The sequence below is a fragment of the Pseudomonas sp. TE3644 genome, assembly GCF_056278815.1.
Genome location: NZ_JBWBQF010000001.1, coordinates 5911763 through 6025330, shown reverse-complemented (window position 1 = coordinate 6025330; position 113568 = coordinate 5911763). Strand labels below are relative to the sequence as shown.

Below are 113568 nucleotides of genomic sequence, written 5' to 3'. Positions count from 1 at the left end.
GGGCCGCACCATGTTGGTGGTTACCCACGAAATGGGCTTCGCCCGCCATGTGTCCAACCGCGTGGTGTTCATGCAGGGCGGCCAGATCGACTGCCAGGGCACCCCCGCCGAGTTGTTTGAAGGCTTGCCGACCGAGCGTTTCCGCCAGTTCGTGTCCAGCCATCAGCAGCGTAACGCCGAGTAATCGCCACCATTTTTTGAGGGTCGTTGTATGGCTGGTTCAGTTGACCGTGCTGCGAGCACGCCATTGATCGAAAAACGCTCAATCGATTACATCCCTGAATCCGAGCGTCATGGTCGGCTATTCAGTCAGTTCACCCTTTGGCTGGGGGCCAACCTGCAGATCACCGCCATCGTCACCGGTGCCCTAGCCGTGGTGCTGGGCGGCGATGTGTTCTGGTCGCTGGTGGGCCTGCTGGTCGGCCAACTGCTGGGCGGCGGGGTGATGGCCCTGCATGCCGCCCAGGGCCCGCGCCTGGGCCTGCCGCAGATGATTTCCAGCCGCGTGCAGTTCGGCGTGTACGGCGCGGTGATCCCGCTGGTGCTGGTGTGCCTGATGTACATCGGCTTCTCGGCCAGTGGCTCGCTGCTGGCGGGGCAGGCCATCGCCCAGTTGCTGCAGGTGGATGACTGGAAGGGCATCGTCATCTTTGCCGCGCTGATCGTGGTGCTGACCATCTTTGGCTACCGCGTTATCCACATGATCGGCCGCGTTGCCAGCCTGTTGGGCGTGATTGCCTTCATTTACCTGTTCTACAAGTTGCTGGCGGGTAACGATATCGGCGCGCTGCTGGGCAACAAGCATTTCTCCCTGAGCAGCTTTTTGCTGGCGATTTCGCTGTCGGCCTCGTGGCAGATCGCGTTTGGGCCCTACGTGGCGGACTATTCGCGCTACCTGCCCAGCAAAACCTCGGTGTCGGGCACCTTCTGGGCCGTGGGCCTGGGCGCGGTGATCGGCGCGCAGGCGTCCATGGTGTTTGGCGTGTTCGCCGCGGCCCTGGCCGGCTCGCAGTTCGCCCACCACGAAGTGTCCTTCATCGTTGGCCTGGGCGGCACCGGCGCGGTGGCGGCAGCGCTGTATTTCAGCGTGGCCTTCGGCAAGGTCACCGTCACCACGCTCAATGCCTACGGCAGCTTCATGTCGATCGCCACCATCATCAGCGGCTTCCGCGGCAACCGGCATATCTCCAGCGCCCTGCGCCTGACCTACATCTTCCTGATGGTGGGCATGGCCACGCTGCTGGCGGTGCTGGGCAAGGACTCGTTCCTCAAGGACTTCTCGGCGTTCATCCTGTTCCTGCTGGCGTTCTTCACGCCCTGGAGCGCCATCAACCTGGTGGACTTCTACTGCATCACCAAAGAGCGCTACGACATCCCCGCGCTGTCCAACCCCGACGGCCGCTACGGGCGCTGGAACCTGCCGGGCATCAGCATCTACGTGATCGGCGTGCTGATCCAGATGCCGTTCATCTCCACCCACTTCTACACCGGCCCGTTGGTGGCCAGGCTGGGTGACACCGATATTTCCTGGATCATCGGCCTGGTGGTGCCGGCGGTGCTGTATTACCTGGTGGCCACGCGCTGCAAGCGGTCGATCCCCGAGCGCCTGATCCTGCCAGGCGAGGCCCCGGTTGCTCATGACGAACTCGGGAAGGCTATACCTCAGGGGACCTTCTGACGTGTGAGAGCCGCCCATGTTCCCCGATAACCTGACCTTCTCCATCGCCGACTGGGTCAACCGTGGCGTCGACGCCCTGGTGACCCGTTACGGCGACTTCTTCCGGCACGTGTCCGAGTCGCTGCTGTGGCTGATCGTGCGCCTGGAAAACGGCCTGCGGGCGCTGCCCTGGTGGCTGGTGCTGCTGATCGTCGGCGCCGTTGCCCTGCACGCCACGCGGCGGCTGGTCAGCGCGGTGGTGATCATGGGCCTGCTGTTTCTGGTGGGGGCCGTGGGGCTGTGGGACAAGTTGCTGCTGACCCTGGCGCTGATGCTGGTGGCCACGGTGATTTCGGTGCTGATCGGCATCCCCCTGGGCATCCTGGCCGCGCGCAGCAACCGCTTGCGCGCGGTGCTGATGCCGCTGCTGGACATCATGCAGACGCTGCCCAGCTTCGTGTACCTGATCCCGGTGCTGATGCTGTTCGGCCTGGGCAAGGTGCCGGCCATCTTCGCCACGGTGATTTACGCCGCGCCGCCGCTGATCCGCCTCACCGACCTGGGCATCCGCCAGGTCGACCGCGAGGTGATGGAGGCGGTCAACGCCTTCGGGGCCAGCCGCTGGCAGCAGTTGTTCGGCGTGCAGTTGCCGCTGGCGCTGCCCAGCATCATGGCCGGGGTCAACCAGACCACCATGATGGCGCTGTCGATGGTGGTCATCGCTTCCATGATCGGTGCGCGGGGCCTGGGCGAGGACGTGCTGGTGGGCATCCAGACGCTGAATATCGGCCTTGGCCTGGAGGCAGGCCTGGCCATCGTCATCCTGGCCGTGGTCATCGACCGCATCACCCAAGCGTACGGGCGTTCGCGCCACGAGGTGCGCCCATGATCGAGGTGCGCAACGTGTCCAAGGTGTTCGGCGCCAAACCGGAGCGGGCGTTGGCCATGCGCCGCGAGGGGGCCAGCAAGGACCAGGTGTTGGCCGCCACCGGCTGCGTGATCGGCGTCGATGACCTGTCGCTGACGGTGGAGCAGGGCGAGATCTTCGTGATCATGGGCCTGTCCGGCTCGGGCAAGTCGACGCTGGTGCGGCATTTGAATCGGCTGATCGACCCCACCAGCGGGCAGATTCTGGTCGATGGCCAGGACATCCTGGGCTACGACCGCCACGCCCTGCGCGAATTTCGTCGGCACAACGTCAGCATGGTGTTCCAGAGCTTCGGCCTGCTGCCCCATCGCACCGTGCTGGAAAACGTCGCCTACGGTTTGAAAGTGCGGGCCGAAAGCCGCCAGCAGTGCGCCGAGCGCGCCGCCCACTGGATTGCCGCCGTGGGCCTGCAAGGTTATGAAAAAGCCTGGCCGGCGCAGCTTTCCGGCGGCATGCGCCAGCGCGTGGGCCTGGCGCGGGCGCTGGCGACCGATACGCCGATCATCCTGATGGACGAGGCTTTCAGCGCCCTCGACCCGCTGATCCGCGCCGAAATGCAGGACCAACTGCTGGCGCTGCAGCAAAGCCTGCACAAGACCATCGTGTTCATCACCCACGACCTGGACGAAGCCGTCCGGCTGGGCAACCGCATTGCCATCCTGCGCGACGGCCGCCTGATTCAGGTGGGCGCTGCGCAGGACATTCTTCATCACCCGGCCGACGACTACGTGGATCGTTTTGTGCGGCGCCGGGTGGCCACTTTTTAAGGAGCGTTGTAGATGTTGTTGGCCGAAAACGTCGTAATCGCCGATGCACGCTTGCGTTGGCAGGATGTGGTCGCCGTGGCGCGCTTTGGCGCGCGCCTGGAACTGTCGGCCCAGGCCTGGGCGCGTATCGATAACGCCCAGGCGATTGTGCAGCGCATCGTCGAGAGCGGTGAGCGCGCCTATGGCGTCAATACCGGCCTGGGCGCGCTGTGCAACGTGTCGCTGCAGGACGAGCAACTCAGCCAGCTGTCGCGCAACACCTTGCTCAGCCATGCCTGCGGGGTGGGCAAGCCGCTGACCGACGAGCAGACCCGGGCGATCATCTGCGCGGCCATCATCAACTTCTGCCAGGGCAAATCCGGCCTGCACCGCCAGGTGGTCGAGGCCCTGCTGGCGCTGCTCAATCGCGGTATCACCCCGCAGGTGCCGTCCCAGGGCTCGGTGGGCTACCTGACGCACATGGCGCATATCGGCGTGGGCCTGCTGGGCATCGGTCCGGTCAGCTATCGCGGGCGGATCGTCGACGCTGCCCAGGCCTTCGCTGCCGAGGGCCTGCAACCGGTGATTCTCGGTGCCAAGGACGGGCTGTGCCTGGTCAACGGCACGCCATGCATGACCGGCCTCAGCTGCCTGGCCCTGGACGACGCCTGGCGCCTGACCGGCTGGGCTGACGTGATCGGCGCCATGAGCTTCGAGGCCCTGCGCGGGCAGATCGATGCCTTCGATCCGGCCATTATCAGCCTCAAGCCGCACCCCGGCATGCAGGTGGTGGCGAAAAACCTGCGCTGGCTGCTGGCCGACAGTGAAGTGATCGCCAGCAGCCGTGGCATTCGTACCCAAGACGCCTTGAGCATCCGCTCGATTCCGCAGGTGCACGGCGCCTCGCGGGACCAGTTGGAGCATGCGGCGCGGCAGATCGAGATCGAACTCAACTCGGCCACCGACAACCCGCTGCTGCTGGGCACCCCCGAGGATTATCGGGTGATGTCCCAGGCCAACCCCCACGGCCAGTCCGTGGCCATGGCCGCCGATGTGCTGGCGATCACCGTGGCCGAAATCGGCGCCATCGCCGAGCGCCGCCTGGACCGCATGATCAACCCGCTGGTCAGCGGCCTGCCGGCGTTTTTGGTCAGTCAGCCGGGCGTCAACTCGGGGATGATGATCGTCCAATACGTCGCCGCCTCGTTGTGCGCCGAAAATCGCCAGCTAGCGCAGCCGGCGGTTGTGGATAACTACGTGACCTCCGGCCTGCAGGAAGACCACCTGAGCATGGGCACCAACGCCTCGCTCAAGCTGCACCGGGCGCTGGAGAACTGCACGCAGATCCTCGCCATCGAATACCTGCTGGCCGCCCAGGCCTTCGAATTTCTCAAGGAGCAGCGCTTCGGCGCCGGCACCGACACCGCCTGGCGCCTGCTGCGCGAGCGCATCCCGCCTTATGACCAGGACCGCTGGCTGGCGCCGGACATCGCCGCCAGCGCCGCCATCCTCAAGGATCCGGCCCTGCTGGGCCGCACCTTCCCTGAATTGTTCCAGGAGACCCTGTGATGAAAACCCTGTGGCAGCACTGCCATGTGGCCACCATGGCCCATGGCAAGTACTCGATCATCGAAGACGCGGCGATCCTCACCGCCGACGGCCTGATCGAATGGGTCGGCCCGCGCAGCGAAGCACCGGCAGGGCAGGGCGTTGACCTGGGCGGCGCCTGGGTGACACCGGGCCTGATTGACTGCCACACCCACACGGTGTTCGGCGGCAACCGCAGCGGCGAGTTCGAGCAGCGTTTGCAGGGCGTCAGCTACGCGGAGATCGCCGCGGCAGGTGGCGGCATCGTCAGCACCGTGCGCGCCACCCGCGCGGCCAGCGAGGACGAACTGTTCGCCAGCGCGCGCAAGCGCCTGGTCAGCCTGCTGCGTGACGGCGTCACCACCGTGGAAATCAAGAGCGGTTACGGCCTGGACCTGGCTAGCGAGCGCAAGATGCTGCGCGTCATTCGCCGCCTGGGCGAAGCGCTGCCGGTCAGCGTGCGCGCCACCTGCCTGGCCGCCCACGCGCTGCCGCCGGAGTACAAGGACCGCGCCGACGACTACATCGCGCATATCTGCGACGAGATGCTGCCGGCGCTGGTCGCTGAAGGGCTGGTCGACGCCGTGGATGCCTTTTGTGAATACCTGGCGTTTTCCCCGGCGCAGGTCGAGAAGGTGTTCCTCAAGGCCCGCGAGTTGGGCATCCCGGTGAAGCTGCACGCCGAGCAGTTGTCGTCGCTGCATGGCTCAAGCTTGGCCGCGCGCTACCAGGCGCTGTCGGCCGACCACCTGGAATTCATGACCGAAGACGACTGCATGGCCATGGCCGCCGCCGGCACCGTGGCGGTGCTGCTGCCGGGCGCCTTCTACTTCCTGCGCGAAACCCAGCTGCCGCCCATGGACGCCCTGCGCAAGCACGGCGTGGCCATTGCCATCGCCAGCGACCTCAACCCCGGCACCTCGCCGGCGCTGTCGGTGCGGTTGATGCTGAACATGGCCTGCACCCTGTTCCGCATGACCCCCGAGGAGGCGTTGGCCGGTGCCACCGTGCACGCCGCCAAGGCCCTGGGCCTGGGCGCCAGCCATGGTTCGCTGGAAGTGGGCAAGGTCGCCGACTTCGTCGCCTGGGACATCGAGCGCCCGGCGGACCTGGCGTACTGGCTGGGCGGTGAATTGAACAAGCGCGTCGTGCGTCACGGCGCGGAAGTCATTGTGGGAGACATCACCTGTGGATAACGTCCTGACCTTCAAGCGCGGCCGCGTGCCGCTGCTGATCAGCATGCCCCATGCCGGCCTGCGCCTGACCCCGGCGGTGGAGAGCGGCTTGATCGACGAGGCGAAAAGCCTGCCTGACACCGATTGGCATATCCCGCGCCTGTACGACTTCGCTGATGAACTGGGCGCCAGTGTCGTCGCGGCCGAGTATTCGCGCTTCGTCATCGACCTGAACCGGCCATCGGACAACAAGCCGCTGTATGCGGGGGCTACCACCGGCTTGTACCCGGAGACGCTGTTCGATGGCGTGCCGTTGTTCCATCAACAGCCCTCTGATGCCGAGCGTGCTCGCTACCTGGAAGAAATCTGGGTGCCGTACCACCGCACCATCGAGCAGGAGCTGGCGCGTTTGCGTGAAGAATTCGGCTATGCCCTGCTGTGGGACGCGCATTCCATCCGCTCCCACGTGCCGCATCTGTTCGAGGGGCGGCTGCCGGACTTCAACCTGGGCACTTTCAACGGTGCCAGCTGCGATCCCGAGCTGGCGCGGCGCCTGGAAAGCGTGTGTGCAGGCTTTGGCGACTACAGCCATGTGCTCAACGGGCGTTTCAAGGGCGGGCACATTACCCGTCATTTTGGCGACCCGGCGAAGCATATCCACGCCGTTCAGCTGGAATTGGCGCAGAGCGCGTACATGGAAGAATTCGAGCCGTTCAATTACCGGGAAGATTTGGCCCGGCCGACGCAGGTGGTGCTCAAGGCGTTGCTCAGCGAACTGCTGGCCTGGGCCCAGCAACACTACCCCCGCTGACCTCAAGACAACCTGAATACTGTGAGGGGCTTTGGTCTTTGGCTGTCTGTACCGGCCTCTCGCGAGCAAGCTTTGCTCCCACAGTGTCAAGGCCCGCATCGGTGCTTGCCTAAAGCCTTGGGGGCACATTCGCTCCCACAGAACCAATGCAACTACCGATATGAGCCTTGACACTGTGGGAGCAAAGCTTGCTCGCGAGAGGCCGGTACAGGTTGTACAGCCCCTTGGAATTTCCCACAGTGTCCATGTCACAGGCGGTTGAGGGTAATGACCAGTGGCGTTTCGGCCATGGCTGCAATACCCCCTGACATCAAGGGGGCATGATCTGTAAGCGATTCGGGTTTATGATGCCTGACGGCACTTATGACAGAAGTCCCAGCAGGGATGACCCAACACCCTTACGGAGCGTGCAATGCAGACTTTGTACCCGCAGATCAAACCCTACGCCCGGCACGATCTGGCCGTGCAAGCGCCGCATGTGCTGTATGTCGATGAAAGCGGCTCGCCCGAGGGCTTGCCGGTACTGTTCATCCACGGTGGCCCCGGCGCAGGCTGCGATGCCCAGAGCCGATGCTATTTCGACCCGAACTTGTATCGAATTGTCACCTTCGACCAGCGCGGCTGCGGCCGTTCCACGCCCCACGCCAGCCTGGAAAACAACACCACCTGGGACCTGGTGGCCGACATGGAGCGCATCCGCGAGCACCTGGGCATCGAAAAATGGGTGCTGTTCGGCGGTTCCTGGGGTTCCACCCTGGCCCTGGCCTACGCGCAAACCCACCCCGAGCGTGTGCATGGCCTGATCCTGCGCGGCATCTTCCTGTGCCGCCCGCAGGAAATTCAGTGGTTCTACCAGGAAGGCGCCAGCCGCATGTTCCCTGACTACTGGCAGGACTACGTGGCACCGATCCCGGCGGATGAGCGTCACGACTTGCTCAAGGCCTTCCACAAGCGCCTCACCGGCAGCGACCAGATCGCCCAGATGCACGCCGCCAAGGCCTGGTCCACTTGGGAAGGCCGCACCGCCACGCTGCGCCCCAACCCGCTGGTGGTCGATCGCTTCTCCGAGCCCCAGCGCGCGTTGTCCATCGCCCGAATCGAATGCCACTACTTCATGAACAATGCCTTCATGGAGCCCGACCAGCTGATCCGCGACGTACCGAAGATCGCCCACCTGCCAGCCGTCATCGTGCATGGCCGCTATGACGTGATCTGCCCGCTGGACAACGCCTGGGCGCTGCACCAGGCCTGGCCCAACAGCGAGCTGCAGGTGATCCGCGACGCTGGCCACGCTGCGTCCGAGCCGGGCATCACCGATGCGCTGGTGCGTGCCTGTGACCAGATGGCCCGGCGTTTGCTGGACCTGCCCCTGGAGGAAGCGTGAAGGGGCTGCTGCAGCGGGTCCGTTCAGCGCGGGTGGAGGTCGACGGTGAAATCGTCGGCGCCATTGACCAGGGTCTGATGGTGCTGGTGGCGGTGGAACCAGAGGATACCCGCGCCAGCGCCGACAAACTTCTGCACAAGCTGCTTAACTATCGGGTGTTTTCCGATACACAGGGCAAGATGAACCTGTCGCTCAAGGACGTGGGGGGTGGCCTGCTGCTGGTTTCGCAGTTCACCCTGGCCGCCGACACCCGCAGTGGCATGCGCCCAAGCTTCTCGACGGCGGCACCGCCGGCGCTGGGTATCGAGCTTTACGACTACCTGCTGGCGCAGGCGCGGCAGCAGCATGAAGGGGTGGCGTGCGGGCGATTCGGGGCCGATATGCAGGTGCATTTGGTCAACGATGGCCCGGTGACCTTCCTGTTACAGTCATAAGTGTCCGTAAATCGTTCATTTGCACGATTTTCGGTGAGTTTGTAGCATAAAAAGTTTACATACCCTGATGCGTTGTAACGCAGGCTGCTGGATAATCTCGCGTTACGACGATCAGCGTTCGTTGATCCATTTTGTTCCAACATGAGCCTTGGCCGTCACCGTTTGGGGAATCATTGCGCCCTTTCGGAGTCGGAACAATGCTCGCCAACCCGGCACATCACAGCTGGCCGTTGGTTCTTTGATTTGTTTTTCGGCGAGGGTTGCTCGTGATTGTTAGTCCCAGTAATGCACCAAGAACCCCAGGCAAGCGCCTCCGCACCGCGCTGTTGACGGGGTCTGCACTCCTCTGCCTGCTGAGCGCGGGCCAGATCTGGGCCTTTGGCCTGGATGACGTGGCAGCCAAGGCAAAGGATCTTGCCGGGCAGAAATTCGAGGCACCCAAAAGCAATCTGCCTGCCGAATTTCGGGACATGAAGTTCGCTGACTACCAGAAAATTCGCTTTCTGAACGAAAAAGCCGAATGGGCCGGTGACAAGACCCCCTTCAAGCTGTCGTTCTACCATCAGGGCATGCACTTCGACACGCCGGTGCAAATCAACGAGATCGCCAACGACAAGGTCACGGAGATCAAGTACGACCCGGCTCGTTTCGATTTCGGCGACCTGAAATTCGATCCAAAATCCACCGAGAAACTGGGCTACGCCGGTTTCCGCGTGATGTACCCGCTCAACAAGGCTGACAAGCAGGACGAAGTCATGACCCTGCTGGGCGCCAGCTACTTCCGCGTCGTCGGCAAGGGCCACACCTACGGTCTGTCGGCTCGCGGCCTGGCCATCGACACCGCGCTGCCGTCGGGCGAAGAGTTCCCGCGCTTCACCCAGTTCTGGATCGAGAAGCCGAACCCTACCGACAAGTTCCTGGTGATCTACGCCCTGCTGGACTCGCCACGTTCCACCGGTGCTTACAAGCTGACCCTGCGTCCCGGCGAAGACACTGTGGTGGACGTCAAGTCCAAGGTGTTCCTGCGTGACCACGTCAGCCGCCTGGGCATCGCCCCGCTGACCAGCATGTTCCTGTTCGGCTCCAACCAGCCGTCGCGCGTGCTCAACTACCGCCACGAACTGCACGACTCCACCGGCCTGTCGATCCACGCCGGCAACGATGAGTGGATCTGGCGCCCGCTGAACAACCCTAAACACCTGGCCGTCAGCAGCTTCACCGTCGAGAACCCGAAAGGTTTCGGCCTGCTGCAGCGTGGCCGCGAGTTCAGCCGCTACGAAGACCTGGATGACCGCTACGACAAACGTCCAAGCGCCTGGGTAGAGCCGAAGGGCGATTGGGGCAAAGGCACCGTCGACCTGGTCGAGATCCCGACTGCCGACGAAACCAACGACAACATCGTTGCGTTCTGGAACCCGGAAAAGCTGCCTGAGCCTGGCCAGGCCCTGGACCACGACTACCGTCTGGTGTGGACCTCCAACGAAGACCAGCTGCACTCGCCTGAAACCGCCTGGGTCAAGCAGACCCTGCGCTCCACTGGCGACGTCAAGCAGTCCAACCTGATCCGTCAGCCTGACGGCAGCGTGGCCTTCCTGATCGATTTTACCGGTCCGGTGCTCGCCGCCCTGCCGGAAGACGCCCAGGTACGCAGCCAGGTCAGCGTTGGCAACAATGCCGACCTGGTCGAGAACAACCTGCGCTACAACCCGGAAACCAAAGGCTGGCGTCTGACGCTGCGCCTGAAGGTCAAAGACCCTAAACAGTCGGTGGAAATGCGCGCCGCACTGGTCAAGGACGCTCCACTGCCGCCAGCCAAACCGGCTGAGCCTGTGAAGGAAGAGAAGCCTGTCGCCAAGCACGCCAAGGCCAACGCCAAGCATGCCAAGGCTGACAAGGCCGCCGAGCAGCCTGCCGCAGCGGCTGCGCCCACCCCTCAGGAACCGGTCAAACCCGAACAGGTACTGACTGAGACCTGGAGCTACCAGTTGCCTTCCGATGAGTAATTCACAGACCCGGCCGGAATCGCTCAGCGAATACCTGGCCCACCTGCCCCTGAGCGAGCAGCAGCGCGCAGAACTTGCCCGCTGCAACTCGTTCAGCGAGCTGCATGAATACCTCTCCGCACAGCCGACGGATGAGTCGGCCGAGGCCGCCCAGGCCTCGGTCGGCCGTCGCCTGACCCTTAACAGCGCTGCCGAAATGGAAGAGGCCGAGATGCTGTCGGTCGATTCCGACGGCCACGTGCGCCTCAAGGCCACCCCGCCGATCAACCGTACGCGGGTGGTCCCGGAGCCTTGGCGCACCAACATCCTGGTGCGTGGCTGGCGTCGTCTTACCGGCCAGAAAAGTGCGCCGGAGCCGGTCAGCGACAAGCGTGAACTGCCCAAGGCGCGCTGGCGCTGGGTGGGTTCCATGCGTCGCTACATCCTGCTGGCGTTGATGCTGGGCCAGACCGTGGTCGCCGGCTACTACATGAAAGGCATCCTGCCCTATCAGGGCTGGTCGTTCGTTGACCTGGACGAAGTGCTGCATCAGTCGATCGCACAGACCGCGCAGCAAGTGCTGCCGTATGTGCTGCAGACCAGCATCCTGATCCTGTTCGGTATCCTGTTCTGCTGGGTGTCGGCGGGCTTCTGGACCGCCCTGATGGGCTTCCTGGAACTGCTGACCGGGCGCGACAAGTACCGTATTTCCGGCGCCAGCGCCGGTACCGAACCGATCGAAGCCGGTGCCCGCACCGCGCTGGTGATGCCCATCTGCAACGAAGACGTGCCCCGGGTATTCGCCGGTCTGCGCGCCACTTTCGAATCGGTGGCCGCCACGGGCGACCTGGACCGTTTCGACTTCTTCGTGCTGTCGGACACCAACGACACCGACATCGCCGTTGCCGAGCAACAGGCGTGGCTGGAGGTGTGCCGCGAGGCCAAGGGCTTCGGCAAGATCTTCTACCGCCGTCGCCGTCGCCGCGTAAAACGCAAAAGCGGCAACCTCGACGACTTCTGCCGTCGCTGGGGCAGCGACTACCGCTACATGGTGGTGCTGGACGCCGACAGCGTGATGAGCGGCGAATGCCTGACCAGCCTGGTGCGCCTGATGGAGGCCACCCCGGACGCCGGTATCATCCAGACCGCGCCGAAGGCGTCGGGCATGGACACCCTGTATGCGCGTCTGCAGCAGTTTGCCACCCGCGTGTACGGCCCGCTGTTCACCGCCGGCCTGCACTTCTGGCAGCTGGGCGAGTCGCACTACTGGGGCCACAACGCGATCATTCGCATGAAGCCGTTCATCGAGCACTGCGCCTTGGCGCCGTTGCCGGGCAAAGGGGCATTCGCGGGCGCCATCCTGTCCCACGACTTCGTCGAAGCGGCGCTGATGCGCCGTGCCGGCTGGGGCGTGTGGATTGCCTACGACCTGCCGGGCAGCTACGAAGAGCTGCCGCCCAACCTGCTCGACGAGCTCAAGCGTGACCGTCGCTGGTGCCACGGCAACCTGATGAACTTCCGCCTGTTCCTGGTAAAGGGCATGCACCCGGTGCACCGTGCGGTGTTCCTGACGGGCGTGATGTCGTACCTGTCGGCGCCGCTGTGGTTCTTCTTCCTGGTGCTGTCCACCGCGCTGCTGGCGGTGAACACGCTGATGGAGCCGGCGTACTTCTTGGAACCACGGCAGCTGTACCCGCTGTGGCCACAATGGCACCCGGAAAAAGCCGTTGCGCTGTTCTCCACCACCATCGTGCTGTTGTTCCTGCCCAAGCTGCTGAGCATCATCCTGATCTGGGCCAAGGGCGCCAAGGAATACGGCGGCCGCTTCAAGGTCACCATTTCCATGCTGATGGAGATGCTGTTCTCCATGCTGCTGGCGCCGGTGCGCATGCTGTTCCACACCCGTTTCGTGCTGGCCGCGTTCCTGGGTTGGGCTGCCACCTGGAACTCGCCACAGCGTGACGACGACTCCACCCCGTGGAGCGAAGCGGTACGCCGTCACGGTCCGCAGACCTTGCTGGGCTTCTTGTGGGCGCTGCTGGTGTGCTGGCTGAACCCAAGCTTCCTGTGGTGGCTGACGCCTATTGTCGGTTCGTTGATGCTGTCGATCCCGGTATCGGTGATTTCCAGCCGCACCAATCTGGGCCTCAGCGCTCGCGACGAGAAGCTGTTCCTGATCCCTGAGGAATACAACACGCCGCAGGAACTGATCTCCACCGATCAGTACACCCATGAGAACCGCTGGCACGCACTGAAGGACGGTTTCGTCCGCGCCGTGGTCGACCCGCAGCAGAACGCTCTGGCTTGCGCCTTGGCTACCGCCCGTCACCACTCGGTGGCGCCGGTGGAAGCCATGCGTGAAGAGCGTATCCGCAAGGCGCTGACCGTCGGCCCGCACAAGCTGGACGGCAACACGCGTCTGCACCTGCTCAGTGACCCGGTGGCCCTGGGTCGCCTGCATGCACTGGTATGGGGCGAAGGCAACGATGCCTGGCTCGAAGCCTGGCGTCAGTCGCTGGCAGCGGACCCGCATTCGCCGTTGCTGCCGCTGCAACCGCACTCGGCGACCCCGCCAGCCCTGGCGAACGCCTGATTCCGGGCCCCCGGGCACACCGCCCGGGGGCTTTGGAAACTCCCTGTAACACTGCCAACGGTCACTTTATGTCGATCATTGCGCATTAAATCCCTCATCAGCACTTGTATCACCGGACGAGTACGTTAGGATCGCACCCCGAAATGGTGCGCCCACGTATGCGGCGCCCTGAATTGCCTCACACCGCACGTTGTGAGCGTTAGTTAGGGGACTTGGTGATGAAGAAGTATCTGTCGATGCTGCTGCTGGGCGTCATGGCGCTGGGCGCAGTCGATTCCGCCCAGGCGGGAGCCATCGATGACGCTGTCAAGCGCGGCACGCTGCGGGTGGGCATGGACCCTACCTACATGCCTTTCGAAATGACCGACAAGCGCGGCGAGATCATCGGCTTTGAAGTGGACCTGCTCAAGGCCATGGCCAAGTCGATGGGCGTCAAGCTTGAGCTGGTGTCCACCAGCCTGGACGGCATCATCCCGGCGCTGATGACCGACAAGTTCGACCTGATCGGCAGCGGCCTGACCCTGACCCAGGAACGCAACCTGCGCATCAACTTCAGCGACCCCTTCATCGTGGTCGGCCAGACCCTGCTGATCCGCAAGGAGCTGCAAGGCACCATCAAGTCCTACAAGGACCTGAACGATCCCAAGTACCGCCTGACCTCCAAGGTGGGTACCACCGGCGAGATGGTCTCGCGCAAGCTGATCGCCAAGGCCCAGTACCACGGCTACGACAACGAGCAGGAAGCGGTGATGGACGTGGTCAACGGCAAGGCCGACGCCTTCGTCTATGACTCGCCGTACAACGTGGTGGCCGTGGACAAGGCCGGCAACGGCAAGCTGGTGTACCTGGACAAGCCGTTCACCTACGAACCGCTGGCCTTCGGCCTGAAGAAGGGCGACTTCGACAGCCTGAACTTCATCAACAACTTCCTGCGTCAGGCCCACGAAGACGGGTCGTACGATCGCATTCACGACAAGTGGTTCAAGAGCACCACTTGGCTCAAGGACATGGAATAAGCCCCAGTCGTCCTTGTCTGACACCAGCGCGCGGGCTTGCCCGCGCGTTCGCATTTACGGAACGCAGTAGTGATCAAACACAAAAAAGCCCAGTGGCCCTGGCACGGGCTGACGGCGCTGGTCCTGGTGGGCCTGGCCGTCGCCCTGTTTTACGCGACTTCGCTGATTTCCTATGAATGGCGCTGGAGCCGCGTGCCGCAGTACTTCGCCTACCAGGCCGAAGACGTGCAGCGCGCAAGCGGCAACGGCACCGTGGAGGCCATCGACGCCCAGGGCAAGATGACCCGGGTGACGCTCAAGGACGAAGACGGCGACCAACAGGTGTTGGACGTGGCCCAGGACAGCGTGCGCGTGTCCCAGGGCGACGACGTCAGCGAAGGCGACCCGGTAGGCGTCACCCGTCACTGGGCCGCAGGGCCGCTGGCGTGGGGCCTGTGGGCCACGGTGTGGATCTCGGTGGTGTCGGGCGTGATCGGCCTGTTCATCGGCCTGGTGGCGGGCCTGTGCCGGCTGTCCGGCAACCCGACCCTGCGTGACCTGTCCACGGTCTACGTTGAACTGGTGCGTGGCACGCCGCTGCTGGTGCAGTTGTTCATCTTCTACTTCTTCATCGGCACCGTGCTCAACCTGTCCCGCGAGTTTGCCGGCGTGGCGGCGCTGTCGCTGTTCACTGGCGCTTACGTGGCCGAGATCGTGCGTGCCGGGGTGCAGTCCATCGCCCGTGGTCAGGGCGAGGCCGCCCGTTCCCTGGGCCTCAGCGCTGGCCAGTCGATGCGCCACGTGATCTTGCCGCAGGCGTTCAAACGCGTGCTGCCACCGCTGGCCGGGCAGTTCATCAGCCTGGTCAAGGACACCTCGCTGGTGTCGGTGATTTCCATCACCGAGCTGACCAAGGCCGGCCGTGAGGCCATCACCACCTCGTTCTCCACCTTCGAGATCTGGTTCTGCGTGGCCGCCCTGTATTTGCTGATCAACCTGCCGCTGTCGCACATCGCCAGCCGGCTTGAGCGGAGGCTTGCGCAAAGTGATTGAAGTTCGTGACCTGGTAAAAGTCTTCGACACCCGTGGCCAGGTAGTGCGCGCGGTGGACCATGTGACCACGCAAGTGGCCAAGGGCGAAGTGCTGGTGGTGGTCGGGCCTTCGGGCTCGGGCAAGTCGACCTTCCTGCGCTGCCTCAATGGCCTTGAGCAGTTCGACGAAGGCACCGTGAGCATCGACGGTCTGTCCCTGGCCGATCCGAAAACCGACATCAACGCCTACCGGCGTGAAGTGGGCATGGTGTTCCAGCACTTCAACCTGTTCCCGCACATGACCGTGCTTGAGAACCTGTGCCTGGCGCAGAAGATCGTGCGCAAGCGTAGCAAGAAAGAGCGCGAAGAAAAGGCGCGCATGCTGCTGGACAAGGTAGGCATTGGCCAGAAGGCCAATGAATTCCCGTCGCGCCTGTCGGGCGGCCAGCAACAGCGCGTGGCGATTGCCCGTGCGCTGGCCATGGACCCCAAGGTCATGCTGTTCGACGAACCTACCTCGGCGCTCGACCCGGAAATGGTCGGCGAAGTACTGGACGTCATGAAGACCCTGGCGCTGGAAGGCATGACCATGATCTGCGTCACCCACGAAATGGGCTTCGCCCGCGAAGTGGCGCACCGGGTACTGTTCTTCGACCATGGCAAACTGCTGGAAGACTCCCCGCCCGAGCAGTTCTTCGCCAACCCCCGCGACCCCCGCGCCCAGGCGTTTCTGCGCCAGGTGCTGTAAGCGGCGTAACCCGCTCCCCGTCCTGGCACAGTGTACGCCTCGCCTCTGTAGCAGCTGCCGAAGGCTGCGTCACAGGCGGCGCTGTGGATCAGCCAGTGCGCGGCGCCTGTGACGCGACCTGACGGCCGCTGCTGTGTAGCGGCTATAGCTTTCAGTGCGCCGGGCAGGCGTCCACCAGCGCTTTGGCAGCATCTATCAGCGGGATGATCGCGCGCGCCAGGCGCTGGTCCACCAGCGTGTCGCTGTCAGCGATTTCGTAAGCCACGGCGCCGGCATAGCCGAGCAGCAGGGAGGCATGGGTGAGGGCATCGGCGGGGTGCAGGCCTTCGCGCACGGTGAACAGCGGTTCGTTGTTGCGGTCGAGCGGGCCAAAAGGCTGAGCCAAGGTTAGGGCCGTTGGTTCGATATGCATCTCAAAAACTCCGGAGGGTATTGGAGCCGCTCCAATGCTTGCACGCATTGGGTGGCGGCCGGGCGCAAGTGTGCAAGACCGGGTACCCTTCGAACCCAGCAGGACCGAGGTCCTCCTGCGCCGGCCACCATAGCTTTTCGCGGGCGTACGAGTACGCCGACGGCATTCTACAGCAGTCGCGAAGGGTAACTCAGGCTTGCACACCTGATCGCTGTACTCAGCGACCCGGGGAGCCTATCCCCGTCACCCAGCGACCTCAAGTCAGACGTTTCCGAAAATGACGTAACCTTGTAGGACGTAACATCTGTAGCCGCTGCCGAAGGCTGCGCTGGCCCTGAGCCCCGCTGAAGATCTACAGCGAGGCATATGGCCAGCGCAGCCTGGCGGCAGCGGCTACAGGTCACACGCGGAAACGGCCTACCAACCCTTGCAGATGATTCCCCAACCGCGCCAGCTCCACGCTGGACGCCGCCGTCTCTTCACTGGCCGCCGAGGTCTGGTCCGATACATCGCGCACGGTCATCACGCTGCGGTTGATCTCTTCCGCCACCGCGCTCTGCTGCTCAGCCGCTGCAGCAATCTGCTGGTTCATGTTCTGGATGGTCGACACCGTCCGAGTGATGCTTTCCAGCGATGTACCCGCCCGACGGGTCAGTTCGACGCTGCTGTCCGTCAGCGTGCGGCTGTTGTCCATGACTGCGGCGACCTGCTGGGTACCGCTTTGCAGGCCGGCGATCAGTTGTTCGATCTCTTCGGTGGACTGCTGGGTGCGTTGCGCCAGGCTGCGCACCTCGTCGGCCACCACGGCGAAGCCACGGCCGGCTTCACCGGCACGCGCCGCCTCGATGGCGGCGTTGAGGGCCAGCAGGTTGGTTTGCTGGGCCACGGATTTGATTACGTCCAGCACGCCACCAATCTTGTCGCTCTCGCGCTTGAGCTGGCCCATGGCTTCGGTGGAATGGCCCACCTCGGCCGCCAGGCGCTCGATCTGGTCGATGGCCTCGCTGACCACTCGATCGCCCTCGCGGGCCTGCTGATCGGCGGCCACGGCGGCTTCGCTGGCCTGTTCGGCGTTGCGCGCCACTTCCTGCACGGTGGCGGCCATCTGGTTCATGGCGGTGGCCACCTGGTCGGTTTCCACTTTCTGGCTGGTGACGCCAACGCTGGTCTGTTCGGTGACGGCCGACAGCTGTTCGGCGGCGCTGGCGATTTGCGTGACGCCGTCGCTGATGCCTCTGATCAAGGTGCGCAACCCTACGGTCATGCGCTGCAGGCTGTTCTGCAGTTGGCCCAGTTCGTCGCGGCGGTCCACGGTGTGGTCGTGGGTGAGGTCGCCGGCGGCCACCTCATCCATGATTTTCAGGGTGGTTTGCAGGGGGCGAACCACCTGGCGGGTGATGGCGAAGCCGGCCAGCATGCTGAATACCAGTGCCAGCGTCGCCGCCACGCTTAGCCAGAGCTTGGCGTTGGCGGCATCGGCGTCGCGCTTGGCGGTCTGCGATTGTGCCAGCTCTTCGCTCATGTCCAGCAGCACGGTGCCTGCATCCGCCATGCGCTTGAGCAGGGGCTGCTGGACGGCTTGGGCGGCCTGGGCGCGTTGTGCCTGATCCAGGTCGTTGAGCGCCTGGCGGTAATCGCGGGTAGCGGTGATCTGCCGATCAATCCGGCTGACGTCGTCGGGCGAGCTGAGATGGCTGCGGGCCAATGCCAGTTGCTGATCCAGTTTGCCCAGCACACTGATGACGCCGTCGATGCTGCCGTTCTGGTTGGCCACGCTGAGGCGGGCAATGCGCAGGTCACGGGACAGGTCATTGACGGTGGCGATGGTGTTGAGCTTGTCGCCCCGGTCGATCAGGCTGCTCAGCCCGGTCCAGCCCATGGTGGTGGTCAGCAGGGTCATGACCAGCACCAGGCCGAATCCCAGCATCAATTTGCGGCGCACACCAATGTGCCCGAGGTGGTATTGCATCCAACGATACATGCGCTTGCACTCCTAGCGAGCAGACTGGGCTAATAGCCATTAGCGTGCCTATGTATCGGCTTGGTGCAAAGGTTCTGTAATACCGTGGATCGGACTTTTACGGGAGTGGCCTGTAGCCGCGGCCGCAGGCTGCGCTGGACCTATGCCTCGCTGGAGATTTTCAGTGGGGCATAGGGCCAGCGCAGCCTGGCGGCAGCGGCTACAGAGCTTAAAACAGGCGGGCCAGCAGGGCGGTGACGGCAGTTTCGACGCGCAGGATGCGATCGCCAAGCTGCACCGGATTCAGGCCCGCCTTGCCCAGCAGTTCGACCTCGTAGGGAATCCAGCCGCCCTCCGGGCCAATCGCCAGCGTCACCGGCTCGCTCAGGCCGCGGGGGCAGGGCGGATGCTCGCCAGGGTGGCCCACCAAACCCAAGGTGCCCTCGGCAATGGCGGGCAGGCGATCTTCGACAAACGGCTTGAAGCGCTTCTCGATGATGATCTCGGGCAACACGGTGTCACGCGCCTGCTCAAGCCCCAGTACCAGGTTCTCGCGAATGGCCTCGGGCTGCAAAAACGGCGTCTGCCAGAAGCTTTTCTCGACCCGGTAGCTGTTGACCAGGATCACCTTGGGCACGCCCATGGTGGCGACGGTCTGGAACACCCGGCGCAGCATTTTCGGGCGTGGCAGGGCCAGCACCAGGGTGAGCGGCAGCTTGGCAGGCGGTGGTTGATCCAGCACCACTTGCAGCTCGGCTTCACGCGGCTCCAGGCGTAGCACTTCGGCGCGGCCCATCAGGCCATTGATGCGGCCTACACGCAGGCTGTCGCCCACGGCCACGCCATGGACTTCCTGCATGTGCTTCAAGCGGCGATCACGCAGGATCACCCGGTCGGCCGCGATGAAATCGGCCTCCTCGAGCAGCAGCAGGTTCACGCCTGGGTCGCTGGCGGCTGGTCGTTGTGGTCGTTGTCGCTGGCTTGTTCATGGTCGCCGCGTTTGCTGACCAGGCCGCCGAACAGCACGCCGACTTCGAACAGCATCCACATGGGCACGGCCAGCAGGGTCTGCGAGAAGATGTCCGGCGGGGTCAGCAGCATGCCGACCACGAAGCAGCCGATGATCACGTACGGGCGCATCTTCTTCAGCTGCGCGACGTCGACCACGCCGATCCACACCAGCAGCACCACGGCCACCGGGATTTCGAACGCCACACCAAAGGCGAAGAACAGGGTCATGACGAAATCGAGGTAGCTGGTGATGTCGGTCATCATCTGCACGCCGGCCGGGGTGGCGGCGGCGAAGAATTTGAAGATCAGCGGGAACACCAGGAAGTAGGCGAAGGCCATGCCACAGTAGAACAGCAGAATGCTGGAAATCAGCAGCGGCACCGCCACGCGCTTCTCATGCTTATACAGGCCCGGCGCGATGAAGCCCCAGATCTGATGCAGGATGACGGGGATGGCCAAAAACAGCGAGACCATCATGGTCAGCTTGAGCGGCGTCAGGAAAGGCGACGACACGTCGGTGGCGATCATGGTCGCGCCCGCCGGCAGGTACTCGCGCAGCGGCACCGAGACGAAGGTGTAGATCTGCTGGGTAAACGCGAACAGGCCGGCGAAGATGATGAAAATCGCCGCTACGCAGCGCAGCAGTCGGGTACGCAGCTCGGTGAGGTGCGAGACCAGCGGCATGGGCTGGTCGTTTTCGGGAATTTCGCTCATGGGACTCGCGGCGGCTGTGTCGGATCGTGAGGCGGGGTGTGCGCGCCGGGGATTTGTTCGGGGGAGGGCTGCACGGCATGCGCTTGATCTGGGTGCGCGGTGCTGCCATCGCGACCAAGGTCGGCTCCTACGGGGGCGGGCGGTGTGGCATCGATCGGGGCCGCCGCCGGCTGTGGCTGGGCAGGCGTGGGGTTGATCGCCTGCTGCAGCGGGTTCAGGATCTTCTTGGCTTCCTGCTCCAGCGACAGAATGTGCTCGTTGTGCAGTTGCCGGCGAATCTCGTCGGCGCCGATTTCACGCTCCACTTCGGCCTTGATGGCGTTGAAGCTGCGCTTGAGCCGGCCTACCCACAGGCCTGCGGTGCGCGCGGCACCCGGCAGGCGCTCGGGGCCGAGCACCAGCAAGGCCACCAGGCCCACCAGAAGCAATTCACTGAAGCTGATCCCGAACATGACTTTAGTCTTTCCTGATCGGCTCTTCGACCTTCTGGGCCGTGGCATCGATGGTGTGCGGCTGGCTCAGCGGCGAGGTGGCCTGTGGATGAACCGGCTGGGCAGGTGGCACCTGCTGGTCAGCGGGCTTTTCATCGTCGTTCATGGCCTTGCGGAAGCCCTTGATCGACTCACCGACGTCGGTGCCCAGGTTTTTCAGTTTCTTGGTACCGAATACCAGTACCACGACGATCAGGATGACAATCCAGTGTTTCCAGTCAAAGAGACCCATGGGGTAATTCCTCGTTCGATACGTTATGCAGAAGGCTGGCGAGCGGCTTTTTCAACGTGGCCCGACAGGCCGAAGCGGCGGTCCAGTTCATCCAGGACAGCTTGCGGATGTTGCCCCATGGCAGCCAGCATGACCATGCTATGGAACCACAGATCGGCGGTTTCGTAGATGACATCGCTGTAATCACCGCTGATGGCGGCGTCCTTGGCGGCGATGATGGTCTCGACCGACTCTTCGCCGACCTTTTCCAGGATCTTGTTCAGGCCTTTGTGATACAGGCTGGCGACGTAGGAACTGTCGGGCTCGGCGCCTTTGCGCGACTCCAGTACCTCGGCGAGCCGGGTCAGGGTGTCATTCATGGGAGTGTCCTGCCTGGTAGATGGCTTTCGGGTCCTTCAGCACCGGATCGACGGTTTTCCATTCGCCGTTTTCATGGACGCGATAGAAGCAGCTCTGGCGGCCAGTATGACAGGCAATGTCGCCCACCTGCTCGACCATCAGGATAATCACATCGGCGTCGCAATCCAGGCGCAACTCATGCAGATGCTGCACATGTTTGGAGTCCTCGCCCTTGCGCCACAGCTTGCCGCGCGAGCGCGACCAGTAGATGGCGCGGTTCTCGGCGACTGTCAGCTCCAGCGCTTCGCGGTTCATCCAGGCCATCATCAATACGCGCCCGGTCTTGTGATCCTGGGCGATGGCCGGGACAAGGCCGTCGCTGTTCCAGTTGATCTCGTCCAGCCAGTCTTTCATTTTCGACTCCGACATCGAGCTCGATCGGCTCGAACTCCTCACTAGTGTGCCAGCCCCATGGGCGGCTGGCTATCAACGCACGACCAGATAAAGGCCTGCGGCGAACATGATCCAGGCAGGCCAGGCGGCCAGGGTGTCGATGGCACCGCCGGTAGCGGCCAGTGTCGCACCGCCCGCCAGCAGAATGCCACCCACCAGGCGCACGAAACGCTGCTCGCTGGGCTTGTGCCAGGGCGGCGCCGGGTCCTTGGCGTGGGGCTGCGACATGCGTTCCAGCAGGTCGCGGGTCATGTTGGCCAGGTGCGGCAACTGCTCGACCTGCGACTGCACGTTGTGGAATAGGCTCTTGGGGCTCATGCGCTCGCGCATCCAGCGCTCCAGGAACGGCTGGGCGGTGCTCCACAGGTCCAGGTCCGGGTACAGCTGGCGGCCCAGGCCTTCGATGTTGAGCAGGGTTTTCTGCAACAGCACCAGTTGCGGCTGCACTTCCATGTTGAAGCGCCGCGCGGTTTGGAACAGGCGCATCAGCACCTGGCCGAAGGAAATGTCCTTCAACGGCTTTTCGAAGATGGGTTCGCACACGGTGCGGATCGCCGCTTCGAACTCGTTGAGCTTGGTCTCGGCCGGCACCCAGCCCGAATCAATGTGCAGCTGCGCCACGCGGCGGTAGTCACGCTTGAAGAACGCAAACAGGTTGCGCGCCAGGTAATCCTGGTCCTCGGGCGTGAGGCTGCCGACGATGCCGCAGTCGATGGCGATGTACTTGGGGCTCCACGGCGCCACGGTGCTGATGAAGATGTTGCCCGGGTGCATGTCGGCGTGGAAGAAGCTGTCGCGGAACACTTGGGTGAAGAAGATCTCCACGCCGCGCTCGGCCAGCAGCTTCATGTCGGTGCGCTGGTCGGCCAGGGTGGCCAGGTCGGTGACCTGGATGCCGTAGATACGCTCCATCACCAGCACCTTGGGGCGGCACCAGTCCCAGTACACCTGGGGCACGTAGAGCATGTCCGAGCCTTCGAAGTTGCGCCGCAGCTGGCTGGAGTTGGCCGCCTCGCGCAATAGGTCGAGCTCGTCGTAGATGGTTTTCTCGTAGTCGGCCACCACGTCCACCGGGTGCAACAGGCGCGCGTCGGCGGAGAACTTCTCGGCCCAGCGCGCCAGCAGGAACAGCCACGCCAGGTCCTGGCCGATGACCGGCTTGAGGCCCGGGCGCACCACCTTGACCACCACTTCCTCGCCACTGCGCAGTTGCGCCGAGTGCACCTGGGCCACCGAGGCCGAGGCCAGGGGCTCCACGTCGAAGCGGCTGAACACCTCGACGATGGTCTTGCCCAGTTGCTGCTCGATCAGCTTGATCGCCTGCTGCGGATCGAACGGCGGCACGCGGTCCTGCAGCAGCATCAGCTCGTCGGCGATGTCTTCGGGCAGCAGGTCGCGGCGGGTGGACAGCAACTGACCGAACTTGATGAAGATCGGCCCCAGGTCCTGCAATGCCAGGCGCAGCGCGGCGCCACGGGTCAGCTGCAGCGGCTTGCGCGGCAGCCAGCGCCAGGGCATGACGAACCGGGTAACGCGCAGGAACCACGGCAGGGGGAGGGCGAATAGCAGGTCATCGAGACGGTAGCGGATCACGACGCGCTGAATGCGCAACAAACGGCGGACGGCAAGCAGCTTCATGCGTTATCGCTAGGTTTGAGGGATCGGGCGAGGCGCTCAAGGCGCGCTTCGAGGCGTTCGACATCGAGCTTGAGCTCGTCGATTTCGGCAAACCTGGCTTCGGCTTCGTGCTTGCCCACCAGGGTGCGGGTTTCTTCGGCCAGGTATTCGGCCATGTTCTGGTTCAGGCTGGTGACGCCCTTGCGCACCCAACTGGCGTCGCGGCGCAGGTGGCCGCTGATCAGTTGGCTGGCCACCGGGCCGAGCCAGCGTTGCAGCTCGTATTCCCAGTCCAGTTCCAGGTCTTGCAGCACGGCCACCAGTTCCAGCAGCACACCGCTGTCGCCGGCAAGGTCTACCTGCGGGCTGTGCAGCACGGCGGTCTTGTCGCGGCTGACGGCCAGTTGCACCAGGCTGCTGGCCGGGGCCTGCAGCACGCAGTCGGCCGGCGCCGCCCATTGGCTGGCCAGCATCAGGCCTTCACCGCTGGGCAGGACGAACAGCTTCATGGCCGGCTTCAGGCAATCGACTTCGATCACCTTGCCGGCCAGGCGCGCCAGGCGCGGCAAGGCAGTGCTGTCCAGGCGCAGCACACGGTTGAGGCCGTGTTCAGCGCTGGCGATCAGGCCGCTGTACAGCATCAGGGCTTGATGCCGCGGTGCAGGGCGACGATGCCCGAGGTCATGTTGTGGTAGGTGACGCGGTCGAAACCGGCCTGCACCATCATCGACTTCAGGGTTTCCTGGTCGGGGTGCATGCGGATCGATTCGGCCAGGTAGCGGTAGCTTTCCGAGTCGTTGGTGATCAGCTTGCCGGCCAGGGGCATGAACGCGAACGAGTAGGCGTCGTAGACCTTGGACATGAACTTGTTGGTGGGCTTGGAGAACTCCAGCACCAGCAGGCGGCCGCCCGGCTTGAGCACGCGCAGCATGGAAGCGATGGCGTCTTCCTTATGGGTGACGTTGCGCAGGCCGAAGGCGATGGTCACGCAGTCGAAGTAGTTGTCCGGGAACGGCAGCTTCTCGGCGTCGGCCTGGACGAACTTGACGTTGCCGGCCACGCCCAGGTCCAGCAGGCGGTCGCGGCCTACCTTGAGCATCGATTCGTTGATGTCGGCCAGTACCACCTCGCCGGTGCTGCCCACCAGGTGGGAGAACTTGCGCGTCAGGTCGCCCGTGCCGCCGGCGATGTCCAGTACGCGGTTGCCGCTGCGCACGCCCGACAGTTCGATGGCGAAGCGTTTCCACAGCCGGTGCATGCCGCCCGAGAGCACGTCGTTCATCAGGTCGTACTTGGCCGCTACCGAGTGGAAAACCTCGGCGACCTTCTCGGCCTTCTTGCTTTCAGGCACGTTTTTGTAGCCGAAGTGGGTAGTAGGTTCGGCATCGCTGGCTTTGCGCTGATCGGTCATATCGCTGTCACCGGGAAAAATTACTGGCCATTCTAATCCCCATGGCCGGCTTTGTCTTGGCAAGGCTGGTCGCAGATGGCTTGGAAGGCCATCCGCGATACTATAGCGACCATTATCACTTGAGCGGGATCAGTTGGATGACGCAAATCAGCGTTGAGCGCAAACACAGCCTGGGGCGCGAAGCGGCCCGGCAGAAAGCCGAAGTGCTGGTGGACAAACTGGCTCGCGAGTACGACCTGCAGGCCCGTTGGGACGGCGATACCGTGGAGGTGAAGCGCAGCGGCGCCAGCGGCACCATCCGCATTGGCGATGACACCATTCGCGTGGATCTGAAGCTTGGGATGATGCTGTCGGTGATGGGTTCGTCCATCAAGGGCGAGATCGAGAAGGCGCTGGACAAGGCGCTGGCGGCCTGAGCCCTGTAGGCGCTGCCGAAGGCTGCGCTGGCCGGTGTGCCCGCTGAAGATCTTCAGCGAGGTATAGGGCCAGCGCAGCCTGGCGGCAGCGGCTACAGGTGGTGTTATTTCTGCACTACGGCGGTGTTGGCATCGGCCTTGGGGGCGATGGTCGCGTAGTCGCGCAGGCTTTTCGGGTTGTACGGGTCGCCGATCAGGCGTGGTCGCACCACGAACTTGTCATTGACCACGCTCTTGGTCGGGTCCCACTCGTTGAAGCTCAGCCCGGCCAGGTCGGCAAAGGTGTGGATCAGGTGCTGGCTGCTGTAGGGCCGGTTGACGTCGCCCTGGAAGCCCCAGGCGTGGTCGGCCTTCCACTTCGGCGAGGCGTACAGCATGAACGGAATGGTGTACATCGCCGACGTCGGGTTGCCTTCGTTGCGGCCCAGGTTGGTGTGATCGCCCGAGTCGTACACGTCTTCGCCGTGGTCGGACAGGTACAGCAGGAAGCCGTTGGGGTCCGCCGCCTGGAACTCCTTGATCAGGCTCGATACCACGAAGTCGTTGTACAGCACCGCATCGTCGTAGTTGTTATAGGTCTCCAGACGTTCGCCGCTGATCGACGGCGGCACGCCGACGTTATCGGTGAACTTGGCAAACTCCGGCGGGAAGCGGTACTGGTAATTGACGTGTGTGCCCAGCAGGTGGATCACGATCAGCTTGCGCGGCGCGGCATCGCCCAGCACCTTGGCGAACGGCTCCAGTACGTCGCCGTCGTACTGGCGGGCGTTCTGGTTGCGGTTGTTGTTCAGGTAGGACTGCTCGTCGGCCTGCTCGGAGAAGGTGGTGAGCATGGTGTTGCGCTTGGTCAGGGTCTGCTGGTTGGTGATCCAGAAGGTCTTGTAGCCCGCCTGCTTCATCATTTTGACGATGGAGGGGGTCTTGAGGAACAGGTCCGGGTTTTCCTCGTCGGCGAAGGTCAGCACCTGCTGCAGCGCTTCGATGGTGTAGGGGCGCGGGGTGACTACGTCATTGAAAATGGTCAGCTGGTCGCGCATCTTCGACAATTCGGGGTTGGTATTGCGCCCGTAACCGTACAGGCTCATGTGCCCGCGGTTGGTGGATTCGCCAATCACCAGCACCAGCGTGGACGGCTGGCCCGCCATGGTGTCCTTGAGGTTGCTCAGCGGCGGGATCTTGGCATCCAGCGCCAGCATGTCCTGCATGCCGTCCAGTTGCTTGAGGTAGTTGTTGTAGCCAATTACCAACTGCCACGGTACGGCAGGCTCCATGCGGCCCTGGAACGATTCCATGCCCACTTCGTAGCCGCCCTTCTTCTTCACCGCCTTGACCAGTGGCCACACCAGCAGGCCCAGGATCAGCGCCAGGCTGACTGCGATGGCCTTGGTGGTGCTGATGCGTACCGGGCGCAGGCGAGTCCAGATGAATACCGGCACAGCGGCGTATAGAAGGAAGGTCGGCACCATCCACCACTGGAAGTACTGGCCCAGGTACTCGCCCGCCTCGGCGTTGTTGGACTCGAACATGATGAAAATCACGCTCTGGGAGAACTCCTGGTGGTACACCAGGAAGTAGAACAGGCTGCCCAGCGAGCTGAGAAACAGCACGATGCCGATCACGGCGGCGATCATGCGCGTGCGCGAGGGGAACAGCAGCGCCGGGATCAGCCATAGCGCGCTGAGGAAGAAAGCGTCGCGAAAGCCTTGGAAACCGGTGGTGCCGGCCATCAGGATCAGCGCCTGGGTGACGCCGGAGAAGTACCAGAAAAACAGGAAAAGCCAGCCCAGCCCCGCCCAATCTGTGCGGGTACGGCGGACGGTTGTGGCGGATGCAGTGGTCATGAGGGGAGTTCCAACTCTGTGCCATCAGGCAGCTGAGTCAGAGGCCTGAAATGGAAAGCGACCGGCATCCTACGACTTCAAATGTGAGATTTTTGTCAAAGACGTTACCGTTTGCTGGCAATTGTCACCGTTGCTTAGGGTGAGCATTCTAATTTTTGTCATTAAGGTGTGCTCATGCCCTGTGGTTTGGGTGGGCAATCCTCCCTCTTAGAAAACATGAGGTGCACCATGGCAAAAGCGATCCTTAAGAAGAAAGTCCAGGTACCGGCCGAGCATGCCGCCGGCGAGGTTCGATCCTACGCGCGCAAGATCTGGCTGGCCGGCATCGGCGCCTACGCCAAGGCCGGCAAGGAAGGGGTCAGCTACATCAAAGAGCTGATCAAGACCGGTGAAGGCGTAGAGAAAGTCGGCAAGAAAAAGATCGATGCCGAGCTCAAGGCCGCCAACACCGAAATCGCCGAAGTGAAGGGCGAGGTCAAGGCCGAACTCAAATCGGTGAAGGGCAAGGTCGAGCTGCAGCTGGACCGTATCGAAAGTGCTTTTGACACCCGGGTGGCCAGTGCCTTGAACCGCATCGGCATTCCGTCTAAACATGACGTCGAGACACTCTCTGCTAAGCTCGATGAGCTGACGGCATTGCTTGAACGTGTCGCGCGTAAACAATAAGGAGAGCAGGATGGCTGGCAAGAAGAAGGTTGAGAAAGAAGGCAGCTCCTGGGTCGGCGAAGTGGAGAAATACTCCCGCCAGATCTGGCTGGCTGGTTTAGGCGCTTACTCCAAGATCAGCAATGACGGCAGTAAGCTTTTCGAGAACCTGGTCAAGGACGGCGAAAAAGCCGAGAAACAGGCCAAGGACGAAGTGGACAAGGGCGTCGATTCGGTGAAATCCACCGCCAAGACCGCCAAGTCGCGTGTGGGCGATGTGAAGGATCGCGCACTGGGCAAGTGGGGTGAGCTGGAGGAAGCGTTCGACAAGCGTCTGAACAGCGCCATCTCGCGCCTGGGCGTGCCGAGCCGCCTTGAGGTCAAGCAGCTGCACAGCAAGGTCGATACCCTGACCAAGCAGATCGAGAAGCTGACCGGTCAATCGGTGACGCCGATCTCCAGCCGTTCGACCGCAGCCAAGCCTGCTGCCAAACCTGTAGCCAAACCGCTGGCCAAGGCAGCTTCCACTGCCAAGACCGCGACCAAGGCAGCGGCCAAGCCGGTAGCGGCTAAAACCGCGGCAGCGGCCAAGACGGCTACCAAGGCAGCCGCCAAGCCAGTGGCCGCGGCTAAAGCAGCGGTGAAGCCAGCGGCGAAGAAGCCCGCGGTGAAAAAACCGGCAGCCGCCAAGCCGGCCGCCCCGGCCGCCAGCGCAGCCCCGGCGTCCACCGCCAACAGCGCCGCCGCCCCGGCAGCGCCGGCGCCAAGCAGCAGCGCTGCGCCGGCGAGCGCACCGCAGTCCTGATTCATCCAGGACCGCCTCAACGCCCGGCCCCCAAAAGGCCGGGCGTTTTTGTTCTGGCCCTGTAGCCGCTGCCGCCAGGCTGCGCTGGCCCTGACCCACGCTGAACATATGCAGGGGTCACACCGGCCAGCGCAGCCTGGCGGCAGCGGCTACAAGGCTTTGCGGTTTCAGGCTGGGGCGATCAACCTTCCAGATAGCGCAGGGCGATCTGCTCGGCAGCATGGCGCGGTTCATCGTGCAGGTGCGGCGCCACCAGCATCATGATCTGGTACACCACCACGCCCACCTCGCCATCGCGCCCGAGAATGCGCTGGTAATCCAGCGAAAACACCAGCGTCAACGTGATCTGCTCCACCAGTTGCCCCAGCGCCTGGGTGTCACTGGTGATCTGCCCCTGCGCCTTCAGGCTGGCCAGCAGCGAGGCCAGGGTGCGTTTGATGGCGTTGAGCAGGCTGCGCACGCCCCGCGCCAGCTTGGGCAGGCGCCCGGCCAGGTTGGACAGGTCCTGGAACAGGAAGCGGTACTGGGCCATGCGCTCCACGATCAGGTGCAGGAACAGCCAGTAATCCTCCGCCGATAGCTGCACATGCTCGGGCGGGTCCAGCAGGGGCGTCAGTTCGTCCTCGAAGCGCTCGAACAGCCCCAGTATCAATGGCTCCTTGCCGTGGAAGTGGTAATAGAGATTGCCAGGGCTGATGCCCATTTCGTTGGCAATTTCCATGGTGGATACGTTGGGTTCGCCCTGCTGGTTGAACAGCTGCAGGGCGCATTCCAGAATGCGGTCGCGGGTTTTCATCCGTTCTTCTTGTCAGTCCTTTGGCGAACGTCAGCGCACCAGCACGTAAGTGCCGGGCGCCGCATCCAGGGTCGGGTAAGTGGCGCTGCCCAGGGCCGTCTGGGTCTCGCGTTGGGTGCCGGAGCGCGCCTGTATCCAGGCCAGCCACTCGGGCCACCAACTGCCTTCGACGTTCTTGGCGTCGTAGTACCAGGCCCGCGGGTCGCTGCTCAGGCGGCTGTTTTCCACGTAGTTGGCCTTGGGGTTGCCCGGTGGGTTGAGGATGCTTTGCACATGGCCGCTGTTGGACAGCACAAAGCGCCGCTCGCCGCCCAGCAGCAGGGTGGAGCGGTACACCGCGTCCCACGGGGTGATGTGGTCATTGATGCCGGCCACGCTGAAACTGTCGACCGTGACCTTGGACAGGTCGATGGCGGTGCCGCACACCTCCAGGCCACCTTCGTGGGCCAGGGGGTTGTGCTTGAAAAAGTCCAGCAGGTCGCCGTGCAGGGCGGCCGGCAGGCGGGTGGTGTCGTTGTTCCAGTAAAGGATGTCGAACGGCGGCGGCGTCTTGCCCAGCAGGTAGTTGTTGACGAAGTAATTCCAGATCAGGTCGTTGGGGCGCATCCAGGCGAACACCCGGGCCATGTCCCGACCGTCCAGCACGCCATGCTGGTAGGAGCGCCGCTTGGCTGCTTCCAGGGCCTGCTCGTCCAGGAACAGTGCTGCCGGGCTGTCGATCTGGCTGTCCAGCAGGCTCACCAGGTAGGTGGCACTGGACACCCGGCGCAGTTGGCGCTTGGCCTGCAGCACGCCTTGCAGTGCCGCCATGGTCAGGCCGCCGGCGCAGGCGCCGATCAGGTTCACGTCACGGGCGCCCGTGATGGAGCGGCACACGTTCAGCGCTTCCTCCAGCGCCTCCACGTAAGTGGACAGGCCCCATTCGCGGTGCCGTGGGTCTGGGTTGCGCCAGCTGATGGTGAACACCTGCAGGCCGTTCTTCAGCGCGTACTGCACGAAGCTGTTGGTGGGGCTGAGGTCGAAGATGTAGTACTTGTTGATCTGCGGCGGCACGATCAGCAGCGGCTTGGCGTACTGTTTTTCGCTCATGGGCCGGTACTGGATCAGTTCCAGCAGCTCGTTGCGGAACACCACCGAGCCGGGCGTGGCAGCCAGGCTCTTGCCCACCTCGAACGCCTCGCGCGTGACCTGCCGGGGCAGGCCGTCGTTGTGACGCAGATCGTCCAGCAGGTGGCCCAGGCCCTTGATCAGGCTGCGGCCGCCGGAGTTGAAGATCTCCTTGATCGCCAGCGGATTGAGCAGCGAGTTGGTGGGCGACAAGGCGTCATTGAGCAGCGAGAAGACGAAATGCGCGCGGGCGCGCTCGTCATCCGGCAGGCCGCTCTCGTCGATCCAGTTTTTCACTTCCTTCTGCCAGCTCAGGTAGGCCTGCAGGCCGCGGCGGTAGAAGGGGTTGAGGCTCCAGGCCGGGTCACTGAAGCGGGTGTCGCGAGGGTTGGGCTGGTGCAGGGTGTCGCCCATCAGCACGCGGCCCAGTTGACCACCCAGCGCCAGGGCATGGCGGGCAGTGTGCACGGGGTGCAGCACGCTATGGCGGCCTACCGTGCGCAACGTCGACACCAGGTCGCGGCCACGCAGCCCGGTAATGGCGCTCTGGGCATTCATGAAGGTGGCGGCGACGGACGTCGGCCCCTTGGCTGGTTTGTCTTTCATGTGGCAACACTCCTTCGTCGAGCCATCAACCAACACTGCGGTGCGGCCCCGGCAGGCGCCGCACCCCGGTTACGTCGCGATGGATGGCACTCCGGCCCCCACGCGCGACACGTGCGGCCCGGTCAGGGGCCGCCGAACGGCGCCGGGTGCGGGTGCATCACCGCACGTTGGCGCTCTTCCTGGAGAAACTTCATGATGATCGGTGCGACGGCCTCGGCCCGGGTAATCAGGAACAGGTGGCCGTCGTCGATGATGTGCAGTTGGGCATTGGGAATCCGCCAGGCCAGCAGGCGCATGTTGATCAGCGGGATCAGCGGGTCATCGTCACCGGCCAGCACCAGGGTGGGCTGGTGGATCTTGTGCAGCCAGTGAATGCTGGTCCAGCCCAGGCCCGCAAACAGCTGCCAGTAATAGCCCAGCTTGCCCGAGGAGCGCACCTTGCTGGCGTGGTTCATGGCCAGGTCCGGGTCGCGGCGGAAGGCCCCGCCGTAGATTTCCGGCGCAATGCGCACCACGTGCGAGGGCTGGATATAGCGCCTGGGGCTGGCCATCATCATCAGCACCTTGGGCTTGCCCGGCACCATCACCGCCCCTGCCGCCGTGGCCGCCAGCACCAGCTTCTTGCAGCGCTCGGGGTAGTCGTAGGCAAATTGCTGGGCCAGCGCGCCGCCCCAGGACACGCCAATGGCGTTGACCTGGCCGTAGTCCAGGTAATCGAGCATGCGCGCGGTCAGGCGCGCCAACCCCGGGAAGCGATACGGGTAGCTGGGCGTGGACGAGCCGCCCACGCCGGGCACGTCGAAGGCAATGACCTCCAGGTCCGGGTCCAGCGCCTCGACGAACGGGAACACCAGCTCCAGGTTGGCGCCGATGCCATTGAACACCAGCAGCGGCGTCAAATGCGGCTTGCCCGGCCTGACCGCCGTGCGGATGGCCTGGCCGTCCAGGTCGACCGTCCGGAAGATGTACTGTTGCTGCATGCATCAAGCCCTATAAGGTGGTGCCGCCATAGCGTAGACCATGACGGCGCTTGGGCGGGCCTGGCGCTTAGCGCTCGTGCACGTAAGTCCCGGGTGAAGCCTCTCCCGCCGGGTATGCCTTGTTGCCCAGCTTGAGTGGCGCTTTTTTCAATTCCCCTGAACGCTCGGTCAGCCAGGCTGCCCAGTACAACCACCAGGAATCGGTGTGCTTGGTCGAGTCCTCCTGCCACTGGGCGGGCGTTGCCGTCAGCTGGCTGTTGGTCATGAACCGCGCCTTGGGGTTGCCCGGCGGGTTCAGGATGCTCTGGATATGCCCGCTGCTGGACAGCACGAACTCAACCTTGCCGCCGAACAGTTGCGCTGACTTGTAGCACGAAGTCCATGGCGTAATGTGGTCGTTGGTGCCCGCCAGGCAGAAAATATCGCTGTCCACCTGCTTGAGGTCGATGGAGGTGCCGCACACTTCCAGCGCATCGGGGCGGGTCAGCGGGTTGTTCTTGAACATCTCGATCAGGTCGCCGTGGAAAGCGGCCGGCAGGCGCGTGGTGTCGTTGTTCCAGAACAGGATGTCGAACACCGGAGGCTCGTTGCCCATCAGGTAGTTGTTGACCCAGTAGTTCCAGATCAGGTCGTTGGGGCGCATCCAGGCGAAGATCTTCGCCATGTCCTTGCCTTCCAGCACGCCGGATTGATAGGAGTGGCGCTTGGCGGCTTCCAGGGTCTGCTCATCGACGAACAGCGCCACCTGGGTGTCCAGGGTGGTGTCCAGCACGCTCACCAGCAGGGTCAGGGCATTGACCTTGCGCTCACCCAGGGCGGCGTAGTGGCCCAGCAGGGCGGTGCAGGTGATGCCGCCGGAGCAGGCGCCCAGCATGTTGACGTCCGGGCTGCCGGTGACGGCGATGACCACGTCCACCGCTTCCTTCAGCGCATCGATGTAGGTCGACAGGCCCCATTCGCGTTGCGCCTTGGTGGGGTTGCGCCAGCTGATGATGAAGGTCTGCACGTTGCTGCGCAGGCAGAAGCGCGCCAGGCTTTTCTCGGGGCTCAGGTCGAAGACGTAGAACTTGTTGATCTGCGGCGGCACCACCAGCAGCGGGCGCTCCAGGGTCTGTTCGGTGGTGGGGCTGTACTGGATCAGCTCCAGCACGTCGTTGCGGTAAATCACCGCGCCTTCGCTGATGCCCAGGTTCTTGCCCACCTCGAAGGCGTCCATGTTCACCTGGCTGGGCATGCCGCCGTTGTTGACCAGGTCTTTGGCCAGGTGGGACAGGCCGTCCAGCAGGCTCTTGCCGCCGGTCTCGAAAAAGCGTTTCACCGCCGCCGGGTTGGCCATGGTGTTGGTGGGGGCCATGGCTTCGGTCATCAGGTTGATGACGAAGTGGGCGCGGGCGGTGTCCTGATCGGTCAGGGCGCTCTCGTCGGCCCAGTCATGCAGTTCCTTGCGCCATGCCAGGTAGGTCTGCAGGTAGCGGCGGTACAGCGGGTTCTGGCTCCAGGCGGGGTCGGCGAAGCGACGGTCATCGCTTTCGGGTACCAGGCTGGATTTGCCGAACAGCACGTTCTTGAGTTCGAGGCCGAAGTGGGCCACGTGCTTGGCACTGTGCAGAGGTTGCTTGAGTGCCTGACGCAGGATCATGCGAGCCGAGGTGAGCAGATCCTTTCCGCGCAAGCCGATGACAGGATTCAAGCCCAGGGTATTTTCCGAGGCCTGGTACTTCAGTTCATCGTTGTTCTTGTTACTCATCTACGACGCTCCGTTGTCCTGAGACGAGTACTGGTGGTGACTGTGCCGACAGCGCAGCCGCGAGCCAGTACTACTGCCCGGGTGACCAGTGATAGCGAACAGTTGAGGTCAAGGGTTGCATGGACCTTGCCACTTCGCATTGGTTACCCGGTTTTGTAGGAAATCGCAAGCGACCATAACCGTGGCGCTGCCAGGGCATTCAAGCAAATAGAATTAGAAAATGCTCTCTAGAAAATCCGAGGCCCGGACTAGAGCATCAGTTTGACTACCGACAATGCGGGGTCGCGGGTTTTTCCGGCTTTCTGCAATTCGTCGAGATAGTCCGCCCACAGTTGCTCCTGGCGCACTGACAACTGGTAGAGGTAGTCCCAGGTGAACAGACCGCTGTCGTGGCCGTCGTCGAAGGTCAGTTTTAGTGCATATTGGCCGGCCGGCTCTATTTTGGACAGGCCGACGCCCAGTTTGCCGAATTGCAGGATGGGCTTGCCGTGGCCCTGGACTTCGGCGGAGGGGGAGTGCACGCGCAGGAATTCGGCGGGCAGGTGGTACACCTCGTCCGGCCCGTAGGTGAGGGTCAGGGTTTTCGAGGCTTTGTGCAGGTTGATGGCGGTGGGGAGCTTGGTCATGGATGGAGCACCTGTCATCTGTAGCCGCTGCCGCAGGCTGCGCTGGCCCTGGAGTTCACTGGAAATCTACAGTGAACCAGGGGCCAGCGCAGCCTGGCGGCAGCGGCTACAGGAGCTGTAACCGGGAATGATGGTTACAGGATATACCGGGACAGGTCTTCGTTCTGCGCCAATTCGCCCAGGTGGCTGTTGACGTACTCGGCGTCGATGCGGATCGGCGTTTCGTCATGGGCGCTGGCCAGGTCGCCAGCGCTGAACGAGACTTCCTCCAGCAGACGCTCAAGCAGCGTGTGCAGGCGACGGGCACCGATGTTCTCGGTCTTCTCGTTGACCTGGAAGGCGATCTCGGCCAAACGCTTGATGCCCTCTGGCGCGAACTCGATGTTCAGGCCTTCGGTCTTCAGCAGCTCGCGGTATTGCTCGGTCAGCGAGGCGTGCGGCTCCTGCAGGATGCGCTCGAAGTCTTCCGGGGTCAGCGCCTTGAGCTCCACGCGGATCGGCAGACGGCCTTGCAGCTCGGGTACCAGGTCGCTTGGCTTGCTCAGGTGGAACGCGCCGCTGGCGATGAACAGGATGTGGTCGGTCTTGACCATGCCCAGCTTGGTGTTCACGGTGCAGCCTTCGATCAGTGGCAGCAGGTCGCGCTGCACGCCTTCACGGGACACATCGGCGCCGCCGACGTTGCCGCGCTTGGCCACCTTGTCGATTTCGTCGATGAACACGATGCCGTGCTGTTCGACCGCTTCCAGGGCCTTGGCCTTGAGTTCTTCCTCGTTCACCAGGCGACCGGCTTCTTCCTCGCGCACCAGCTTCAGGGCTTCTTTCACCTTGAGCTTGCGGGATTTCTTCTTGCCCTTGCCCATGTTGGCGAACAGGTTCTGCAGCTGGCTGGTCATCTCTTCCATGCCCGGCGGCGCGGAAATGTCGACGCCCATGGCTTCGGCCACTTCGATCTCGATTTCCTTGTCATCCAGCTGGCCTTCGCGCAGGCGCTTGCGGAACAGCTGACGGGTGTTGGAGTCGGTGCTGTGCGTCTGGTCTTCGTTAAAGCCCATGCGCGCCGGCGGCAGCAGGGCGTCGAGGATGCGCTCTTCGGCGGCGTCTTCGGCGCGGTGCTGCACGCGGGTGATTTCCTGTTCGCGCAGCAGCTTGAGGGCAGCGTCGGCCAGGTCACGGATAATCGACTCGACGTCGCGGCCCACGTAGCCCACTTCGGTGAACTTGGTGGCTTCGACCTTGATGAACGGCGCGTTGGCCAGTTTGGCCAGGCGGCGGGCGATCTCGGTTTTACCGACACCGGTAGGGCCGATCATGAGGATGTTCTTGGGCGTCACTTCAACGCGCAGCTCGGCAGGCAGCTGCATGCGGCGCCAGCGGTTGCGCAGCGCGATGGCGACGGCGCGCTTGGCATCGTCCTGGCCGATGATATGACGGTTGAGTTCGTGGACGATCTCGCGGGGGGTCATGGACATGATATGTGGCGGTCCTCTAGCGGTGGTTCCAAGCGTGGGAAGGCCCGGCTGTGGCCGGGCGCCAGAACAACTTGTTATTCCGCGAGGTCCTGCTCCTCGATGGTCAGGTTATGGTTGGTGAACACGCAGATGTCACCGGCGATGCCGAGGGCCGTTTCCGCGATTTCGCGGGCCGACAGGTCGGTTTTCATCAGCAGGGCGCGGGCGGCAGCTTGGGCGAACGCGCCACCGGAGCCCATGGCGATCAGGCCGTCTTCAGGCTCGACCACGTCACCGTTGCCGGTGATGATCAAGGAGGCGTCTTTGTTGGCCACGGCCAGCATGGCTTCCAGGCGGCTCAAGGAGCGGTCGGTACGCCATTCCTTTGCCAGCTCGACGGCGGCGCGGACCAGATGGCCCTGGTGTTTCTCCAGTTGGCCTTCAAAACGCTCGAACAGCGTGAAGGCGTCGGCGGTGGCCCCGGCGAAGCCGGCGATCACTTGACCGTGGTACAGGCGGCGCACTTTCTTGGCGTTGCCTTTCATCACGGTATTACCGAGGGAAACCTGGCCGTCGCCGCCCATGACGACTTTGCCGTGGCGACGAACTGAAACGATGGTGGTCAAGGGGAGAGTCTCCACGCAGCGGGGCGAAAATGCCCTGATGGAAACTCATATGGGGGTGCGGTTGGGTATTTCAACCTTGGGGGATGAGTGGTGCTGTCGCGAATGCCTGTAATTGGATGGACTCGCCCAAGCCGAGGCGTCAATGCGCCACGGTGGCAGTCTAAACAGCCAACGACAGCGAGGGCGAGTCCATGAAAAAGCATACTTCGATTGATCAATCCTTGTCTTCCGCCAATTTGTCGGCTTGCACGACCGTGGCAGTCGATCTGGCCAAACATGTCTTTCAGGTTGCCGGAGAGGATGCCCTCGGCCACGTGCACTATGAGCAACGCCTCAAGTCGCGCGAAGCGTTCTACGAGTTCCTTCAACAACTGGCACCCCACGTCATAGTCTTGATGGAGACGGGACCAGGTGCGCAAGCCTGGGCGCGTCAGCTGCAGGAACAGGGCGTCGAGGCTCGGATTTTGCCGGCCAAGCTGGTGACGACACACCGCACAGGGCCTAAAAACGATCGTAACGATGCGTTGGCGATTTTGCGGGCCGGTCGTGATGAGAAAATCTGCGCAGTACCGATCAAGAGCGTTGCGGCGCTTGCCATGCAGGCATTGCATCGTGCTCGCCAGGGCTATGTGCGCCGCCGCACGGCATTGAGTAATCAGATGCGCGGCCTGCTGCTTGAGCACGGCGTGGTCCTGGCTCAAGGTGATGTCGCCATCAGCCAGAGAATTCCACGAGTATTGGAGGATGCCACTCAACCAGTGCCAGCCATGTTGCGCGAGTTGATCGATGAACTGCTGGCGGAATGGCGCTTTTTGGGCGAGCGCATTGCGGTGTTGACGGGCCGTCTGGAAGCAGCGGCAAATGCCGACAGCACGGCCAAGCGGCTGATGAGCGTGCGCGGTATCGGTCCGGTGACCGCCACGGCGTTGGTAGCCAAGGAAACCCAGCCCGAACGGTTCCCCAATGCACGCAAGTTCGCGGCCTACTTTGGCCTGGTTCCCGACCAACACAGCAGCGGGAATAAAGTTCGCCTGGGCGGCATGAGCAAGCGAGGCGATTCATATCTGCGCAGCTTGATGATCCAGGGCGCACACGCAGTGCTGCAGCAACTGCGACCTGACTCCGAGCAACCCGATGACCGCCGATTACTGCGTTGGATGAACCGCCTGGGCCGCAAGCAGGCTGCGGTCCGGTTGGCCAATCGCAACCTGCGTATCGTCTGGAGGCTTCTACAGAATGACCAGACTTATCGTCGACAGCATGGCAGCGGCCAGCCAGCGATGATGAGCCACTGATCCACCGAGTTCTGCCACCGAGGTAACGACTGTCCAACCCTGTGCTGAAAAACATTGACCCCAGATAGGATCGGCGTGGATTGATGCCTAAGCGGCTAGCGGCCTTCGAGGCCTGACTGTAATCGGCATACCACGAGCTCTTCCAATGTCGGCCAGAGGCCCAAAGCGGCTTCCTTGAATAGGCCTAATACATAGATGCAACGGGCGGCAGTTTTTCAAAAGCGGGTAGACAGGAGGGGCGAGTCCATACATAGCCGCTGCCGCCAGGCTGCGCTGGCCCTTGTGTTCGCTGAAGATCTCCAGTGAATGACAGGGCCTGCGCAGCCTGGCGGCAGCGGCTACAGGTTATTGGCGGGTCTGGCGTTGTTGTAACAGCAAATTGCTGAAGCCGCTGCCCGACAGTTGCTTCTGTGCCACGGTCAGCTGTTCACGGTTGCTGAACGGCCCCACCAGCACGCGGTACCAGGTTTCATCCTTCACGGTACCCGACTCAACCGCCACCGCCTGCCCCAGCAGAATGATCTGCGCGCGCACACGGTCCGCATCGCTCTGCTTGCGGAACGAGCCCGCCTGCAGGAAGAACTGCGTGGTCGCCGCCGGCTTGATCACCGCAGGCGCCGGTGGCGGCGTCTGCCCCGACAACGCCGCCTGGGCGCGGGCGGTGTCGATCTTGGCCGCTTCGGCCGGGGTGACCGGCGGCTGCGCCGGTACTGGTGGAGTCTTCTCCGGTACGGCTTCAGGCGGCACGATCACTTCCGACTCGGGCAGCAGGGTATAGAAGTCGTACTTGGGCTTGACCGGCGCCTGCGGGCTTGGCGGCGTCTTGTTGGCTTCGGCGATCTTGTCGGCCTTGGCCTGCTCGGGTTTCACCCGTTTGACGTCGTCATGCCCAGGCTCAAGCTTCATCAGGAAGACGATGAAGGCGCCGACCGTGAGGCCGACCGCCATCCATACCCATCCCGGGATCGGCTTTTTCGCTGGTGCGGAGTTTCGGCTGGCGCCACGCTTGGGAGCAGGTTTTTTCTTGGCAACCAACTTACATTCGCTCCAGAGTTTCCAGGCCCAGCAGCTCCAGGCCTTGTTTGAGGGTGCGACCGGTCAGGGCGGCCAGGCGCAGGCGGCTTTGCTGCTGCTGCGGGGTGTCGGCGCTCAGGATCGGGCAGTTTTCGTAGAAGCTGGAGAACAGCCCGGCCACGTCGTACAGGTAAGTGCACAGTACGTGTGGGGTGCCTTTCTCGGCCACGTTGTTGAGGATCTCGCCGAACTGCGCCAGCTTGGCCGCCAGTTCGTGCTCTTGCGCCGCTTCCAGTTCGATCTGGCCGTCGACGTCGCCGAAGCTCTTGCCCAGTTTGCGGAACACGCCCGCCACACGGGTGTAGGCGTACAGCAGGTACGGGGCAGTGTTGCCTTCGAAGTTGAGCATCAGGTCGAAGTTGAAGCTGTAGTCGCTGGTGCGGTGCTTGGAGAGGTCGGCGTATTTCACCGAGTCGATGCCCACCACCTTGGCGATGTTGCGCAGCTCGTCCTCGGCCAGCTCCGGGTTCTTTTCCTTCACCAGCGCGTAGGCGCGTTCCTGGGCTTCGGTCAGCAGGTCGATCAGCTTCACGGTGCCGCCGTCACGGGTCTTGAACGGACGGCCGTCGGCGCCGTTCATGGTGCCGAAGCCCATGTGTTCCATGTCCATCGGGTGGGTGACGAAGCCGGCCTTGCGGGCCACGGCGAACACTTGCTGGAAGTGCAGGGCCTGGCGCTGGTCGACGAAGTACAGGGCGCGGTCGGCGGCCAGCTTGCCGCTGCGGTAGCGCACGGCGGCCAGGTCCGTGGTGGCGTACAGGTAGCCGCCGTCGGCCTTGACGATGATCACCGGCAGCGGCTCGCCCTCGGCGTTCTTGAATTCGTCGAGGAACACGCACTGGGCGCCGTTGCTCTCGACCAGCAGGCCGGCGGCCTTGAGGTCGTTGACCACATTGATCAGGTCGTCGTTGTAGGCGCTCTCGCCCATCACGTCGGCCATGGTCAGCTTGACGTTGAGCAGTTCGTAGATCTTCTGGCAGTGCGACAGCGAGATGTCCTTGAACTTGGTCCACAGGGCCAGGCAGTCGGCGTCACCGGCCTGCAGCTTGACCACCAGACCGCGGGCGCGGTCGGCGAACTCTTCGGACTCGTCGAAGCGCTGCTTGGCGGCACGGTAGAAGTTCTCCAGGTCCGACAGCTCGTCGCTGGTGATCGGGTTTTCCTGCAGGTAGGCCATCAGCATGCCGAACTGGGTGCCCCAGTCGCCCACGTGGTTCTGGCGGATCACCGTGTCACCCAGGAACTCCAGCACGCGGGCCACGCCGTCACCGATGATGGTGGAGCGCAGATGGCCGACGTGCATTTCCTTGGCAAGGTTTGGGGCCGACAGGTCGACCACCACGCGCTGGACGCTACCTGCCTTGGTCACGCCCAGGTTGGCGTCGGCCAGGGCGGCGTCCAGGCGGCCAGCCAGGGCCTGAGTGTTCTGGAAGAAGTTGAGGAAGCCGGGGCCGGCGATCTCGACCTTGCTGATCTGCGCGTCGGCAGGCAGGGCGGCGATCAGTTTCTCGGCCAGGTCACGCGGCTTCATGCCCGCAGGCTTGGCCAGCATCATGGCGATGTTGCTGGCGAAGTCGCCGTTTTTCTTGTCGCGGGCGTTTTCCACCTGGATCGCTGGCGTCAACCCTTCAGGCAACACACCTTCCGTGACGAGTTGGGTGAGGGCTTGTTGAATCAGCTGGCGAATGGTGTCTTTCATGGTCTTCTCGTTCGGCCGCGTGGGCGGTCGGCGCTTGGAAGCGCGGGTGGAAAAACTGGATATTATCCGGTGCTGGTGGGGCGTTGCCAACCTTAAATCTCTGTTGTCTGGTTCCAGGGCAGAGCCCTGTCCTACACCGATCGCGGCAGTTGAGTCAGTGAAGCCAAGCGATCCGCCTTTGGTGGTCCTCAGATAGACCTGCTGTGCCCCTAAGGCTATGCGCTTTGCATCACTGACACCCATTGCCCTGACGGTGTAGGACAGGGCTCTGCCCTGGAACCAGGCGACGCGACCCTCAATACAAATCAACCGGGTCGACATCCAGCGACCAACGCACCTGCCGGCCGCCCGGCATCTGCTCCAGCGCCAGCATCCAACTGCTGATCAGCCGATGCAGCGGCGCCCGGGCGTTGGCCTGCAGCAACAGCTGCGCCCGGTACCGGCCCGCCCGTCGCTCCATGGGCGCGGGCACCGGCCCGAGCAGTTCGATGCCCGAAAGCTGCAATTGTTCCAGCAGGCGCTCGGCCTCACTGCACGCCTCATCCAGGAAACCTTCGGCCTGCCCCGGCTTGTGGGCCTCGGCGCGCAGCAGTGCCAGGTGCGCGAAGGGCGGCAGCCCGGCGGCGCGGCGTTCGCTCAGGGCCTGCTCTGCGAAAGCAAAGTAGCCTTGCTCGGTCAGTTGCACCAACAACGGGTGGTCGGCCAGGTGGGTCTGGATGATCACCCGGCCCGGCTCCTCGGCGCGTCCGGCGCGGCCGGCCACCTGCACAATCAACTGAGCCATGCGCTCGCTGGCGCGGAAGTCGCCGGAAAACAGCCCGCCGTCGGCATCAAGGATGGACACCAGGGTCACCCGTGGGAAGTGATGGCCTTTGGCAAGCATCTGCGTGCCCACCAGAATGCACGGCTGGCCTTTCTGGATAGTGGCGAACAGCTGGTTCATCGCGTCCTTGCGCGAGGTGCTGTCGCGGTCCATCCGCAATACCGGGTAATCGGGGAACAGAATGCTCAGGCGTTCCTCGGCGCGCTCGGTGCCAGCCCCCACCGGGCGCAGGTCCACGGTGTTGCACTTGGGGCAGCGGCGCGGCACGCGCTCCACGTAGCCGCAGTGGTGGCAGCGCAACTCGCCCGAGCGCTGGTGCACAGTGGTGCGCGCATCACAGCTGGGGCATTCGCTCATCCAGCCGCAATCGTGGCACAGCAGGGTCGGCGCGAAGCCGCGACGATTGAGGAACACCAGCACCTGTTGGCCGTTGGCCAGGGTCTGGCCGATGGCTTGCTGCATGGGGCCGCTGATGCCGCTGTCCAGGGGGCGGCTCTTGACGTCCAGGCGCAGGAACTTTGGCTGCTTGGCGCCGCCGGCCCGGTGTTCCATCTTCAGCAGGCCGTAGCGGCCCATGTAGGCGTTGTGCAGGCTTTCCAGGGACGGCGTGGCCGAGCCCAGCAGAATGGGGATGTTTTCCTGGTGGGCGCGCACCACGGCCAGGTCGCGGGCGTGGTAGCGTAGGCCTTCCTGCTGTTTATAGGAGCCGTCGTGCTCTTCGTCGATAATGATCAGCCCCGGGTTTTTCATCGGGGTGAACAGCGCCGAGCGGGTGCCGATAATAATGTCGGCCTCGCCATCGCGCGCGGCCAGCCAGGCATCCAGGCGCTCGCGGTCGTTGACGGCCGAGTGCAGCAGGGCAATGCGGGCGTTGAAGCGCTGCTCGAAGCGCGCCAGGGTCTGCGGCCCCAGGTTGATCTCGGGGATCAGCACCAGCGCTTGCTTGCCGGCCTCCAGCGTTTCGCGGATCAGTTGCAGGTACACCTCGGTCTTGCCGCTGCCGGTGACGCCGGCCAGCAGGAAGGCGTGGAAGCTGTCGAAGCCTGCGCGCACGGCCTCGAAGGCGGCGCGTTGCTCGGTGTTGAGCGGCAGTTCGGGTTGCGCCAGCCAGTGCTCGTGGCGCACGCCTGGGGCGTGGCGGCGTACTTCGACGTCCACCAGGCCTTTATCCAGCAATAGGTCGAGGCTGGGCTTGTTCAGCCCCAGCTTGCTCAGCAGTTGATGCGCGACGCCGTGCGGGTGCTGCGCCAGGGTGGCCAGGGCTTCGCGCTGCTTGGGGGCGTTCTTGATGCGCGGGTCGTCCATGCGGGCGTCCGGGCTTTTGAGCCAGAAACGTTCCTGGCGCGCCTCGGCCGGGTCGCCCTGGCGCAGCAATACGGGCAGCGCCCAGCTCAAGGTGTCGCCCAGGCTGTGCTGGTAATACTGAGCGGTCCACAGGCACAGCTTGAACAGCGGCGCAGGTAGCGGGCTGACCGGGTCAAGCAGGGCCAGGGCGGGCTTGAGCTTGTCGGCCGGCACCTCGCTGTGCTCGGCCACCTCCACCAGAATGCCGATCATCTCCCGCCGCCCGAACGGCACGCGCAGGCGCATGCCGGGGCTGAACGCGCTGGCTGGCATGCCGGCCGGGGCCCGGTAATCGAACAGGCGTCGCAGCGGCGAGGGCAGGGCGAGGCGCAGGATGACGTCGGGCACGCGTGGGGGTTCTCTGATTGATTGCGAATGGTGCGCCCAACCTTGTGGGACCGGGCGAAGCTCGGGAAGGGCGCGCTGCGGTGGATCAGACCTTGCGCGGTGCTTTCTTCCCGAGCTTCGCCCGGTCCCACAGGGAGGCTGCGGTATGGCCGGAAGCGTATCAGACGACAGCCGGTGCGAGCGATAACTTGCGTGTTTGACAGCGTCTGGTAAGATACGCGGCCTAATTACGTGCGGTATTCAACAATGGTGTTGGATGGCGGCACGCAGCCTGAGGAAGTAGCCATGAAACCAGAAATTCATCCAGCGTACGAAGCCGTTGACGCCACCTGCAGCTGCGGCAACGTCATCAAGACCCGTTCGACTCTGTGCAAGCCACTGAGCCTGGACGTTTGCTCCGAGTGCCACCCGTTCTACACCGGTAAGCAGAAAACTCTGGACACCGGCGGCCGTGTTGACCGCTTCCAGAAGCGTTTCGGCGGTTTCGGCGCTAAAAAGGCTTGATCGAACGATCCAGCTGGTAAAAAAGGTGTCCTTCGGGACGCCTTTTTTTATGCCTGCAATTTGCCCTCGGTATCACTGCGGCCCTGTAGCCGCTGCCGCCAGGCTGCGCTGGCCCTCAGGTGCACTTCAGATCTTCAGTCTATTGCGGGCCAGCGCAGCCTGCGGCAGCGGCTACAATAGATCCTTTAAATTGTGGACATAAATAAAATTAATTGTGAACAGTTGTAGGCCGCGCAGCGTCTGGGCTTGCGGCCAAAGTCCTATGGACGGGCGCTTGCGGCAAGTGACCGGCCAGTCTTGTCGCCTGTTTGCAGGGCGAGTATCCTCGGCGCTTCAAAAAGTCCATAGCACAAGCGGAACGCCAAAATGTCAGATTTGAAAACTGCCGCTCTCGAGTACCATGCCCAGCCGCGTCCTGGGAAACTGAGTGTCGAGCTCACCAAACCTACCGCTACTGCCCGTGATCTTTCCCTGGCCTACAGCCCAGGTGTAGCCGAGCCGGTCCGCGAAATCGGTCGCGACCCAGAGCTGGCCTACAAGTACACCGGCAAGGGCAACCTGGTAGCAGTCATCTCCGACGGTACTGCCATTCTCGGCCTGGGTAACCTGGGCCCACTGGCTTCCAAGCCGGTCATGGAAGGCAAGGGCGTTCTGTTCAAGCGTTTCGCCGGTATCGACGTTTTCGACATCGAAGTCGACTCCGAAAGCCCACAGGCCTTCATCGACACCGTCAAGCGCATCTCCATCACCTTCGGTGGCATCAACCTGGAAGACATCAAGGCACCTGAGTGCTTCGAGATCGAGCGCGCCCTGATCGAACAGTGCGACATCCCGGTATTCCACGATGACCAGCACGGTACCGCCATCGTGACTGCGGCCGGCATGATCAACGCCCTGGAAATCGCCGGCAAGACCCTGGAAGACGCCAAGATCGTCTGCCTGGGCGCTGGCGCTGCCGCCATCTCCTGCATGAAGCTGCTGGTGAGCATGGGTGCCAAGGTCGAGAACATCTACATGATCGACCGTACCGGCGTGATCCACGCTGGCCGTGACGACCTGAACCAGTACAAGGCCGTGTTCGCCCACGCCACTGAAAAGCGCACCCTGGACGACGCCATCGAAGGCGCAGACGTGTTCGTCGGCCTGTCCGGCCCGAACCTGCTGAGCGCCGAGCAACTCAAGCGCATGGCCGCCAACCCGATCGTGTTCGCCTGCTCCAACCCTGATCCGGAAATCTCGCCAGAGCTGGCTCACGCCACTCGCAACGACGTGATCATGGCCACCGGTCGTTCCGACTACCCGAACCAGGTCAACAACGTACTGGGCTTCCCGTTCATCTTCCGTGGTGCCCTGGACGTTCGCGCCAAGCGCATCAACGAAGAAATGAAGATCGCCGCCGCCAACGCCCTGCGCGAGCTGGCCAAGCTGCCGGTGCCTCAGGAAGTGTGCGACGCCTACGGCGGTATCTCGCTGGAATTCGGCCGTGAGTACATCATTCCGAAGCCAATGGACCCACGCCTGATCACCCTGATCTCCGACGCCGTGGCCAAGGCCGCGATCGAGACCGGTGTTGCTACCCTGCCGTATCCGAAGCACTACCCGCTCAAAAGCGTGGATGACGTGTTCAACGGCTAAGCGCAGCTGGCAATAAAAAAGCCCGACTCATTGAGTCGGGCTTTTTTGTGGGTGTTGCATTATCCCTGTAGCCGCTGCCGCCAGGCTGCGCGGGCCGGCGTGAACCCTGGCGATCTTCAGTGAAGCACAGGGCCAGCGCAGCCTGGCGGCAGCGGCTACGGGATTGGAGGCGCCTTAGAACAGGTCGATCGGCGCCGACTCGTCCGCTGGCAGCGGGCTGCCCGGCGCGCTGCCGTTGCCCAGTTCGTTGACCGACGGCGGCGTATCCTCGCTCTTGAACAGCTCGAAGTAGGCGTTCGGCGTGCTCGGCGTGGCCGCGCGGCCGCTGATCGGGTCTACCCGCAGGCTGACGATGCCTTCCGGCTCGGCCTGGGTGTGTGCCGGTTTGTCCTTGAGCGCAGCGCCCATGTAGTTCATCCAGATCGGCAGCGCCACGGTGCCACCGAACTCACGACGGCCCAAAGTTTCAGGCTGGTCGAAGCCGGTCCACACGGTGGTCATGTAGTCGGCGTTATAGCCCGAGAACCACGCGTCCTTGGAGTCGTTGGTGGTACCGGTCTTGCCCGCCAGGTCGCTGCGGCCCAGGGCCATGGCGCGGCGGCCGGTGCCCTTCTTGATCACGTCTTCCAGCATGCTGTTGAGGATGAAGGTGGTGCGGCCGTCGACCACGCGGGTAGCCACCGCTGGCGCCTGGGTCAGGGCCGGGTTGCTGGCGTCGGTGATCAGCGAGTGCTCGGGCGCTGCCATGCCTGGCGTGGTGGCGGCTGTAGCGTCGCCCGGCACGCTGGGCGGGTTGGCGACGAACAGGGTGTCACCGTTGCGGCTTTCGATCTTCTGGATCAGGTACGGGGTGATCTTGTAGCCGCCGTTGGCGAAGGTGCTCCAGCCGGTGGCGATCTCGATCGGGGTCAGGGTTGCAGTGCCCAGTGCCAGCGACAGGTTGGGCGGCAGGTCCTGCTTGTTGAAGCCGAAGCGGGTGATGTAGTCGATGGTCGGGTTCACGCCCATGGCCTGCAGCACGCGGATCGACACCAGGTTACGCGACTTGTACAACGCTTCGCGCAGGCGGATGGGGCCCAGGAAGGTGTTGGTGTCGTTCTTGGGCCGCCAGACGTTGTCCAGGTTGGCGTCGGCGAACACGATCGGCGCGTCGTTGACCAGGCTGGCCGGGGTGTAGCCATTGTCCAGTGCCGCGCAATAGATGAACGGCTTGAAGCTGGAGCCCGGCTGACGCTTGGCCTGCACGGCGCGGTTGTAGTTGCTCTGCTCGAAGGCGAAGCCACCCACCAGGGCGCGGATGGCACCATTTTGCGGGTCAAGCGACACCAGTGCGCTCTGCACGGTCGGCACCTGGCTGAACTTCAGCGTGCCGTCGGCCTGCGGCTGCACGCGGATCAGGTCGCCGACCTGGGCCACATCCGAAGGCTGCGACGGCGCGCGGCCCTGGCTGTTGGTGTTGAGGAACGGGCGCGCCCATTTCATGCTGTCCCAGCTCACGCGCTGTTGCTCGCCATTGCGGTTCAGCACGCCCAGGCCGCCCTTGTCGACTTGGGTGACGATGGCCGGTTCCAGGCCATTGAGCGGCCGTTGCTTGGCCAGCTCCTGCAGCCAGGCGTCACGGGTTTTGCCTGGCAGGCGCGACTCGGGGCCACGGTAGCCGTGGCGCTGGTCGTATTCGATCAGGCCGGCGGAGACGGCGGCGTTGGCGTCTTCCTGCAGGTTGCTGGGCACTGTGGTGGTAACGCGGAAACCTTCGGTGTAGGCCTCGCTGCCATAGCGGCCGACCATTTCGGCACGGGCCATCTCGGCGATCCACGGCGCGGTCACTTCCGGGGTAGGCACGTGGTAACTGGCGTTGATCGGTTCGGCCAGGGCCACCTGGTACTCGTCCTCGGTGATCTTGCCCAGCTTGTACATGCGGCCCAGGATCCAGTCGCGGCGCTCTTTGGCGCGTACTGGGTTGGCCAGCGGGTTAAAGCGCGACGGCGCCTTCGGCAGGCCGGCGATCATGGCCATCTGCGCCAGGCTGACGTCGCGGATCGATTTGCCGTAGTACACCTGCGCAGCGGCATCGATGCCGTAGGCGCGGTTGCCCAGGTAGATCTTGTTCACGTACAGCTCAAGGATTTCATCTTTGGTGAGCTGGCGTTCGATCTGCAGTGCAAGAAGAATCTCTGTGGCCTTGCGCGAGAAGCTACGCTCACTGCTGAGGAAGTAGTTCTTGGCCACCTGCATGGTGATGGTGCTACCGCCCGTCTGAATATGGCCGCTGCTGAACAGCTGGCCGGCGGCGCGCATCAGGCTGCTGGGGTCGACGCCATAGTGATTGGCGAAGTTGTCATCTTCGGCCGACAGCAGTGCCTGAATGAAATGCGGCGGGATTTCAGCGAACTTGATGGGAGAACGGCGCATTTCGCCAAATTCTGCGATCAGCTTGTTGTCGCTGCTGTAAACCCTCAGCGGAATCTGCAATTGCACTGACTTCAGCGCATCGACGGACGGCAGACTGGGGCTAAGATACAGGTACGCACCGCTCAGACCGAGCAGCAGGCCACAGAAAATAGCGACGAAGGACCACCAGAAAAACTTCAGCAGGCGTATCAAGGCTTTTGGATTTCCAGATAAAAGAATGGGTTACGCGCAAGGCACGGCGGCAAGGGCAAAAGTGCTGGGCATTATAAGCATTTTTCGACACAGAGCGTTATTTGCGCTTCTGTCAAGACTGCTATTAAATGCCTCGTACTATAAGTGGTCCGTAAGTCACGGATAATGATAGGGAATCGGGCGTGCTTGGACTCTTCGGCAAGAAAGCGAATTCGCTTCTGGGGATCGACATCAGCTCTACATCGGTGAAATTGCTTGAGCTGAGCCGCTCGGGCAACCGATTTAGGGTTGAGGCCTACGCGGTCGAGCCGTTACCGGCCAACGCGGTGGTTGAAAAGAACATTGCGGAACTGGAGGGCGTCGGCCAGGCCCTGTCACGCGTGCTGGTCAAGGCCCGCACCAATGCCAAGAGCGTTGCCGTTGCGGTTGCCGGCTCGGCCGTGATCACCAAGACCATCGAGATGGACGCTGCGCTTTCCGAAGATGAAATGGAAAACCAGCTCAAGGTCGAGGCTGATCAGTACATCCCCTATCCCCTTGAAGAGGTCGCCATCGACTTCGAGGTGCAGGGCATCTCTGCGCGCAACCCCGAGCGGGTTGACGTGCTGCTGGCGGCTTGCCGCAAGGAAAACGTCGAAGTGCGCGAGGCGGCCCTGGCCCTGGCCGGCCTCAGCGCCCGCGTGGTCGATGTCGAAGCCTATGCCCTGGAGCGTGCCTTCGGCCTGCTGGAGCCCACCCTGATGGACGGCGACGGCCCCCTGACGGTGGCCGTGGTGGACATCGGCGCCACCATGACCACCCTCAGCGTGCTGCACAACGGCCGCATCATCTACACCCGCGAGCAACTGTTCGGCGGCCGCCAGCTGACCGAGGAAATCCAGCGCCGCTACGGCCTGTCCATGGAAGAAGCGGGTCTGGCCAAAAAGCAGGGCGGCCTGCCTGACGACTACGTGGTGGAAGTGCTGCAGCCCTTCAAGGACGCCGTGGTGCAGCAAGTGTCGCGTTCGCTGCAGTTCTTCTTCGCTGCCGGCCAGCACAACGACGTCGATTACATCCTGCTGGCCGGTGGCACTGCCTCCATTTCCGGCCTGGACCAGCTGATCCAGCAGCGCCTGGGCACCCCGGCGATGGTCGCCAACCCCTTTGCCGACATGGCCCTGAGCAGCAAGGTCAACGCTGGCGCCCTGGCCAGTGACGCGCCGGCGCTGATGATTGCCTGCGGCCTGGCGTTGAGGAGCTTTGACTGATGGCGCGCATTAACCTGCTGCCGTGGCGCGAACAGCTGCGCGAAGAACGCAAGAAGCGGTTCCTGCTGTCCCTGGCCGGCGTCGTGGTGGGCGGTATCGGCATCATTCTGCTGGCCGACCAGTACTACAGCCATGCCATCGACCAGCAGAACGCCCGCAATGCCTACATCCAGAAGGAAATCGCCGTCCTGGACGAACGCATCAAACAGATTTCCGAGCTCAAGGCCCGGCGCAAGCAGCTGGTCGAACGGATGAAGATCATCCAGGACCTGCAGGCCAACCGCCCGATCATTGGCCACCTGTTCGACCAACTGGCGCGCACCCTGCCGGACGGGGTGTATTTCACTGACGTGAAGATGACCGACAAGACCATTGCCGTCACCGGCACTGCCGAAAACAACAATCGTGTATCGGATCTGATGCGCAACATGGAGGCTTCGCCCTGGCTGGCGGCCCCGGTGCTGACCGAGGTCAAGGCACGTCAGGCCGCTGACCCGCAGCAGGCCCAGCAGAGCAACAACTTCCAGCTGTCGGTACGTCAGACGCTGCCCGACGAGGAGAATGCCAAATGAATTTCTCCGAATGGCTGGACGGCCTGCGCAAGATCAACCTCAGCGAACTGGACGTCAACAACCTTGGCGGCTGGCCACCGGCGATCAAGACCCTGGCCGGCGTGCTGCTGATGATCGTGATCCTGGCGCTTGGCTACAACTTCCATATCAGCGACCTGGGGGACGAGCTGGAGCGCGCCCAGGCGCAGGAACAGAGCCTCAAGGAACAGTTCACCACCAAGGCCTCCCTGGCGGCGAACCTTGAGGCCTATACCCAGCAGATGAAGGACATGGAAATCTCCTTCGGCGCCATGCTGCGCCAGCTGCCCAGCGACACCGAGGTGCCGGGCCTGCTCGAGGACATCACCCGCACGGGCCTGGGCAGCGGGCTGGAGTTCGAAGAAATCAAGCTGCAGCCCGAGGTGACTCAGCAGTTCTACATAGAGCTGCCCATCCAGATCACCGTGACCGGCAACTACCACGACCTGGGCACCTTCGTCAGCGGTGTGTCCAGCCTGCCGCGCATCGTTACCCTGCATGATTTCGAGGTGAAACCGGTGGTTGATGGCAACACCACGTTGTTGCGCATGAACATCCTGGCCAAGACCTACCGCTACCACGACAGCGACAAGGACAAGCCCAAGGGGGCAGGACAGGCTCAGGACAAGGGGGCAGCCAAATGAGGGCAGTGTGCAGCCTTGTGCTGATCGCATTCGTATCGCTGCTCTCGGGTTGCGGCAATGGTGACTTCGACGACCTGGACGCCTACATGGCTGACGCCAAGGCGCATACCAAGGCCACCATTGACCCGATTCCCAAGTTTGCCCCCTACGAGCCGTTCACTTATCAGGCGGCCGCCTTGCGCAGCCCCTTCCAGCCGCCCATCAAGATCGACCTGGCGCACCGCCAGAAGGGCGCCAGGCAGGTCAAGCCTGATCCGACCCGGGTCAAGCAGTTCCTGGAAGGCTTCAACATCGAACAGTTCGAAATGGTCGGCACGCTGGCCAACGAAACCGGCAAGTTTGCCCTGATCAAGGGCGCTGGTGGGGTTTACCGAATGAAAGTGGGTGACTATCTGGGCCGCAACGAAGGGCGAATCGTGTCGATCACCGATTCGCAGGTCGACGTGGTCGAGATTGTCCCCGATGGCGAAGGCGGGTGGCTGGAACGGCCGCGCACCATCGCTTTGAAAGAACGCTCGTAACGGGCCTGGTCAAGCACGCATAGTGGAACTCGATAATGAATAGGATGCTTTCAGCCCTTGGTCTCTCGCTATGGATGGCGTTGCTTTCGCCTGCCCTGATGGCGGCCACCCTGAAGACACTGGATGTAGCGGCGTTGCCAGGGGACCGGGTGGAGCTCAAGCTGACCTTCGATACACCCGTGCCTGCGCCACGTGGCTACACCACCGACCAGCCCGCACGTATCGCCCTGGACCTGCCAGGCATCAAGAACGGCCTGGCCACCAAGACCCGCGACCTGGGCGTGGGCAACGCGCGCAGCCTGACCGTGGTGGAGGCCAAGGACCGCACGCGGCTGATCATCAACCTGACCAACCTTGCGCCCTACGGTACCCGTGTGGAGGGCAACAACCTCTATGTGATGATCGGCCAGGGCGCCAACAGCCTGGTCGGCGGTACCACCCCGGCCGCCGCGCCGCGTGCCGGTGGCGCTGTTGCCAGCGCTGCGCCTTCGCGTCCCGCGTTTGCCCAGCCGGTGGGTCGCGCCATCCGCAATGTCGACTTCCAGCGTGGCGAGCAGGGCGAGGGCAACGTGGTGGTCGACCTCAGCGACCCCACCATCGCCCCTGACGTGCAAGAGCAGGGCAACAAGATCGTCCTGACCTTCCCCAAGACCCAGCTGCCTGATCCGCTGCGCGTGCGCCTGGACGTGAAAGACTTCGCCACCCCGGTGCAGTTCGTCAACTCCACCGCCTCTGGCGACACCGCCACGGTCACCATCGAGCCGGGTGGCACTTTCGATTATTCGGTGTTCCAGACCGACAACAAGCTGACCGTCAGCGTGCGCCAGGTCACGGCCGAGGACATCGCCCGCAAGAATGCCGATCGCTTCGTCTACACCGGTCAGAAGCTGTCGCTGAACTTCCAGGACATCGACGTGCGTTCGGTGCTGCAACTGATCGCCGACTTCACCAACCTCAACCTGGTGGCCAGCGACACCGTCCAGGGTGGCATCACCCTGCGCCTGCAAAACGTGCCGTGGGACCAGGCCCTTGACCTGGTGCTCAAGACCAAGAACCTGGACAAGCGCAAGATCGGCAACGTGCTGCTGGTGGCGCCTGCCGCCGAAATCGCCGCCCGCGAACGCCAGGAGCTGGAATCGCAGAAACAGATCGAAGAGCTGGCGCCACTGCGTCGCGAGCTGCTGCAGGTCAACTACGCCAAGGCGTCGGACATCGCGAAGCTGTTCCAGTCGGTGACCAACTCGTCGTCCAAGACCGGCACCAAAACCGACGAGCGTGGTTCCATCACTGTGGATGACCGCACCAACAACATCATTGCCTACCAGACCCAGGACCGCCTGGACGAACTGCGTCGCATCGTGGCCCAGCTGGACATTCCGGTGCGTCAGGTGATGATCGAGGCGCGCATCGTCGAAGCCAACGTCAACTACGACAAGAGCCTGGGCGTGAGCTGGAGCGGCGCCACCAATGGTTCGGGCAGCAACCGCTGGACGGTGGCCGGTACCCAGACCACCAGCACCAACACCTTCGTCGATCTGGGCGCCAGCAGCGCCACCTCGGGCATCGGCCTGGGCTATGTCTCCAACAACCTCACCCTGGACCTGCAACTCAGTGCCATGGAAGCCACCGGCAACGGTGAAGTGGTGTCCCAGCCCAAGGTGGTGACTTCGGACAAAGAGACCGCGCGTATCGTCAAGGGCACCGAGGTGCCGTACCAGGAGTCCTCGTCCAGCGGCGCCACCTCGGTGTCGTTCAAGGAGGCCTCGCTATCGCTGGAGGTGACCCCGCAGATCACCCCGGACAACCGCATCATCATGGATGTGAAGGTCAACAAGGATGAGCCTGACTACGCCAACGCGCTCAATGACGTACCGCCGATCAAGAAGAACGAGGTGAAGGCCAAGGTCCTCGTCAATGATGGCGAAACAGTGGTAATTGGCGGTGTTTTCTCCAATACGCAAACTAAAACGACGGATAAGGTGCCATTTCTTGGAGATGTGCCGTATCTTGGCCGCCTGTTTCGATCGGATACCGTGTCTGAGGCAAAAACCGAGCTGTTGGTGTTCCTCACTCCGCGTATCATGAATAACCAGGCGATTGCTGTGAGTCGTTGATTCTGTGCGAAATTTGATACTTGTTGGGCCAATGGGTGCCGGTAAGAGCACCATTGGTCGATTGCTGGCCAAAGAGCTCCGGTTACCGTTCAAGGATTCCGACAAGGAAATTGAACTGCGCACGGGCGCAAACATTCCATGGATTTTCGACCAGGAAGGCGAAGCCGGTTTCCGTGATCGCGAGCAGGCCATGCTGGCCGAGCTGTGCGAGCACGACGGGCTGGTGCTGGCTACCGGTGGTGGTGCGGTGATGCGCGATGAAAATCGCCGCGCCCTGCATGCCGGTGGTCGGGTGGTCTACCTGCATGCCTCGGTAGAGCAGCAGGTGGGCCGCACCGCCCGCGACCGCAATCGTCCATTGCTGCGTACCGCCGACCCCGCGGGCACCTTGCGTGCGCTGCTGGCCGTGCGTGACCCGCTTTACCGCGAGATCGCCGATCTTGTGGTAGAGACTGACGAGCGGCCGCCGCGCATGGTGGTGCTGGACATTCTCGAGCGCCTGGCCCAGTTGCCGCCACGCTGACGCAATCGTCATCGACCGCTGGCGTAAATAGGCTATTCTCGGCATCCCCCCTGGCTTGCCAGCCGGGGGGCGTGTCGACCAATAATAACGACTGAGACAGGGCGACGGGCCCGGCTTCACGGTGGGGGAACATGCAGACAATCAAGGTCGAACTGGGTGAGCGCAGCTACCCGATCTACATTGGCGAAGGCCTGCTGGGCCAGCCTGAACTGCTGGCACCGCATATTGCCGGCCGACAAGTGGCCATCGTCACCAACGAAACCGTCGGCCCCCTGTATCTGGAGCAACTGAGCCGCGCCCTGGGCGCCTACTCGGTGATGTCCGTGGCCCTGCCCGACGGCGAGGCCTACAAGAACTGGGAAACCCTGCAGCTGATCTTCGATGGCCTGCTGACGGCCCGTCATGACCGCCGCACCACCATCATCGCCCTGGGCGGCGGCGTGGTGGGCGACATGGCCGGTTTCGCCGCGGCCTGCTACCAGCGCGGCGTGGACTTCATCCAGGTGCCTACCACGCTGTTGTCCCAGGTCGATTCGTCGGTGGGCGGCAAGACCGGCATCAACCACCCGCTGGGCAAGAACATGGTCGGCGCCTTCTACCAGCCCAACGCCGTGCTCATCGACACCGCCAGCCTCAAGAGCCTGCCAGCCCGCGAGCTGTCGGCGGGCCTGGCCGAAGTGATCAAGTACGGCCTGATCTGCGATGAGCCGTTCCTGGGCTGGCTGGAAGACAACATCGATGCCCTGCTGGCCGTCGATCAGACCGCCCTGACCTACGCCATCAAGCGTTCCTGCGAGGCCAAGGCCGAAGTGGTCAACGCCGACGAGCGCGAAACCGGCGTGCGCGCCACCCTGAACCTGGGCCATACCTTTGGCCACGCCATTGAAACCCAGATGGGTTACGGTGTGTGGCTGCACGGCGAAGCCGTGGCGGCCGGTACCGTGATGGCCCTGGAAATGTCCATGCGCCTGGGCTGGATCAGCCAGCAGGCCCGTGACCGCGGCATCCGCCTGATGCAGCGCGCCGGCTTGCCGGTGGTGCCGCCGGCAGACATGACCCCCGCACAATTTCTCCAGCACATGGCCGTCGACAAGAAAGTCATCGATGGCCGTATGCGCCTGGTGTTGTTGCGCCACCTCGGTGAAGCCGTGGTGACCGACGATTATCCAACTGAAGTTCTACAAGCCACGCTGGCGGCGGATTACCGCGCCCTCGCGGCTTCGCTTTGAGGTAATAGAGTTCGATGACACTGCACGCCGATGAGGCCTTTCTGGGCCACTACCAACTGGACCATGACCCGTTTGCGGCCCGTGTGCCCGGCTTCAAGTTTTTCCCTGCCCAGCGCAAGCCGGTGCTGGGGCAGTTGCACCACCTGGCGCGCTACAGCCAGTTGTTGCTGGTAGTCACCGGCCCCGAGGGCAGCGGCAAGACCCTGCTGCGCCAGGCCCTGGTGGCCAGCACCAACAAACAGTCGGTGCAGAGCGTGGTGGTTTCGGCCCGTGGTGCCGGTGATGCGCCGAGCGTGCTGGCCCAGGTGGCCCAGGCGCTCAACGTGGCCCAGGCCGACACCCAGGCGATCCTGGCGCAGGTGGTGCAACTGGCCCTGACCGGCCAGGAAGTCTACCTGCTGGTGGACGATGCGGAACAACTTGCCGAATCCGCACTCGAAGCCCTGCTGACGTTGGCGGCCGGTACGCCGGAAGGGCGCCCGCACGTGTTCCTGTTTGGCGAGGCGTCGGTGATCGACGGCCTGGAGCAATTCAGCGCCGAGCAGGAGCTGTTCCACGTCATCGAGCTGCAACCGTACAGCGTCGAGGAAACCCGTGAGTATCTGGCCCAGCGCCTGGAAGGCGCCGGGCAGGGGATCCAACTCTTTACCAATGATCAGATTTCCGACATTCACGAAAACTCAGAAGGCTGGCCAGGCGCAATCAACCAGGTCGCCCGTGATGCAATGATCGAGGCCATGATCGCTAGCCGCTCGGCGGTGAAGCGTCCATCTATGGGGTTCAAAATGCCGAAAAAACACGTACTGGCACTGACCGGGGTTGTTGTCATCGCCGTGGCCGCGGCAGCCTTGCTGCCAGGCCGCAAGTCGGCCAACGCGCCGACGGCGCCGGCCACCGAGCAGGCGCAACTGCCGCTGGGCCAGGGCACGCCTGGCAATGCCCAGCCGAACCAGGATGGCAGCAACGCCGCCATCGAATTCGCCGGCAACTCCAAGCCCATGCCACTGCCGCTGGTCGGCCAGTCGCAGCCGGTGATGCGCGGCCCGCTGGCCGAGGCCGCAGGCTCGGGTGACGGCGAAGAAACCACGCCCATCGCCCACGGCTCGTCCGCGCCGCCCACCGTGACTACTACCGCGCCGCCACCTGGCGTGCCAGCTGGCCCTGCAGCCACCCCAGTGCCGGTCCCTGCCCCGGCACCGGTTGCCGCCCGTCCGACGCCAGCACCGGCCCCTGCGCCCGTGCACAAGGCGCCTGTGCAGGTGGCCACCGCCAAACCTGAGCACAAGCCGGTCGAGAAGAAGCCCGAGCCCGTTACCGCCGCCAAACCTGCCGCCACCGGTGGCGCAGGCGCTGGCTGGTACAAAGGCCAGGCCGCTGGCAACTATGTGGTGCAGATCCTGGGTACCAGCAGCGAAGCCACCGCCCAGAACTACGTGAAAGAGCAGGGCGGCGAGTACCGTTATTTCAAGAAAACCCTGCAGGGCAAACCCCTGTACGTCATCACTTATGGCAGCTTCAGCAGCCGTGATGCAGCCGTTGCGGCAATCAAGAACTTGCCAGCGAAGGTCCAGGCTGGTAAACCTTGGCCTAGAAGTGTCGCCAGCGTCCAACAAGACCTGGCATCGACGCGCTGAATGCCGCAAGCCCTGACCCGATAGCGGTCGGGGCCTTGTCCGGTGGCACCATCCCCGCCACCTCGCTGAGCGTCTCCTGATACGACCCCAAGCCTGCTGCGCAGAACGCGGCAGGCTTTCGTGTCCCAGACTGTCTGTGGTTACCCCCATTGCAGTCCAGGCTGATAAGCTTCAGACTCAAGCATCGTTGCTACCACAACACCTTGCTTAAAACTTATAGAATTGCGACATGATTTTGTGCGGAGTCGCCGCGCAAATTTGTGGGCGACCCTGTCGCTGTGTACAATGACCTCCCTTTTGCCCCTGCAAAGCTGGCGTACGTTCGGCGCGGTTGGTAAGCGGTTGAATTGAAAAGAAATTTGTCCCCCAAGGGGGCAGCCTGGTGAGAAAGTGTCTATGAAAACAGGTCTGTACCAACCCGATGAATTCAAGGACAACTGTGGCTTTGGGCTGATTGCCCATATGACCGGCGAACCCAGTCACCACCTGTTGCAAACGGCCATCGAAGCCCTGACCTGCATGACCCACCGCGGTGGGATCAACGCGGACGGCAAGACCGGCGACGGTTGCGGCCTGCTGATGCAGAAGCCCGATCAGTTCCTGCGCGCTGTCGCCCAGGAAACCTTCGGCGTCGAACTGCCAAGGCAATACGCCGTGGGCATGGTGTTCCTGAACAAGGACGACGCCCGCGCCGAGGCTGCGCGCGAAAACATGAACCGCGAAATCCTGGCAGCCGGCCTGAACCTGATCGGCTGGCGCCAGGTGCCGATCGACACCAGCGTCCTCGGCCGCCTGGCCCTTGAGCGCCTGCCGAAAATCGAGCAGGTGTTCATCGGCGGCGAAGGCCTGAGTGACCAGGAATTCGCGATCAAGCTGTTCAGCGCCCGTCGTCGCTCGTCCGTGGCCAACGCCGCCGACACCGACCACTACATCTGCAGCTTCTCGCACAAGACCATCATCTACAAAGGCCTGATGATGCCGGCGGACTTCACCGCCTTCTTCCCGGACATGAGCGACGCGCGCATGCAGACCGCCATCGCGGTCTTCCACCAGCGTTTCTCCACCAACACCCTGCCAAAGTGGCCGTTGGCGCAGCCGTTCCGGTTCCTCGCCCACAACGGCGAGATCAACACCATCACCGGCAACCGCAACTGGGCCCAGGCCCGTCGCACCAAGTTCGCCAACGACCTGATCCCGGACCTGGAAGAACTGGGCCCGCTGGTCAACCGCGTGGGTTCGGACTCCTCGAGCATGGACAACATGCTGGAGCTGATGGTGACCGGCGGCATCGACCTGTTCCGTGGCGTGCGCATGCTGATTCCGCCAGCCTGGCAGAACGTTGAAACCATGGACCCCGACCTGCGGGCGTTCTATGAGTACAACTCCATGCACATGGAGCCGTGGGACGGCCCGGCCGGCGTGGTACTGACCGAAGGTCGCCATGCCGTCTGCCTGCTGGACCGCAACGGCCTGCGTCCGGCGCGCTGGGTAACCACCAAGAACGGTTACATCACCCTGGCGTCGGAAATCGGCGTGTGGAACTACAAGCCTGAAGACGTAGTGGCCAAGGGCCGCGTCGGCCCGGGCCAGATCTTTGCCGTGGACACCGAAACCGGCCAGATCCTTGACACCGATGCCATCGACAACCGCCTCAAGTCGCGCCACCCGTACAAGCAGTGGCTGCGCAAGAGCGCCCTGCGCATCCAGGCCACCATGGAAGACAACGACCACGGGTCGTCCTTCTATAACCCTGAGCAGCTCAAGCAGTACATGAAAATGTACCAGGTCACCTTCGAGGAGCGTGACCAGGTGCTGCGCCCGCTGGGCGAGCAGGGCTACGAGGCCGTGGGTTCCATGGGCGACGACACGCCGATGGCCGTGCTGAGCCAGCGCGTGCGCACCCCGTACGACTATTTCCGCCAGCAGTTCGCGCAGGTCACCAACCCGCCGATCGACCCGCTGCGCGAAGCGATCGTGATGTCCCTGGAAATCTGCCTGGGCGCCGAACGCAACATCTTCCAGGAGTCGCCTGAGCACGCATCGCGCGTGATCCTCAGCTCGCCGGTCATTTCCCCGGCCAAGTGGCGCTCGCTGATGAACCTCGACCTGCCGGGCTTCGAGCGGCAGATCATCGACCTGAACTACGACGAAAGCGTGGGCCTGGAAGCGGCCGTGCGCAACATCGCCGACCAGGCCGAAGAAGCCGTGCGTGCCGGTCACACCCAGATCGTGCTCAGCGACCGCCACATTGCCCCGGGCAAGCTGCCGGTTCACGCCTCGCTGGCCACTGGCGCGGTGCACCACCGCCTGACCGAGAAAGGCCTGCGTTGCGACAGCAACATCCTGGTCGAAACCGCCACTGCACGCGACCCGCACCACTTCGCGGTGCTGATCGGCTTCGGCGCCTCGGCGGTCTACCCGTTCCTGGCCTACGAAGTGCTGGGCGACCTGATCCGTACCGGTGAAGTACTGGGCGACCTCTACGAGGTGTTCAAGAACTACCGCAAAGGCATCACCAAGGGTCTGCTCAAGATCCTGTCGAAGATGGGCATCTCCACCGTGGCCTCGTACCGCGGTGCGCAACTGTTCGAAGCCATCGGCCTGTCCGAGGAAGTCTGCAACCTCAGCTTCCGTGGCGTGCCAAGCCGCATCAAGGGCGCGCGTTTCGTCGACATCGAAGCCGAACAGAAAGCCTTGTCCGTCGAAGCCTGGAGCGCGCGCAAGCCGATCCAGCAAGGCGGCCTGCTGAAGTTCGTGCACGGTGGCGAATACCACGCCTACAACCCTGACGTGGTCAACACCCTGCAAGCCGCCGTGCAGCAGGGCGACTACGCCAAGTTCAAGGAATACACCGCGCTGGTCGACAACCGCCCGGTGTCGATGATTCGCGACCTGTTCAAGGTCAAGGAACTGGACACCCCGCTGTCGATCGACGAGATCGAGCCGCTGGAAGCCATCCTGCAACGTTTCGACTCGGCGGGTATCTCGCTGGGTGCGCTGTCGCCCGAGGCTCACGAAGCCCTGGCCGAAGCCATGAACCGTCTGGGCGCGCGCTCCAACTCCGGTGAGGGCGGCGAAGATCCGGCCCGCTACGGCACCATCAAGAGCTCCAAGATCAAGCAAGTGGCTACCGGCCGTTTCGGTGTAACCCCCGAATACCTGGTCAACGCCGAAGTGCTGCAGATCAAGGTAGCCCAGGGCGCCAAGCCGGGCGAGGGCGGCCAGCTGCCAGGCGGCAAGGTCAATGGCCTGATCGCCAAGCTGCGCTATGCGGTACCGGGCGTGACGCTGATTTCGCCACCGCCGCACCACGACATCTACTCCATCGAAGACTTGTCGCAGCTGATCTTTGACCTGAAACAGGTCAACCCGGCCGCCCTGGTTTCCGTGAAGCTGGTGGCCGAAGCAGGCGTGGGCACCATCGCCGCCGGCGTGGCCAAGGCCTATGCCGACCTGATCACCATCTCCGGCTATGACGGCGGTACCGGTGCTTCGCCACTGACCTCCATCAAGTACGCGGGCGCACCGTGGGAGCTGGGCCTGGCCGAGACCCACCAGACCCTGCGCGGCAACGACCTGCGCGGCAAGGTGCGGGTACAGACCGACGGCGGCCTGAAAACCGGCCTGGACGTGATCAAGGCAGCCATCCTGGGTGCTGAAAGCTTCGGCTTCGGTACTGCCCCGATGATCGCCCTGGGCTGCAAATACCTGCGCATCTGCCACCTGAACAACTGCGCCACCGGCGTGGCCACCCAGAACGACAAGCTGCGCAAAGACCACTACATCGGCACCGTCGACATGGTGATCAACTTCTTCACTTACGTGGCAGAAGAGACCCGTGAATGGCTGGCCAAGCTGGGCGTGCGCTCGCTGGGCGAGCTGATCGGCCGTACCGACCTGCTCGACGTGCTGGAAGGCCAGACCGCCAAGCAGAACCACCTGGACCTGACGCCGCTGCTGGGCAGCTCGCACATTCCGGCCGACAAGCCGCAATTCTGCGAAGTGGACCGCAACCCGCCGTTCGACAAAGGCCTGCTGGCCGAGCAAATGGTCGAGATGGCCAAGGGCGCCATCGCTGCCAAGTCCGGCGGCGACTACAGCCTGGACATCTGCAACTGCGACCGTTCGATCGGTGCCCGCATCTCGGGTGAAATCGCCCGTGCCTACGGCAACCAGGGCATGGCCAAGGCGCCGGTGACCTTCCGTTTCAACGGCACCGCGGGCCAGAGCTTCGGCGTATGGAACGCCGGTGGCTTGAACATGTACCTGGAAGGCGACGCCAACGACTACGTGGGCAAGGGCATGACCGGCGGCAAGCTGGTGATCGTTCCGCCCAAAGGCAGCCCGTTCAAGACCCAGGACAGCGCCATCATCGGCAACACCTGCCTGTACGGCGCCACTGGCGGCAAGCTGTTCGCCGCCGGTACCGCAGGCGAGCGTTTTGCCGTGCGCAACTCCGGTGCCCACACCGTGGTGGAAGGCACTGGCGATCACTGCTGCGAATACATGACCGGTGGTTTTGTCTGCGTACTGGGCAAGACCGGCTACAACTTCGGCTCCGGGATGACCGGTGGTTTCGCCTACGTGCTGGACCTGGACAACACCTTCGTTGACCGCGTCAACCACGAACTGGTGGAAATCCAGCGCATCAGCGGCGAAGCGATGGAGGCCTACCGTAGCCACATCGAACGCGTGCTGGCCGAATACGTGGCAGAAACCGATAGCGAGTGGGGCCGTAACGTCTGGGAAAACCTGGACGACTACCTGCGCCGTTTCTGGTTGGTCAAGCCCAAGGCTGCCAGCTTGAAATCGCTGCTCACCAGCACCCGTGCCAACCCGCAGTGATATGCGCCTGAAGAAGTTGATGAGGTTTTAAAATGGCTGAACGTCTGAATAATGACTTCCAGTTCATCGAGGTCGGGCGCAAGGATCCGAAGAAGAAACTGTTGCGTCAGCGCAAGAAAGAGTTCGTGGAAATCTACGAACCCTTCAAACCCCAGCAGTCGGCCGACCAGGCCCACCGCTGCCTGGGTTGCGGTAACCCGTACTGCGAATGGAAGTGCCCGGTGCACAACTTCATTCCCAACTGGCTGAAGCTGGTGGCCGAGGGCAACATCCTCGCCGCCGCCGAGCTGTCGCACCAGACCAACACCCTGCCTGAAGTGTGCGGCCGGGTGTGCCCGCAAGACCGTCTGTGCGAGGGTGCCTGCACCCTCAACGACGGCTTCGGCGCGGTGACCATCGGTTCGGTGGAGAAGTACATCACCGACACGGCGTTCGCCATGGGCTGGCGTCCGGACATGTCCAAGGTCAAGCCGACCGGCAAGCGCGTCGCCATCATTGGCGCCGGCCCTGCTGGCCTGGGCTGTGCCGACGTGCTGGTACGTGGCGGCGTGACCCCGGTGGTGTTCGACAAGAACCCGGAAATCGGTGGCCTGCTGACCTTCGGCATCCCCGAGTTCAAGCTGGAAAAGACCGTGCTGAGCAATCGTCGCGAAGTCTTCACCGGCATGGGCATCGAGTTCCGCCTGAACACCGAGGTGGGCAAGGACGTGACCATGGAGCAACTGCTCGAAGAATACGATGCCGTATTCATGGGCATGGGCACCTACACCTACATGAAGGGCGGCTTCCCGGGCGAAGACCTGCCGGGCGTGCACGACGCGCTCGACTTCCTGATCGCCAACGTCAACCGCAACCTGGGCTTTGAAAAGTCGCCGGAAGATTTCGTCGACATGAAAGGCAAGAAGGTGGTGGTACTGGGCGGTGGCGACACCGCGATGGACTGCAACCGCACCTCCATCCGCCAGGGCGCCAAGGCCGTTACCTGTGCCTACCGCCGTGACGAAGCGAACATGCCGGGCTCGCGCAAAGAGGTGAAGAACGCCAAGGAAGAAGGCGTGAAGTTCCTCTACAACCGCCAGCCCATCGCCATTGTCGGTGAAGACAAGGTCGAAGGCGTCAAAGTGGTCGAGACCCGTCTCGGCGAGCCTGACGCCCGTGGCCGCCGCAGCCCCGAGCCGATCCCGGGTTCCGAAGAGATCATCCCGGCTGATGCCGTGGTCATCGCTTTCGGCTTCCGTCCAAGCCCGGCGCCGTGGTTCGAGCAGTTCAGCATCCAGACCGATAGCCAGGGCCGCGTTGTTGCGCCGGAACAGGGCAAGTACAAGCACCAGACCAGCAACCCGAAGATCTTCGCCGGTGGCGACATGGTGCGTGGTTCTGACCTGGTGGTGACGGCGATCTTCGAAGGCCGCAACGCCGCCGAAGGGATCCTGGATTACCTGGAAGTCTGATCCGATACCGCGTCGTACCATTCGCGGGCAGAGCCCGCTCCCACAGGGGCCAGTACATGCCCTGTGGGAGCGGGCTCTGCCCGCGAAGCCTTTATAAACGCCGCGGCAAATCGCCCCGATAGATAAAAGGCACGGCGCACGCCGTGCCTTTTGCGTTCCAGTCTGGGAAAATGCTGGCACTTATCTGCCGGATGCTCCCATGACTGCCCTGAAGAACGACCGTTTCCTTCGTGCCCTGCTCAAGCAACCCGTCGACGTCACCCCCGTGTGGATGATGCGTCAGGCTGGTCGCTACCTGCCTGAATACCGCGCCAGCCGCGCCAAGGCCGGTGATTTCATGAGCCTGTGCATGAACCCGGCGTTCGCCTGCGAAGTCACTATGCAACCGCTGGAACGCTACCCGCTGGATGCGGCCATTCTGTTCTCCGACATCCTTACCATCCCCGACGCCATGGGCCAGGGCCTGTACTTCGAGACCGGCGAGGGCCCACGCTTCAAGAAAGTGGTCAGCACCCTGGCCGACATCGAAGCCCTGCCGATCCCCGATCCGCAAAAAGACCTGGGCTACGTGATGGACGCTGTCAGCACCATCCGCCGCGAACTCAACGGCCGCGTACCGCTGATCGGCTTCTCGGGCAGCCCGTGGACCCTGGCCACCTACATGGTCGAAGGCGGTTCGTCGAAAGACTTCCGCAAGACCAAGGCCATGCTCTACGACAACCCGCAAGCCATGCACCTGCTGCTGGACAAACTGGCCCAGTCGGTCACCAGCTACCTCAACGGCCAGATCCTGGCCGGCGCCCAGGCCGTGCAGATTTTCGATACCTGGGGCGGCAACCTGTCGGCTGCGGCGTACCAGGAGTTCTCGCTGGCCTACATGAAGAAAATCGTCAGCGGCCTGATCCGCGAACACGAAGGCCGCAAAGTGCCGGTCATCCTGTTCACCAAGAACGGCGGCCTGTGGCTGGAAAGCATCGCCGACGCCGGCGCCGACGCGCTGGGCCTGGACTGGACGTGCGACCTGGGCGAAGCCCGTCGCCGCGTGGGCAACAAGGTGGCCCTGCAGGGCAACATGGACCCGACCGTGCTGTACGCCAAGCCCGAAGCCATCCGCGCTGAAGTGGCGCGCATCCTGGCCAGCTACGGCAATGGCACTGGCCACGTGTTCAACCTGGGCCATGGCATCACGCCGGAAGTGGACCCGGCGCATGCGGGCGCGTTCATCAACGCCGTGCATGAGTTTTCGGCGCAGTACCACCAGTAAGCAAGGCTTCAGAAAATTCCACCTGTAGTTTAGGAATCGTCTGACAGCCGGTTCCTACGGCGTTTCTTAGACTCCTCCCTCTTCAGATTTGAACAGGGAGGTACGAAGATGAAATTCGCAATGCAACCCAGGGCCGCGCTGCTTGGCGCGGCTGCCTTGGCCACTGCCTGTACGGCACTGCTGGCCAGCCAACAAGCCGCCGCTCACGGCTACATGAGTTTCCCACCTTCGCGCGCCAAGCTTTGCCAGGACCGCGTCAACACCGATTGCGGTGGCGCTCAGTACGAGCCGCACAGCGTCGGCGAGACACTCAAGGGTTTCCCGGCCACAGGCCCGGCAGACGGTAAACTGGCCAGCGGTATCGCGCGTTTCGGTGCCATGGATGCCCAGTCGGCAACCCGTTGGCACAAAACCGAGATCACCGACCGTGAGATCGCCTTCGACTGGCGGTTCACCACCGCGCATTCCACCACCGGCTGGGAGTACTTCATTACCCGGGTGGGTTGGAACCCCAATGAACCCCTGACCCGTGCCAGCTTCGACCTGACACCCTTCTGTACCGTGGCATTCGGTGGTGGCTTCCCCACCGGTGGTTCAAACGCCAACCCCGGCGATCTGGCGAAAAAACATCAGTGCACGCTGCCTGCCGACCGCCAGGGTCACCACGTGATCTACGGGGTGTGGACCGTCAACGACACCGCCAATGCGTTCTACAACGCGGTGGACGTGGATATCCAGACCGACCCCTACGACGATGGCTGGAAAAACGTGGGCTCCTTCGCGCCGCTGCCACCGTTGATCGCTGGTGACGTGGTGACCGCACGGGCGTTCACCGACAGCGGTGAAAGTGCGCCGTACTCGGTCTCCCTGGCCATCGACAGTAATGAACTGGGCCACCAGGACAACTGGAGCCTGGCGCTGGCGCACAAGCTCAACGCCGCGCAGCCACTGGTGCGTGCGGGTCAGCGCAACGCTGAAGGGCAGATCGAGGCCCAGCGTGGCATGAACCTGTTCTACGCCCAGCCCGAAAGCGGCGTGGTCAGCTACCAGATGGACTTCCAGTTGGTGGGGGACCCAGGGGCGTTCGCGCGCATGGAGGACCTGCTGCCCGAGTACGAACTGCAGCAGGGCCGCGTCGATGTCGACCTGAAGGTGGCCACCAACCGCACGCTGAATGTCGAAGTCACGGTTTTCGATGCCCAGCACAAGGCCGTCGGCACTGCCCGCCAGATCGTCGACGGCACCACGGCGCCGCTGAGTATCGCCGTGCGTTCGGCGCCGGGCCCGCACCAGGTCAAGCTGCTGGCACGCAGCGATGACGGCCGCATCAACCTGCAGGCACTGCAGGACGTGACCCTGACCGGTGAGGCCGGTGGCGGGGATTACGAGTATGTCTACGGCGAGGGCGTGGAGCACTACAAAGGTGGCACCACGGTGCTGCAGACAGACGGCAAGGTCTATCGCTGCCTGTCGGACCAGGTCGCACCTTGGTGTCGGAACACTTCCCCCGTGCACTACGCACCGGGTGTCGGGCATGCCTGGCAGTCCGCCTGGGAAGCGCTTTGACGTTGTCGCCGAACCGCCGGGCGAGTGCTTCGCCCGGCTCCTCGCCTGAGTTGAAGCCCATGAACACACAGTACTTCACTCCCCTGCAGATAACGCTGCACTGGCTGTCTGCGGGTGTCATCCTCTGGGCGCTGGGCAGCGGCTTCCTGGTTGCTTTCGCGGACCTGGCCGCAGCCACCGAGGCGTGGGTCAGCGCCCTCAATATCTCGTTGACCGCGCTGTTGATCCCGCTGTTCGCGTTGCGCATGGGGCTGGCCTGGCGTCACCGCCACCAGCGCCGGCATACCCCCGGCCTGATGGGGGCGCTGGCGCGCCACGCCCACCTGGGCCTGTACGCCATCACTGTGCTGGTGCTGATAACCGGCATTGCGATGATGGACCGCCAGATTCGGATATTCGGTCTGATCAGCTTCGCCCCACCGCTGACCGACCCCGCGCTATTGACGTGGTTTCACGGCCTCCATCGATATGCCTGCGCGGTGCTGGGCATCATGGTAGTGCTGCATGTTGCCACCGTACTGTTCCACCAGTGGCGCCGCACCCCGGTGCTGCGACGGATGTGGTACTGATGGCCTGGCCGCAGGTGTTGCTCAAGTGGCTGGCCCCGCTGCTGGTGCTGCTGTGGGCCGGGTGGCAGGCCACTCAGGAGTATCGGTTGCGTCAGGTGCCGGCCTTGGTGGCGTTGCCTGCGCCTGTGCCTGCGCCCGGCGCTTTTGACGGCACCGGCATCGCCACGCTGTTTGGCCTGGCCCCCGCACCTGCGGCAGGCAGCGCCTCCCACGCGGTGCGGGCGATAGTGGCCGAACGCTCCGGTCAGGGCCGTGCGCTGATCAGCAGCAACGGTCATGAAGGCTTTTACCGGGTAGGTGACAGGTTGCCGTCAGGGGCGGTACTGCGTCGCGTCGAGCCTGGACGGGTGGTGCTGTGGCACGGCCGTCGCGAGCAGGTGCTGGGCCTGGCCAGCGCGCCATCCTGGCTTGCTGCCCGCGCGCCCGGCCTGCCAGCCCAGCGCCACCTGCGCCCAGGGCCGCCACCATGAGGCGCTGGATCTGCGCGGCCGCGCTGAGCCTCGCCCCTTGGTGCATGGCCCCCTGGAGCATGGCCGATGAAGAGCGCTGGTACCTGAGCATGCAGGATGCCGAGTTGCGCGACGTGGTGCAGGAAATGTCGACCATCCTGGGGACCACGGTGGTGCTCGATGCGCGAGTCAAAGGCCGCATTACCGTGCACTCCGACCGCGAGCTGGACCGGGCCGGGGTGCGCGAACTGTTCTATTCAGTGCTCGATACCCACGGCTTTGCCGCCGTCGCCGACGGCCAGCAATTGCTGATCGTGCCCGCCGCCGAGGCCAAGGCGCGCTCCGGCAGCGAGGCCCGTAGCCAGTTCGTCACCCGCGTGGTGCCCCTGGGTGCGGCCAGTGCCGCCGATTTGAGCAGCTTGCTGCGCCCGCTGATTTCCGCCAACGGTTACCTTGGCCCTTCGGCTTCGGCCAATGCCCTGGTGATCACCGACGCGGCGCGTAACGTGGAGCGCCTGGTGGGCATCGTCCAGCGCCTGGACACCGGCGAGCATCTGGCCCATGACGTGATCGAACTGCGGTTGGGGCTGGCGACCGATGTTGCCAAGGTCATGGAGCAGTCCTTGACCAAGGCGGCAGGGGAGGCCGGCAGCCAGGTGATTGCCGACCCGCGCAGCAACCGCTTGATCATCATCGGCGCGAAGCCTGCGCGTGAGCGCCTGGCACGGCTGGCGCGCTCACTGGACACTGATGCCAGCCGCAAGACTGACAACTCGCGGGTGGTGCGGCTGCGCCATGGCGACGCGACGCAATTGGCGCAGGTGCTGGATGGCATTGCCCAGCAGATGGGCCAGGCCGTACCGGCCGGCGCAGGCAAGGCCACCATGAAGGCGGCCGGTGAGGTGCTGGTGCGGGCCGACCAGAGCCAGAATGCGCTGGTGCTGATCGCCGAACCCGCCCAGCTGAACATGTTGGCGCGCATTGTCGAGCAACTGGACCTGCCCCGCGCCCAGGTGCTGATCCACGCGGCCATCGTTGAAATGTCCGGCGATGTCAAAGAGGCGCTCGGCGTGCAGTGGGCTTTCAACAGCGGCAACGCGGGCGGCGCCATCAATTTTCCGGGCACCGGTATCAGCATCGGCTCGCTGCTGGGCAAAGGCGAACTGAGTTTGCCCGAGGGCGTGGTGCTGGGCGCCGGCACTGACCGCTTCGGTGTGCTGGTCAGTGCCCTGGCCAGCAGCAGCCACAACAACCTGCTGTCCACGCCCAGCCTGCTGACCCTGGACAATCAGCCGGCGGAAATCCTGGTGGGCCAGAACGTGCCGTTCCAGACGGGTTCCTACACCACCTCGGGCAATGGCGCCGACAACCCCTTCACCACCGTGGAGCGCAAGGATGTGGGTATCAGCCTGAAGATTCTGCCGCACATCAACGAAGGGGCCACGCTGCGCCTGGAAGTGGAGCAGGAGAGCTCGGAGATTGCCGCCGCGTCGGCCGGCACCAAAGACCTGATCACCAATAAGCGATCGCTCAAAAGCACCATCCTGGTCGACGACGGCGAGATCATCGTCATCGGTGGCCTGATGAAGGACAGCGTTCGCCACCAGGAGTCGGGTGTGCCACTGCTGCGCAATATCCCGTGGCTGGGTGGCCTGTTTCGCTGGCGCAGCGAGGTGCAGGAGAAGACCAATCTCATGGTGTTCCTGCGCCCCACCATTGTCCGTGGACAGGCCGCTTTGCAGGGGTTGAGCGAAGGCAGCTATGAACGGTTGCGTGGCGCGGATGGCCGCGCGCCCTTGCTGCACCCGCGCCTGGAGCAGGTGTTCGATGGGCCGACGGTCGATATGCGCCGTACTGGAGGGAAAGCGCCATGAGCACCTTGCCGTTTGCATTCGCCCAGCGCTTCGGTGTGCTGTTGGATCAGGGTTGCCTGTGGCTGCGCGAGGATGCCCCCCTGACAGCCGTGACCGAGGGGCTGCGCCTGATGCCGCCGCAGGCGTCACTGCAGGTGCTCGGGGCGGCCGAATTTGCCAGCCAGCTGGCTCGCTGCTATCAGGAGGGGCACAGCGCGGCCGAGCAGATGGCCCAGGGGCTGGATGGCGACCTGGACTTGCTGCAGGTGGCCGAGCAGTTGCCGCGTACCGCCGATTTGCTGGAGCAGGAGGGTGATGCGCCGATCATTCGTCTGATCAATGCCCTGCTTGGCCAGGCCGTGCGCGAGAAAGCCTCGGACGTACACCTGGAGACGTTCGAGCACAGCATGGTGGTGCGCCTGCGCATTGATGGCCAATTGCGTGAGGTGCTGCGACCACGGCGCGAACTGGCCAGCCTGTTGGTGTCGCGGATCAAGGTCATGGCGCGCCTGGACATCGCCGAACGGCGCCTGCCACAGGATGGGCGCATGGCCCTGCGCCTGGCGGGGCATGAGGTGGACGTGCGCGTCTCGACCTTGCCCTCTGCCCACGGCGAGCGGGTGGTGCTGCGCCTGCTGGACAAGCAGGCTGGCCGTTTCGATCTGTCGGCCCTGGGCATGGCCAGCGACACGCTGAGTCGCTGGCGCGACGTGCTGGCGCGGCCCCATGGCATCGTGCTGGTGACCGGGCCCACGGGTTCAGGCAAGACCACCAGCCTGTATGCGGCGCTGGAGCGGCTCAACGACAGTTCGCGCAACATCCTCACCGTCGAGGACCCGGTGGAGTACCACTTGCCCGGGATTGGCCAGATTCCCGTCAATCCACGGGTGGACATGACCTTTGCCCGTGGCCTGCGGGCCATACTTCGCCAGGACCCGGACGTGGTCATGGTCGGCGAAATCCGCGATGGCGAAACCGCGCAGGTGGCGGTCCAGGCATCGCTGACGGGGCATCTGGTGCTGTCCACGCTGCACACCAACAGCGCGGTCAGCGCCATCACCCGTCTGTTGGACATGGGGGTGGATGCGTACCTGCTGGCCTCGTCGTTGACTGCCGTGCTGGCGCAGCGGCTGGTGCGCACGCTGTGTGGTGCCTGCAAGGTGGCCCATGACGTGGGCGCGCAGGATTTGAGGCGCCTGGGGCTGGCCGTTGCGCCCACCGCGACGCTGTACCGCGCGGCAGGTTGCGAGCACTGCCTTCAGGGCTATCGCGGACGCCAGGGCATTTACGAGCTGGTGGTCATGGACCCTGCGCTCGCCTCGATGGTGCATGCCGGCGCCGCAGAGGGCGACTTGCTGAACGTTGCCCGCCAGGCCGGCCCCGGCCTGTTCGAGGATGGCCTGCGGCTGGTTCTGGCTGGCCAGACCAGCATCGACGAGCTGTTGCGCGTCACCGGGGCGACCTAGGCATGGCGCATTTTCGCTATCGCGCCCGCAACGCCGAGGGTCGCACGCTGCGAGGTGTGCAAACGGCGGACAGTGCCCGTGTTGCCCGGCAGGCATTGCGTGATCGCGGGCTGGTCGTGGAGTCGATGGTGGTCAGTCATCATGGCCCTGGCGGCGTCAGGCTGGGCAGTGCGCAGCTGGCATTGTTTACCTGCCAATTGGCCACGTTGGTGCAGGCTGCCCTGCCGCTGGAGGAGGCCTTGAACGCGGTTGCCGGCCAAACCGCCCGGCCAGCCGTGGCCGCGCTGATCCAGGCGCTGCGCCTGCGGGTTGTCGAAGGCCATGGGTTGGCCGATGCCCTTGGGGAGCACCCCAACAGCTTCCCTGAGTTGTATCGCGCCACCGTGGCTGCCGGTGAAAGCAGTGGTCATCTTGGCCTGGTCCTGGAGCAATTGGCCGATTACACCCAGGCGCGCCAGCAAGCGCGTCAGCGCATCCAGATGGCATTGGTGTACCCCCTGATTCTGTTTGTGGCGTGTACGGGGATCGTCGGGTTCCTGCTGGGCTTCGTGGTGCCTGATGTGGTGGGGATGTTTGCCGACAGCGGCCAGGCCCTCCCGTGGCTGACCCAGGCGTTGATCGTGCTCAGCGACGGGGTCAGCGGCCATGGCCTGTGGGGGCTGGGGCTGATTGCGCTGGCTGGCGTCGCTGCGCGCGCCGCCTTGCGCCGACCGGCCCTGCGTCTGCGCTGGCATGGCACGCTGCTGCGCCTGCCGCTGCTGGGGCGGACCCTGCGGGCGATGGACGCGGCGCGTTTTGCCAGCACCCTGGCCATCCTGGGGCATAGCGCGGTGCCGCTGCTGGACGCCTTGCACATTGCCGCCAGCGTGGTGGGCAACCTCGGCATCCGCACCCGCCTGCTGCAGGCGGCCGAGGCGGTGCGCCAGGGCAGCAGCCTCACCCACGCGCTGACCCAGGCCGGTGACATGCCACCGATGATGTTGCACCTGATCGCCTGCGGTGAACGCGTAGGCGAACTCAACCCCATGCTTGAGCGCGCCGCCCAGCAGCAGGAAAAGACCCTCGCCGCCCAGCTCGCGCTCCTGGTCGGCCTGTTCGAACCCTTGATGCTGGTGGTGATGGGGGGCGTGGTGCTGCTGATCGTCCTGGCCATCCTGCTGCCCATTCTCAGCCTCAACCAACTGGTGACTTGATGCACATGCGGCAACGTGGTTTTACCCTGATCGAAATCATGATCGTGGTGGTGATCATCGGCGTGCTGGGCGCGCTGGTGGTGCCGCAATTCATGGGCCGGCCCGACCAGGCCAAGGTCGTTGCCGCGCGCAGTGACCTGCAGGCCATCGCCACCGCGCTGGAAATGTACCGGCTCGACAACCACGCCTATCCCTCCAGCCAGCAAGGGCTCAAGGCCCTGGTGCAGCGGCCCGTGGGGCTGCCCGAGGCGCGGGCCTGGAACCCCCAGGGCTATTTGCGCCGTGTGCCGGTGGATCCTTGGGGCACGGCGTATCAGTACATCAACCCGGGCCAGCGCTCCCCCGGCCACTACGATCTGTACTCCCTGGGGGCCGATGGCTTACCTGACGGGGAGGGCATGGCCGCGGATATCGGCAATTGGCAGCAACCATGAACGCCCCCGGCATGCAGGGCTTTACGTTGCTGGAGACACTGTTGGTGATGGTGCTGATCGGTGTGCTGGTGGGCATGGTCAGCCTGGTCGCCGGGCCTACGCCTGGGCGTGAGGCACGCGAGCAGGCGGCTGGCGTCGTCCGTCTGGTCCAGGCCGTCAGGGAAAGCGCCGTGCTGGAGGGGCGTGAATACGGGTTGCTGTTCAACGTTGAGGGTTATCGCCTGCTGCGGCTTGAGGCAGGCGGCTGGCAGCCTGTGGGCGCGTTTCAACGCAGCGGCGACCTGGCCTGGCAGTGGCGGCAGGCACCCCTTGATGCCGATGCCACGGTGCCGCAGATAACCGTGTGGAGCAGCGACGAATACAGCCCGTTTGAGCTGCATTTGCAGGCACAGGGCAAGGCGCTGCTGATCGTCGAAGGTGATGGTTTGAACGAGCCGGTCTGGCATGAAGCCTGAGCGTGGCTTCACCCTGCTGGAAATGATGGTGGCGCTGGCGGTGTTCGCGGTCATGGCGGTTGCGGTGCTGGGCGCCAGCCAGTTCGTGCTGCGCCAGGCCGGGCAGTTGCAAGAGCGGCAGTTCGCACTGTGGATTCTGGACAACCATCTTGCCCACCTGGTGTTCGAACCTGATCGCTTTCGCAGCCGCAAGTCTCAAACCATCGATTTTGGCGGCCGCCGCTGGCTGTTGCAGCAAGCCCGGGAGGGCGACACGGTTCGGGTGCAACTGCGGTTGGAGGCCGACGGTAGTCGCGTGCACACCCTTGATGCCTGGAGGACCTGGGGTGGATAGGCAGCACGGTTTCACCTTGCTGGAACTGCTGATTGCCCTGGCGCTGTTCGCCTTGCTGGGCGTGGGCTGCTGGCAGTTGTTCGACACCGTGATCCGCGCCCAGCGCATCGCGGCTGAACAGGCGCAGGGTTTGCGCAGCCTGCAACGGTCGCTGGCAGTCGTGGAACGTGACGTTCTGCACCTTTTGCCGCGCTCATTACGCCTGACCCCTGATGGTTTGCAATTGCTGCGAGGCAACTGGCGCAACCCGCTGGGGCAGCCGCGCAGTGAGTATCAGCAGGTCAGCCATGGCCTGGTTTCGTCGGCCTGGCGCCGTGAAGGGCAGGGGGCGGCCCACAGTCAGCGTTTGCTGGACGGGGTGCAGCAACTGCAATGGCGCGTGCGCGACCAGGAAGGTGTCTGGCACCTGCGTTGGCCCACTGGTACGCGTCGCGCGGTGGCCCTTGAGCTGAGCCTGTCCACGGCGCGTTACCCGCACGTACGCCGTGTATGGCTACTGTCGGACGGCCGCTGATGCCACATCATCAAAGGGGGATCGCGCTGATCAGCGTGCTGCTGGTCATGACCCTGGCGGTGCTGATCACGGCCGGCATGGTCCGCGAGCACCGTTTGCTGGTGCGCAGCAGCGCCTGGCAACTACAGGCACTGCAGTTGCGCCAATGGGCGCTGAGCGCCGAACAATGGGCACAGGGCCAGTTGCCGCGCCAGGCTGGGCCGGTGACGCTCGACCAGCCCTGGGCCCAGGTGCAGGCGCCCTGGGCACCGGCAAGTGGGCAGTTGGAGGTTGTGATCGAGGATCTGGCGGGGCGTGCCAATCAGCCTGCTGCTGGCCACCCGGGCCTGACGAGTCAGGCATCAACCGCCGTGGCCCATTTACCGCCTCATGCCGGCTTGAACATCAACACCGCAGGGCTGGCCGCCATGCAAACGGCGGGACTGGCGCCGGAGGTTGCCCGGCAGCTCATCGCCAATCGTCCTGCCCAGGGGTACACCAGCGTTACCGCCGCCCTGGGCGGGCAGGTACCGGCAACCCCGGTGCTTAGCATTTCCAGCCGCTGGTTTCAGGTGCGGGCGCGCGCGTCTATAGGCGGGCGTGGTGTGCAGTTGATCAGCGACTTTGAACTTGAGCGCAACAGCCGTCGCCCAGTGCTGCGGCAGCGGCGCTTGTTGCCGTTCAGCGAAACGGGAGAACACTGGCCATGACTGCCTGGTTGTACTTGTTGCCCGAGGGCCTCGACAAGCCCGGTGCGCAGTGGCCTTGCCTGCTGTACCGGCCAGGTGAGCCGGCGCGCGCCACGGCGCTCGATGCACTGGGCGTCGAGCCTGTGCGCGTGGTACTGCCCATGGAACTGTTCGGCTGGCTGCGCACCGAGCCGTGGCCTGGGCGCCGTCCTTCAACCCTGGCGATTGCGTATGCGCTGGAGGAGCAGATGGCCGGCGACCTTGAGGCTTTGCAGCTGTTCGTGACCGGTGCCGACCCTACCCGGCGCTACTGCCTGTGGTTCACCGAGCGCGAGCGCTTCGCTTCGGTAATGGGCGTGCTGCAAGGGGTAAACCTGCTGGCTGTGCACATTGACGCCGACCTGCTGCCCAGCCAGATTCCCTGCGGGCTCTGGTGGGGTGGCCGCTGGTTGCTGGGCGGTGCCTTGCCTGCGCGGCTGGCCCTTTCAACCGAGGGCCTGGCGCTGCTGAAAGAACGCCTGCCGGGCGATATGCAATGGTTCGGGGACGATGCCTGCTGGCGGCCGACCCGCCCAGGCTTGGACCTGATGGCCGGTAAGCCGCATGCATGGCTGTTCCCCTGGCGCAGCGTGCTGGCCAGCGCCATGGCAATGGGCTTGCTGGCGAGCGTGTTCACCCTGGCCCGTGCCCAGCATATTGATCAGCAAGCCCAGACACTATCGCAGGCCAACACCGAGCGTTTCGAGCACCTGTTCGCGCAACAACGGCATGTGGTGGACGTGGCGACTCGGCTGCGCCTTGCCCAACGTCCGCGCCAATCCCCGCAAAACACAGAAATGGATCGCCTGGCACAGCTGGTGACAATGATCGCGGCCAGCCCGCAGCTGGAGGTAGAGCGCATTGCCTGGCGCCCCCGCGAAGGCTGGGCTGTCGACGTCAGCACGGTGCACCCGCAGGCCCTGGCATTGCTGCAACCGCCACTCCAGGTACAGCCCGGTACCTCGGTCGAAGGACGAAGCAGGGCTACCGTGGTGTGGGCCGGGGACCCGCCATGAGAAGCTACTGGCATCAGCGCTCCGTTCGCGAGCGGCGTGGGTTGCAGGGCCTGGGAATATTCCTCGCTGTGGTCATCGGCTATGTCGGCGCCTGGTTACCCGCGCGCGAATACCTGGCGCAGGTGCGCATCGAGCACCAGCAACAGCTGCAATTGCAGCACGCCCTGGCTGCTATCGATCATCCAGGGAAAATGCCGCTGGCAGACCGGCTGCGCGAGAGCGCCGAGCGGGGCAACGTGACCCTGCGGGAGCTGACCGTCGAGCGCGGCAGCTTGCATCTGTTGGCAAGCGGCGAGGCGTTGGCGCTGCTGCGTTGGCTGGCAAGCCTGGAGCACATGGGCAACCGTTGGCAAAGCCTGGAAACACTGCGCCAGGAGGACGAGTTGGTGGTGCGCCTGCGCATGGTCGACGGGTGACCCGTTGCTTTTGAAATGCAAAGAGTTACCATTCCATTTCGTGCGATAATATTGTTTCGCTATCATCCTGATTGCCAGCCAGCCGCCATGAAACCAGCCCACTACACCCCCGCCCAGCTAGTCCTGCATTGGCTGTCCGCAGCCTTCATCCTCTGGGCATTGGTGATGGGTTTCTCGGTGATGCTGCTCGACGTCACGCCCATCTTCAAGGCCACTATCGCCGGCCTCAACGTATCCCTGTCGATTCTGTTCATCCCCGTATTCGCCGTGCGCACCTGGCTGCGCCTGCGCCACTTGCGCGACCATGGCCACCGGCCGGGTGAGCGGCTGGCCGGGGTTATCCACAACGTCATCTACGCCGTCACCGCCTTGGTGCTGCTGACGGGCGTGCTGATGATGGACCGGCCCATCCAGGTGTTTGACTGGGTGACCCTGCCGCAGCCGATTGCGGACCCGGTGTGGGATCATCGTTTCCATACCCTGCATGCCGGGTGCAACGGGTTGCTGGGGGTGCTGGTGGCGCTGCATGTGCTGGCGGTGGTGAAGCATGAGGTGGTGGGCAAGCCGGTGTTGCGGCGGATGTGGGTGGCGCGCTGACCGCTGTCTCACGGGGGAGACGCGCCTCCTGTAGCCGCTGCCGAAGGCTGCGCTGGCCCTGTGCCTCGCTGAAGATTTCCAGTGCTCATAAGGGCCAGCGCAGCCTGACGGCAGCGGCTACAGGGCTGAATGCGCGTCCACGTCAGCGCAGCGCCTCCCCGGCATGGCTGCGCTGGTCAAGGATGTTCAGCGCCGCGCAGCCTGGCTCCAGCAGTAGATAGGCTGCCAGGGCGAAGTGGCTGAGGTCCGAGTCTTCAGTGGCATGGGCGTTCAGGCACGCCAGGCTCTTGAGCATGTTGTTGGCGGCGCGCATGCGCACGTCGGTGAACTCCAGCAGGTCGGCCATGGGGGCTTGGGCGTCGAGGTGGAGGATGGGGTGCGAGGTGAAGTTGGATGCTATTGGTACGAAACGGGTCATGGTTGAGCCTTCTGTCAGGAGTTGATTGGCCACGCGTCGCTGCTAAACGATCAGGTGGCAACTGCACACGGATTAGCAGACCGGGTCACTCCCACCCCGGCGCATCCGAAGATGCCCCATGTGCAGTAGCCATAAACTGAGGGCGATACGAAACGCCTCGGTCCAACGACGAGCTGCATGGGGAGTGAGCCGGACTGCTAAATCCAGGCCGCTGAAAACGCGACCGCCGGACTATGCGGCCACACTTCCCCTTCAACAACCCCACTTCCGGCCTTTGGGAAATGTCCTTCAAGACTTTCGGATTCTATAAAGAATTTGTAGGACCAGCCCGCCCCAAGCGTGAGCAGATGTAACCCCCGCACTTTGTGAAGGCCTGCTGCCGCAGGTTGCGCTGTTTTCAGTGCACGCGAAGGCACCCGCAGCCTGGCGGCAGCGATGGGATTGATGGATGGTATCGGCGAGCGGACGGGGAAATCAGAAACGAGAAGGCCCTGCAATGCAGGGCCATGACATACCTAGTCTCTTCACCGTTTCTTCAGCCCGGGAGTGGAGGTGCTAGGGCAGTAATGCAAGGCTACTGAGTCCCGTCAGGATAGTCAAACTCTCAAATAATTTGAAACAGCTTCACTCTAGCTTTAGGCATAGCGTGCGTATGATTATTGTAATTATCAATATTGAAGCGCTTAGGAGTTTTGGTAGCCAATGGCATGGCAAATATTAGAAGCAAGGCTATCAACGCCGAGGATGTCTCGGTATTTGAACTGTCATGATGGTGAGGTTGGCCATGCTGTTGAGGCGTATACTCATAACATGAGGGTGGCTGAATCTTTAGTGTGTATATTTCACGTGCTGGAAGTTGCTGTTCGGAACGGTATTCAGAAAGAAATGATCTTTGAGTATAAGCGCTCGGATTGGTACGAAGAGTGGGCAGATCTCGATATGCCGGCTTTTCAGGCGTTATACCGAAAAATCGGTGAGGCAAAACGGGATTTGGGACGTCGTCGTCGGAATTTTGGCCACGATGATATCGTCGCAGAATTGAGTTTCGGATTTTGGACTACGTTGTTCAATCGTTCATCAATCACGCATATTTCCAAACCTCTGATGAGGGTGTTTCATTATTGTCCGAGTCACCGTCGTCGCCCTGATGTTATTAGATCTCGCTTAAATGCGGCTAGAACCTTTCGTAATCGTTGCTTCCATCACGAGCCGTTGCTGTGGAATCCACTACACGCTCTGCATGAGGATATTTTGGAATTAATTGGGTGGATTGACCCAGCATTGAGAAGGTGGACGGAGCAGCACGACCGATTCCCGTTGGTGGTAGGTGATTGGATGGCGTGGCGCGAAAAAAGATCTCAAGCAATGGGCGAGCGCCCCTCGGTTGCTCAGTCCAGACCTTGAAAATGGCAAAGCAAGGGGGGGCAGTACCGTTCAAGTCACCTTGCCCAACGGCGCCAACCTGGCCAACCGCGCCGCCACCATCAACGCCACCACCAACAACCCGCCAATAAACACCCCAACCCCGTTCCACCCCGCATAGTTCCAAGCCACCCCGCCCAAGGTCCCCGCCACACTGGACCCCACGTAATAACTGAACAAATACAACGAAGAAGCCTGCCCCTTGGCCTTGGTCGCCCGCCGCCCGATCCAGCTGCTGGCCACCGAGTGGGCGCCGAAGAAGCCGAAGGTGAACATCAACATGCCGACGATGATCACCGGCAACGGGCTGAGCAGGGTGGCCAGCAGGCCGGCGAACATCAGGGTGATGCTCATCCAGAACACTTTGCGGCGGCCGTGCTGGTCCGCCAGGGCGCCGACCTTGGCCGAGCTGTAGATGCCCGCCAGGTACACCACCGACAGCAGGCCCACCAGCGCCTGGCTCATGTGGTATGGGGCGTCCAGCAGGCGGTAGCCGATGTAGTTGAACAGGGTGACGAAGGCGCCCATCAGCAGGAAGGCTTCCAGGAACAGCCACGGCAGGCCGGCGTCCTTGAAGTGCATGGTGAAGCCTTCCAGCAGGCCGCGCGGGTTCATTGTGCGCGGGCGGAAGTTGCGTGACTCAGGCAGGATTTTCACGAACACCGTGGCCGCGATCAGCGCCAGGCCGCCGATGACCAGCATTGCCGTGTGCCAGCTGACGAAGTCGATCAGTACGCCGCTGATCAGCCGCCCGCTCATGCCGCCGATGGCGTTGCCGCCGATGTACAGGCCCATGGCCAGGCCGATGTGCTGGGGGTGGATCTCTTCGCTCAGGTAGGTCATGGCCACGGCGGCCAGGCCGCTGAGGGACAGACCGGTGAGTGCGCGCATCACCAGCACGCCTTGCCAGGTGGGCATCATGGCGCTGGCCAGGGTGCACAGGGCGGCGGCGAACAGGGCGAAGACCATCACCGGCTTGCGGCCGATGGCGTCGCTGATGGGGCCGGTGATCAACAAGCCGATGGCCAGCATGCCGGTGGACACTGACAGGATCAGGCTGCTTTGCGCGGCGTTGATGGCGAATTCCTTGGACAGGATCGGCATCATCGGTTGCACGCAGTACAGCAGGGCAAAGGTGGCGAAGCCGCCGGAGAACAGCGCCAGCACGGTGCGCATGAACAGCGGCGTGCCTTTCTCGATGTAGGCCTCACTCAGGTGCGCGGCAACGTCGGCAAGGGAGGTGGGGGGTACTTCTTGGTGCTGGGGTGCAGCGGCAGTTTTCACGCGGGGCCTCGAAGGGGCAGCAGAAAGGGGTCAGTGAAAAAAGCATATAGCCGGCTAATTATTCTTTCCAATATATTGTTCGACCCATTTGATAGCTTTTACGACCTAATCGAGGGCCTCCATGGAACTGCGACACCTGCGTTACTTCATCGCCGTGGCCGAGGAGCTGCACTTTGGCCGCGCCGCAGAGCTGCTGGGCATCTCGCAGCCGCCGCTGAGCCAGCAGATCCAGGCGCTGGAGCAGGAACTGGGCGCGCGGTTGTTCGAGCGTACCAATCGTCGGGTGGCGTTGAGCGAAGCGGGGCGGCTGTTTCTGGAGGAGGCGCGGCTGGTGCTGGCGCAAGTGGACAAGGCCGCCGACGTGGCCCGCCGCGCGCAGTTGGGCGAGTTGGGTGAGATGAAGATTGGCTTCACCTCGTCGGCGCCGTTCAACTCCGGGATTCCCAAGGCCATCTATGCCTTCCGCCAGGCGTTCCCGGCGGTGCACCTGAACCTTGAGGAGATGAGCAGCAAGGGCGTGGCCGACGCGCTGGTGGATGAAACCATCGAAGTCGGGCTGATCCGCCCGCTGCCCCTACCTGACTCGCTCACCTGGACAGAGCTGTTCAGCGAGCCGCTGGTGGCGGTGCTCAATGCCGATCACCCCCTGGCCCAGGGCAGCGAGGACGGTTTGTACATGGCGGCCCTGGCACAAGAGCCATTCGTATTCTTCCCGCGCAGCTACGGCAGCGGCCTGTACGCGCAGCTGATCAGCCTGGCGGCCCAGGCCGGGTTCAGCCCGCATGTTGCCCAGGAAGCGGGCGAGGCCATGACCATCATCGGCCTGGTGTCGGCCGGCCTGGGTGTCTCGGTGCTGCCGGCTTCCTACCAGTCGATGCGTATCGACGGAGTCGTCTACCGCAAGCTTCTCGACCCGGAAGCCATCACCTCGGTGTGGCTGGTACAGCGCAAGGCCAGCACCTCGGCCATGGCCCAGGCGTTTGTGGACATGGTGACGCGTCAGTCAACTACTTGAAAAATGGTCGAAACGGTACGTTCAAGTTGTCGCACCCCAGGCCGATGAATACAGGGCGAGTTATCCCCCTGGAGTCCCTATGAACGTCCGTCAGTTGCGCATCTCGACCCGTGCTTTCCTCAGCTTTGGCCTGATCAGCCTGCTCATGCTGGGCTTTGGCTTCTTCTCCATGAACCAGATCACGCACATGCGCGAGGCGGTGATTCATACCGAAGAGGTTTCCCATGCCGGTACGCGCTGGCTGGGCAGCATCCGCGACAACTCGCTGGGCATTCGCGTGCTGACGTTCCGCCTGATGCTCAACCGTGACCCGGCGCAACTGCGCCCGGCGCTGGACCGCATGACCTTCCTGCGCGGTGAGCTGGACAAGGCCATCCAGGGTTATACCCCGATCGTGCCCGAGGCGGCGCGTTCGGCGTTCAGCCAGATGCAAAGCGTGGTCAGCCGTTACCAGGAGCAACTGTCGCGCTACCAGGCGCTGTCCGACCAGGGTGATACCCAGGCCATGGTCGCGCTGCTCAACGGCCCGATCCAGGACCTGTCCGACCAAACCGGCAACCTGTTCAACGAGCTGGTGAAAATCAACCTGCAGGAATCGGCGCTGTACACCGCCGCCGCCAAGGGCAGCTATGACACCGCTATCCAGACCACCATCGCGGTGCTGGTGATTGTGTTCCTGCTGACCGTTGCGCTGGCCTGGATGCTGACCCGCAGCATCGTCAAGCCGCTGGAAGAAGCCGTGAGCGCCGCTGGCCGTATTGCCAAGGGTGACCTCACTGGCCGCATCAACGTGGAAGGCCAGGATGAAGCCGCCGAGCTCTTGAATTCGCTGGTCAACATGCAGAAGAGCCTGATCGACACCCTGCGCCTGATCGGCGATTCGTCGCACCAATTGGCGGCAGCGTCGGAAGAAATGACTGCCATCACCAACCAGACCTCCGGCGACCTGAACAACCAGAACGCCGAAATCCAGCAGGCCGCCACCGCAGTCAACGAGATGACCGCAGCGGTCGAGGAAGTGGCGCGCAACGCCGTGTCTACGGCCGATGCGTCCAGCGATTCGACCAAGGCTGCGCAGTTGGGGCGTCAGCGCGTCGACACCACCATCATCGCCATCCAGCGCATGGGTGAGCGTGTCGAGGATGCCTCCGATCAGGTCAAGGAGCTGGCTGCCCACTCCCAGGACATCGGCAAGATCCTCGACGTGATTCGTGGCGTGGCTGAGCAGACCAACTTGCTGGCGCTTAACGCTGCCATCGAGGCGGCTCGCGCCGGTGAAGCGGGCCGTGGCTTTGCCGTGGTAGCCGACGAAGTCCGTGCCCTGGCCGGCCGCACCCAGACCTCCACCCAGGAAATCGAGCAAATGGTCGCCGCCATCCAGCAAGGTACCGCCAAAGTGGTGGAGACCATGCAGGCCAACAACGATCAGGCGCTATCTACCCTGGATGCCGCCAAGACCGCCGGCACCGCGCTGGACGAAATCAGCGCGGCGATTTCCTTGATCCACGAACGCAACATGGTCATCGCCAGCGCCTCGGAAGAACAGGCCCAGGTAGCCCGTGAGATCGACCGCAACCTGGTCAACATCCGCGACCTGTCGATCCAGACCTCCGAAGGCGCCGGGCAGATCGATGAGGCCAGCCAGTCGCTGTCGGGCTTGTCCCATGACCTGAAGAATATGGTTGGCCGGTTCCAGCTCTGACCGTCCCCTGCAGCAACAGTCTTGAAACCGCGTCGCCTGCATCGCGACTAAAGTCGGCTCCTACGCTATCTGGGGTAGAAGCCGGCCTTGGCCGCGATGCAGGCGACACGGTCTTCAGGGTCACAGCGCCGATGCCATCGCGAGCAAGCTTTGCTCCCACAGCGTACGCCGCAACTCTGTAGCAGCTGCCGAAGGCTGCGTCACAGGCGGCGCGGTGGATCAGCCAGCGCGCGGCGTCGTGACGCGACCTGGCGGCAGCGGCTACAGTCGGTGCTACTGCACCTTGCTCAAATCACCTTTCAACGCTACACCGCCAATGAACGCACCAGCGTGGCATTCGTAGTTGGTGGCGTCGGCGTGGGCGTTGGATTTGTAGTAGCTGACGATGTTGGTCACGGCGTTGGCGCCGACCTTCTTCGCCGCTGCATCCAGGGTCAGGATGGCCGACTGCAAGGCCCATTCGCAGGCTTCGACGTCAGACTTGTTGAAGGCGTTGGTCTTCTTGTTGGTGACGGCGTTGGGGCTGACCACGGTGATTTTGCCGCGTGGTGTGTTGCCGGCCAGGTAGAACTTCACGCTACCGTCGATCTTGCCTTCGCTGGTCATTTGCGCGACCACCTTCTGAAACGGCAGGTAGAGCTGGGTATCGCGTGCCTGGCTGATGCCCGGCAGGGCACACAGGGCGAGGGTGGCCGCAGCGGCCCACTGTTTGATCTGCATCGTGTCTCTCCTTTTACGTGGTCAGAAATCAGTTGGCCTGCAACTCGGCGGCGTCGCGCTCGGCTTGCGCGTCGTTCTGCTCGCCCTTGAGTTTGCGCAGGATGCTGCGGTCCAGCAGGATCACCCAGCGGTTGTAGTTGCGGTTGATCTTGCCATTCTTGTAGTCCAGGTCCTGGCTGTCGCGGTAGGCAATGCGGTAATGGTTGGCGTCGTAGGTGATGTCGACCTTGGCGGTGTACTTGTTGCGCACCACCACCTGGGCCCTGATCACGTCGTTGCCAATGCTCTCCACCGTCCATTTGCGCGCATCCAGGGTGCTGAGGATCGCCTGCTTGATCTGCGCCTTGCTGGTGCTGATGGTGGCCGACACGGTGCGGTCGGGGGTGATGATTTTGCGGCTGGTGCAGGCGGTCACGCTGGACAGCATCAGGACAACCAACAGCAGGCGTAGCATGGAAGACATTCCATTTTCTCCAGGTTTGAAAGTCAGGACCAGCGGCGGAAGATCAGCGAAGTGTTGACGCCGCCGAAGGCAAAGTTGTTGTTCATCACGTATTCGTTGCGCATGTGCCGGAACTCGCCACGCAGGTAGTCCAGCTCACCGCACAGCGGGTCGATGGCGTCCAGGTTGAGGGTGGGCACGTACTGGTCGCGGTTCATCATTTCGATGCTGAACCAGGACTCCAGCGCGCCACAGGCGCCCAGGGTGTGGCCCAGGTAGCTCTTCTGCGAACTGATGGGCATGCGCGCGCCGAACAGGCTGCTGGTGGCCTGGGTCTCGGCGATGTCGCCCTGCTCGGTGGCGGTGCCGTGGCCGTTGACGTACCCGATGGCGTCCGGTGCCAGGTTGGCATCTTCCAGGGCAAGCTCCATGGCGCGGCGCATGGTGGCCTGCTCGGGGCGGGTGGTGTGCTGGCCGTCGGCGTTGCTGCCGAAGCCGACGATCTCGGCGTGGATGTGCGCGCCACGGGCCAGGGCGTGTTCCAGTTCCTCAAGCACCAGCATGCCGGCGCCCTCACCGATCACCAGGCCATCGCGGCCGCTGTCGTAGGGTCGCGGGCTGGTGTGCGGGGCGTCGTTCTTCAGGCTGGTGGCGTACAGGGCATCGAACACCATGGCCTCGGTAGGGCACAGCTCTTCGGCGCCGCCGGCCAGCATCAGTGGCAGGCGCCCGAACTTGATGGCCTCGTAGGCGTAGCCAATGCCTTGGCTGCCGCTGGTGCAGGCGCTGGAGGTGGGGATAAGCCGCCCGGTCAGGCCAAAGAAGATGCTGATGTTGGCCGCCGTGGTGTGCGGCATCATGCGCACGTAGGAGTTGGCGTTCAGCCCCTCGGCCACCGAGTTGAGCAGCATGTTGCCGAAGGCCTTGATCTCGTCGGTGCTGCCGGTGGACGAGCCACAGGCCACGCCCATGCGCCCGTCGCGGATGATCGGGTCGTCCAGCAGGGCGGCATCACGCAGGGCCTGCTCGGCGGCGCCCACCGCCAGCCGTGACACGCGGCCCATGCTGCGCAATTGCTTGCGCGTCCAGTGCGCGGGCACCTGGAAGTCATCGATAGGGCCTGCCAGGCGGGTGTTCAGTTCTTCGAAACGGTCCCATTCATCCATGCGCCGGATGCCGCTGCGCTGCTCGGCAAAGCGGCTGGCGATGGACGCCCAGTCGCTGCCCAGCGAGGTGATGCCGGCCATGCCGGTGACGACGACGCGCTTCATCAGCACAGCCCCCCGTTCACCGCCAACACCTGGCGGGTGATGTAGCCGGCTTCGGCCGACATCAGGAAGTTGACGGCGGCGGCCACTTCTTCAGGGGTGCCCAGGCGCTGGGCGGGGATCATCTTCATCAGCTCTTCCACCGGCACGTTCTCGTCCAGCATGGCGGTGTCGATCAGGCCAGGGGCCACGCAGTTGACGGTGATGCGGCGTTTGCCCAGCTCGATGGCCAGGGCCTTGGCGGCGCCGATCACGCCGGCTTTGGAGGCGCTGTAGTTGACCTGGCCGCGGTTGCCGATCAGCCCCGACACCGAGGTGATGCAGACGATGCGCCCCGGCGCGCGACGGCGGATCATGGGCATCATCACCGGGTGCAGCACGTTGTAGAAACCGTCCAGGTTGGTGCGCATCACCAGGTCCCAGTCTTCCTCGCTCAGGGCCGGGAAGGCGCCGTCACGGGTCAGGCCGGCGTTGCACACCACACCGTAGTAGGCACCGTGGGTTTCGACGTCGTCGAGCAGCACCTGGGCGCAGGTGGCGCGGTCGGCCACATCGAACTGCAGCACGCGGGCCTGGCGGCCCAACGCCTGCACTTCGGCCTGCACCGCTTCGGCTTCGGCGCGGCCGCTGCGGCAGTGCAGCACCAGGTCGAAACCGGCCTGGGCCAGGCGCAGGGCGATGGCGCGGCCGATGCCGCGGCTGGAGCCGGTGACCAGAATGGATTCAGACATGCGAGGACTCCTGTGCCGCGCCCAGGTACTGTGCAGCCTGGGGCGGGCGATAAACGTTGAGACGGGCGCTGGCCTGGATGCCGGGGCCGCGCAGGTGGCATTCGAACACGCCCATGCCGCTTTCATCTTCCAGCGAGCGCAGGGCGTGGATCTGCAGGGGGCTGCCGACGGGGAAGTGCTCCACGTTGCATTCGAACTTGCGCGTGCCCAGCAGGAAGCCCAGCTCCACCGGTTGCTGGTTCTGGCGCGCGCGGCAGCCGGCGTAGGCCGCCACGGTCTGGGCCATCAGCTCGACGCCGACCCAGGCCGGCAGGCTGCCGTCTTCGCGGTTGAAGGGGCCGCCGGCGCGCACGGTGACGTGGACGTGGATGTTGTCTTCGTCGAACGATTCGACGTGGTCGATCAGGATCATGTCCCCGGCATGGGGCAGCAGCTCGGCGACGGGCCAGGCAATCATGGGGCGTCTCCAATTATCAGGCTGACGTTGTTGCCCCCGAAGGCAAACGAATTGCTCATCAGGCGACGTGGGCCAGCGGTGGCCAGGCGCTGGCCGGGCAGCACCCAGGCCAGGGCGGGCAGTGACTCATCAGGCTCGCCGTCCCACAGGTGGGGCGGCAGGGCGTTTTCGTTCAGGCTCAGGCAGCAGAACGCCGCTTCCAGCGCGCCAGCCGCACCCAGGGTGTGGCCGCTCAAAGGCTTGGTGGACGAGCAGGGCACGCCCGCCGGAAACACCTGGGCCACTGCGTGGCTTTCCATGGCGTCGTTGTGCGGGGTGGCAGTGCCGTGCAGGTTCAGGTAATCCACTTGGCTGGCGGCGATGCCCGCCTGGCGCAGGGCTTTGTCCATCGCCTGCATGGCGCCGCGGCCCGAAGGCTCCGGGGCGGAAATATGGTGCGCATCGCAGCTGGCACCGGCGCCCAGCAGTGCCAGGGGGCGGGGCTGGTCGCCGAGGTTTTCGCGGCTCATCAGGAACAGCACGGCGGCCTCGCCGATGTTGATACCCCGGCGGTTACCCGAGAATGGGTTGCAGCGCTGGTCCGACACCGCTTCCAGCGCACTGAAGCCGTTGAGAGTGAGCGCACACAGGCTGTCCACGCCGCCACAGATCACCGCATCGCACAGGCCCAGGTCCAGCAGGCGCCGGGCACTCATCAACGCCCGGGCGCTGGAGGTGCACGCGGTGGAGATGACGTAGGCCGGCCCTGACAGTTCCAGCCACTCGACCAGGAAGTCCGCCGGGGCGTTGAGCTCCTGCTGACCGTAGTGGTAGCCGGCCGGGAACTGGCCGTCGCGCAGGTAGGCGGCAATGTCCTGGCTGGCTTCGTCGATGCCTGAAGTGCTGGTGCCCAGCACCACCGCGATCCGGTGGGCGCCGTAGCGCTGGGTGGCGGCCCTCAGAGGGGCTTCGATCTGCAAGGCGGCGTCCAGTAGCAGCTGGTTGTTGCGGCTGTGGTGGCTGGCCAGGTGGGCGGGCAAGGCGGGCAGTTCGTCTGGCACGGCGCCCACGGGCAGTTCGCGCTCGGCCACCCAGCCGGCTTCGGCGCGCATGCCCGGGCTTTCGCCGGCCAGCAGGGCGCGGGCAACCTGGGCCTGGCCGCGGCCCAGGGCGCAGGTCAGGCCCAGGGCATTGAAGTAGGCGGTCATGGTGAGGCCTCTACGGGCAGTGGCGTGATTTCATAGCGCAGGCCCTGGTCCAGGGTCAGCGTCAGGTCGGTGCTGGCGCGGTAGCGCACGGCCCAGCGGCTGCCCAGTTGGCGCAGGTGATCACCCTGGGTGGCGGTGGGGTACAGCTGGGGCAGTTCCTGTGCGTCGGTGAACGCGAACAGCAAGGCGGCGAACAATTCACGTGCCGCCGGATTGGGCGGCAGCAGGCCATCGGCTTGCCACTCGCCGTCCAGCAGTTTCTGCCGGGCGACCGGGATGCCCAGCGGATCGATCATCGACCAGCGCAGGCCGTTGTCCTGTTGCTGGATCACCAGCAGCCAGTCCTGGCGCTGCTGGCCTTGCAGGCGCTGCACGTGCAATTGCAGCGGTAGCGCCAATTGCGGCAGTCGCGCCGGCAGCGGCGCACGGCTGGCGCAGGCGCTTAGCAATAAGGCAAAGCCCAGCCACAGCAGGCGTTTCATGGTTGAGCACCCAGCGGCTTGCGCGCCACCACATTGACCAGCGTTTCCTCGCGCTGGCCGAACGGCTTGGGCTTGCGCAGGCGCAGGCGTTCCAGCAGGCCGAAATCCTTGGCCCGGCTCCACCACAGGTACGGGTAGGAAACGTTGCGCGCGTCGAACTCGAAGCCCTGCTGGCGGATCATGTCCAGGTAACCGGCGGCGCTCTTCTGCACGTGCATGGGGTGGCGGAACAGCCAGCGGATCACCCAGGTGTCGATGTACGCCTCGGTGGATTCGGCGAACAGCAGGTAGCCGCCGGGCTTGAGCACGCGGTAGAACTCGGCCAGGGCCTGCTCCTGCTCCACCAGGTGGTGGAAGGTCTGATGGCAGAACAGCAGGTCGACGCTGGCGTCGGCATACGGCAGGCTGGCGCAGTCCGCGCCCTGTACCTGGGCATTGACGCCCAGGCGTGCAGCCTCGCGGCGGCTGAGGTCGACGCTGTGCGGGTCGGCGTCGCTGCCCAGCATTTGCCCCGGGGCGAACACCTTAAGCAGGTACTGGAAGGACTTGCCCTGGCCGCAGCCGGCGTCCAGCAGCACTGGGGCGCTGGGCAGCGGCTCGCTGAACAGGCTGCGCAGGTCATTGACGGCCACGCGCAGCACATGGTGCTGCCAGGTGTGGCTGCGCAGGAACCAGAAACCGAAGCGGGTTTCCTCCACGTAGGTGTTGCTCAGGTACGGGCCGTTCATGCTGGCACCCGCGCGCACACTTCAGCCAGCATGCGCAGGCGTCGCTTGGGCTCGGCCACGAAAGGGTTGCGCTCATCCCAGGCGTAGCCGGCCAGGATCGAGCTGATCATGCGGCGGATCTCGGCCGAACTGCCGGGGTGGTAGATCACGTCCTGGAAGCTGCCGTCGTACCAGCCTTCCACGTAGGCGCGGAAGGTGTCGACGCCGCGCTTGAGCGGTTCGGCGAACTGGCTGTGCCAATCCACGGTTTCGCCCTTGAGTTGGCGGTCCAGCAGGCCGGCGGCCATGCTCGCCGAGCGCATGGCGATGGTCACGCCCGAGGAGAACACCGGGTCGAGGAATTCCGCCGCATTGCCCAGCAAGGCGAAGCCGGGGCCGTGCAGGGTGGTGACGTTGGCCGAATAGCCACCGATGGTGCGCGCCGGGGTGTCCCACTCGGCGTTCTGCAGCACGCGGGCCAGGCTTGGGGTTTGCGCCACGAAGCCCTTGAGGCAGGCGTCCAGGTCATCCTGGCCGTGGAAGCGCTCGGCGGCTGCGACCACGCCCAGCGAGCAGCGGCCGTTGCTGAACGGGATGGTCCAGAACCACACATCGCGGTGTTCGGGGTGGGTGGTGACCAGGATCTTCTCGCGGTCAAACGATTGGCAGTCGATACGGTCTTCGATGTGGGTGAACACCGCCTTGCGCACCGGGAAGTTGGACGGTGCTTCCAGGGCCAGCAGGCGCGGCAGCACGCGGCCGTAGCCGCTGGCATCGAGCACGAAGGTGGCGCTGACGCTGTATTGGCTGCCGTCCAGGCGGCGGCTGCGCAGCTGCGGACGCGGCCCGCTGAAGTCGGCACTGACGATTTCTTCTTCGTAGCGAATCTCGACGCCTTGCAACTCGGCCTGATCAGCCAGCAACTTGTCGAAGTCGGCGCGCTGCACCTGGAAGGTGCTGGGCTTGCCCTGGCTGAAGGTGTCGCCGAAATCGAAGGCGCTGTATTCATCGCCCCAAGCGAAGGCCGCGCCGTTCTTGCGCTGGTAGCCTGCGGCCTCGACCGCCTCCAGCATGCCGGCTTCTTCGATGAAGTCGATGCAGTGCGACAGCAGGCTTTCGCCGATGGAGAAACGCGGGAAGCGCTGGCGTTCGATGATCAGCACATCATGGCCACGGCGCTTGAGCAGGGCGGCGGCGATCGCACCGGATGGCCCCGCGCCAATCACCACTACCTGGCGTTGTTCCATTTCAGTGTTCGGCATGACGCCTCCTTGCAGGTTGAGCGGTATTCAAAGGGATCCTCGGCAGGCCGGCCAGCGCGGGTAACAGCGTGGCGAACAGGCCCATCAGCATCAGCGCGAAATACAGCGCGGGGCTGAGCAGGTGTTGTTGCAGCAGCAGGTTGAGAAAGACGATCTCACTCAAGCCGCGAATATTCAGCAGCAGGCTTTCGCGCCAGCGGCTGGCGCCGGCGAACGAGGGCGTGGCCCAGCACAGGCCCAGCCAGTTGCCCAGCACCTTGCTGGCGACGGGCGCGGCCAGCAGCGCCGCCATTGGCAGCCAGCCCAGGCCTTGCAGCGCGGCGTGCACATCGATCTGGACGATGCCGAAGGTCATGATCAGCGGTATCGCCAGGCCGTTCTGCACGGCTTTCATCCAGACCGGGTTTAGCGGCAGGCGCAGCTCCAGCTTGAGGCGCTTGAGCCACATCAGGTAGACGATGCCGAAGATCAGCGCATTGAAGCGCCAGTGCTCGGCCGCCACCAGCAGCGCCAAAAACAGCGCGCCGTGCAGCAGGGGCTGGCGCAGGCGCAGAAGGTGCAGCAGCAGCGGTGTGCAACCCACCACCAGCGGCAAGGCCAGGCTGGCCAGGTGCAGGCTGCCCTGGCCCAGGCCGAACAGGGTCCAGCAGGTCAGGTCGATGAGGATGGCGGCCTGCATCAGCCGGCCCAGCGCCGCCGGCGGGTAATTGATGTGGCGCAGGTACAGGTACAGCACCGGGATGGCCGTGATGGCGAACACCAGCCCCAGGGCCAGGGTGCTCAGCCACGACTGGGCCGGCAACAGCCACACCCCGCACGCCAGCCCGGCGATGAAGGGCACCAGGAAGCTGGGCAGGGCGATCTTCAGGCTCTGGCGATCGGGGCGCACCTGCATCACGTCACTGAGGATATGCCCCAGCAGCAGCGCAAAGCTCAGGCTGTACAAGCCCTTCAGCCACTCCGGTGCCACCAGCGCGGCGCCGTCCAGGTGCCAGTGCGGGGTTATCCACAGGCCCATCAGCAGCGGCAGGCCGAAGGTGGCCAGCAGCAACTGGCTGACCACCGGGATGATGCCCAGCAGGTTGCCCAGGCGGGTGGCCAGGGCAAACAGGACGAAGGCCAGCAGCCAGAAACAGGCCACCATCATGGCTGCACCTTCGCGGTGTGCTCGCCGGCCCAGGGCGCCAGCAGGAAGCTGAAGGCCAGGCCCAGGCTGACTGACAGGCCGAAGTTGCTCACCGCCGGCGTGCTCGACACGGCCAGCAGGCCGAACGACAGCCAGGTGGTGGCCGCCGCCAGCAGGGTACCCAGCAGGCTCACGGCCGCGCCGCCGATGCGTTCACGCATTAGGATGGCGTAGTCGACGCTGATGGCCGTCACCAGCAGCAGGCCGAACAGGCTGAACAGCGTCAGCGGCTGCCCCAGCCAGCCCAGGCTGGCCAGGCTGCACAGCGCTGCCAGCAGCGGCAGGGCGACGATGCGCAGGGCGCCGCGCAGGCCGAACGGCAGAATTAGCAGCAACACGATCAGCACGCACGACAACAGCTTCAACTCCGCGGCGCTGACCTGGGTGGCGGCGAATACCTGATTCAGGGCGCCCAGGCGGTCCACCAGGCGTACGCCCGGCAACGCCTGCGCCACCGACTGCAGCAGGCCACTGTTGGCCAGCCCCTGCAGGCTGACCATGGCGGCCACACCGTGTTCGTCGGCGCCCAGCCACAGCGCGCGCCACGGCTCACTGAGCGGGCCTTGCAGCGCCTGGTCGATGGTTTGCGGCGCCAGCGCCTGCAACCCGGCCAGTTCAGTACGCAGCGCCGTTTCGGGAATGCCCAGCGCCACCAGCGGTTGCCAATGGTCGGGCAGGCGGGCCAGGGCATCGCGCAACTGCGTCTGCTCGGCGTCGCTGCTCAGCAGTTGCGACAGCCCCAGGTAGCCCTGCAGGCGGCCTTGCTTGACCAGGTCGTCCAGGCGCTGGTCCAGCGCCCGCTCGCGTTGCAGCAACTGCTGAGGATCATCGGCCTGGATCAGGAAGAATTGGCTGGTGGGCTGGTAGCCGGTAATACGGGCCACGGCCTGGGCCTGTTCCAGCAGTTGCGGCGGTGCGCCCACCCACTGGCGGATGTCGTTCTTGACCGTCAGGTGCCACAGGCCGCCCGCGCAGAACGCCAGCACAATGGCCAGCAAGCACGGGCTGGCGACCTTGGCCAGCAGCGCCTGGCGCACGTCGATCAAGCGTTGGGCCAGGGTCAGCGGCCACTGCGCCGGCCGCAGGTCGATGCCCTTGAGCAGGGCCGGCAGCAGGCACACGGCCGTCAGGTAGGCGCCCACCAGGCCGGCGGCGGAGAACACGGCAATTTGCGTCAACGCCGGGAAGGGCGTGGCGGCCAGCGCCAGGTAGCCGATGCAACTGGTGGCCAGGCTCAGGCTCAGGCCCGGCAGGGTCAGGCGCAGCGCCGGCCAACTGTGCCAAGGCCGCAGGCTCCAGCCCTTGGACAGGTAATGCAGCGGGTAGTCCACTGCCACGCCGATCAGGCTCGAGCCCAATACCAGGGTCATCACGTGCATGTGGCCGAACACTGCGATGCAGCCGGTGGCGCCGAACAGCATGCCCACCAGCACCGGGGTGAACGCCAGCAACACCCGCCAGCGGCGGAAGGCCAACAGCAGCAACAACAGGATGCCCAGCGTGGCACCACCACCGACCCAGGCGATTTCCCGGCTGGCCTCGCGCTGGCCGTTGGCGGCGTACAGCAGGCCACTGGCGGCCAGCAGCTGGCCATGGGCCTGGGCCGCTTGCTGGCGGGCCTGGCTCAGCAGATCATCGACCTTGAGCGGCAGCTTCATGTCGAAGGCGTCGCCCAGGGTGCGGGCGCGCAGCAGTACCCACTGCTGGCCGTCGGCGGCGGCCAGCAGCGCGCCACTGCCGATGTCCAGTTGCACGGCGCCATGGCTGGGCTGGCTGGCCTGGATACGGGCGGTCAGGCCCAGCCAGTCGTCCTGGCTGGCCACCAGGCTGAAGCCTGCGAACGGGTCGAACAGGCTGCGTACCCGTTGCTGGATGAAGGCATCCGGGTCATTGATCAGCAGTGCACGGTCGGCGCTGCCCAGCATGGCCAGGCGGCCACGCAACAGTTGCGCGCGCAACGCCGGCAGATCGGCCTGCAGGTTCCACTGCACTTTCTCGAACAGCCCGCTGGCCTGCCATTGGCTGGCCAGTGACTGCGCCAGTGCGATGGCCTGCTGCTTGTCCGCGTGGCCCACCAGCACCAGCAGCTCGCGGTTCAGCGGCTCCTGCATGCGCTGTTCGGCGCGCTGCTCCAGGGCATCGGGTTTGCCGCCGGGTACCAGCTCCATCAGGTTGGCCGACAGCGGCGAGGCGCCGTGCCATTGCCAGGCGGCCAGCGCCATGACGGCCACCAGCAACAGCAGGAACAGCCGCGGCAGTTGCCGTTCATTGAGCAAAGTCGTGGTGCTCCGCGTCGGTCAGGGCGGCGCCGCTGGTGCTGTCGGGCATGCGCAACACGGTGCTGTCGCCCTGGGTTTCACTCAGTTCGATGCGTTCCACGTATTGGCCGCCGCTGATGCGGATCTGCGTGAAGATCTGCTTGAGCAGCAGCGAGCGCGGCACCAGGCGCAGTTGCCAGTGGCGGCTGTCGCCTTCCAGTTGCAGTTCGAAATCGCGTTCCAGGGCGCTGGTATCGCCTTGCAGCACGGCGAAGAACAGCCGGTTCTGCTCGCTGCCGGCATTGCGCTCGGGCAGCATCTGCCAGCCCGACGGGTCGCGGCGGGCGATGCCCTGGGCGGTAATCCGGTAGTCCTGTTGCAGCGGCGTCTTCAGCAGCCACAGCAGGCCGGCGTCCCGAGCCAGCACGAAGGTGCCCTGGCTGGTCAACGGCAAGGGCAGGGCGCGCAGGTGTTTTTCCTGGATGAACGGGCCGCGCACCACGGCCGGCCGGGCCATTTGCGTGCTCAGTTCATGCAGGTCGAAAGCCTGGGCCTGGCAGGCCAGCAGCATCACCGCTAGCGCGCAGATCAGTCGGCGCATGGCAGGCACCTCTGCACGGCTTCGACGAACACTGCCGGCGAGGCCAGTTGCATCTCGCGGCTGACCACATCGACCGCCACCTGCACGGTGCTGGCACGGGTCAGGCGTTCACCGGTCACGGCGTCGCTGATCAGGTAGTTGATCTTCAGGCGGTTTTCCCATTCCACCAGGCTGGCCCGCACGCGCAGGCGCTGGCCGAAGGTGGCGCCGCGCACGTAGCGCAGCTGCAGGTCGATCACCGGCCAGGCATAGCCGGATTCCAGCATGTGCGTGTAGTTGTGGCCGATGTGGTCCAGCAGCGCGCAGCGGGCCACTTCCAGGTATTTGACGTAATGGCCGTGCCAGACGACGTGCATGGTGTCGATGTCGAAAAAAGGCACCAGCACTTCGGTATCGGCGTGAATGGCGCCCTGACTACGCATGCAGCCTCCAGTATTGTTCGGCGATGCGGGTCAGGCACAGGCGCAGTTCGCCTTCCAGGGCACGGTCCTCGATGACCGGGGGGAAGTCCTGGGCCAATTGCCGGTGCATGTCTGCCAGGGGCGCCGGCAGTGGCCGGGCGTCGGCGTCGCGGCTGCGCAGCCACACGCCCTGCTGGGCGGCCAGCAGGGTGGCGGCGGCCACTTGCTCGGTCAGTTCCAGCACGCGCAGGGCGTCGCGGGCGGCGATGGTGCCCATGCTGACCTTGTCCTGGTTGTGGCATTCGGTGGAGCGCGAGAACACGCTGGCCGGCATGGTGTTTTTCAGGGCTTCGGCAGTCCAGGCGCTGGCGCCGATCTGCACGGCCTTGAAGCCATGATTGAGCATGGCGCGTTCGGCGCTGGCGCCCGACAGGTTGCTGGGCAGGCCATGGTTGTAGCGGGTGTCCACCAGCAGCGCCAGTTGGCGGTCCAGCAGGTCGGCGACGTTGGCCACCAGGTTCTTCAGGCTGTCCATGGCAAAGGCAATGTGGCCGCCGTAGAAGTGGCCGCCGTGCAGTACCCGTTCAGCCTCGGCATCGATGATGGGGTTGTCGTTGGCGCTGTTGAGCTCGGTTTCGATGAAACTGCGCAGCCAGCCCAGGCTGTCGGCCAACACACCCAGCACATGGGGGGCGCAGCGCAGCGAGTAACGGTCTTGCAGGCGGTGCAGCGGTGCGGTGGGGGCGTCGATGGCCAGGTCCTGGCGCAGCCACGCGGCTACCTGAACCTGGCCGGGGTGCGGCTTGGCGGCAAACAGGCGCTCGTCGAAATGCTCGGGGTTGCCTTGCAGCGCCACCACGTTCAAAGCGGTGATACGCGTGGCCAGTTGCAGCAGGTACTGGGCGCGCGAATACGCCAGGCACGCCAGGCCGGTCATCACTGCCGTGCCGTTCATCAAGGCCAGGGCTTCCTTGGGGCGCAGCACCAGGGGCTGCCAGCCCAGCTCGCGATGCACGTCCAGCGCCTGGCGACGTTCGCCTTGCCACAGCACTTCGCGCTCGCCGCACAGGGTGGCGGCCACGTAGGACAGCGGTGTCAGGTCGCCGCTGGCGCCCACCGAGCCCTCTTCCGGGATCAGCGGCAGCACGTCGTGGGCCAGGAACGCGTGCAGGCGTTCCAGCAGTTCGATGCGCACCCCGGACACGCCGTGGCACAGCGACTGCAAGCGCGCCGCCAGCACGGCGCGGGTGGCGCGCGGGTCAAGCAGCTTGCCCAGGCCACAGCCGTGGAAGGTGTACAGGTGGCGCGGCAGGGCCTCGACATGTTGCAGCGGCACCGCCACCACGCAGGAGTCGCCGTAGCCGGTGGTCACGCCGTAGATCACGCCTTCCTTGTCCAGCAGCGAGTCCAGGAAGCGCGCGCCCTTGGCGATGCGCTCGCGGTACGCGGCATCGTCCTGCAGGCGGCTGGCGACCTGGCGGTTGGCCACGGCCAGCAGGGCTTCGATACTCAGGGGGTGTTCGCCAAAGGTTACCGGCTCAAGCACGGGAGTCGTCATCGGTCTTCCAGAATGGGTAGAAATTGAACCATTGCCCGGGGGCCTGCAGGCAGTAGTGGCCCAGGCGCTCGGCGTAGCGGGCGGCCCAGTGGGCAATCACCTGGTCGCGGTCACTGCGGCGCCAGTGGATGGCCTCGGCGAACGGCTCCAGGATGACCCGGTAGCGACCGTTGCTCTTGAGGCAGAACAGCAGGTTGAGCGGGCATTTGAGCAAGCCGGCCAGCAGCCACGGGCCTTGCGGGAAGGCTGCCGGGTGGCCGAGGAAGTCCACGCGCACGTGGCGGCCGCCGTGCAGCGGCACGCGGTCGCCGGCAATCGCCAGCCACTCGCCCTGGTCCAGGCGCTGGCTGAGTTGCAGCATCACCGCCGGGTCCAGCTCGCTGACCTGGATCAGCCGCAGGTTGGTGGCGCCCGCTTCGCCCAGCAGGCGGTTGAAGCGTTCGGCGTGGCGGGTGTGCACCAGCACGTTCATGGTCACCTGTTCGCCCAGCTCGGCCAGCGCCCGGCACACCTCAAGGTTGCCCAGGTGCGCGCCCACCAGCATCTGCCCGCGCGGCGCGCGCAATTGCTGACGCAGGTTGGCGGTGTCGACGATCTCGATCTGCTGGATATTGAGCTTGCCGTTCCACACGTCGAGCTTGTCCAGCAGCGCTTCGGCGAAGGCCATGAACTGGCGGAACACCCGCCAGTGAGTGGGCTTTAGCTGCGCGCGGCCCGACCAGTCGGCCAGGCGCTGCTGGTACTGCCAGGCGGCGCGCCGGGCCGTGCGGCCGAACAGGAAAAAGTACAACACGATGCCGTACAGGATAGGGCTGAGCAGGCGGCGGCCCAGCACGCGCACGCCGCAAGCGGTCAGCTTCATCAGCCAGAAGCTGCCACGCTCCTGATGATCGGCCCAGTGCTGGTCGCTCATGCCCGCCACCGCCGCCACAGGATCAGCGGCAGGCGCAGCAGCATGCCGAAGAACAGTTTGGCGTGCATCTTGGAGATCAGGGCGTTGTCGTGGAACAGGCGGAAATGCGACAGCCCGTCCTGGGGGTAATGCACTTTGGTGGGCAGCCACTGCATGGCCTGGTTCTGCCAGGCCATGCGTACCAGGATTTCAGGGTCGAAGTCCATGCGCCGGCCCAGGCTGACCCGGTCGATCAGGGCCAGGGTGACGGGCAGCGGGTACACGCGAAAGCCGCACATCGAGTCGGGAATGCGCAGCGACAGGCTGTTGATCCACACCCACACGTGGGTCAGGTAGCGGGCGTACAGGCGCCCCTTGGGCACGCTGGCGTCGTATTGCGGGTAGCCGCACACCAGCGCGTGCGGGTACTGGCGTGATTGCTCGAGGAAGCGGGCGATGTCCTGCAGGTCGTGCTGGCCGTCGGCATCTACCTGCAGGGCGTGGCTGAAGCCCAACCGAGCGGCTTCGCGCAGGCCGGCCATGACCGCACCGCCCTTGCCCTGGTTGACGGGCAGTTGCACCAGCCAGACATCGGCCCTGGCGGCCAGCTGCTGCAGTACCTGGGCGCAGGCCACGCTGCTGGCATCGTCCACCAGCACGCAGGGCAGGCCCGCTGCCAGCAGTTCGTCGACCACCGCTGGCACCGCCAGCTCGTGGTTGTACACCGGAATAACGGCGCAAGGTTTATGCATGGGCGGGCTCCAGCAGGATACGGCCGCTGGAGCAGGGGTTGCCGCCCTGGCGATAGCTGAAATGCAGCTTGCCGCGCTCGGCGTCGAAGCGCAGGGTCAGGTCCAGCCGGTCGCCGGGGCGCACCAGTTGCTGGAACTTCAGCACTTCCATGCCGGCAAAGCGCGGTGGCAACGTCAGGCATTCCTGGCCCAGGGCCAGCGCCCAGTCCACCTGCACCACCCCCGGCAATACCGGGGCCACCGGGAAATGGCCGCTGAAGTACGCCAGGTCCACCGGCACACCCAGTTGCAGTTGCCACTCGCCGTCGACGTGCTGGCGGGCCAGCACCTGGGCCGCTTTCGGGCGTGGTGCCAGCAGCAGGCTGTCGACCAGGGCCTGGGGCAGTTTGCCCTGGCTGTTGAACGGCAGCTCGCTGACCAGGCGCCAGCGGCGCGGCAGCGCCAGGGCTTCGCAATGGGCGCTCAAGTGCCGGCGCAGTGTTTGCGTCAGCGCGCGCCGGCCATTGCTGTGCAAGGCTTGCAGCCCCTCGGCGCTGAGCGCCAGCAGGGCGCCCAGGCTGGCGCGCGCCTGGCGGATCACGCCCAGGCGCACGTCCTGCACCCAGGGATGCTCAAGCAAGGCCTGCTCCAGCATCGGCAGCGACACGCGCTTTTCCTCCAGCTTGACGATGCGGTCCAGACGGCCCAGCAGGGTGAAGCGGCCATCGGCGGCAAATTCGGCAGCGTCAGCGGTGTGCTCCACATGGCCAGGCGGCAGGTAAGGCGACTCGATGCACAACGCGCCCTCTGCATCCTGGGTCAGGCGGATGTCGGCGAAGGCCTGCCACAGCGCGTCCTGCTGGCGCCAGGCGATGCCGCCGGTTTCCGAACTGCCGAGGATTTCGGTGGGGCGCTGGCCGATGCGCTGCTGCAGCAATGCCGCGGCGTCCTCGGGCAGTGCGCCACCTGAGGAAAACACCCGCTCCACCGCGCTCATGGCCGGCCAGTCGAGGTTGTCGCCCATGCGCTTGAGCAGGGCCGGGCTGGTGACCCAGGCGAACTGACGGTGCTCGCGGCTGTGGCGTTGCACGTCTTCGGCGAATGGCAGTTGCTGGCGTACGAACGGGCGTCCGGCACACAGGGGCCACAGCACGCGGAACAGCAGCCCGTAGATATGCTGGGTGGCCACGCTGCCGATGATGCAGGCATCGCCCAGGTCTGCCGACCACAACGCGTCAAGCGCCTGCACCTCGTTGGCCAGCTGGCGCAGCGATTTGTCGATGCCCTTTGGCGCGCCGCTGGAGCCGGATGTGCACAGCTTGAGTTGCAGCACGTCCAGGTCCAGCGCAGCCGGGGCCAGCGCCGTGGCGGACAGGCTGGCCAGGTCCGGCCCGTCATCGGTCAGCCACAGGTCGACTTCGGCATCCCAGCGCTGGCGCGTCTGCGGTTGCAGGTCGGCGGGCAGCAGCACGCTGGCGCCGGCGCGCCAGGCGCCCAGCAGCGCAACGGCCAGTTCGCCTGCGTCTTCCAGGTACAGCGCCACGCGCTTGGCGCCCCGGGCTTGCAGCCCGGCGGCCAGGGACAAGGCCCGCTGGCGCAGTTGGTGGCAGTCCATGGCCGGCGCGAAGGTGACTTCGCGGTTTGGCCCATGCTCGAGCAGCAGGTGCTCAAGGGGTATCCAGGTCATGCGCGGCCTCTTACGCGTTGTCTAATCAACCATTCGGCGCCGAACAGCAACCCCATCAGCCCGTAGGCGATGAGGCCGTTGTACAGCGTCCACCAGCTCAGCGGCGCCCACAGGGTCAGGGCGGCGGCCACCAGGCCGTTGGCCAGGAAAAACAGGCTCCACGCCTGGGTAACCTTGCGGGTGTAGGCAATGGCGATGTCCGGCAGTACCGGCTCGCTCAACCGTGCCAGCCGCTCGGCCACGGGCATGCCGTAGCGCAGGCTGAGGCTGAACACGGCCAGCATCAGGCTGCTGATCAGCACCGGGTACCAGCGCAGCAGGTGCGGGTTGTCGAACAGCGCCAGCAACAGGCAGAAGCCGATGGCCAGCGCCGCCATCCACACGTTGCCGGGCCGCCGCTCGCCGGTCAGGGCGCGGCCCAGCCACAGGCAGCCCAGCAACAGGCCGAACTGCCAGGGGGCGAAGTGCTCCATGCCGAAATACACCGCAAAGGGGTACAGCAGGCCGGCCACGATCAGGCCCAGGCCAATCAGCTGTTTCATGCGGCGGTGTTGACCAGGCGGAACACCGCCTCGACCACGTCGTCGACGGTACGAACCGCCTTGAACTCATCGGCGGCGATTTTCTTGCCGGTCTTGCGCTTGATGTGGTCGATCAGGTCGACGGCGTCGATGCTGTCGATTTCCAGGTCCTGGTACAGGTTGGCCTGAAGGGTGACGCGCTCGGGCTCAAGCTCGAACAGTTCGACCAGGGCGTCGCGCAGGGTGTTGAAAATGTCTTCACGGGTTTGCATGGTGCTGCCTCACGCGGCCTTTTTTGCCGTGACGAACGCCGCAAGGCTGGTCACGTTGGTGAAATGATTACGGGTGTCCTTGGCGTCGGCGTCGATCTTGATGCCGAAGCGTTTCTGGATCGCCAGGCCCAGTTCCAGGGCGTCGACCGAGTCCAGGCCCAGGCCTTCGCCGAACAGGGTCTGCTCGTCGCCGATGTCTTGGGCGCTGATGTCTTCAAGGCCCAGGGCATCGATGATCAACAGCTTTATTTCGTGGTTCAGCTCAGGGTACAGAGCGCTCATTGAGGGCGAGCTCCTTGATGAAGTAGTGGTGCAGATGGTCATTGAGCGCGCGCGATGCCTTTGGCGCGGGGCCTTGGGCGGCGAACGCCTGTGGTTCGATATCGGCGCCAACGTGCAGACTGAAATGCACGCGGCGCGACGGAATGCGGTACCAGGGTTCGGCCTTGGTCAACGTGGTGGGGCTGACCTGGATCACCACCGGAGTGATCACCTGGGCGCCACGCAGGGCAATGGCCGCTGCGCCACGATGAAAGGTGGGGGCCTTGCCCGGGCAGGTGCGCGTGCCCTCGGGGAAGATGATCAGGGTCTGGCCCTGCTCCAGCGCACTGACGGCGGTATCGAGCATGTCCATGCTGCCGTCGTTGCTGATGTAGCCGGTGGAGCGCACCGGGCCGCGGGTGAAGGGGTTCTGCCACAGGCTTTGCTTGACCACGCAGTTGGCATCGCGCACCAGGCCGATCAGGAACACCACGTCGATCAGCGACGGGTGGTTGGCGATGATCATCTGGCCGGGGCGGCCCAGGCGTTCGGCGCCGCTCACTTCGTAGGTCAGCACGCCGGTGCGGGCCATGAAACGGATGAACAGCCAGAACAACTGGCTGACCGTGCGCCGTGCCCGTTGACGGTGAGCCGCCGGGTTGCCAGGCAGCAGCGCCAACAGGGGGAAAATCACCAGGCGCAGGCACAGCCCGCCCAGCCCGAACAGGGCAAAGCTGCTGGCGGTGGCCACCAGGCGCCACAGCCAGGCGTCGCGGGCCTTGCTCAGCGGTTGCGTTGCCAGTTCCATGCGCGGCGTTTCCATACGTGGTGGCAGTCAGTCTGGTCGGTGACCAGGGCGCGTAGCAGGTTCAGGGCGTGGGGCCATTGGCACGCCGGGGCATCAGTGGATGCCGGGGTCAGGCTCAGGCTCCAGTCGTCGCCGGCGGTGATCACCAGGCCAACGGCATAGGGGAACGGGATATCGGTGATCCACTGGGCGTAGGCGGCAGGTGGCTGTTCTTCGCTGATGATCAACAGCACTGCTTCGGCGCCATCGTCGAGCAAGGCCGCGGCTTCGATCAGACCATGTTCCAGGCCGTCGCCGGCCGCCGCCAGGGCGGTCATCTCACTGGTTTCGGCGCGCAGGATGGACCACAGGCCGATCACCGCATTGTGTACCGAGAGGCTGAACTGGGTGGGCGACAGCGGCTGCCGGGCGGCCAGGTCGCCGAGAATATTGAACGTGAGCGGCGTTTCGCCGTGGCGTGACATGAACACCAGCGGCATGGGCGGGCGGGCATCGGCCAGCGGCCAGCCCACATGAAACGCCATGCGCGCCAAACGGCCCAGGCGGCGGCGCTGCATGGCCGGCAGGAACGACACGTCGGGGGCTGCATCGCCACAATCGAGTCGGCACGGTGCGTGGCTCCATTTCAGCCAGTCGTCCGCCGAGGTCAGCCCTGGAGCCCAGGCCTGCCATTGTGCGATGTTGAAGTTGATCACTGTAGGTTTTCCGGCCCTTTCGGGCTTCCATTCCATGGGAATCGACTCGGGTCTGCGGTTCGCTTTGTAACGGCACAGTACCGAAGTGGCGCGCATTATCCGGATGAGTGCTGTCGGTAGCAAACATTGGTTACATGCCCGCTACAAAACATTACAGACGGTCGTGGTTTGTGTCCGGCCGTCATTTTTTCGCAGCCATCGAGGATGATGTCAAAAAGCCTGTTTTTAAGTCGGCAGGCCGGCCGCGAACCTTAGGGCCTGAGGCACAATCTTCACAGACGACCACTTCCGAAACGGCTGTAGGACCCCTCTGATCCAAAGGTGCTGGCTAATGCGCAGCGCCGCCATCTACACTGGCCCATTCACTGGTACACGGAGGTTTACCCATGCGGCGTGTGGTGTTCAATCAGAAAGGTGGCGTAGGCAAGTCCAGCATTGCCTGCAACCTGGCGGCCGTCAGTGCCCAGGCAGGCTATCGAACGCTGTTGATCGATCTGGATGCACAAGCCAACTCGACCCAGTACCTGACCGGGTTGACGGGCGAGGACATCCCCATGGGGATCGCCGATTTCTTCAAGCAGACCCTGGCCTCGGGGCCGTTTGCCAAGAAGAACACCGTGGACATCTACGAAACGCCCTTCGACAACCTGCACGTGGTGACCGCCACGGCGGAGCTGGCCGACCTGCAGCCCAAGCTTGAGGCCAAGCACAAGATCAACAAGCTGCGAAAGCTGCTGGATGAGCTGGCCGATGATTACGACCGCATCTACATCGACACGCCGCCGGCGCTGAACTTCTATGCGGTGTCTGCCCTGATTGCCGCCGACCGCGTGCTGATCCCTTTCGACTGTGACAGCTTCTCGCGCCAGGCGCTGTACGGCCTGATCGCCGAGATCGGTGACCTGCGCGACGATCACAACGAAGACCTGGAGGTGGAAGGCATCGTCGTCAACCAGTTCCAGTCGCGCGCCAGCCTGCCGCAGCAGATGCTCGATGAGCTGATTGCCGAGGGGCTGCCGGTGTTGCCGGTGTACCTGAGCAGCTCGGTGCGCATGCGCGAGTCGCACCAGGCCAGCCTGCCGCTGATCCACCTGGACCCGCGGCACAAGCTGACGTTGCAGTTTGTGGAGCTGCATCATTTGCTGGAGAACAACGCGGCTTGAATGTTGGCACAAACACACAGCCGTGATGTCGAACACACAAGGCTGACAACGCCAATCCAACAGGCCATGGCGCGTTGCAACAAATGTGGGACCGGGCTCTGCCCGGGAAGCGCCGCGCGGGCGGCGCTCGATCTCGAGTGCTACAGAAAAAAATCGACTAGCACCTGGCGGCCATGACGCGATCTCCAGCCGAACCTTTCGAAGAAAACCCGATGCGCCTGCCATGAGCCTGCATCAAGGCTTGAAGGTGCATGTCGTGGGTTTTTCGGCGCCCTTGAGATCGAGCGCCGCCCGCGCGGCGCTTCCCGGGCAGAGCCCGGTCCCACATCTGTTTCGGGCCAATTTTGTCTGTGGGATCAGCGTTGTCAGCCTTGTTTGCCCGCTTCAGATTCCTTGCGAAGCCAACCAACCCAACAGCTGCGGCAACGGAAACGCGCCGCTCTGCCGCGCCACTTCGCGACCATTCTTGAACAGAATCAAGCTGGGAATAGAACGGATGTTCAACTGCCCCGCCAGTTGCTGATTGGCCTCGCTGTCCAGCTTGGCCAGGCGGCAGCGCCCGCTCAATTGCGCAGCGGCCTGCTGGAAAGTCGGTGCGAACGACTTGCACGGCCCGCACCATTCGGCCCACACATCCACCAGCAACGGCAGGTCGCCCTTGATCTGGCTGGCGTAGTCGCCCTGGGTCAGGTCGAAGGGCTTGGTCAGGATCACTTCGCCCTTGCAGCGCCCGCACTTGGGGCTGTCGCCCAGGCGGTCGGCGGGGATGCGGTTCAGGCCATTGCAGTGGGGGCAGGGGATAACCAGGGGTTCGGACATGGCGTGCGCTCGATAGGTCAGTTGCCCAGCATTCTAACCCGAGTGGCAACTGTGCCCATTGATCACTGTGTTGCTGTATCTGCCGAATGCCCATACTGGGGGGTAGCCTTGAGGTTTGGCATTCAAGGCAGGAGCGACGTCGATGCAAACCCTGGGCATTGTGGGCGGCATGAGCTGGGAGTCCACCGCGGTCTATTACCGGCAGCTCAATGAAGGTGTGCGTGATCGGCTGGGCGGGCTGCACTCGGCACCCTTGCTATTGCACTCGGTTGATTTCGCCGGCATCGCGGCTTTGCAAAAATCAGGTGAATGGGACACCGCGGGCCTGCAACTGGCATCCGCGGCCCAGGGGCTTGAGCGGGCGGGTGCCAAGGCGCTGTTGCTGGCGACCAACACCATGCACAAAGTGGCGCACGCCATTGAGGCGGCCGTGGACATTCCCCTGCTGCATGTGGGCGATGGCGTCGGCCAGGCCCTGCAACAGCGAGGCGTGCGCAAGGTCGCCTTGCTGGGCACGCGGTTTACCATGCAGCAGGACTTCTATCGCGTGCGCCTGGCCGAGCACTTCGGCATCGAGGTGCTGGTGCCCACGCCCGAGGAAATGGCAGAGGTCGACCGCATCATCTTCGCTGAACTGTGTGTAGGCGTGATCAAGCCAGCTTCCCGCGAGTATTACCTGGCCTGCCTTGAATGCCTTGGCGCTGCGGGTGCCGAGGCTGCAATCCTGGGTTGCACCGAAATCGGCATGCTGCTGGACGGTGCACAAAGCCCCCTGCCGCTGGTCGACAGCACCACCGTGCACGTGCATATGGGCCTGGACTGGCTGCTGCGATCCCTGTAGCCGCTGGCGAAGCCTGCGCTGGCCCTGCGCTGCACAGCGGATTTTCAGCGTACTCGGGGGCCAGCGCAGCCTGGCGGCAGCGGCTACAAGCGGTTGGGAATGGTCCTACCCGATCAGCGGAAATATCGCATTTTGCTATTTTCTTTGTTGTGCCATCGTTTTCCACATAGCAAAATGCGATATGGACGATTTGATGCACGTGATCAGCGAATAGCGAATTTGGGAGGCAAAGGCCAATTGGCCGCGAGCGGCAAGTGCTTTGGATGCATGGTATAGGCTCGCCAAGAGCGGTTGCCCCCATGATTTCGCCGCAATGAAAATGACCTTCCCCGCCACAGACAAGGTGGGTGATTTGCATGTTTTCGATATCGGCGGCAACAAGTTGAGGCTGATCGCTATCGTTCGATACCGCGCCCAACGTATCTACATAAGGTCCATTCTGGATCATGCCCAATACACAAAGGGCAAATGGAAGGAGGAAGCGTTTTGAACCGTTCGATCAAATTCGCGACCGAGCATTGGCAGCTGTTATCGCCATTGCTTGCCAAACCCGTTACCGAGCAAGACTACGACGCCTTGGTGGTCTCGCTGGACGAACTGCTTTGCCTGACTGGCGCGGATGAGCAACATCCGCTTTCAGGGCTTGTCGATCACCTAGGGGACCTGATTGCCGATTATGACCGGCATCACCGCCCCATGCCCAAGGCATCGGGCGGTGAGGTACTGAAGTTTTTGCTGGAGCAGCATCGGCTCAAGCAAGGCGATCTGCCCGAAGTCGGCCCGCAATCAGTCATTTCCGAACTCATCAGTGGCAAACGCCAGTTGAACCTGCGGCAAGTCCGAGCGCTTGCTGCGCGCTTCGGCGTCTCGGCAGATGTATTCATCTGACCCGTAGCCGCTGGCGAAGCCTGCGCTGGCCCTGCGCTGCACAGCGGATTTTCAGCGTACTCGGGGGCCAGCGCAGCCTGGCGGCAGCGGCTGCTTATCAGGAGGAACAGCTGATTTCCAGGTGCTTGCCCCACTCGGGCGGGCGCTGGGCGTAGCCCTCCATCCCCACCTGTTCCTCGAACGGCCGCGTCAGCACCTGATGCAGGCGCCGCACTTCTTCGTAATCGCCTTGCTGCGCCGCGTCGATGGCTTTCTGCGCCAGGTAGTTGCGCAGCACGTACAGCGGGTTCACCGCGTGCATGCGCACGGTACGCGTGGCCGGCTCGCCGTCGCGCTCGGTGCGTTGTACATAGCCCGCTGCCCAGCGATCAAAACCCTCGCGGTCGACGAAATCGTCACGCAGCACGGCCACGGCCGCCGCCGCTGGCTGATCACCCAGTTGGCGGAAGAACAGGTTGTAGTCCACACCGCTGTTCTGCATCAGGCGCAGCAGTTCTTCGACCATGGCCTTGTCGCCGTCTTCGGCGCGGGTGAAGCCCAGGCGCCGACGCATCAGGTCCAGGTAATGCGCCTCGTACAGCGGCAAAAACAACTCCAGGGTCTCGCGCAGGGCTTCGACGCTGATGAACGGCGTCAACGCCTGGGCCAGGGCGCTGAGGTTCCAGTGGGCAATCGGCACCTGGTTGCTGAAGCTGTAGCGGCCTTCGTGGTCGGAGTGGTTGCAGATGAAGTTGGCGTCGAAGTCGTCGAGGAAGGCAAAAGGGCCGAAGTCGAAGGTAATGCCCAGGATCGACATATTGTCGGTGTTCATCACCCCGTGGCAGAAGCCGTAGGCCTGCCATTTGGCGATCAGCTCGGCGTTGCGCTCCAGCACGGTGCGGAACATGGCCAGGTAGGGCTCGGGCTGCTCCAGGCATTCGGGGAAATGCATGGCCAGCACGTGCTCGCCCAGCACCTTGGCCTGCTCGGGTTGCTTGGTGTAGTAGAAATACTCGAAATGGCCGAAGCGCACATGGCTGGGCGCCAGGCGCAGCAGCATGGCGCCGCGCTCCTGGGTTTCGCGCCATACCGGGGTGTCGGAGCCGATCACGCACAGGGCGCGGCTGCTGGGGATGCCCAGGGCGTGCAGGGCTTCACTGGCAAGGAACTCGCGGATCGAGGAGCGCAGCACCGCGCGGCCATCGCCCATGCGTGAGTAAGGTGTCAGGCCAGCGCCCTTGAGGTGCAGGTCCCAATGCTTGCCGGCCTGGTTGTAGACCTCGCCCAGCAGCAGGCCGCGGCCGTCGCCCAGGCGTGGGCTGTAGCCGCCGAACTGGTGGCCGGAATAGACCATCGCCCGCGGCTCTGCCTCGGCCCACAGCTTGTGGCCGCCGAACAGCTGGGCAAATACCGGGGAATGGGCCTCGGTGGGCTCAAGGTCCAGCAGCGCCATGGCCGCGTCGCTGGCTACCACCAGGCGCGGGTTGTCGAGGGGGTCGGGCAGTACCGAGGTTGAGAACGCGTCGCCCAGGCGGGCGAAGCGGTTGTCGAAGGTCAGTTCGTCGAGGGCTTTCAACGGCCATCTCCAGCAGAATGTCCAAGCATTCTGCTGGGGTATGGCCGTTGCGTCCAGTCAGTCCAGATGAGTGTCGGGTGGCTCGGGACGGGTCTTGGGCTGCGCCTGTACGTTGGGCAGCAGCTGTTGATCGACCTTCTCCAGCGGCACCATCTTGAATTCCTGGCCCTGGGTGTTCTTGAGGTACACCTCCATCTGCCGGAACGAGATGTTGATGTTGTTCTTCTTGAACTCGCGGTTGATGTAGCGGTTCATCTCGTCGAGTACCGGGTTGCGGTCGCCCAGGTCACGCACGTGCATGCGCAGTTCGTGGTCCAGGGTGCTTTCGCCGAAGTTGAGGAAATACACGCTGGGAGACGGATCCTTGAGCACCCGCGAGTTTTCCTGGGCGCCCTTGAGCAGCAGCGAGCGCACCAGGTCCAGGTCCGAGCCGTAGTCCACGCCCAGCTTCAGGGTGACGCGGGTGATGGTGTCGGTCAGCGACCAGTTGATCAGTTGCCCGGTGATGAACGTCTTGTTCGGGACAATGATGTCCTTGCGGTCGAAGTCGGTGATGGTGGTGGCGCGGATGCGAATCTTGCTGACCGTGCCCGACAGGCTGCCGATGGTGATGGTGTCGCCGATGCGCACCGGGCGCTCGAACAAAATCATGATGCCGGAGATGAAGTTGGCGAAGATCTCCTGCATGCCGAAACCCAGGCCTACCGACAGTGCTGCGACCAGCCATTGCAGTTTGTCCCAGCTCACGCCCAGGGTAGACAGCGCCGACACGAAGCCGATACCGATGATCACGTACGACAGCAGCGTGGTGGTGGCGTAGGCGCTGCCCTGGGCCAGGTTGAGGCGTGACAGCACCAGCACTTCCAGCAGACCGGGCAGGTTGCCCGCCAAGGCCACGGTGATACCGACGATGATCAGCGCGCCCAACAGGTCGCCGAGGCTGATCGGCACCATGCTCATGGTGGCGCCGGTGCCGCTGGTGTACTCGTAGAGGGTGATGTTGTCCAGGTAGGCGAACACGCTGATCAGGTCCGACCACACCCAGTAAAGGCCGGCGATGAACACGCCCATCAGTGCCAGGCGGATCAGGCGCAGCGACTGCTGGTTGACCTGCTCGATGTCCAGGGTCGGCTCTTCGATGGGGATTTCGCCGTCGCCGCTTTCCTTGGCGGCCTGGCGTTTGCTCAGCGCCCGCTGGTAGGCCAGGCGCCGCGCTGCCACGCTGAGGCCACGGACAAAAGCGGCTTCGATCACCTGCCACAGCATCAGCAGGTACAGGGTGTCGATCAGCCGGTCGGTCAGCTTCAGCGCGGTGTAGTAGTAGCCAAAGCACACCGCCATAAACAGCGCCACCGGCAGTGCGGTGAAGGCCACGCCCACCGCCTTGCGGAACAGCGAGGTGTTGCGGTGGGTGGGGCTGCTGATCAGCAGGGCGGCTGAGCAGCCAGGCCATCAGCGCGTAGCAGGTCAGCACCACGACAATGCCGATCACATCGTCGGCCAGGGCCGAAGGCTGCAGTTCGGCGATCGCCACCACGGCCACCAGGGCCATGACCACAATGCCCAGGCGGCGTACCCAGTTGCGCAGGAACTCCACTTGCGGCTTCTGCCAGCGGAAGTGCACCTCGGCCACACCGCCCGGCGCCAAAATCCGGTAGGCGGTATAGAACACCAGCCAGGCCTGGGCCATTTGCAGCAGGGCCGAACCCAGGCTGGCGTTCTGGCCGCGGGCGTCGAGCTGCAGGGCTAGGCCGCACAGGGCCAGGCCCAGGCCCACCGGGATGGCCAGCAATACGTTTACCAGCAATGCCTGGGGCGTGTGCCACTGGCTGTCACGCTTGAAGTGGCCGATGTCCTTGTGCACGCGGTTGAGGCGGTCGTGCAGGTAGCTGCGGCGCCACAGCAGCACGCCGATCAGCAACAGCAGCGGCACGAAGAACAGCGGGCGCTGCACCAGGCCGTCGGCCAGTTCGCTGAGGCTGGAGGCCCAGGGCAGGGTGGTCAGCTGTTTGCTCAGGTGCGACGGCGCGCCTTCCAGCCAGTCCGGGTCCAGCGGTTTGTTGCTGGGGATCCAGAACATCTGCTCGTCCAGGGTGGCGCGCAGGCTCAGGGCGGTACTGAGCAATTGTTTCTGGTTCAGTTGCAGGGTGATGGATTCGTTGAGCAGGGCGCTCAGCTCACGGTTCAGGCGCTCCAGCAGGTCGCTGCGGGTTACGGCCAGGTCCAGCAGTTGCTTGCGCAGTTGCGGGGTGACCTGCTCGGGCGGCTGCGCGGCGATCAGGCCATCGACATAGGCGGTGGGGCTGCTCAGGGCTTCGCGCTGCTGGTTGACCTCGAACTGGTACAGGCGGATATCGGCGATCTCGTCCGCCAGGTTGCGGTCCACCTTCAGGTGCGGCAGGGCCTGCTTCTGTTTGTAGAGGATCTTGGACAGCAGCAGGCTGCCCTTGAGCACGTTGATCTGTTCGTCCAGCGCCTGGTCGCTCTGGGTCAGGCTGTCCAGTTGCTGCTGGGTGCGCAGGTTCTGCTGGGTCAGGTCGTTGAGGCGGTCGGTGCTTTTGAGCAGGTAGTCCGACAGCTTCAGGTTGGTGGCGCTCTCGGTGGCCATCACGCTGCTGCCGCCGGCCTTTTGCGCTTCGATGGACTGCTGGGTGACGGTCTCCTGGGACTGGGCCAGGCGCTTCTCGTTGATCAGCGACTGCAGGTCCTGGATTTCCTGGCTGATGCGCGCGATTTTCTCGAACACCAGGTCGTGCTGGCTGTTGCCCAAATCCTGCAGCAGGGTGTTGCCGGCCAGTTCCTGGCGGCGCAGGGCGATCAGCGCATTGAGGGAAGCCTGTTCGGCCAGCAACTGGTTGCGCTGGTCGGCGGACACGACTTTGCCGTTGTCCTTGCCGGCCTTGAGGATGCCGTTGATCTGGGTGATGCGCGCCTGGCTGTTGCTGATTTCGGTCTGCGCGCGCTCCGGGCGGGTCTGGGCCGTGATGCTCAGGCTGTTGGCCTCGGTCAGCTGCTTCTGCAGATCGCCCTGCTGGGCGCCGCGGTCATTGAGCAGTTGCTCAAGCTGCGGTACCGACAGGTTGGCGTAGCGCTGGGCCACCGGGATTATCTTGGTGGCCTTGAGTTTGGTCAGCTCGTGCTGGTTCTCGGCGATCACCTGCGGGGCTTCGGTCAGCTGCTTCTTGAGGGCCGGCAACTGGTTGTTGCTGTCGTCGCGGTTGCCCAGGTAGGTCAGGGTCTGTTCCAGCACTTGTTGCAGTGCTTTCTGGTCGGCGTCGGACAGCTTGCGGTCGGCGATCTTGTCGATGCTTTGCTGCACCGATTCACTGGTGGGCGGGTCGGCTGCGTGAACGGCAGTGACAGTCAGGCACAGCCCAAGCAGGGCTGCGGAGAACAATGAGCGCAGTGAGGGCATAGTAGAAAAGTCGTTACAGCTCGAAAGAGAATGGCAGTTTAGAGGAAGAGTCCAGGACCTGGGCTGCTTCCTTCGGGCAATTTGACGCCCACTTTGTGGATCTTGTTCCCGTCCATCACGGCCACAGTCCAGATTGTGTTGTTCCACACCACGTGGTCGCCGACCACCGGCGCGCCGCCAACCTTCTGCATGATGAACTGGCTGAGTGGCGTTTGCGGATCCTGGCCATCGAGCTGCAAACCGTACAACGCGGCTACAGGCCCCAGTTCTGCGTCCCCTTCGAGCACGAAGTCGCCGAAGAAACGCAAATCCAGACCCCGTTGCGGCGCCTGGCTGAACAGCTTTCCGAGGGCTGGCAAATTGTGTTCGTGGCCGATTACGCACAGCAGATCGTCCACTTCCAATACCGTACTACCCGACGGATGGAGCAGTTCCTGACCCCGAAACAGGGCCGCGATACGGGTGCCGTCGGGCATTTTCAGCTCGCGCAGCGGGGATCCAATGCACCACTTCTCGGCGCCCAGTTTGTAGACGAACAGCTCCCATTCACTGGTGACGTGCACTTCCAGCGCCGAGCGGGAAATGGGCGCCGGATCCGGCGGCACGGTGACCTTCAGCAGCTTGGCCATCCACGGCAGGCTGGTGCCTTGCACCAGCAGCGATACCAGGACGATGAAGAAGGCCAGGTTGAAGTACAGCTGCGCCTCGGGCAGGCCGGCCATCAGCGGGAACACCGCCAGAATGATCGGTACTGCGCCGCGCAGGCCCACCCAAGAAATAAAGGCTTTCTCGCGGCCATGGAAGGCCTTGAACGGCAGCAGGCCGACGAACACCGACAATGGCCGCGCCACCAGAATCATGCCCAGCGCCAGGACCAGGGCGGGCACGGCGATTGGCAGCAGGTCGTGGGGGGTAACCAGCAGGCCCAGTACCAGGAACATGCCGATCTGTGCCAGCCAGGCCATGCCGTCGAGCATGTGCAAAATGCCGTGGCGGCTGCGGATCGGCTTGTTGCCCATCACCAGGCCGCACAGGTACACGGCCAGGAAGCCGCTGCCGTGCAGGGCGTTGGTCAGGGCGAACACTACCAGGCCGCCGGCGATGACCAGGATCGGGTACAGGCCGCCAGCCAGGTGGATGCGGTTGACCAGTTGCAGCATCACCCAGCCGCCGCCCAGGCCGATGATGGCGCCGATGCCGAATTCCTGGACCAGGTGGCCCAGCAGGCTCCAGTGCAGGCCGGTCTGGTGGCTGGCCAGCATGTCGATCAGGGTGACGGTGAGGAACACCGCCATGGGGTCGTTGCTGCCCGACTCGATCTCAAGGCTGGCCGTTACCCGTTCGTTCAGGCCCTTGCCGCCCAGCAGCGAGAACACCGCTGCGGCGTCCGTGGAGCCGACGATGGCGCCGATCAGCAGGCCCTGGATGATGTTGAGGTTGAACAGCCAAGCGGCCAGCACACCGGTAAGGCCAGTGGTGATGAGCACGCCCACGGTGGCCAGCGACAAGGCCGGCCATAGCGCCACGCGGAAACTGGCGACCCGGGTTCGCAAGCCGCCGTCGAGCAGGATCACCGCCAGTGCCAGGTTGCCGACCAGATAAGCCGTGGGGTAGTTGTCGAAAATGATACCGCCGCCGTCGACGCCGGCGGCCATGCCTACGGCCAGGATGATCACCAGAATGGGGATGCCCAGGCGCGAGGACAGGGAGCTGACCAGAATACTAGCGCCTACCAGCAACGCGCCGATCAAGAACAGGCTGTTGATGGTCGTCGCATTCAAAGGCAGTACTCCCTAAAACTGAGGTGGCGAAGCGGCGTGCATCATGCAGGCCGCGTGCCAAGGGATTCTAACCTGTGCAAATGTACCTATGTCAAAAAGCTTCGTATTTCCGATGGTTCATGACGGTAGCCGCTGCCGAAGGCTGCGCTGGCCGTGTGCCTCGCTGGAGATCTCCAGCGCACGGGATGGCCAGCGCAGCCTGGCGGCAGCGGCTACATCTCGGTTTCAGAACCAGGTGTCATTCATGCCCAGGCAAGTATCGTCACGGCTCTGCAACAAATGCAGGTCGTGATGACAGGCCGGCAGCTCCCAGGTCAGGAAGTACCGCGCTGCCTGCAACTTGCCCTGATAAAACTCGCTATCGGCCGCATTGCCCTTGTCCAACCCCTCCTGCGCTCGAATCGCCTGCTCCAGCCAGCGCCAGGCAACTACCGTGTGGCCGAACACCTTCAGGTACAGCGCCGAGTTGGCCAATGTCGCAGTGATTTGCCCCTTGGCCAGATCACCCAGCAGGCTCAGCGTCACCCCTTGCAAGGCCGTCAGCATTTGCTCAAGCGGCTGGCGCAGCAGTGTCAGGGATGCGTGGGGCTGGGCGCGCTCGCAGGTCTCGCTGATCAATCGCATCAACTGCTTGAGCCCCGCACCGCCATTCTGCGCCAGCTTGCGGCCCAGCAAGTCCAGGGACTGGATACCGTGGGTGCCTTCATGGATCGGGTTCAGGCGGTTGTCACGGTAGTACTGCTCCACCGGGTATTCACGGGTATACCCGTGCCCGCCCAGGATCTGGATGGCCAATTCGTTGGCCTTCAGGCAGAACTCCGAGGGCCAGGATTTGACGATAGGCGTCAGCAGGTCGAGCAGTTCATGGGCCTGCCGGCGCACTTCATCGCTCTCCCCAGTGAGGGTGTCATCGAACAGCCGCGCCGCGTACAGGCCCAGGTCGAACGCGCCTTCTACGTAGGCTTTCTGGGTCAGCAGCATGCGCCGCACATCGGCGTGGTTGATGATTGCCACCGGCGCGGCGGTGGGGTCCTTGGCATCGGGCAGGCGGCCTTGCGGGCGTTCGCGGGCGTAGTCCAGCGAGTACAGATAGCCGGCGTAGCCGAGCATCACTGCGCCCATGCCCACGCCAATGCGGGCCTCGTTCATCATCTGGAACATGTAGCTCAGCCCCTGATGCGCCTTGCCTACCAGATAGCCGACGCAACTGCCGTTATCGCCGAAGTTAAGCGCGGTGGACGTGGTGCCACGCCAGCCCATCTTGTGGAACAGGCCGGCCAGCAGCACATCGTTGCGCGGGCCAAGGCTGCCGTCATCGTTGACCAGGAATTTGGGCACGATGAACAGCGAGATGCCTTTCACCCCGGCCGGGGCGTCCGGCAGCTTGGCCAGTACCAGGTGCACGATGTTCTCCGACAGCGGGTGATCGCCGCCGGAGATGAAGATCTTGTTGCCCTTGAGCCGGTAGCTGCCGTCGGCGGCCGGTTCTGCGCGGGTGCGGATGTCCGACAGCGACGAGCCGGCATGGGGCTCGGTGAGGGCCATGGTGCCGAAGAAGCGGCCCTCGATCATCGGCTGCAGAAAGCGCTGCTTTTGTTCGTCGCTGCCGCAGCTTTCGATCAGGTTGGCGGCGCCCATGGTCAGGAACGGGTACGAGGTGCTGCCAGCGTTGGCCGCCTGGAAGTGCGCAAAGCACGCTTGGGATAACAGGGTAGGCAACTGCATGCCGCCGTCTTCGAACGAGCGCGCGGCGTTGAGGAAGCCGGCTTGCAGGAACGCGTCCACGGCCGGTTTCACTTCAGGAATCAGTACGGCGGCGCCGTTTTCATAGCGAGGCTCGTTTTCATCCGCCTTGCGGTTATGCGGCGCAAAGTACTTCTCGGCGATGGTACGGGCGGTGCCGATGGCGGCGTCGAAGGTTTCGCGGTTGTGTTCGGCGAAGCGTTCGCGATGGGTGAGGCCTTCGGCGTCGAGCACTTCGTAGAGCTCGAAGGCCAGGTTGCGGGCGCTGAGGAGAGTCTCGGACATGGCGGCAATCCCTTTTATTGATGCGCCGAGTGTAGAAGCGTGGGGAGGGGAGGGAACAGGAAGATAGATGGCGGTGATGATGGCGCTGCCCCGATAACCCCTGTAGCCGCTGCCGCCAGGCTGCGCTGGCCCTCTGCCTCGCTGGGGATCTGCAGTGCAAAAAGGGCCAGCGCAGCCTGGCGGCAGCGGCTACAAGGAGGTTCAGGCACAAAAAAGGCGCCTGGTCAGGCGCCTTTTTCAGGGTGCAGCAATCAGCCGATGGTCATCAAGCTGGCGTTACCGCCCGCCGCAGCGGTGTTGACGCTCAACGCCCGCTCGATCACCAAACGCTCCAGGGCGATGTTGCTCTCGCCATGGGACAGCCCTTGTACGCCAACGATCGCACCAGCACGCTTGGCCACCTGCTGGCAGACGGCGCGCAGCTGATCGGAGTCGCCATGGTGCAGCACGGCGTCGAACACCGCCTCGTCCTTGTTCCAATCGGCAACCAGTTGGATGCGTGCCTGCACTTCCTTAGGCAGGCGGCCACGCAGGGCCTTGCTCAGCTCGGCTTCCGGCCACACGGCAGTGCTGCCCACGGCCAAGGCGGCCGCCAGTTGCACCAGCAGGTCGGCTTCCTGGTCGGCCAGGCACAACACGTGCTCGCGCGGCAGGATGCTGTAGCTGTTGCGCTCGCCGGTCGGGCCCACCAGTTGGCGGGTCACGCCGCTTTGCGATTGCTGGGCGTACTGGCTGCACACGTCAGCCAGTTCAGCATGCTGATTGCTCCCGGCCCAGGCTTGCAGGGCTTGCAGC

At 64.0% G+C, this 113568-nt stretch carries 103 protein-coding genes and 2 pseudogenes (2 of these 105 only partly in view); 52 read left to right on the top strand and 53 right to left on the bottom strand.

Features of this window, described 5'->3' with window-relative positions:
• From ACZ9GA_RS26655 to ACZ9GA_RS26590, 14 genes are all read left to right on the top strand, one after another.
• Positions 1–184 carry the final stretch of an ABC transporter ATP-binding protein gene (locus ACZ9GA_RS26655; RefSeq protein WP_027979857.1) on the top strand. It extends 608 nt beyond the left edge of the window, so only the last 184 of its 792 coding nucleotides appear in the window; the start codon falls outside the window, past its left edge; its stop codon occupies positions 182–184.
• Positions 185–211: 27 nt separating this feature from the next.
• On the top strand, positions 212–1678 hold the full coding sequence (locus tag ACZ9GA_RS26650) for a purine-cytosine permease family protein (RefSeq protein ID WP_457359555.1): 1467 nt from the start codon (positions 212–214) through the stop codon (positions 1676–1678).
• A 16-nt stretch (positions 1679–1694) separates the two neighbouring features.
• Positions 1695–2546, top strand: a complete 852-nt coding sequence (locus tag ACZ9GA_RS26645; protein ID WP_457359557.1) for an ABC transporter permease — start codon at positions 1695–1697, stop codon at positions 2544–2546.
• Positions 2543–3352, top strand: coding sequence for a quaternary amine ABC transporter ATP-binding protein (locus ACZ9GA_RS26640; protein ID WP_457359559.1), 810 nt, complete (start codon positions 2543–2545; stop codon positions 3350–3352). The genes ACZ9GA_RS26645 and ACZ9GA_RS26640 overlap by 4 nt, the downstream gene beginning before the upstream one ends.
• Before the next feature lie 12 nt (positions 3353–3364).
• Positions 3365–4900 carry a histidine ammonia-lyase gene (hutH, locus tag ACZ9GA_RS26635; RefSeq protein ID WP_457359561.1) on the top strand — a complete coding sequence of 512 codons (1536 nt, stop codon included), beginning with the start codon at positions 3365–3367 and terminating at the stop codon, positions 4898–4900.
• On the top strand, positions 4900–6114 hold the full coding sequence (gene hutI, locus ACZ9GA_RS26630; RefSeq protein ID WP_457359563.1) for an imidazolonepropionase: 1215 nt from the start codon (positions 4900–4902) through the stop codon (positions 6112–6114). The genes hutH and hutI overlap by 1 nt, the downstream gene beginning before the upstream one ends.
• On the top strand, positions 6107–6904 hold the full coding sequence (hutG, locus tag ACZ9GA_RS26625; protein ID WP_457359564.1) for an N-formylglutamate deformylase: 798 nt from the start codon (positions 6107–6109) through the stop codon (positions 6902–6904). The genes hutI and hutG overlap by 8 nt, the downstream gene beginning before the upstream one ends.
• Before the next feature lie 412 nt (positions 6905–7316).
• A complete protein-coding gene (gene pip / locus ACZ9GA_RS26620; RefSeq protein ID WP_457359566.1) occupies positions 7317–8288 on the top strand; it encodes a prolyl aminopeptidase in 972 nt (323 codons plus the stop codon).
• Positions 8285–8722 (top strand): D-aminoacyl-tRNA deacylase, encoded by a 438-nt coding sequence (dtd, locus tag ACZ9GA_RS26615; protein WP_457359567.1) that lies wholly within the window; start codon positions 8285–8287, stop codon positions 8720–8722. The genes pip and dtd overlap by 4 nt, the downstream gene beginning before the upstream one ends.
• 266 nt (positions 8723–8988) lie before the next feature.
• Entirely contained in the window at positions 8989–10725 is a 1737-nt protein-coding gene (locus tag ACZ9GA_RS26610; protein WP_027979849.1) for a glucan biosynthesis protein G, read from the top strand.
• On the top strand, positions 10718–13297 hold the full coding sequence (gene mdoH / locus ACZ9GA_RS26605) for a glucans biosynthesis glucosyltransferase MdoH (protein ID WP_457359569.1): 2580 nt from the start codon (positions 10718–10720) through the stop codon (positions 13295–13297). Before ACZ9GA_RS26610 ends, mdoH begins: the two co-directional genes overlap by 8 nt.
• A 218-nt stretch (positions 13298–13515) precedes the next feature.
• Positions 13516–14313, top strand: a complete 798-nt coding sequence (locus tag ACZ9GA_RS26600; RefSeq protein ID WP_457359571.1) for a transporter substrate-binding domain-containing protein — start codon at positions 13516–13518, stop codon at positions 14311–14313.
• A 69-nt stretch (positions 14314–14382) separates the two neighbouring features.
• Complete coding sequence (locus ACZ9GA_RS26595) at positions 14383–15345, top strand: amino acid ABC transporter permease (protein WP_457359573.1); 963 nt, start codon at positions 14383–14385, stop codon at positions 15343–15345.
• A complete protein-coding gene (locus ACZ9GA_RS26590; protein ID WP_457363645.1) occupies positions 15338–16072 on the top strand; it encodes an amino acid ABC transporter ATP-binding protein in 735 nt (244 codons plus the stop codon). Before ACZ9GA_RS26595 ends, ACZ9GA_RS26590 begins: the two co-directional genes overlap by 8 nt.
• Positions 16073–16223: 151 nt before the next feature.
• Here ACZ9GA_RS26590 and ACZ9GA_RS26585 read toward each other — a convergent pair whose 3' ends face one another.
• From ACZ9GA_RS26585 to ubiE, 11 genes are all read right to left on the bottom strand, one after another.
• Positions 16224–16484: a DUF3077 domain-containing protein gene (locus ACZ9GA_RS26585; protein ID WP_457359575.1), complete on the bottom strand. Its 261-nt coding sequence runs from the start codon at positions 16482–16484 to the stop codon at positions 16224–16226.
• A gap of 400 nt (positions 16485–16884) precedes the next feature.
• Complete coding sequence (locus tag ACZ9GA_RS26580; RefSeq protein WP_457359576.1) at positions 16885–18465, bottom strand: methyl-accepting chemotaxis protein; 1581 nt, start codon at positions 18463–18465, stop codon at positions 16885–16887.
• A 208-nt stretch (positions 18466–18673) separates the two neighbouring features.
• Positions 18674–19381 (bottom strand): 16S rRNA (uracil(1498)-N(3))-methyltransferase, encoded by a 708-nt coding sequence (locus ACZ9GA_RS26575; protein WP_457359578.1) that lies wholly within the window; start codon positions 19379–19381, stop codon positions 18674–18676.
• Positions 19378–20169, bottom strand: a complete 792-nt coding sequence (gene tatC / locus ACZ9GA_RS26570) for a twin-arginine translocase subunit TatC (protein ID WP_457359580.1) — start codon at positions 20167–20169, stop codon at positions 19378–19380. The genes ACZ9GA_RS26575 and tatC overlap by 4 nt, the downstream gene beginning before the upstream one ends.
• On the bottom strand, positions 20166–20621 hold the full coding sequence (gene tatB, locus ACZ9GA_RS26565) for a Sec-independent protein translocase protein TatB (RefSeq protein WP_457359582.1): 456 nt from the start codon (positions 20619–20621) through the stop codon (positions 20166–20168). The genes tatC and tatB overlap by 4 nt, the downstream gene beginning before the upstream one ends.
• 4 nt (positions 20622–20625) lie before the next feature.
• Positions 20626–20892: a twin-arginine translocase TatA/TatE family subunit gene (locus ACZ9GA_RS26560; protein WP_027979840.1), complete on the bottom strand. Its 267-nt coding sequence runs from the start codon at positions 20890–20892 to the stop codon at positions 20626–20628.
• 23 nt (positions 20893–20915) lie between these two features.
• The gene (locus ACZ9GA_RS26555; RefSeq protein WP_027979839.1) at positions 20916–21251 is read right to left on the bottom strand and encodes a phosphoribosyl-ATP diphosphatase; all 336 of its coding nucleotides are present in this window, start codon (positions 21249–21251) and stop codon (positions 20916–20918) included.
• Positions 21244–21660 carry a phosphoribosyl-AMP cyclohydrolase gene (gene hisI, locus ACZ9GA_RS26550; RefSeq protein ID WP_457359584.1) on the bottom strand — a complete coding sequence of 139 codons (417 nt, stop codon included), beginning with the start codon at positions 21658–21660 and terminating at the stop codon, positions 21244–21246. The genes ACZ9GA_RS26555 and hisI overlap by 8 nt, the downstream gene beginning before the upstream one ends.
• Positions 21661–21717: 57 nt before the next feature.
• On the bottom strand, positions 21718–23322 hold the full coding sequence (gene ubiB / locus ACZ9GA_RS26545; RefSeq protein ID WP_457359586.1) for a ubiquinone biosynthesis regulatory protein kinase UbiB: 1605 nt from the start codon (positions 23320–23322) through the stop codon (positions 21718–21720).
• Positions 23319–23942, bottom strand: coding sequence for a ubiquinone biosynthesis accessory factor UbiJ (locus ACZ9GA_RS26540; protein ID WP_457359588.1), 624 nt, complete (start codon positions 23940–23942; stop codon positions 23319–23321). Before ACZ9GA_RS26540 ends, ubiB begins: the two co-directional genes overlap by 4 nt.
• Positions 23942–24712: a bifunctional demethylmenaquinone methyltransferase/2-methoxy-6-polyprenyl-1,4-benzoquinol methylase UbiE gene (gene ubiE / locus ACZ9GA_RS26535; protein ID WP_027979835.1), complete on the bottom strand. Its 771-nt coding sequence runs from the start codon at positions 24710–24712 to the stop codon at positions 23942–23944. Before ubiE ends, ACZ9GA_RS26540 begins: the two co-directional genes overlap by 1 nt.
• Positions 24713–24849: 137 nt before the next feature.
• Between ubiE and ACZ9GA_RS26530 the strand changes: the two genes are divergently transcribed.
• Positions 24850–25128, top strand: a complete 279-nt coding sequence (locus tag ACZ9GA_RS26530; protein ID WP_027979834.1) for a polyhydroxyalkanoic acid system family protein — start codon at positions 24850–24852, stop codon at positions 25126–25128.
• A 104-nt stretch (positions 25129–25232) separates the two neighbouring features.
• Here the strand turns inward: ACZ9GA_RS26530 and cptA are convergent, their stop codons facing one another.
• A complete protein-coding gene (gene cptA / locus ACZ9GA_RS26525; RefSeq protein WP_457359590.1) occupies positions 25233–26969 on the bottom strand; it encodes a phosphoethanolamine transferase CptA in 1737 nt (578 codons plus the stop codon).
• A gap of 228 nt (positions 26970–27197) precedes the next feature.
• On the opposite strand from cptA, the gene ACZ9GA_RS26520 reads away from it, so the two are divergent.
• Together ACZ9GA_RS26520 and ACZ9GA_RS26515 are read left to right on the top strand one after the other, a co-directional pair.
• Entirely contained in the window at positions 27198–27635 is a 438-nt protein-coding gene (locus ACZ9GA_RS26520) for a phasin family protein (RefSeq protein ID WP_457359592.1), read from the top strand.
• A gap of 10 nt (positions 27636–27645) precedes the next feature.
• The gene (locus ACZ9GA_RS26515) at positions 27646–28419 is read left to right on the top strand and encodes a phasin family protein (protein ID WP_457359594.1); all 774 of its coding nucleotides are present in this window, start codon (positions 27646–27648) and stop codon (positions 28417–28419) included.
• Between the two features lie 181 nt (positions 28420–28600).
• On the opposite strand, the gene ACZ9GA_RS26510 is transcribed toward ACZ9GA_RS26515, so the two are convergent.
• The 7 genes from ACZ9GA_RS26510 to hslV all read right to left on the bottom strand — a co-directional run bounded on the left by ACZ9GA_RS26510 (position 28601) and on the right by hslV (position 36358).
• Positions 28601–29215 carry a TetR/AcrR family transcriptional regulator gene (locus ACZ9GA_RS26510; protein WP_457359596.1) on the bottom strand — a complete coding sequence of 205 codons (615 nt, stop codon included), beginning with the start codon at positions 29213–29215 and terminating at the stop codon, positions 28601–28603.
• 30 nt (positions 29216–29245) lie between these two features.
• Positions 29246–30928 carry a class II poly(R)-hydroxyalkanoic acid synthase gene (phaC, locus tag ACZ9GA_RS26505; protein ID WP_457359597.1) on the bottom strand — a complete coding sequence of 561 codons (1683 nt, stop codon included), beginning with the start codon at positions 30926–30928 and terminating at the stop codon, positions 29246–29248.
• A gap of 122 nt (positions 30929–31050) precedes the next feature.
• Positions 31051–31908 carry a poly(3-hydroxyalkanoate) depolymerase gene (gene phaZ / locus ACZ9GA_RS26500; RefSeq protein WP_457359599.1) on the bottom strand — a complete coding sequence of 286 codons (858 nt, stop codon included), beginning with the start codon at positions 31906–31908 and terminating at the stop codon, positions 31051–31053.
• A gap of 67 nt (positions 31909–31975) precedes the next feature.
• The gene (gene phaC / locus ACZ9GA_RS26495; RefSeq protein WP_457359601.1) at positions 31976–33655 is read right to left on the bottom strand and encodes a class II poly(R)-hydroxyalkanoic acid synthase; all 1680 of its coding nucleotides are present in this window, start codon (positions 33653–33655) and stop codon (positions 31976–31978) included.
• A 248-nt stretch (positions 33656–33903) separates the two neighbouring features.
• Positions 33904–34281, bottom strand: a complete 378-nt coding sequence (locus ACZ9GA_RS26490) for a gamma-butyrobetaine hydroxylase family protein (protein WP_027979826.1) — start codon at positions 34279–34281, stop codon at positions 33904–33906.
• 134 nt (positions 34282–34415) lie between these two features.
• Positions 34416–35753, bottom strand: a complete 1338-nt coding sequence (gene hslU, locus ACZ9GA_RS26485) for an ATP-dependent protease ATPase subunit HslU (protein ID WP_027979825.1) — start codon at positions 35751–35753, stop codon at positions 34416–34418.
• Between the two features lie 74 nt (positions 35754–35827).
• Positions 35828–36358, bottom strand: coding sequence for an ATP-dependent protease subunit HslV (hslV, locus tag ACZ9GA_RS26480; RefSeq protein ID WP_008368013.1), 531 nt, complete (start codon positions 36356–36358; stop codon positions 35828–35830).
• A gap of 236 nt (positions 36359–36594) precedes the next feature.
• Between hslV and ACZ9GA_RS26475 the strand changes: the two genes are divergently transcribed.
• Positions 36595–37653: an IS110 family RNA-guided transposase gene (locus ACZ9GA_RS26475; protein WP_457363646.1), complete on the top strand. Its 1059-nt coding sequence runs from the start codon at positions 36595–36597 to the stop codon at positions 37651–37653.
• A 345-nt stretch (positions 37654–37998) separates the two neighbouring features.
• On the opposite strand, the gene ACZ9GA_RS26470 is transcribed toward ACZ9GA_RS26475, so the two are convergent.
• From ACZ9GA_RS26470 to ACZ9GA_RS26460, 3 genes are all read right to left on the bottom strand, one after another.
• Positions 37999–38688, bottom strand: a complete 690-nt coding sequence (locus ACZ9GA_RS26470) for an SPOR domain-containing protein (RefSeq protein WP_416422050.1) — start codon at positions 38686–38688, stop codon at positions 37999–38001.
• Position 38689: 1 nt separating this feature from the next.
• Complete coding sequence (gene argS / locus ACZ9GA_RS26465; protein WP_457359604.1) at positions 38690–40426, bottom strand: arginine--tRNA ligase; 1737 nt, start codon at positions 40424–40426, stop codon at positions 38690–38692.
• A 295-nt stretch (positions 40427–40721) separates the two neighbouring features.
• The gene (locus tag ACZ9GA_RS26460; RefSeq protein WP_457359606.1) at positions 40722–42941 is read right to left on the bottom strand and encodes a primosomal protein N'; all 2220 of its coding nucleotides are present in this window, start codon (positions 42939–42941) and stop codon (positions 40722–40724) included.
• Positions 42942–43226: 285 nt separating this feature from the next.
• Here ACZ9GA_RS26460 and rpmE point away from each other — a divergent pair, with 285 nt between their 5' ends.
• Together rpmE and ACZ9GA_RS26450 are read left to right on the top strand one after the other, a co-directional pair.
• Positions 43227–43445, top strand: coding sequence for a 50S ribosomal protein L31 (gene rpmE / locus ACZ9GA_RS26455; RefSeq protein ID WP_008368021.1), 219 nt, complete (start codon positions 43227–43229; stop codon positions 43443–43445).
• Between the two features lie 366 nt (positions 43446–43811).
• Complete coding sequence (locus ACZ9GA_RS26450) at positions 43812–45080, top strand: malic enzyme-like NAD(P)-binding protein (RefSeq protein ID WP_027979820.1); 1269 nt, start codon at positions 43812–43814, stop codon at positions 45078–45080.
• Between the two features lie 174 nt (positions 45081–45254).
• Here the strand turns inward: ACZ9GA_RS26450 and ACZ9GA_RS26445 are convergent, their stop codons facing one another.
• A complete protein-coding gene (locus ACZ9GA_RS26445) occupies positions 45255–47684 on the bottom strand; it encodes a penicillin-binding protein 1A (protein ID WP_457359608.1) in 2430 nt (809 codons plus the stop codon).
• A gap of 182 nt (positions 47685–47866) precedes the next feature.
• Between ACZ9GA_RS26445 and ACZ9GA_RS26440 the strand changes: the two genes are divergently transcribed.
• From ACZ9GA_RS26440 to ACZ9GA_RS26320, 25 genes are all read left to right on the top strand, one after another.
• Entirely contained in the window at positions 47867–48931 is a 1065-nt protein-coding gene (locus ACZ9GA_RS26440; protein ID WP_457359609.1) for a pilus assembly protein PilM, read from the top strand.
• A complete protein-coding gene (locus ACZ9GA_RS26435) occupies positions 48931–49503 on the top strand; it encodes a PilN domain-containing protein (RefSeq protein WP_457359611.1) in 573 nt (190 codons plus the stop codon). The genes ACZ9GA_RS26440 and ACZ9GA_RS26435 overlap by 1 nt, the downstream gene beginning before the upstream one ends.
• Positions 49500–50165 carry a type 4a pilus biogenesis protein PilO gene (pilO, locus tag ACZ9GA_RS26430; protein WP_457359613.1) on the top strand — a complete coding sequence of 222 codons (666 nt, stop codon included), beginning with the start codon at positions 49500–49502 and terminating at the stop codon, positions 50163–50165. The genes ACZ9GA_RS26435 and pilO overlap by 4 nt, the downstream gene beginning before the upstream one ends.
• On the top strand, positions 50162–50686 hold the full coding sequence (locus tag ACZ9GA_RS26425; RefSeq protein WP_457359614.1) for a pilus assembly protein PilP: 525 nt from the start codon (positions 50162–50164) through the stop codon (positions 50684–50686). Before pilO ends, ACZ9GA_RS26425 begins: the two co-directional genes overlap by 4 nt.
• Positions 50687–50721: 35 nt before the next feature.
• Positions 50722–52800, top strand: coding sequence for a type IV pilus secretin PilQ (locus ACZ9GA_RS26420; protein WP_457359616.1), 2079 nt, complete (start codon positions 50722–50724; stop codon positions 52798–52800).
• A 4-nt stretch (positions 52801–52804) separates the two neighbouring features.
• The gene (gene aroK / locus ACZ9GA_RS26415) at positions 52805–53323 is read left to right on the top strand and encodes a shikimate kinase AroK (RefSeq protein WP_027979813.1); all 519 of its coding nucleotides are present in this window, start codon (positions 52805–52807) and stop codon (positions 53321–53323) included.
• 131 nt (positions 53324–53454) lie between these two features.
• Positions 53455–54552 carry a 3-dehydroquinate synthase gene (aroB, locus tag ACZ9GA_RS26410; RefSeq protein WP_457359618.1) on the top strand — a complete coding sequence of 366 codons (1098 nt, stop codon included), beginning with the start codon at positions 53455–53457 and terminating at the stop codon, positions 54550–54552.
• Between the two features lie 14 nt (positions 54553–54566).
• A complete protein-coding gene (locus tag ACZ9GA_RS26405) occupies positions 54567–56186 on the top strand; it encodes an SPOR domain-containing protein (protein ID WP_457359620.1) in 1620 nt (539 codons plus the stop codon).
• A 396-nt stretch (positions 56187–56582) separates the two neighbouring features.
• Positions 56583–61031, top strand: a complete 4449-nt coding sequence (gltB, locus tag ACZ9GA_RS26400) for a glutamate synthase large subunit (RefSeq protein WP_457359622.1) — start codon at positions 56583–56585, stop codon at positions 61029–61031.
• 32 nt (positions 61032–61063) lie between these two features.
• Positions 61064–62482 carry an FAD-dependent oxidoreductase gene (locus ACZ9GA_RS26395; RefSeq protein ID WP_457359624.1) on the top strand — a complete coding sequence of 473 codons (1419 nt, stop codon included), beginning with the start codon at positions 61064–61066 and terminating at the stop codon, positions 62480–62482.
• A 199-nt stretch (positions 62483–62681) separates the two neighbouring features.
• The gene (gene hemE / locus ACZ9GA_RS26390; RefSeq protein WP_457359626.1) at positions 62682–63746 is read left to right on the top strand and encodes a uroporphyrinogen decarboxylase; all 1065 of its coding nucleotides are present in this window, start codon (positions 62682–62684) and stop codon (positions 63744–63746) included.
• 108 nt (positions 63747–63854) lie between these two features.
• Positions 63855–65312: a lytic polysaccharide monooxygenase gene (locus ACZ9GA_RS26385; RefSeq protein WP_457359628.1), complete on the top strand. Its 1458-nt coding sequence runs from the start codon at positions 63855–63857 to the stop codon at positions 65310–65312.
• Positions 65313–65371: 59 nt separating this feature from the next.
• A complete protein-coding gene (locus ACZ9GA_RS26380; protein ID WP_457359630.1) occupies positions 65372–65881 on the top strand; it encodes a cytochrome b in 510 nt (169 codons plus the stop codon).
• Entirely contained in the window at positions 65881–66351 is a 471-nt protein-coding gene (locus ACZ9GA_RS26375) for a type II secretion system protein N (RefSeq protein WP_457359632.1), read from the top strand. The genes ACZ9GA_RS26380 and ACZ9GA_RS26375 overlap by 1 nt, the downstream gene beginning before the upstream one ends.
• Complete coding sequence (gene gspD, locus ACZ9GA_RS26370; protein ID WP_457359633.1) at positions 66348–68204, top strand: type II secretion system secretin GspD; 1857 nt, start codon at positions 66348–66350, stop codon at positions 68202–68204. The genes ACZ9GA_RS26375 and gspD overlap by 4 nt, the downstream gene beginning before the upstream one ends.
• On the top strand, positions 68201–69649 hold the full coding sequence (gspE, locus tag ACZ9GA_RS26365; protein ID WP_457359635.1) for a type II secretion system ATPase GspE: 1449 nt from the start codon (positions 68201–68203) through the stop codon (positions 69647–69649). The genes gspD and gspE overlap by 4 nt, the downstream gene beginning before the upstream one ends.
• Before the next feature lie 2 nt (positions 69650–69651).
• On the top strand, positions 69652–70842 hold the full coding sequence (gene gspF / locus ACZ9GA_RS26360) for a type II secretion system inner membrane protein GspF (RefSeq protein WP_457359637.1): 1191 nt from the start codon (positions 69652–69654) through the stop codon (positions 70840–70842).
• Positions 70842–71276 carry a type II secretion system major pseudopilin GspG gene (gene gspG / locus ACZ9GA_RS26355; RefSeq protein WP_457359639.1) on the top strand — a complete coding sequence of 145 codons (435 nt, stop codon included), beginning with the start codon at positions 70842–70844 and terminating at the stop codon, positions 71274–71276. Before gspF ends, gspG begins: the two co-directional genes overlap by 1 nt.
• Positions 71273–71731: a type II secretion system minor pseudopilin GspH gene (gspH, locus tag ACZ9GA_RS26350; RefSeq protein ID WP_457359640.1), complete on the top strand. Its 459-nt coding sequence runs from the start codon at positions 71273–71275 to the stop codon at positions 71729–71731. Before gspG ends, gspH begins: the two co-directional genes overlap by 4 nt.
• Positions 71721–72065, top strand: a complete 345-nt coding sequence (gspI, locus tag ACZ9GA_RS26345) for a type II secretion system minor pseudopilin GspI (RefSeq protein ID WP_457359642.1) — start codon at positions 71721–71723, stop codon at positions 72063–72065. The genes gspH and gspI overlap by 11 nt, the downstream gene beginning before the upstream one ends.
• Positions 72058–72579: a type II secretion system protein GspJ gene (locus ACZ9GA_RS26340; protein ID WP_457359644.1), complete on the top strand. Its 522-nt coding sequence runs from the start codon at positions 72058–72060 to the stop codon at positions 72577–72579. Before gspI ends, ACZ9GA_RS26340 begins: the two co-directional genes overlap by 8 nt.
• Positions 72579–73268: a hypothetical protein gene (locus tag ACZ9GA_RS26335; RefSeq protein ID WP_457359646.1), complete on the top strand. Its 690-nt coding sequence runs from the start codon at positions 72579–72581 to the stop codon at positions 73266–73268. The genes ACZ9GA_RS26340 and ACZ9GA_RS26335 overlap by 1 nt, the downstream gene beginning before the upstream one ends.
• Complete coding sequence (locus ACZ9GA_RS26330; RefSeq protein ID WP_457359648.1) at positions 73265–74302, top strand: type II secretion system protein L; 1038 nt, start codon at positions 73265–73267, stop codon at positions 74300–74302. The genes ACZ9GA_RS26335 and ACZ9GA_RS26330 overlap by 4 nt, the downstream gene beginning before the upstream one ends.
• Positions 74299–74718, top strand: coding sequence for a type II secretion system protein GspM (gene gspM / locus ACZ9GA_RS26325; protein ID WP_457359650.1), 420 nt, complete (start codon positions 74299–74301; stop codon positions 74716–74718). Before ACZ9GA_RS26330 ends, gspM begins: the two co-directional genes overlap by 4 nt.
• Before the next feature lie 87 nt (positions 74719–74805).
• Entirely contained in the window at positions 74806–75315 is a 510-nt protein-coding gene (locus ACZ9GA_RS26320; protein ID WP_457359652.1) for a cytochrome b, read from the top strand.
• Between the two features lie 142 nt (positions 75316–75457).
• Here the strand turns inward: ACZ9GA_RS26320 and ACZ9GA_RS26315 are convergent, their stop codons facing one another.
• Complete coding sequence (locus ACZ9GA_RS26315) at positions 75458–75733, bottom strand: hypothetical protein (RefSeq protein ID WP_455925174.1); 276 nt, start codon at positions 75731–75733, stop codon at positions 75458–75460.
• 846 nt (positions 75734–76579) lie between these two features.
• Here ACZ9GA_RS26315 and ACZ9GA_RS26310 point away from each other — a divergent pair.
• Positions 76580–77137 carry a hypothetical protein gene (locus ACZ9GA_RS26310; RefSeq protein WP_457359654.1) on the top strand — a complete coding sequence of 186 codons (558 nt, stop codon included), beginning with the start codon at positions 76580–76582 and terminating at the stop codon, positions 77135–77137.
• A gap of 30 nt (positions 77138–77167) precedes the next feature.
• On the opposite strand, the gene ACZ9GA_RS26305 is transcribed toward ACZ9GA_RS26310, so the two are convergent.
• Complete coding sequence (locus tag ACZ9GA_RS26305; RefSeq protein ID WP_457359656.1) at positions 77168–78439, bottom strand: MFS transporter; 1272 nt, start codon at positions 78437–78439, stop codon at positions 77168–77170.
• A 121-nt stretch (positions 78440–78560) separates the two neighbouring features.
• Between ACZ9GA_RS26305 and ACZ9GA_RS26300 the strand changes: the two genes are divergently transcribed.
• Positions 78561–79454: a LysR family transcriptional regulator gene (locus ACZ9GA_RS26300; protein WP_457359658.1), complete on the top strand. Its 894-nt coding sequence runs from the start codon at positions 78561–78563 to the stop codon at positions 79452–79454.
• Positions 79455–79533: 79 nt separating this feature from the next.
• Positions 79534–81156 carry a methyl-accepting chemotaxis protein gene (locus tag ACZ9GA_RS26295; protein WP_457359660.1) on the top strand — a complete coding sequence of 541 codons (1623 nt, stop codon included), beginning with the start codon at positions 79534–79536 and terminating at the stop codon, positions 81154–81156.
• A 273-nt stretch (positions 81157–81429) separates the two neighbouring features.
• Here the strand turns inward: ACZ9GA_RS26295 and ACZ9GA_RS26290 are convergent, their stop codons facing one another.
• The 22 genes from ACZ9GA_RS26290 to ACZ9GA_RS26185 are packed head-to-tail and all read right to left on the bottom strand — an operon-like array spanning position 81430 to position 100319.
• A complete protein-coding gene (locus tag ACZ9GA_RS26290; RefSeq protein ID WP_457359662.1) occupies positions 81430–81876 on the bottom strand; it encodes an excinuclease in 447 nt (148 codons plus the stop codon).
• A gap of 28 nt (positions 81877–81904) precedes the next feature.
• Complete coding sequence (locus ACZ9GA_RS26285) at positions 81905–82339, bottom strand: hypothetical protein (RefSeq protein ID WP_457359664.1); 435 nt, start codon at positions 82337–82339, stop codon at positions 81905–81907.
• A gap of 23 nt (positions 82340–82362) precedes the next feature.
• On the bottom strand, positions 82363–83589 hold the full coding sequence (locus tag ACZ9GA_RS26280) for a beta-ketoacyl-ACP synthase (protein WP_457359666.1): 1227 nt from the start codon (positions 83587–83589) through the stop codon (positions 82363–82365).
• Positions 83589–84317, bottom strand: a complete 729-nt coding sequence (fabG, locus tag ACZ9GA_RS26275; RefSeq protein ID WP_457359668.1) for a 3-oxoacyl-ACP reductase FabG — start codon at positions 84315–84317, stop codon at positions 83589–83591. Before fabG ends, ACZ9GA_RS26280 begins: the two co-directional genes overlap by 1 nt.
• On the bottom strand, positions 84310–84774 hold the full coding sequence (locus ACZ9GA_RS26270; RefSeq protein WP_457359670.1) for a hotdog family protein: 465 nt from the start codon (positions 84772–84774) through the stop codon (positions 84310–84312). Before ACZ9GA_RS26270 ends, fabG begins: the two co-directional genes overlap by 8 nt.
• Positions 84771–85961 carry a beta-ketoacyl-[acyl-carrier-protein] synthase family protein gene (locus ACZ9GA_RS26265; RefSeq protein WP_457359672.1) on the bottom strand — a complete coding sequence of 397 codons (1191 nt, stop codon included), beginning with the start codon at positions 85959–85961 and terminating at the stop codon, positions 84771–84773. The genes ACZ9GA_RS26270 and ACZ9GA_RS26265 overlap by 4 nt, the downstream gene beginning before the upstream one ends.
• Complete coding sequence (locus ACZ9GA_RS26260) at positions 85958–86443, bottom strand: hypothetical protein (RefSeq protein ID WP_457359673.1); 486 nt, start codon at positions 86441–86443, stop codon at positions 85958–85960. The genes ACZ9GA_RS26265 and ACZ9GA_RS26260 overlap by 4 nt, the downstream gene beginning before the upstream one ends.
• Positions 86440–87171, bottom strand: coding sequence for a class I SAM-dependent methyltransferase (locus ACZ9GA_RS26255; RefSeq protein WP_457359675.1), 732 nt, complete (start codon positions 87169–87171; stop codon positions 86440–86442). The genes ACZ9GA_RS26260 and ACZ9GA_RS26255 overlap by 4 nt, the downstream gene beginning before the upstream one ends.
• The gene (locus ACZ9GA_RS26250) at positions 87168–88412 is read right to left on the bottom strand and encodes an NAD(P)/FAD-dependent oxidoreductase (protein WP_457359677.1); all 1245 of its coding nucleotides are present in this window, start codon (positions 88410–88412) and stop codon (positions 87168–87170) included. The genes ACZ9GA_RS26255 and ACZ9GA_RS26250 overlap by 4 nt, the downstream gene beginning before the upstream one ends.
• Positions 88399–89559 carry a sodium:proton antiporter gene (locus ACZ9GA_RS26245; RefSeq protein ID WP_457359679.1) on the bottom strand — a complete coding sequence of 387 codons (1161 nt, stop codon included), beginning with the start codon at positions 89557–89559 and terminating at the stop codon, positions 88399–88401. The genes ACZ9GA_RS26250 and ACZ9GA_RS26245 overlap by 14 nt, the downstream gene beginning before the upstream one ends.
• A complete protein-coding gene (locus ACZ9GA_RS26240) occupies positions 89556–91820 on the bottom strand; it encodes an MMPL family transporter (RefSeq protein WP_457363647.1) in 2265 nt (754 codons plus the stop codon). The genes ACZ9GA_RS26245 and ACZ9GA_RS26240 overlap by 4 nt, the downstream gene beginning before the upstream one ends.
• Before the next feature lie 43 nt (positions 91821–91863).
• Positions 91864–92457 carry an outer membrane lipoprotein carrier protein LolA gene (locus ACZ9GA_RS26235; protein ID WP_457359681.1) on the bottom strand — a complete coding sequence of 198 codons (594 nt, stop codon included), beginning with the start codon at positions 92455–92457 and terminating at the stop codon, positions 91864–91866.
• Complete coding sequence (locus tag ACZ9GA_RS26230) at positions 92445–92879, bottom strand: acyl-CoA thioesterase (protein WP_457359683.1); 435 nt, start codon at positions 92877–92879, stop codon at positions 92445–92447. The genes ACZ9GA_RS26235 and ACZ9GA_RS26230 overlap by 13 nt, the downstream gene beginning before the upstream one ends.
• On the bottom strand, positions 92872–94416 hold the full coding sequence (locus ACZ9GA_RS26225) for an HAL/PAL/TAL family ammonia-lyase (RefSeq protein ID WP_457359685.1): 1545 nt from the start codon (positions 94414–94416) through the stop codon (positions 92872–92874). The genes ACZ9GA_RS26230 and ACZ9GA_RS26225 overlap by 8 nt, the downstream gene beginning before the upstream one ends.
• Positions 94397–95329, bottom strand: coding sequence for an LpxL/LpxP family acyltransferase (locus ACZ9GA_RS26220; protein ID WP_457359687.1), 933 nt, complete (start codon positions 95327–95329; stop codon positions 94397–94399). Before ACZ9GA_RS26220 ends, ACZ9GA_RS26225 begins: the two co-directional genes overlap by 20 nt.
• Complete coding sequence (locus ACZ9GA_RS26215; RefSeq protein WP_457359688.1) at positions 95326–96060, bottom strand: glycosyltransferase family 2 protein; 735 nt, start codon at positions 96058–96060, stop codon at positions 95326–95328. The genes ACZ9GA_RS26220 and ACZ9GA_RS26215 overlap by 4 nt, the downstream gene beginning before the upstream one ends.
• Entirely contained in the window at positions 96053–97726 is a 1674-nt protein-coding gene (locus ACZ9GA_RS26210) for an ApeI family dehydratase (protein ID WP_457359690.1), read from the bottom strand. Before ACZ9GA_RS26210 ends, ACZ9GA_RS26215 begins: the two co-directional genes overlap by 8 nt.
• Positions 97723–98268: a COG4648 family protein gene (locus tag ACZ9GA_RS26205; RefSeq protein WP_457359692.1), complete on the bottom strand. Its 546-nt coding sequence runs from the start codon at positions 98266–98268 to the stop codon at positions 97723–97725. The genes ACZ9GA_RS26210 and ACZ9GA_RS26205 overlap by 4 nt, the downstream gene beginning before the upstream one ends.
• Positions 98265–98519 (bottom strand): acyl carrier protein, encoded by a 255-nt coding sequence (locus ACZ9GA_RS26200; RefSeq protein ID WP_457359694.1) that lies wholly within the window; start codon positions 98517–98519, stop codon positions 98265–98267. Before ACZ9GA_RS26200 ends, ACZ9GA_RS26205 begins: the two co-directional genes overlap by 4 nt.
• A gap of 9 nt (positions 98520–98528) precedes the next feature.
• Entirely contained in the window at positions 98529–98801 is a 273-nt protein-coding gene (locus ACZ9GA_RS26195; RefSeq protein WP_457359696.1) for a phosphopantetheine-binding protein, read from the bottom strand.
• On the bottom strand, positions 98782–99588 hold the full coding sequence (locus tag ACZ9GA_RS26190; protein ID WP_457359698.1) for a lysophospholipid acyltransferase family protein: 807 nt from the start codon (positions 99586–99588) through the stop codon (positions 98782–98784). Before ACZ9GA_RS26190 ends, ACZ9GA_RS26195 begins: the two co-directional genes overlap by 20 nt.
• A complete protein-coding gene (locus tag ACZ9GA_RS26185) occupies positions 99564–100319 on the bottom strand; it encodes a beta-ketoacyl synthase chain length factor (RefSeq protein WP_457359699.1) in 756 nt (251 codons plus the stop codon). Before ACZ9GA_RS26185 ends, ACZ9GA_RS26190 begins: the two co-directional genes overlap by 25 nt.
• Positions 100320–100669: 350 nt before the next feature.
• Between ACZ9GA_RS26185 and ACZ9GA_RS26180 the strand changes: the two genes are divergently transcribed.
• Positions 100670–101446 (top strand): ParA family protein, encoded by a 777-nt coding sequence (locus tag ACZ9GA_RS26180; protein WP_457359701.1) that lies wholly within the window; start codon positions 100670–100672, stop codon positions 101444–101446.
• Between the two features lie 384 nt (positions 101447–101830).
• Here ACZ9GA_RS26180 and trxC read toward each other — a convergent pair whose 3' ends face one another.
• Positions 101831–102265, bottom strand: a complete 435-nt coding sequence (trxC, locus tag ACZ9GA_RS26175; RefSeq protein WP_457359703.1) for a thioredoxin TrxC — start codon at positions 102263–102265, stop codon at positions 101831–101833.
• Between the two features lie 142 nt (positions 102266–102407).
• Between trxC and ACZ9GA_RS26170 the strand changes: the two genes are divergently transcribed.
• The 3 genes from ACZ9GA_RS26170 (at position 102408) to ACZ9GA_RS26160 (ending at position 103994) form a co-directional block, all read left to right on the top strand.
• A complete protein-coding gene (locus ACZ9GA_RS26170) occupies positions 102408–103106 on the top strand; it encodes an aspartate/glutamate racemase family protein (RefSeq protein ID WP_457359705.1) in 699 nt (232 codons plus the stop codon).
• 217 nt (positions 103107–103323) lie between these two features.
• Positions 103324–103596, top strand: coding sequence for a type II toxin-antitoxin system HigB family toxin (locus ACZ9GA_RS26165; protein ID WP_457363648.1), 273 nt, complete (start codon positions 103324–103326; stop codon positions 103594–103596).
• Complete coding sequence (locus ACZ9GA_RS26160; protein WP_476227134.1) at positions 103593–103994, top strand: helix-turn-helix domain-containing protein; 402 nt, start codon at positions 103593–103595, stop codon at positions 103992–103994. The genes ACZ9GA_RS26165 and ACZ9GA_RS26160 overlap by 4 nt, the downstream gene beginning before the upstream one ends.
• Positions 103995–104091: 97 nt before the next feature.
• Here ACZ9GA_RS26160 and selO read toward each other — a convergent pair whose 3' ends face one another.
• From selO to ACZ9GA_RS26135, 5 genes and pseudogenes are all read right to left on the bottom strand, one after another.
• The gene (gene selO / locus ACZ9GA_RS26155; RefSeq protein ID WP_457359709.1) at positions 104092–105549 is read right to left on the bottom strand and encodes a protein adenylyltransferase SelO; all 1458 of its coding nucleotides are present in this window, start codon (positions 105547–105549) and stop codon (positions 104092–104094) included.
• Positions 105550–105606: 57 nt separating this feature from the next.
• A pseudogene (gene mscK / locus ACZ9GA_RS26150) lies at positions 105607–108964 on the bottom strand (mechanosensitive channel MscK).
• 38 nt (positions 108965–109002) lie between these two features.
• A complete protein-coding gene (locus ACZ9GA_RS26145; protein WP_457359712.1) occupies positions 109003–110745 on the bottom strand; it encodes a potassium/proton antiporter in 1743 nt (580 codons plus the stop codon).
• Between the two features lie 225 nt (positions 110746–110970).
• Positions 110971–112773 (bottom strand): acyl-CoA dehydrogenase, encoded by a 1803-nt coding sequence (locus tag ACZ9GA_RS26140; RefSeq protein WP_457359714.1) that lies wholly within the window; start codon positions 112771–112773, stop codon positions 110971–110973.
• 251 nt (positions 112774–113024) lie between these two features.
• Positions 113025–113568: pseudogene (locus ACZ9GA_RS26135) on the bottom strand (L-glutamate gamma-semialdehyde dehydrogenase); its annotated part runs 1535 nt beyond the window's last position; the annotation flags it as partial.

Excerpts from the sequence above, each read along its gene's own strand:
- ubiB (WP_457359586.1), bottom strand. The coding sequence starts at position 23,322 with ATGAAGCTGCTTGCCGTCCGCCGTTTGTTGCGCATTCAGCGCGTCGTG.
- ACZ9GA_RS26245 (WP_457359679.1), bottom strand. The coding sequence starts at position 89,559 with ATGATGGTGGCCTGTTTCTGGCTGCTGGCCTTCGTCCTGTTTGCCCTG.
- mdoH (WP_457359569.1), top strand. The coding sequence starts at position 10,718 with ATGAGTAATTCACAGACCCGGCCGGAATCGCTCAGCGAATACCTGGCC.
- ACZ9GA_RS26540 (WP_457359588.1), bottom strand. The coding sequence starts at position 23,942 with ATGCTGTACAGCGGCCTGATCGCCAGCGCTGAACACGGCCTCAACCGT.
- ACZ9GA_RS26530 (WP_027979834.1), top strand. The coding sequence starts at position 24,850 with ATGACGCAAATCAGCGTTGAGCGCAAACACAGCCTGGGGCGCGAAGCG.
- ACZ9GA_RS26405 (WP_457359620.1), top strand. The coding sequence starts at position 54,567 with ATGACACTGCACGCCGATGAGGCCTTTCTGGGCCACTACCAACTGGAC.
- phaC (WP_457359597.1), bottom strand. The coding sequence starts at position 30,928 with ATGAAAGACAAACCAGCCAAGGGGCCGACGTCCGTCGCCGCCACCTTC.
- hisI (WP_457359584.1), bottom strand. The coding sequence starts at position 21,660 with ATGTCGGAGTCGAAAATGAAAGACTGGCTGGACGAGATCAACTGGAAC.
- ACZ9GA_RS26215 (WP_457359688.1), bottom strand. The coding sequence starts at position 96,060 with ATGCATAAACCTTGCGCCGTTATTCCGGTGTACAACCACGAGCTGGCG.
- ACZ9GA_RS26315 (WP_455925174.1), bottom strand. The coding sequence starts at position 75,733 with ATGACCCGTTTCGTACCAATAGCATCCAACTTCACCTCGCACCCCATC.
- ACZ9GA_RS26335 (WP_457359646.1), top strand. The coding sequence starts at position 72,579 with ATGCCACATCATCAAAGGGGGATCGCGCTGATCAGCGTGCTGCTGGTC.
- fabG (WP_457359668.1), bottom strand. The coding sequence starts at position 84,317 with ATGTCTGAATCCATTCTGGTCACCGGCTCCAGCCGCGGCATCGGCCGC.
- ACZ9GA_RS26225 (WP_457359685.1), bottom strand. The coding sequence starts at position 94,416 with ATGACGACTCCCGTGCTTGAGCCGGTAACCTTTGGCGAACACCCCCTG.
- ACZ9GA_RS26560 (WP_027979840.1), bottom strand. The coding sequence starts at position 20,892 with ATGGGTCTCTTTGACTGGAAACACTGGATTGTCATCCTGATCGTCGTG.
- gltB (WP_457359622.1), top strand. The coding sequence starts at position 56,583 with ATGAAAACAGGTCTGTACCAACCCGATGAATTCAAGGACAACTGTGGC.
- cptA (WP_457359590.1), bottom strand. The coding sequence starts at position 26,969 with ATGACCACTGCATCCGCCACAACCGTCCGCCGTACCCGCACAGATTGG.
- hslU (WP_027979825.1), bottom strand. The coding sequence starts at position 35,753 with ATGTCCATGACCCCCCGCGAGATCGTCCACGAACTCAACCGTCATATC.
- ACZ9GA_RS26265 (WP_457359672.1), bottom strand. The coding sequence starts at position 85,961 with ATGACCGCCTACTTCAATGCCCTGGGCCTGACCTGCGCCCTGGGCCGC.
- pilO (WP_457359613.1), top strand. The coding sequence starts at position 49,500 with ATGAATTTCTCCGAATGGCTGGACGGCCTGCGCAAGATCAACCTCAGC.
- ACZ9GA_RS26330 (WP_457359648.1), top strand. The coding sequence starts at position 73,265 with ATGACTGCCTGGTTGTACTTGTTGCCCGAGGGCCTCGACAAGCCCGGT.
- ACZ9GA_RS26385 (WP_457359628.1), top strand. The coding sequence starts at position 63,855 with ATGAAATTCGCAATGCAACCCAGGGCCGCGCTGCTTGGCGCGGCTGCC.
- ACZ9GA_RS26520 (WP_457359592.1), top strand. The coding sequence starts at position 27,198 with ATGGCAAAAGCGATCCTTAAGAAGAAAGTCCAGGTACCGGCCGAGCAT.
- ACZ9GA_RS26600 (WP_457359571.1), top strand. The coding sequence starts at position 13,516 with ATGAAGAAGTATCTGTCGATGCTGCTGCTGGGCGTCATGGCGCTGGGC.
- ACZ9GA_RS26375 (WP_457359632.1), top strand. The coding sequence starts at position 65,881 with ATGGCCTGGCCGCAGGTGTTGCTCAAGTGGCTGGCCCCGCTGCTGGTG.
- ACZ9GA_RS26185 (WP_457359699.1), bottom strand. The coding sequence starts at position 100,319 with ATGGAATGGAAGCCCGAAAGGGCCGGAAAACCTACAGTGATCAACTTC.
- ACZ9GA_RS26300 (WP_457359658.1), top strand. The coding sequence starts at position 78,561 with ATGGAACTGCGACACCTGCGTTACTTCATCGCCGTGGCCGAGGAGCTG.
- ACZ9GA_RS26260 (WP_457359673.1), bottom strand. The coding sequence starts at position 86,443 with ATGAAACGCCTGCTGTGGCTGGGCTTTGCCTTATTGCTAAGCGCCTGC.
- hutI (WP_457359563.1), top strand. The coding sequence starts at position 4,900 with ATGAAAACCCTGTGGCAGCACTGCCATGTGGCCACCATGGCCCATGGC.
- ACZ9GA_RS26250 (WP_457359677.1), bottom strand. The coding sequence starts at position 88,412 with ATGCCGAACACTGAAATGGAACAACGCCAGGTAGTGGTGATTGGCGCG.
- ACZ9GA_RS26395 (WP_457359624.1), top strand. The coding sequence starts at position 61,064 with ATGGCTGAACGTCTGAATAATGACTTCCAGTTCATCGAGGTCGGGCGC.
- gspM (WP_457359650.1), top strand. The coding sequence starts at position 74,299 with ATGAGAAGCTACTGGCATCAGCGCTCCGTTCGCGAGCGGCGTGGGTTG.
- ACZ9GA_RS26270 (WP_457359670.1), bottom strand. The coding sequence starts at position 84,774 with ATGATTGCCTGGCCCGTCGCCGAGCTGCTGCCCCATGCCGGGGACATG.
- phaC (WP_457359601.1), bottom strand. The coding sequence starts at position 33,655 with ATGAGTAACAAGAACAACGATGAACTGAAGTACCAGGCCTCGGAAAAT.
- trxC (WP_457359703.1), bottom strand. The coding sequence starts at position 102,265 with ATGTCCGAACCCCTGGTTATCCCCTGCCCCCACTGCAATGGCCTGAAC.
- ACZ9GA_RS26450 (WP_027979820.1), top strand. The coding sequence starts at position 43,812 with ATGTCAGATTTGAAAACTGCCGCTCTCGAGTACCATGCCCAGCCGCGT.
- ACZ9GA_RS26585 (WP_457359575.1), bottom strand. The coding sequence starts at position 16,484 with ATGCATATCGAACCAACGGCCCTAACCTTGGCTCAGCCTTTTGGCCCG.
- ACZ9GA_RS26650 (WP_457359555.1), top strand. The coding sequence starts at position 212 with ATGGCTGGTTCAGTTGACCGTGCTGCGAGCACGCCATTGATCGAAAAA.
- tatC (WP_457359580.1), bottom strand. The coding sequence starts at position 20,169 with ATGAGCGAAATTCCCGAAAACGACCAGCCCATGCCGCTGGTCTCGCAC.
- ACZ9GA_RS26320 (WP_457359652.1), top strand. The coding sequence starts at position 74,806 with ATGAAACCAGCCCACTACACCCCCGCCCAGCTAGTCCTGCATTGGCTG.
- ACZ9GA_RS26190 (WP_457359698.1), bottom strand. The coding sequence starts at position 99,588 with ATGGAACTGGCAACGCAACCGCTGAGCAAGGCCCGCGACGCCTGGCTG.
- ACZ9GA_RS26255 (WP_457359675.1), bottom strand. The coding sequence starts at position 87,171 with ATGAACGGCCCGTACCTGAGCAACACCTACGTGGAGGAAACCCGCTTC.
- ACZ9GA_RS26280 (WP_457359666.1), bottom strand. The coding sequence starts at position 83,589 with ATGAAGCGCGTCGTCGTCACCGGCATGGCCGGCATCACCTCGCTGGGC.
- hutH (WP_457359561.1), top strand. The coding sequence starts at position 3,365 with ATGTTGTTGGCCGAAAACGTCGTAATCGCCGATGCACGCTTGCGTTGG.
- gspH (WP_457359640.1), top strand. The coding sequence starts at position 71,273 with ATGAACGCCCCCGGCATGCAGGGCTTTACGTTGCTGGAGACACTGTTG.
- ACZ9GA_RS26555 (WP_027979839.1), bottom strand. The coding sequence starts at position 21,251 with ATGAATGACACCCTGACCCGGCTCGCCGAGGTACTGGAGTCGCGCAAA.
- ACZ9GA_RS26645 (WP_457359557.1), top strand. The coding sequence starts at position 1,695 with ATGTTCCCCGATAACCTGACCTTCTCCATCGCCGACTGGGTCAACCGT.
- ACZ9GA_RS26515 (WP_457359594.1), top strand. The coding sequence starts at position 27,646 with ATGGCTGGCAAGAAGAAGGTTGAGAAAGAAGGCAGCTCCTGGGTCGGC.
- ACZ9GA_RS26195 (WP_457359696.1), bottom strand. The coding sequence starts at position 98,801 with ATGAGCGCTCTGTACCCTGAGCTGAACCACGAAATAAAGCTGTTGATC.
- hemE (WP_457359626.1), top strand. The coding sequence starts at position 62,682 with ATGACTGCCCTGAAGAACGACCGTTTCCTTCGTGCCCTGCTCAAGCAA.
- ACZ9GA_RS26180 (WP_457359701.1), top strand. The coding sequence starts at position 100,670 with ATGCGGCGTGTGGTGTTCAATCAGAAAGGTGGCGTAGGCAAGTCCAGC.
- ACZ9GA_RS26240 (WP_457363647.1), bottom strand. The coding sequence starts at position 91,820 with ATGGCGCTGGCCGCCTGGCAATGGCACGGCGCCTCGCCGCTGTCGGCC.
- ubiE (WP_027979835.1), bottom strand. The coding sequence starts at position 24,712 with ATGACCGATCAGCGCAAAGCCAGCGATGCCGAACCTACTACCCACTTC.
- ACZ9GA_RS26380 (WP_457359630.1), top strand. The coding sequence starts at position 65,372 with ATGAACACACAGTACTTCACTCCCCTGCAGATAACGCTGCACTGGCTG.
- gspD (WP_457359633.1), top strand. The coding sequence starts at position 66,348 with ATGAGGCGCTGGATCTGCGCGGCCGCGCTGAGCCTCGCCCCTTGGTGC.
- ACZ9GA_RS26425 (WP_457359614.1), top strand. The coding sequence starts at position 50,162 with ATGAGGGCAGTGTGCAGCCTTGTGCTGATCGCATTCGTATCGCTGCTC.
- ACZ9GA_RS26200 (WP_457359694.1), bottom strand. The coding sequence starts at position 98,519 with ATGCAAACCCGTGAAGACATTTTCAACACCCTGCGCGACGCCCTGGTC.
- gspE (WP_457359635.1), top strand. The coding sequence starts at position 68,201 with ATGAGCACCTTGCCGTTTGCATTCGCCCAGCGCTTCGGTGTGCTGTTG.
- aroB (WP_457359618.1), top strand. The coding sequence starts at position 53,455 with ATGCAGACAATCAAGGTCGAACTGGGTGAGCGCAGCTACCCGATCTAC.
- phaZ (WP_457359599.1), bottom strand. The coding sequence starts at position 31,908 with ATGCAGCAACAGTACATCTTCCGGACGGTCGACCTGGACGGCCAGGCC.
- pip (WP_457359566.1), top strand. The coding sequence starts at position 7,317 with ATGCAGACTTTGTACCCGCAGATCAAACCCTACGCCCGGCACGATCTG.
- ACZ9GA_RS26490 (WP_027979826.1), bottom strand. The coding sequence starts at position 34,281 with ATGACCAAGCTCCCCACCGCCATCAACCTGCACAAAGCCTCGAAAACC.
- ACZ9GA_RS26170 (WP_457359705.1), top strand. The coding sequence starts at position 102,408 with ATGCAAACCCTGGGCATTGTGGGCGGCATGAGCTGGGAGTCCACCGCG.
- ACZ9GA_RS26510 (WP_457359596.1), bottom strand. The coding sequence starts at position 29,215 with ATGAAAACCCGCGACCGCATTCTGGAATGCGCCCTGCAGCTGTTCAAC.
- ACZ9GA_RS26290 (WP_457359662.1), bottom strand. The coding sequence starts at position 81,876 with ATGCAGATCAAACAGTGGGCCGCTGCGGCCACCCTCGCCCTGTGTGCC.
- ACZ9GA_RS26285 (WP_457359664.1), bottom strand. The coding sequence starts at position 82,339 with ATGTCTTCCATGCTACGCCTGCTGTTGGTTGTCCTGATGCTGTCCAGC.
- gspF (WP_457359637.1), top strand. The coding sequence starts at position 69,652 with ATGGCGCATTTTCGCTATCGCGCCCGCAACGCCGAGGGTCGCACGCTG.
- ACZ9GA_RS26205 (WP_457359692.1), bottom strand. The coding sequence starts at position 98,268 with ATGAAACAGCTGATTGGCCTGGGCCTGATCGTGGCCGGCCTGCTGTAC.
- rpmE (WP_008368021.1), top strand. The coding sequence starts at position 43,227 with ATGAAACCAGAAATTCATCCAGCGTACGAAGCCGTTGACGCCACCTGC.
- ACZ9GA_RS26435 (WP_457359611.1), top strand. The coding sequence starts at position 48,931 with ATGGCGCGCATTAACCTGCTGCCGTGGCGCGAACAGCTGCGCGAAGAA.
- ACZ9GA_RS26140 (WP_457359714.1), bottom strand. The coding sequence starts at position 112,773 with ATGTCCGAGACTCTCCTCAGCGCCCGCAACCTGGCCTTCGAGCTCTAC.
- gspG (WP_457359639.1), top strand. The coding sequence starts at position 70,842 with ATGCACATGCGGCAACGTGGTTTTACCCTGATCGAAATCATGATCGTG.
- ACZ9GA_RS26295 (WP_457359660.1), top strand. The coding sequence starts at position 79,534 with ATGAACGTCCGTCAGTTGCGCATCTCGACCCGTGCTTTCCTCAGCTTT.
- argS (WP_457359604.1), bottom strand. The coding sequence starts at position 40,426 with ATGAAAGACACCATTCGCCAGCTGATTCAACAAGCCCTCACCCAACTC.
- gspI (WP_457359642.1), top strand. The coding sequence starts at position 71,721 with ATGAAGCCTGAGCGTGGCTTCACCCTGCTGGAAATGATGGTGGCGCTG.
- ACZ9GA_RS26640 (WP_457359559.1), top strand. The coding sequence starts at position 2,543 with ATGATCGAGGTGCGCAACGTGTCCAAGGTGTTCGGCGCCAAACCGGAG.
- ACZ9GA_RS26580 (WP_457359576.1), bottom strand. The coding sequence starts at position 18,465 with ATGTATCGTTGGATGCAATACCACCTCGGGCACATTGGTGTGCGCCGC.
- ACZ9GA_RS26220 (WP_457359687.1), bottom strand. The coding sequence starts at position 95,329 with ATGAGCGACCAGCACTGGGCCGATCATCAGGAGCGTGGCAGCTTCTGG.
- ACZ9GA_RS26210 (WP_457359690.1), bottom strand. The coding sequence starts at position 97,726 with ATGACCTGGATACCCCTTGAGCACCTGCTGCTCGAGCATGGGCCAAAC.
- tatB (WP_457359582.1), bottom strand. The coding sequence starts at position 20,621 with ATGTTCGGGATCAGCTTCAGTGAATTGCTTCTGGTGGGCCTGGTGGCC.
- ACZ9GA_RS26420 (WP_457359616.1), top strand. The coding sequence starts at position 50,722 with ATGAATAGGATGCTTTCAGCCCTTGGTCTCTCGCTATGGATGGCGTTG.
- ACZ9GA_RS26235 (WP_457359681.1), bottom strand. The coding sequence starts at position 92,457 with ATGCGCCGACTGATCTGCGCGCTAGCGGTGATGCTGCTGGCCTGCCAG.
- ACZ9GA_RS26230 (WP_457359683.1), bottom strand. The coding sequence starts at position 92,879 with ATGCGTAGTCAGGGCGCCATTCACGCCGATACCGAAGTGCTGGTGCCT.